Raw genomic sequence first — 113,134 nt, forward strand, 5'->3', positions numbered from 1 at the left:
CGGGCCTTGCCGGCCGCGGACTCGGCGTCCGCCACCGCCCTCCGCACCCCGCCGACGGCGCCGGCCGCGGCCGAGCAGGCCGCGGGGTCGCCGTACACGCGGGTGTCGAGGACGTCGCTCACGGCCCGACCGGCCCCGTGCCGCCGTCGAGGTGGGAGTCGAGCCGGGCGCCGATCAGGTCGTCGGTGCCGGTGAGCAGGCCGCTCGCCGCACCGGTCCTGGACGCCAGCGCGCCGAGCTCCGCCCCCAGCGCGGCGACCGCGGCGCCGAGCGCGGCCAGCGCCCGGCCGACCTCACCGGTCGACCGGCCGGCGTCCGGGCCGGTCGCCAGGTCGCCGGCGTGGCCGGACAGCGCGCCCCCCGCGCTCGTGAGCACGTCGACCACCTGGCTCAGGTCGTCGGGGTGGACCTCCACCTCGGGCACTCCCATGAGCCCACGACTGCCCGGTCCGGCAGCGCCCCAAACCCGCCCACCCCGGAACCCAGGACCCCGGAACGATAGTCCCTGACGTTTGTGTGGTGTGGGAGCGTGCCCACACCACAGTTCCGTCAGGGACTATCGAAAATTCTCGGACCGGGGATCAGCAGTCGAGGTCGCGGGCGACCCGCCGGTGGGCCTCCCAGATCTCCTCGGGGAGGCCGTCGAACTGGGCGAGGTGGGTCTCGCGGAAGCCCATCTCCTGGCACCAGCGGTCCTTGTCGATGGAGAGGATCCGCTCCTTGTCGGCCTCGGGCAGGTCGAGGTCGGCGAGGTGCAGCTCGTCCTCCTTGGGCAGGATGCCGACCGCGGTCTGCACCCCGGTGACCGAGCCCTCCTTGAGCCGGGCCAGCCATAGCAGCGCGCGCAGGTTCTCGCGGTAGCCGGGCCACAGGAAGTGGCCGTCCTCCGGGTCGCGCTGGAACCAGTTCACGTGCGCGAAGATCGGCTGGTCGCTGGCCCGGCCGACCACGTCGAGCCAGTGGGCGGCGTAGCGGGCCTCGGGGTAGGACATGAACGGCCGCATCGACATCGGGTCGTAGCGCAGCTGCCCGTCCACCCCGTCGGCGGCGAAGGTCGCCTCGGCGCCCAGCGTGAGGCCGTCGTACACGCCCTCGGCGAGGTCGGTGATCGCGCGCACCAGCGGCTCCCGGTCGCGGGTCCGGCCGCCGAAGATGATCGCATCGATCGGGACGCCGCGCGGCTCCTCGAAGTCGGCGGCGACGTTCGGCACGTTCGCCAGCGTCGTGGTGAACCGGCTGTTCGGGTGCGCCCACGGCGACTCGTCACCCGGCGCGCGCGCCGCGATCGGCTCGCCCTTCCAGTCCAGCCAGCCGTCCAGGTCCGAGGGCGGCTCCGGCGTGCGCCCCTCCCACCACACCTCCTGGGTGCGCGGGTTGTAGGCGACGTTGGTGAAGATCGCGCCGGTGCCGGGCCGCACCGAGTCCAGCGCGGTCGGGTTGGTCGACTCGTTGGTGTCCTTCGCGACGCCGAAGACGCCGAACTCCGGGTTCATGCCGTAGAGGCGCCCGTCCTGGGAGTCGATCCACAGCCAGGTGATGTCGTCGCCGTAGAACTCCACGCGGTAGCGCTCGCCGAGCGCCTCGGGCGCCAGCGTCATCGCGAGGTTCGTCTTGCCGGAGGCGCTGGGGAAGCCGCCGGCGACGTGGAAGCGCTGGCCGGTCTCGTTGTCGATGATCCCGAGCAGCATGAACTGCTCGGCGAGGAACTCCCGGGACGCCTGGCCGTCGTACGCCGCCTGGCGCAGGCCGTGGGCGATCTTGCCGAGCAGCGCGTTGCCGCCGTACGACGAGCCGTAGTGGAGGATGGTCCGCTCGTCGGCGACGGTCACGAAGTACCGCTGGTCGTCGGGCGTGCCCTGGCCGAGGTTCTCCAGGTCGCCGGTGACGTGCACGGCGCGGACGAAGCTGTTCGGGTCCGCGAGGTCGTTGATGTGGTGCACGCCGACGCGCGACATCCGGATCATGTGCAGCACCACCGGCCGGCAGTCGGTGACCTGGACGCCGGCGGCGAACCGCTCCATCGGGGAGCCGGGAGGCGCCATCAGGTAGGGGATCACGTACATCGTCTTGCCGGTCGAGGCGCCGCGCATCAGCCCCTCGAGCAGCTCCTTCATCTCCCCGGCGGGCCGCCAGTTGTTGTAGGTGCCCTTGTCGGCCGGGTCGTTGGTCGCGACGATCGTCCGCTCCTCGGAGCGGGCCGTGTCCTTGGAGTAGCTGCGCGAGTAGTAGCAGCCGTCGCCGACCGGCTGCAGCTCCCCGGCCTCGAGTGCCTCCTTGACCAGCCGCGCGTCGTCGGACGCGTCGACCACCTCGACGCGCTCCGCGCCGGTGATCGCGGCCCAGCGGGCGACGTACTCCCGCACGTGCGGGTTCGTCAGCCCCGCGGCGTCCAGCACGCTCTCCAGGTCCATCACCACATCAACCACCAGGTCCTCCGTTGTCCTCGACTGGGTCCATGCTCGCATCCCGGATGGCCCGGGACGCTACACGACTTGAAGAAGTGTGCAAGTTGTGTAGTCTTCAGGTGAGATGTATGGCTCCGGGGGAGGGAGACCACACCTATGGGTGTACCGCTGTACCAGGCCAAGGCCGAGCTGTTCAAGACGCTCGGCCACCCGGCCCGGATCCGCATCCTCGAGCTGCTCTCGGAGCGCGACCACGCGGTGCACGAGCTGCTCGAGCAGATCGAGATCGAGCCGAGCAACCTGTCCCAGCAGCTCGCGGTGCTGCGGCGTACGTCGATGGTCGAGTCCCACCGCACCGGCAGCGAGGTGGTGTACTCGGTGAGCGTCCCCGAGGTCCGCGACCTGCTGCTGGCCGCCCGCACCATCCTGTCGGGCCTGATCGCGGTCCAGGGCGAGCTCGGGACCGAGCTCGCCGCCAGCGCCTCCTGATGGGCGGCCGCACCGGCGCCGGGGTGGCGGAGCTGCTGCCCCAGGCCGCCGACTGGCGCCCGTTCCGCCCGGGCGCGGACCTGACCGCCGGCCTGATGGTCGGCCTGGTGGCGCTGCCGCTCGCGCTCGGCTTCGGCGCCAGCTCGGGCCTGGGCGCCGGCGCGGGCCTGGTCACCGCGATCGTGGCCGGCGCGGTGGCGGCGCTGTTCGGCGGCATCCCCGCCACCGCGGCGATCGCGCGCACCGCCGTCAACGTCCGCTCCGGCGCCACCACCCGGCTCGCCTCGCTGAGCCACTCGGTCGTGCTGCTGGCCGTGGTGCTGGTCGCCGCCCGCTGGGTCGCCGAGATCCCGTTGGCCGCGCTGGCCGGGGTCCTGGTGGCGACCGCCTTCCAGATGGTCCGGCTCTCCAGCGTCGCGGCACTGCTGCGCGCCACCCGCGGTGACGCCGCGGTCCTGGTCGTCACCGCGGTCGCGACCGTGGCCGTCGACCTGGTCACCGCCGTGATCGTCGGGCTGGTGGTCGCGGGGTTCTTCGCGTTGCGCCAGACGGCGCTCGCCGCGCGGCTGGACGAGGTCCCCCTCGAGGAGGGCACCGACGGCCCGGACGACACGACCCACGCCGACGAGGAGCGCCGGCTGCTCGACCAGCACATCGTGGCCTACGGGATGGAGGGGCCGCTGTTCTTCGCGGCCGCACACGACTTCCTCCTCGAGCTGTCCGAGGCCAGCGACGTGCGGGTGGTGGTGCTGCGGATGTCCCGGCTCTCGACCATCGACGCCACCGGCGCCTCGGTGCTCGCCGACACGATGGCCCGGCTGGAGGGCCGCGGCATCACCGTGCTGCTCTCCGGCCTGCAGCCGCGCCATGACAAGGTGCTGCGCGAGCTGGGCGTCTTCGACCGGCTGGGTCACGACCGGCACCTGTTCGCGACCACCCCCGAGGCGATCGCCCACGCCCGCCAGCACGTCGCCCGCGAGCAGCACACCCACGACACCTCCGAGCCTCACCACGCCTGAACCACCCAGCTGCGCTCGCCGAGCTCGTCGGCGGCCCGACTGAACGCGCGCATCGCCTCCAGCGCCCCGGACCGCTCCTCGGGTGTCATCCGGCCCAGGAGCCGGTGCACCTCCCCCCGGCGCCGCCGATCGACCGCGTCGACCAGCGCCCGCCCCTCGTCGGTGAGCCGCACCCGCACCACCCGGCCGTCCGAGCGGGACCGGCGGCGGGCGACCAGGCCGAGCCGCTGCAGCCGGTCGCAGTGCCGGCTGGCGTTGGACTGGGCGACGCCGAGGTGCTCGGCGACGTCACCGACGGTCCGCTCCCCCGACGCCGCGAGCAGCACCAGGAGCCGGAACTGCGCGACCGTCACCTCCGGCGCGCCCACCCCGATGGAGTGGACGGCCAGTCCCACGAGGGCGCGCGAGGCGGTGACGAACGCGTCCGCCACCGCGTCGACAGGGTCCCCGGCGGGATCCTCGGTGGCGTCCATCCCGGCAATATATGCGCAAGCGCATGAATCGGGATCGGCGGGGCACCGGACCCGGGTGAGTGCCAACACCGAACAGGCCAGCACCGACCGGACCCAGGACGTCTGGGGAGAGCGCACGCCGCACCCCCGCGCCACCCCGTGGCCGACCCGGGTGGACCTCCACCTCGAGGACGGCCTGGCCGAGGACCAGGTGGACTCCTGGGTCGCCTCGGCGTGCCTGCTGTGCAGCAACGGCTGCGGCGTCGACATCGCCGTCAAGGACGGGAAGATGGTCGGCGTCCGCGGCCGGGAGACCGACCGGGTCAACCACGGCCGGCTCGGCCCCAAGGGCCTCTACGGCAGTACGCCGTGGTCGCACTCCCCCGACCGGCTCACCACGCCGCTGGTCCGCGAGCACGGCGAGCTGGTCGAGACCGACTGGGACACCGCGATGGGCCGGATCGTGGCCCGCTCGAAGCAGCTGCTCGAGGAGCAGGGCCCGCTCAGCCACGGCTTCTACACCAGCGGCCAGCTGTTCCTCGAGGAGTACTACACGCTCGCGGTGATCGGGAAGGCCGGGCTCGGCACCCCGCACATGGACGGCAACACCCGGCTCTGCACCGCGACCGCCGCGGCCGCGCTCAAGGAGTCCTTCGGCGCCGACGGCCAGCCGGGATCCTACGAGGACATCGAGCACTGCGACGCGCTGTTCCTCTACGGCCACAACATGGCCGAGACCCAGACCGTGCTGTGGTCGCGGATCCTGGACCGCACCCGCGGCGAGGACCCGCCGAAGGTCGTCTGCGTCGACCCGCGCCGCACCGCGGTCGCCGCCGAGGCCGAGCGCACCGGCGGCGTCCACCTGGCCCCGAAAGTGGGCACCAACCTGGCGCTGATGAACGCCCTGATCCGCGAGCTGCTCGAGCACGACGCGTGGGTCGACCACGCCTGGGTGGACGCGCACACGATCGGGCTCGAGGGCCTGCGCGCCGCGGTCGCGCCGTACACCCCCGAGCAGGCGGCGGAGATCTGCGGCGTCGACCCCGACGAGGTACGCCGGGCGGCGCGGATCTTCGGGGAGTCCGAGGCGGTCCTCTCCACGGTGCTGCAGGGCTTCTACCAGTCCCACCAGGCGACGGCCGCGTCCGTGGCGGTCAACAACCTGCACCTGCTGCGCGGCATGATCGGCCGCCCGGGGGCCGGGCTGCTGCAGATGAACGGCCAGCCGACCGCGCAGAACAACCGCGAGACCGGCGCCGACGGCGACCTGACCGGGTTCCGCAACTGGGACAACCCGACGCACGTCCAGGAGCTCGCCGACCACTGGAACGTCGACCCGATGACGATCCCGCACTGGGCGCCGCCGACCCACGCGATGCAGATCTTCTCCTACGCCCAGGCCGGCACCGTCGGGCTGCTGTGGATCTCCGCGACCAACCCGGCCGTGTCGATGCCGGAGACCGAGCGGATCAGGAGCATCCTGTCCGGCGACCAGTGCTTCGTGGTCGTGCAGGACCTGTTCCTGACCGAGACCGCGCAGCTCGCCGACGTGGTGCTGCCCGCGGCCGGGTGGGGCGAGAAGACCGGCTGCTTCACCAACGTCGACCGCACCGTGCACCTCTCGCAACAGGCCGTCGACCCGCCCGGCGAGGCGCGCAGCGACCTGGACATCTTCCTGGCCTACGCCGACGCCATGGGGTTCGAGGACCAGGACGGCGGGCCGCTGATCACCTGGCGTACCCCCGAGGAGACCTTCGCGCACTGGTCGGCGGCGACCCGCGGCCGCCCCTGCGACTACACCGGCATCACCTACGAGCTGCTGAGCGGGCCCACCGGCGTGCAGTGGCCGCTCGGCGTCGAGCGGCTGTACGCCGACGCGCAGTTCCCCACCCACACCGAGCAGTGCGAGACCTTCGGCCACGACCTGACCACGGGCGCGACCGTCACCGAGCAGGAGCACCGGGCCCAGGCGCCGGCGGGGCGCGCGTTCCTCAAGGGCGCGCCGTACTCCCCGCCGCACGAGGAGCCCAGCGCGGAGTATCCGTTCCGGCTGACCACCGGCCGCACCGTCTACCAGTTCCACACCCGCACCAAGACCGCCCGGTCCCGGCCGCTCGACGCGTGCGCCCCGCACGCGTGGGTGGAGCTCGCCCCGGCCGACTCCCAGCGGCTCGGGATCGCCGACGGCGACCTGGTCCGGCTGGAGTCGCCGCGCGGCAGCGTCGACGTGCCGGCCCGGGTCACCGAGGTGACCGAGGGGGCGGTGTTCGTGCCGTTCCACTACGGCGACCACCCCGCCAACGAGCTGACGATGACCGTCTGGGACCCGGTGTCCAAGCAGCCCACGTTCAAGACCGCTGCGTGCCGGGTCACCCGCCTCGGCGCCGGCACGGGAGAGGAGGGCTGAGATGCCGCACCTGGCGACGTACGTCGGCCTGGCCGACCACAGCGAGCGGACGCTCGCCGACTCGTTCCGCGCGATCGCGGAGGGCCACGCCCACGTGGCCGACGTGTTCCACACCTGCCGGCTGCTGGCCGGTTGGTGCGACCGGCACCGCGAGGCGCTGGCGCCGGTCATCGACCGGTACGGCGAGCAGGCGGGTGACCGGGAGGGCGTCGACGAGCCGGAGCGGCTGCACGCGGCCGGCCTGGCCCAGGCCCGGGAGGGCGAGGTCGGGCTGCTGCGCGACCTGCAGGATCTGCATGTGCTGGCCTCCCTGGTGCAGTCGACCTGGATGGTGATCGCCCAGGGTGCGCAGGGGCTGCGCGACCGCGAGCTGCTCCAGATCGCCCAGGACAGCGGCGCCGAGGCCGCCCGCCAGATCGCCTGGCTGGACACCCGGATGAAGGTCGCGGCGCCGCAGGCCCTGATCGTGGCGCCGTGACCGGCCACGTGATCGGCCCGACCACGTGGACAGCCCACCGCCCACCAGCGCCGAGCCGCGCCCGCCAACCCCGGGCCGCCAACCCCGGGCCGGCGGTGCCCCATCCACCTCCACCCGGCCCGACCACGTGGACAGCCCACCGCCCACCAGGGCCGAGCGGGCAACCACGCAAACCAGCAGCGCGGAGGAATCGATGACGAGAGCAGCTGAGCCGACGAACGAGGTGATCAGATGACCGGCCGCGTGGTCGTGGTGACCGGCGCGAGCGGCGGCATCGGCCGGGCCTGCGCCCGGGCGTTCGCGGCCCGCGGCGACGACGTGGCGCTGCTGGCCCGCGGGGAGACCGGGCTGGAGGCGGCCGCCGCCGAGGCGACCGACGCCGGCGTCCGGGCGCTGCCGGTCGAGGTCGACATGGCCGACGCGGCCGCGGTCGAGGCGGCCGCACTCCGGATCGAGGCCGAGCTCGGCCCGATCGAGGTGTGGGTCAACGTCGCGTTCACCTCGGTGTTCGCGCGGTTCGTGGACATCGCGCCCGAGGAGTTCGCCCGGGTGACCGAGGTCAGCTACCTCGGCTACGTCAACGGCACCCGCAGCGCGCTGCGCCGGATGACGGCCCGCGACCGCGGCACGATCGTCCAGGTCGGCTCGGCGCTGGCCTACCGGGGCATCCCGCTGCAGTCGGCGTACTGCGGCGCCAAGCACGCGATCCAGGGGTTCCACGAGTCGCTGCGCACCGAGCTGCTGCACGACGGCAGCCGGGTGCACGTGACGATGGTGCAGATGCCGGCGGTGAACACCCCGCAGTTCGACTGGGTGCGCTCCCGGCTGCCGCGGCACGCGCGGCCGGTGCCGCCGATCTACCAGCCCGAGTTGGCCGCGGACGCGGTCGTGTACGCCGCCGACCACCCGAGCCGGCGCGAGTACTGGGTCGGGGAGACCACGGCGCTCACCCTGCTCGCGAACGCCGTCGCCCCGGGGTTGCTGGACCGCTACCTGGCCCGCACCGGCTTCAAGAGCCAGCAGGCCGACCGGCGCCGCGACCCCGACCAGCCCGAGAACCTGTGGGCGCCGGCCGACGGCGCGGCCGGCGCGGACTTCGGCGCGCACGGCGACTTCGACGCCCGCTCGCACCGCCGCTCGCCGCAGGTGTGGGCCTCCCAGCACCACGGACTGCTCGGCGCAGCCGCCGCCGGCGGGATCGCGCTGGCCGGCGCGCTCGCCCGCAGGCGGGCCTCGTGACGGCGACCGCCGTCCCCGACCTGGGCCGCGCGGCGCTCACCCTCGCCGACCGGGTCGACGGCGAGGTCCGGTTCGACCCGGGCAGCCGGGCGGCGTACTCCACCGACGCCTCGAACTTCCGCCAGGTGCCGCTCGGCGTGGTCGTGCCGCACACGATCGAGGCCGCGGTCGAGGCGATCGCGGTCTGCCACGAGCTCGGCCTGCCGGTGGTCTCCCGCGGTGGCGGCACCAGCCTGGCCGGGCAGTGCACGAACGCGGCGGTGGTCCTCGACTTCTCGAAGTACTGCCACCGGCTGCTCTCGGTCGACGCCGCGAACCGGCGCTGCGTGGTCGAGCCCGGCATCGTCCTGGACGACCTGAACGCCCAGCTGGCACCGACCGGGCTGCGGTTCGGCCCCGAGCCGGCGACCCACCCCAACTGCACGCTCGGCGGGATGATCGGCAACAACTCCTGCGGCGCCACCGCGCAGCGCACCGGCAAGGTCGTCGACAACGTCGCCTCCCTCGACGTGCTGCTCCACGACGGGACCCGGTTCACCGCCGCACCGCTCACCGACGAGCAGTACGCCGAGGCCGCGGCGCGGCCCGGCCGGGTCGGGGAGATCCACCGGCGGCTGCGCCGGCTCCGCGACGACCACGCGGACCTGATCCGCGAGCGCTACCCGGACATCCCGCGCCGCGTCTCCGGCTACAACCTGGACTCGCTGCTGTCCGAGCACGGCTTCGACGTGGCCGGCTTCCTGGTCGGCAGCGAGGCGACGCTGGTGACGGTGCTGCGCGCCGAGCTGGAGCTGGTGCCGGTAGTCCCGGCGCGGACCCTGGTGGTGCTCGGCTATCCCGGCATCGCCGCGGCCGCCGATGCCGTGCCGTCGGTCGTCGAGCACGAGCCGATCGCGCTCGAGGGGGTCGACGACTTCCTGCTGCGCGACCAGCAGCTCAAGGGGATGAACCCCGAGGCGCTGGACATGCTGCCGCGGGGCAGCGGCTTCCTGATGGTGCAGATGGGCGGCGCCGACACCGATGAGTCCGATCGCCGCGCCGAGGCGATGCTCGCCGCGCTCGGCCGGACCGACCACGCCCCGGACGTCGCGTTCTACGACGACCCCGACCGCGAGCACGAGCTGTGGCTGGTCCGCGAGTCCGGGCTCGGCGCGACCGCCCACGTCCCGCACCGGCCGGACACCTTCGAGGGCTGGGAGGACGCCGCCGTACCCGTCGACCGGCTCGGCGACTACCTGCGCGACGTGCGCCGGCTCTACGAGGAGTTCGGCTACGCCAGCGACGTCGGCCCCAGCCTCTACGGCCACTTCGGGCAGGGCTGCGTGCACACCCGGATCCCGTTCGACCTCTACACGACCGAGGGGGTCGCGACCTACCGGCGGTTCCTCGAGCGCGCCGCCGACCTGGTGGTCTCGTACGGCGGCTCGCTGTCCGGCGAGCACGGCGACGGGCAGACCCGCGGGGAGCTGCTGCCCAAGATGTTCGGCGCGGAGGTGGTCGGGCTGTTCGAGGAGGTCAAGGCGCTCTTCGACCCCGACGACCTGATGAACCCCGGCAAGGTCGTCCACCCGGCCCCGCTGGACGCGCACCTGCGGCTGGGCGGCCACTGGGAGCCGAAGCGGCTGCTGCCGCTGGCGTTCGGGTTCCCCGAGGACGGCCACTCGTTCGCCCAAGCGGCCAACCGCTGCGTCGGCGTCGGCAAGTGCCGCCAGCTCGACCACGACGGCGGCACGGTGATGTGCCCGTCGTACCAGGCGACCCGCGAGGAGCAGCACTCCACGCGGGGCCGGGCCCGGCTGCTGTTCGAGATGATGGACGGCCACGGCGACGGCACGATCACCGACGGCTGGCGCTCGACCGAGGTGCGCGAGGCGCTCGACCTGTGCCTGGCCTGCAAGGGCTGCAAGTCCGACTGCCCGGCGCACGTGGACATGGCGACCTACAAGGCCGAGTTCCTCTACCACCACTACCGGCACCGGCTGCGCCCGCGCGCCGACTACGCCACCGGCTGGCTGCCGACGGCGGCGATGCTGGTCGACCGGCTTCGGCTGGCGCCGGTGGTCAACGCCGTCGCCGGGGTCCGGCCGCTGCGCCGCGCCGGCACCCGGCTGGCCGGCCTGGAGGACCGGGAGGTGCCGCGGTTCGCCAGACAATCGCTGCAGCGCTGGCTCGCCGGGCACACCCCCGCGCCCGGCGCGGGCGCCCGCGGCACCGTGCTGCTGTGGCCGGACACGTTCACCAACCACTTCCACCCCGAGGTCGGCATCGCGGCCGTGCGGGTGCTGGAGAGCGCCGGCTGGGGCGTGACGATGCCGCAGCGGCCGGTGTGCTGCGGGCTGACCTGGATCTCCACCGGGCAGCTCGGGGTGGCCCGGATGCGGGTCCGGCACACGATCGCCGAGCTCGCGCCGCACGTGCGCGCCGGGGGCCTGGTGCTCGGCCTGGAGCCCAGCTGCACCTCGGTGCTGCGCTCGGACGCCGTCGAGCTGATGCCCGAGGACCGGGACGCGAAGCGGGTGCGCGACCACACCGTGACCCTGGCCGAGCTGCTCACCGAGCACACCGACGGCTGGGAGCCGCCGTACGCCGGCGGGGTGAGCGCGCTCGCGCAGGTGCACTGCCACCAGCACGCCGTGCTCGGCTGGGACGCCGACCGCACCCTGCTCGAGCACGCCGGCGCCGACGTCGAGCAGCTCGAGTCCGGCTGCTGCGGCCTGGCCGGCAACTTCGGCTTCACCGCCGGCCACGGCGAGGTCAGTGCGGCGTGCGCCGAGCAGGTGCTGCTGCCCCGGCTCCGCGAGGTCGACCCGCGCGACCCGGCCACCGTCGTGCTCGCCGACGGCTTCTCCTGCCGCACCCAGATCCACGAGCTCGACAGCGGGGGCAACGAGGGCGTGCACCTGGCCCAGCTGCTGGCCCGCCTGCTCGACGGGCAGACGGCCACCCCGACCGACCGCACGGCACGACCCGAAGAACGATCCGAAGGGAGCACGAGATGACGACGACCGTGGCCGACCAGCTGCTCGCCCGCCTGCGGGAGTGGGGGGTGGCGCAGGTCTTCGGCTATCCCGGCGACGGGATCAACGGGATCCTCGGCGCGTTCTCCCGCGCCGACGACCAGCCGCGCTTCATCCAGTCCCGCCACGAGGAGATGAGCGCGTTCCAGGCGGTGGGCTACGCGAAGTTCTCCGGCCGCCCCGGCGTCTGCATGGCGACCTCCGGGCCCGGCGCGATCCACCTGCTCAACGGCCTCTACGACGCGAAGCTAGACCACGTCCCCGTGGTGGCGATCGTCGGGCAGACCAACCGCACCGCGATGGGCGGCAGCTACCAGCAGGAGGTCGACCTGATCAGCCTGTTCAAGGACGTCGCCGGCGACTACGTGCAGATGGTGACCGTCCCCGAGCAGCTGCCGAACGTGCTGGACCGGGCGATCCGGGTCGCGACCGCCCGCCGCGCGCCGACCGCGATCATCGTGCCCAACGACGTCCAGGAGCTGGAGTACGCCGCCCCGCAGCACGCGTTCAAGATGGTGCCCTCCAGCCTCACCCCGACCCAGCGGCCCACGGTCACCCCGGACCCCGCGGCGCTGCGCCAGGCCGCCGACGTCTTGAACTCCGGCCGCAAGGTCGCGCTGCTGGTCGGCCAGGGCGCCCGCGGCGCGGACGCCGAGATCGCCGAGGTGGTGGACCTGCTGGGCGCCGGGGTCGCGAAGGCGCTGCTCGGCAAGGACGTGCTCAGCGACGAGCTGCCCTGGGTGACCGGCTCGATCGGCCTGCTCGGCACCCGCCCGAGCTACGAGCTGATGATGGGCTGCGACACGCTGCTGACCGTCGGCTCGAGCTTCCCCTACACGCAGTTCATGCCGGAGCTGGACCAGGCCCGTGCCGTGCAGATCGACCTCGACGGCACGATGATCGGGATGCGCTACCCCTACGAGGTCAACCTCGTCGGCGACGCGCAGGCCACGCTGCGCGCGCTGATCCCGCTGCTGGAGAAGCAGCAGGACCGCTCCTGGCACGACGAGATCTGCGCGAACGTCACCGACTGGTGGGAGGTGATGGACGCCGAGGCCCACGTCGCGGCCGACCCGGTCAACCCGATGCGGATCTTCAACGAGTTCTCGAAGGTCGCGCCGACCGACGCGATCATCTCCTCCGACAGCGGCTCGGCCGCGAACTGGTACGCCCGGCACGTCAAGATGCGCGGCCGGATGCGCGGCTCGCTGTCGGGCACGCTCGCGACGATGGGCCCGGCGGTGCCGTACGCGATCGGCGCCAAGTTCGCCCACCCCGACCGGCCCGCGATCGCCTTCGAGGGCGACGGCGCGATGCAGATGAACGGGCTGGCCGAGCTGCTCACGATCGCCCGCTACTGGCCGGAGTGGGCCGACCCGCGGCTGGTGGTCGCCGTACTCCACAACAACGACCTCAACCAGGTCACCTGGGAGCTGCGCGCGATGGGCGGGACGCCCACCTTCGTGGAGTCCCAGGCGCTGCCGGACGTCTCGTACGCCGACTTCGCGCGCTCGTGCGGCCTGGGCGCGACGACCGTGACCGACCCCGACCAGCTCGCCGACGCGTGGCAGGTCGCGCTGTCCTCGGACCGCCCGCACCTGCTCGACGTGCACTGCGACCCCGACGTGCCGCCGATCCCGCCGCACGCCACCCTCGAGCAGATGACCGCGATGGCCAAGGCGCTGATCAAGGGCGACACCAGCCGCTGGGGCGTGATGAAGGAGGGCATCAGGACCAAGGCCCAGGAGCTGCTGCATTGAGCGACCCCCTCCCTGACGCCCGCACCGAGGACGGGCCCTGCGTCACGGCCCTCGAGGCCGCGGCGTACACCGTCGCGACCGACGCCCCCGAGGGCGACGGCACGCTGGCCTGGGACCACACCACGATGGTCGTCGTGCACGCCCGCGCCGGCGGCGAGGTCGGCACCGGCTGGACCTGGGCGCCGGCCGCCGCGGCCGCCGTCGTCGACGAGCTGCTGTCCCCGGTGGTGCTCGGCCGCGACGCGCTGGCCCCGGCCGCGGCCCAGGAGGCGATGCTGCGCGCGGTCCGCAACGCCGGCCGCGGCGGCCTGGTCGCGATGGCGGTCTCGGCGGTCGACATCGCGCTGTGGGACCTCGGCGCCCGGCTGCTCGACCTGCCGCTGCACCGCTGGTGGGGGGACGCGGCGACGCCGGTGCCGGTCTACGGCAGCGGCGGCTTCACGACGTACGACGACGACCGCCTGCGCAGCCAGGTCCGCGGCTGGCTGGCGCTCGGGCTGCCCGCGGTGAAGATCAAGGTCGGCGAGTCCTGGGGTCGCCGCGAGCGGCGCGACCTCGACCGCACCGCCCTGGTCCGCGACCTCGTCGACACGACCGGCCCGGGCACGCAGGTCTTCGTGGACGCCAACGGCGGCTACTCCCCCGGCCAGGCGCGCCGGGTGGGCCGCGACCTGGACGCGCTGGGCGTCACCTGGTTCGAGGAGCCGGTGAGCTCCGAGGACCTGCCCGGGCTCGCCGCGGTGCGGGCCGCGGTCGACGCCGACGTCGCCGCCGGGGAGTACGCCGACGACCCGGCCGCGTTCGCCCGGCTGCTGCCGGTCGTGGACTGCCTGCAGGTCGACGTGACCCGCTGCGGCGGCTACACCGGGTGGCGGCAGGCGGTGGCGCTGGCCGCCGCGCACGGCGTGGACGTCTCGGGCCACTGCGCGCCGTACCTCACCGTCCCGGTCGCGGCCGTGACCCCGCGGCTGCGGCACCTGGAGTGGTTCCACGACCACGTCCGGATCGTCCGCGAGCTGGTCGAGGGGTACGCCGATCCGCTCGGCGGCACCCTCACCGTCGCCGACGGACCCGGCCACGGCCTGCGGCTGCGCGCCGCGGCCGCCGAGCGCTACCGGGTCGCCTGACCCGCGGAAGGAGAGCGATGCGCGCACTGACCGTGCGGCCCGGGGCGGCCGGGACGCTGGCCGTCGAGACCGTGCCCGACCCGGAGCCCGCCGCGGGCGAGCTGCTCGTCGCGGGGCTGGCGATCGGGGTCTGCGGGACCGACAAGGAGATCGTCCGCGGCGAGTACGGCTGGGCGCCCCACGACCACGACGGCCGGCTGGTCCTCGGCCACGAGTCGCTCGGCCGGGTGCTCGAGGCGCCCGCCGGCAGCGGCTTCGCCGCCGGCGACCTGGTCGCGGGCGTGGTCCGGCGGCCGGACCCCGAGCCGTGCGGGGCGTGCGCCCACGACGAGTGGGACATGTGCCGCAACGGCCGCTACACCGAGCGCGGGATCAAGGAGCTCGACGGCTTCGGCAGCGAGCGGTGGACGGTGCCGCCCGAGTACGCCGTGCGGGTCGCCGGCCACCTGGGACTGGCCGGGGTGCTGATGGAGCCGACCAGCGTGGTCGCGAAGGCGTGGGAGCAGGTGGACCGGGTCGGCGCGCGCGCCTGGTTCGAGCCGCGGACCGCCCTGGTGACCGGGGCCGGGCCGATCGGGCTGCTGGCCGCGCTGATCGGGGTGCAGCGCGGGCTGGACGTGCACGTGCTGGACCTGGTCACCGACGGCCCCAAGCCGGACCTGGTCCGCGACCTGGGGGCGACGTACCACCACAGCAGCGTGGCGGAGATCGCGCGCACCGCCCGGCCGGACGTGGTGCTGGAGGCGACCGGGGTCGGCCGGCTGGTCTTCGAGGCGATGGCCGCGACCTCGCCGTACGGCGTGGTCTGCCTGACCGGCGTGTCCTCGGCCGGGCGGCGGCTCTCGGTCGACGCGGGCGGGCTGAACCGCGAGCTGGTGCTCGAGAACGACGTGGTGGTCGGCTCGGTGAACGCGAACACCCGGCACTACCGGGCGGCCGCCGACGCGCTGGCCGCCGCCGACCTGGCCTGGCTGGAGCGGCTGCTCACCCGGCGGGTCCCGTTGGCCGACGCCGCGGACGCGTTCGAGGCCGGCCCCGAGGACGTCAAGGTCGTGATCGAGCTCGGCGCCGACGACGGCGAGGGGGCCGGGTGAGCAACCGGATCGAGGACTACGCGCTGATCGGGGACCTGCAGACCGCCGCGCTGGTGGGCCGGGACGGCTCGATCGACTGGCTGTGCCTGCCCCGCTTCGACTCCGCGGCCTGCTTCGCGGCGCTGCTGCACGACGAGGGCGCGGGGCACTGGCGGATCGCGCCCGCCGGCGCGGACTCGGCGACGTCGCGGCGCTACCGCGAGCACACGCTGGTGCTGGAGACCACCTGGGAGACCGCGGACGGCACCGTCCGGGTGGTCGACCTGATGCCGCCGCGCGGGGAGGCCCCGGACGTGGTCCGGATCGTCGAGGGCGTGTCGGGCAGCGTGCCGGTGGAGATGGCGCTGCGGCTGCGCTTCGACTACGGGCGGGTCCGGCCCTGGACGCGGGTGGACCGCGCGGAGGCGTCGGCGATCGCCGGCCCGGACGCGGTGTGGCTGAGCGCCTCGGTCCCGCTGAGCCACGACGGCGACGCGGTGCGCGCGGAGTTCACCCTCGCCGCGGGCGACCGGGCCTGGTTCGTGCTCACCTACCAGGCCGCGCACCTGCCCCGCCCGGACCCGGTCGACGCCGAGCGGGCGCTGGCCGACACGGCGTCGTACTGGACCGACTGGGTGGACCGCGGAAGCTACGAGGGGAGGTGGGCCGAGGAGGTGGAGCGCTCGCTGCTGCTGCTCAAGGCGCTCACCTACGCGCCGACCGGCGGGATCCTGGCGGCGGCGACCACCTCGCTGCCCGAGGACGTCGGCGGGGTGCGCAACTGGGACTACCGCTACTGCTGGCTGCGAGACGCGACGTTCACCCTGCAGGCGCTGCTCGGGACCGGCTACACCGAGGAGGCCCGCGCCTGGCGGGAGTGGCTGGTCCGCGCGGTCGCGGGCGACCCCGACAAGCTGCAGATCATGTACGCCCTGGACGGCACCCAGCGGCTCCCGGAGACCACGCTGGACTGGCTCGACGGCTTCGACGACTCGACGCCGGTGCGGGTCGGGAACGCGGCGGCCGGGCAGTTCCAGCTCGACGTGTGGGGGGAGGTGCTCGACGGCCTGCACCTGGCCCGCAACGCCGGCCTGGAGCTGACCGACCCGGCCTGGGACGTGCAGCGGGCGCTGCTGGACTGGCTGGAGGGGAACTGGCGGCAGCCCGACAACGGGCTGTGGGAGGTGCGCGGCCCGCAGCGCCAGTTCGTGCACTCCAAGGTGATGGCCTGGGTGGGCGTGGACCGCGCGGTGCGCACCGTGGAGCGGCTCGACCTGGACGTCCCGGTGGACCGCTGGCGCCGGCTCGGGCAGGAGATCCACGCCGAGGTCTGCGAGCACGGGTACGACGCGGACCGCCGTACGTTCACCCAGTTCTACGGCTCGGAGGGCCTGGACGCCGCGCTGCTCCTGCTGCCCCGGGTCGGCTTCCTGCCCTGGGACGACGAGCGGGTGGTCGGCACCGTCGAGGCGGTGCAGCGCGAGCTGTGCCGCGAGGGCTTCCTGCTGCGCTACGACCCCGCGGCGGACGGCGGCGCCGACGGCCTGCCCGGCACCGAGGGCGCGTTCCTGGCCTGCAGCTTCTGGCTCGCGGACGCCCTGCACGGCATCGGCCGCACCGGTGAGGCGGAGGAGATGTTCACCCGGCTGTTGGCACTTCGTAACGATGTGGGCATGCTGAGTGAGGAGTGCGACCCGCGGAGCGGCGCGCACCTCGGCAACACTCCGCAGGCGTTCAGCCTGGTCGGGCTGGTCAACACCGCCCGCCACCTCGGCGGCACGACCCACGCGACCACCGAGACCCCGACGAGAGGAGACCGCGCATGACGCTCCACCCCGGCGACCCGCTGGACGACCTGCTGCGCTGGGAGCAGGCCGGCGGCAGCTGGCGGCTCCTGGACCGCGGCGGCGAGGGAGTCACGGTCTCCCTGCGCCGCTGCGACGGCGGCGAGGAGGTCGACCGGATCGTCTCGACCGACCCCGAGCTGGCCGTCTACGTCACCGCCCGCCCCAGCAGCGAGGACTGAGCGCTGGTGCCGCGCGAACTCATATTCGGCCTGGGGATATAGGATTTACACGCTCTCATCTAAAGGATTTGCACGGTGCCACGCATATGATTCACTCGGTCATGCCGAGGAGGATCCATGCTCGAGTACCGCAACCGCGTGGCTGATGACGAGCTCGCGAGCAGGATGCGAGCCGCCGGTGCCGTGCTCATCGAGGGGCCGAAGGCGTGCGGCAAGACCGCGACCGCTCAGCGAGTTGCGACGACGACATTCCGTCTGGATGTCGACGACGGGGCCCGCGACCTGGTCGACGCCGCCCCCGAGTTGCTGCTGGGCGCCGACCCGCCGGTGCTCTTCGACGAGTGGCAGCTGGCGCCGAAGCTGTGGAATCTCGTGCGGCGCGAGGTCGACGACCGAGGCATACGCGGGCAGTTCATCCTGACCGGGTCCGCGACCCCGAACGACGACACCAGCCGACACCCTGGCGCAGGTCGATTCTCCAGGCTGCGGATGCGTCCGATGAGCCTGTTCGAGTCCGGGGTGTCCACCGGAGAGGTCTCCCTCGGGGCACTTTTCAACGGGGACTTCAAGCCCAGCCTCGACCCCGGCGTCACCGTCCCGAAGCTCGTCGATCACCTGATCGTCGGTGGCTGGCCCGGTCTGCTCGAGGCCTCCGTCCGTGACGCCCAGCGCTGGCTCGCCGACTATCTGGCCACCATCGTCGAGGTCGACCTCCCTCAGCTGGGGGTCCGTCGCGACCCGGCAACGCTACGCAGGCTCCTCGCATCCCTCGGTCGAGGCGTCGGTACCGAGCTCAGCACGAAGGCCATCGCCGACGACGTCGGCGGAGCCGACGGACCCGCGCGCCGAGACACCGTCGCCGGCTACCTCCGCGCACTCGAGCGCCTCATGCTCATCGAGGACGTGCCCGCATGGGGGCCACACATGCGGTCCACCACCCCGCTCCGCAAGTCCGCCACCCGCTTCATGACGGACCCGTCCCTTGGGCTCGCCGCCCTCGGCGTCGGGCCCGAACACCTCCTGCGGGACCTCAACGCCACGGGCTTCCATTTCGAGGGGCTGGTCGCGCGGGACCTCCGCGTGTACGCCCAACCTCTCGATGGACAGCTGTGGCACTGGCGCGACAACAACGGCCATGAGGTCGACATCGTCATCACCCTCGCCGACGGCCGCTGGGGAGCGATTGAGGTCAAGCTGAACCCCGACTCCGTCGACCGAGCCGCCAAGTCGCTGGCCCGCTTCGCGACGAAGGTCGACACCAGCAAGGCGGGCGATCCCGCCTTCCTCGCCGTCGTCACCACCCGCACTGCCGCGCTGCGCCGACCCTCCGACGGCATTTACGTCCTGCCGGTCGCCACCCTCGGCCCGTAGGGCACCACACCGGAGCCGCCCACTGGCACAATCCGGGCATGCCCACCGCGCTCATCACCGGCATCACCGGCCAGGACGGCCTCTACCTGGCCGAGTTCCTGCTCGCCAAGGGGTACGACGTCCATGGCGTGATCCGCGGGCAGAACAACCCCAAGCGCGACCTCGTCGAACAGCTGCTGCCGGACGTCCGGCTCCACAACGGCGATCTCACCGACATGTCCAGCCTGATCCGGGCGCTGCGCGACTCCTGCCCCGACGAGGTCTACAACCTGGGCGCGGTCTCGTTCGTGGCCTACTCCTGGGAGAACGCCCAGCTGACCACCGACGTCACCGCCAAGGGTGTGCTGAACATGCTGGAGGCGGTGCGCCTGCACACCGGGGACGAGCCGGAGGAGATCCGGTTCTACCAAGCGTCGAGCTCGGAGATGTTCGGCAAGGTCCAGGAGGTGCCCCAGCACGAGCGGACCCTGCTGTGGCCGCGCTCCCCGTACGGCGTCAGCAAGGTGTTCGGGCACTACATGACGATCAACTACCGCGAGTCCTACGGCATGCACGCCTCCTCCGGGATCCTGTTCAACCACGAGTCGCCGCGCCGCGGCCCGGAGTTCGTGACCCGCAAGATCAGTGAGGCGGTCGCCCGGATCAAGTTGGGCGTGCAGAAGGAGCTGGTGCTCGGCAACCTGGACGCCGAGCGGGACTGGGGGTTCGCCGGCGACTACGTCGAGGCGATGTGGTTGATGTTGCAGCAGCCGGCGGCCGACGACTACGTGATCGCGACCGGCGAGGCGCACTCGATCCGCGACTTCCTCGACGCCGCGTTCGCGCACATCGGCATCGACGACTGGGCGCCCTACGTGCGCCAGGACCCGCGCTTCATGCGGCCCGCGGAGGTCGACCACCTGATCGGCGACGCCAGCAAGGCCCGCGAGGTGCTCGGCTGGAAGCCGAAGGTCTCCTTCCACGAGCTGGTCGCCCTGATGGTCGACGCCGACCTCGCGGCCACCCAGCAGGGCTGGTAGCCGGCATGACCCGACCGCTGCGCGCCTTCGTCACCGGGATCAGCGGCCAGGACGGCCGCTACCTCGCCGAGCGGCTCCTCGGCGAGGGCGTCGAGGTGCACGCGCTCGCGCACGCCCTCGAGCCGCTCCCCGACCTTCCCGGCGTCGAGCTGCACCGCGGCGACCTCACCGCCGTCGAGGAGGTGCGCGCGCTCCTGGTCGACGTCGCCCCGGACGAGGTCTACAACCTGGCTGCGCTCAGCTCGGTCGCCCGCTCTTGGGAGGAGCCAGACCTGACCGCCCGGGTCAACGGCCTGGCCGCCGCGGGCCTGCTCGAGTCGGCCCTCCAGGTCCAGGACAAGCTCGGCCGCCCGGTGCGCTTCGTGCAGGCCTCGAGCGCCGAGATCTTCGGCCAGCCCGACCGCTCGCCCCAGGACGAGTCCACGCCACTGCGACCGGTCAACCCGTACGGCGCGGCCAAGGCGTACGCCCACCTGATGGTCGACGTGTACCGCCGCCGCGACCTGCACGCGGTCAGCGCGATCCTCTACAACCACGAGTCGCCGCACCGCCCGCCCGAGTTCGTCACCCGCAAGATCACCTCGACCGTCGCCGCCATCGCGCACGGCCGCGCCGGCACCCTGGCCCTCGGCAACCTGGACGCCCGCCGCGACTGGGGCTGGGCTCCCGACTACGTCGACGCCATGGTCCGCGCCGTCCGCGCCGACGTCGCTCGCGACTACGTGGTCGCCACCGGCGTCTCCCGCTCGGTGCGCGACTTCGTCGCCGCCGCCTTCGCCCGCGCCGGCATCGAGGACTGGCAGCACCTGGTCACGGTCGACCCCGAGTTCGTGCGCCCCGCCGACCCGACCGAGCTGGTCGGCGACGCCACCCTCGCCCGCGAGACCCTCGGCTGGGCGCCGACGGTGGAGTTCGACGAGATCGTCGGCCGGATGGTCGACGCCGACCTCGCCACCTGACCCCGGTGGTCGAGCAGCGAAGGCCCCTGGGGCCTGAGCGTCCGTCGAGGCCCCCGCACCGACGCAGGGCCTCGGAAGCAGACTCCGGGCCTCGGAAGCAGACCCCGGGCATGGAAATGGCCCCGTCGGCCGTGGCCGGCGGGGTCGGGTGGTCACAGATGTCGGGTGTAGATGCGTCCGTGGGGGCTGGTCCATACGAAGAGTCGTTCGCCGACGCGGTGGAGCCGCCAGCCGCCGTGGGTGCGGAGCCGGTGGTGGAACCGGCAGGCGGGGACCAGGTTGCACGAGCAGGTGGGGCCGCCCTCGGCCCAGGGGATCACGTGGTCGAGGTCGCAGGACCGTGATGGCCGGGTGCAGTGGGGGAACACGCAGGTGGGGTGGGTGAGGAGGACTTGTTCGCGCAACCGTGGGGAGGGCCGGTAGCCCGGCACCTGCAGGTGTTCGTGCAGGTCCAGGACCGGCCGGATGGTGACCGGGCCGGTCGCGGTGGCGCACCAGCCGGCGACCTGGCCGACCAGGACCTGGGAGCGGGTGTTCTCCACGGTGGCGAGCAGGCCGCGGACCGCGTCGTCGGTCAGGTGCGCGTACAGCATCAACCCGCGCCGCCGCTTGGGCGGCGGCTCCGCCTCGGGGCCGGCCTGGCTCTCGGGCTGGGTGTCGGTGTCGGCCTCGGCCTGGGTGGCGGGGTGGGTGTCGAGTCCGAGGGTGAGGTCGCCGCGGGCCAGGGCGCCGACGGCCAGGGCGCGGCGGACGTCGAGGGTCTCGGTGCAGCCGAGGTCGGCGAGCTGTTGGGCGCCGTGTCGCAGGGCCTGGTCGAGGTCGAGGGCGTCGGCCAGGTCGAGCTCGCCGCGCACGGTCATGGTGCCCTGCAGCCCGACCTGGGTGGTGTCGATGTCACAGAACCGGCCGTCGGCGGCCTCGCGGCGGCGTTGCTCGGCCTGGGCGGGGTCGTGCATGGCGCGGGCGGCTTCGACGGTGCGTTCGATCTGGGCGAAGGAGACCCGGTGCGCGATCGGGGCCAGGTGCCGGTCCACACAGGCGGCGCCCTCGAAGGACAGGCCGTGGGTGTGCCCGGCGATCCGGCGGGCCTTCCATACCGGCACCCGCGCGGACATGACCTGGGCCCACAGCAGGGGGAGCCGGTAGCAGACCTCGACCGCGTCCCCCAGGTAGGCCCGGCCGGCATCGGTGCTCACCCCGATCGCGGCGGCGAAGTCCGCGACACAGAACTCCGCCACCAACGGCGCACCCGTCCCGGCGATCGCGACCTCGCCTTCGGTGCCCTCGACGGTGGCGATGTCGGCGACCGAGGTGATCGGGTGCGCGATCGCCCACTCCACCGCCAGCCGGAACTGCCCGATCTCCGCATCAGCCAGGGCGGTGTGCGTGGTCTCCAGGGCAGCCAGGACCTCGGCCGGGGTGTCCGGGCCAGGTGCCTCGAGCGGAAGGGCTGCCATGTGATCCACTCAAGCACTCAGCACCGACAACGCACCTGTACTCACGTTTACCCAGGTCAGATGGGGTGCAGGGCGGTGAGCACTGTGATCGAGCTCGTCGAGATACCGGCACCCGCACGGGGCGACGAGTCCGGCGATCGAGCCTGTCGAGATCCCCACACCCGGGCAGGACGGCGACCACGTCATCTCGTTCCCGCTACCGCAACCCACCGCCGACCAGCGAGCGAGCCGACGAGACCCCGCCGGGCTTCAGTTCCGCAGCGAGGACGGGTCGTCGGCCTCGATCGACACCAGGCACGCGTCGTGCAGCGCCTGCCGCACGTCGTCAGGCTCGCCGACGAGGGTGAGGCCCAGGACCTCGCCGTCGGTGATCGGTGGCACCGGCACGTGCGAGACCAGCGGGTGCCGCGGCCGGACGTCGCACGGCTCGCCTTCGCCGAAGAGCTCCTCGTGCAACTTCTCGCCCTCGCGCAGCCCGGTGTATTCGATCGGCACCGGCGTGCCGGCCTGCTCGATCAGCTGCTCGGCGACGTCCACGATCTTCACCGGCTCGCCCATGTCGAGGACGAGCGCCTCCCCCGGCCCGCCGATCGCAGCCGCCTGGATGACCAGCTGGCAGGCCTCCTCGATCGTCATGAAGAAGCGGCTGACGTCCGGGTGGGTGACCGTGATCGGCCCACCGGCGGCGATCTGCCGGGCGAACGCCGCCAGCACCGAGCCACGGCTGCCGAGCACGTTCCCGAAGCGCACCGAGAGATACGTCCCGGAAGCCTCGCGCGCCTGGGCGGCTGTGATCCGCTCGGCGACCCGCTTGGAGTAGCCCAGGACGCTGGACGGGTTCGCCGCCTTGTCCGTGGAGATGTTCACGAACCTGTCGACACCGACGAGGTCTGCGGCATCGAGAACCGTGCGGGTGCCGATCACGTTGGTCTTCACGGCCTCGGCCGGGTACTGCTCGAGCATCGGCAGGTGCTTGAGCGCGGCGGCGTGGAAGACGACGTCGGGGCGACGGTTCGCGAAGATGGTTCGCACCGCCTTCTCGTCCCGGATGTCGCACAGGATGACGTCGTCCGAGTCCAGCAGGGCACGGCCGTGGATCGAGAGCTGGACCGAGTGGAGCGCGGACTCGTCACGGTCGAGCATCATCAGCTCGGCCGGCTGGTAGCGGTAGATCTGGCGGCACAGCTCGGAGCCGATGGAGCCGCCGGCACCGGTGACCAGCACCTTCCGCCCGGCCAGGTAGCCGGCGATCGAGGCGACGTCCGTGTCCAGCTGGTTGCGGCCGAGTACGTCGGTGATGTTGATGTCCCGCAGGTCGCGGATGCCGACGCTGTCGGTGAGGAGCTGCGTGGTGGACGGCAACACCTTGACCGACACATGGGCGTCCAGAGCCGTGAGCCGGAGCCGGTTGACCGTCTCGGCACTGGCGCTGGGGATCGCGATCACGACCATGGTCGCCCCGGTGCGCGCGACCTCCTTCTCCAGGTCGCAGCTGGTCCCGAGGACGGGTACGCCGCGCAGCCGGCGGTGCCGCTTGTAGGGATCGTCGTCGAGCAGTCCGACCGGCAGGTAGCGCCGCAGCGGGTCGCGCTGCATCGAGGTGATCAGCTCGCGGCCGGCCTCACCCGCGCCCATCACCAGCGTCCGCTCGGTGTCCTCACCGGCGCCGGTGCGCTCGTCGCGCTCCTGCAGGGTCCGCCAGCTCGCCCGCGCCCACGCGGCGAGCACGAGCGCACCGCAGGTCGCCCCGGCCGGGATGCTGCGGGGGATCCACTGGCCGAACAGGTTCACCAGGAAGACGCCGCCACCGACGCCGCCCATCAGCATCCCGAGGAGCACCATCTCCTCCAGGCTCGCGGTGCGGGCGCGGCCCTGGTGGAGCCGGAGGGGCGCCGCCAGTGCCACGTACAGCGTCGCAGTCACGGTCGCGAAGGCGAGCACCTCCGGCCACGGCACGCTCGAGGCGTCACTGTCGAGCCGAAGCCAGGCGAACGCCGCGTAGCCGAGCAACCAGGCACACACGTCGAACGCGATGGCGAGCGGCGCGCGGCGCCGCCTCATACGCGCGACCAAGTCGCTCACGTCATGTCCCCCGGTGATCTCGGATGTCCCCTCACCCGGCGTCGAGTGTGGTCGTTCCTGCGTGGCTTCGGACCTGTTTTCGGCAACTGGACTAGTCCACCCAACCATCCCGACCCCGCGAGGAGTCGCCAACACGTTAACCCCGATCTCGGGGCCGGGTACCCGATTCATTGCATCGGTCAACCCCAGGCCCGGGCGCGATCAGCGGCGTGACCAGAGCGAACGCCGTTACTGTTGCTGCACGGCGTCGGGCATGGGGCAGGCGCGCGAGGACGAGGGCGGACACGAGTGGAGCTGAAGGACTACTGGCTGGCGATGCGCCATCGGTGGCGCGTCGTCGTCGCCATCGTCACGCTCAGCGTGGGAGCCGCGGCCCTGCTCACGTGGCAAGCCACCCCGCAGTACTCCTCGACCGCGAGCATCTTCGTCTCGACCAGCCCGTCGGACACCGCCGACGCCTACCAGGGCAATCTGTTCGCCACCCAGCGGGTGAGCTCCTACGCCGAGCTGGTCGGCAAGCACAAGCTCGCGGAGCAGGTCGCCAACGACCTCGGCAACGGGATGGACCCCGAGACTCTCCAGGCGGCGGTGTCCACGTCGGTGAACCCCGACACGGTCATCCTCGAGATCAGCGCCACCGATCCCGACCCGGTCATCGCCCGTGACATCGCGCAGGCGTACGCCCAGGCGCTGAGCGACGAGGTCGCCTCGCTCGAGACGCCCGCCGGCAAGACGGACGCGCTGATCCATGCGTCGATCGTTGACAACGCCCGGGTCTCGGACACTCCGGTGAGCCCGCAGCCGGTGCGCAACATCGGCCTGGCGCTGGTTCTCGGCCTGCTGCTCGGTGTCGGCGCCGCCGTGCTGCGCGAGCTCCTCGACACGTCGCTGTCGTCCAGCGAAGACATCGCAGAGGTGACTCCGGCGCCCGTACTCGGCCGGATCACCGCGGACAACACCGCGGTGCGCCGTCCACCCGCCGAGGTCCTCACCGATGCGACGCCGTGGTCGGAGTCGTTCCGGGTGCTGCGCACGAACATGCAGTACGTCGAGGTCGACCATGACCAGAAGGTGTTCGTGGTCAGCAGCTCGCTGCCGAACGAGGGCAAGACGACCACGGCCGTCAACCTCGCGATCACCTTGGCGCTCGCCAAGCAGCGGGTCGTGCTCGTCGAGTGCGACCTGCGACGCCCGCTGATCGCCAGCCGGCTGGGCCTCGACGCCGGCGTCGGCACGACCAGCGTGCTGATCGGCAAGGTGCACCTGCGCGACGCCATGCAGCAGTACGCCGACACCGGCCTGTGGGTCCTCTCCAGCGGACCGATCCCGCCGAACCCGTCGGAGCTGCTCCAGTCCAACGCCATGGAGAAGCTCGTGGGCGAGCTCCGCGACGACTTCGACATCGTGATCCTGGACGCCCCGCCGCTGCTCCCGGTCACCGATGCAGCTCTGCTCGCCGCCCAGGCCGACGGTGCACTCGTGGTCGTGCGCCACGGCAAGACGACCCGCGACCAGCTCGGCCACGCGATCGAGCGGGTCGAGGCGGTCGGCGGCAAGGCCGTCGGCGTCGTCGTCAACCTCGCGCCGACGATCAAGAAGGGCCGCTCGTACGGCTACGGGTATGGCTACGGCTACTACGGCTACACCAGCCGCCCCGCGCCGACCCCGTCGGCGAAGCACGACCGCCGGCGTGCCCGCCGCACCCGCTGACCGACCCACCGGTGATCGAGCAGCAACGGCCGGTCGTCGGTGATCGAGCAGCGAGCGCAAGCGAGCGTCGTCGAGATCCCGTGACCGAAGGCAGGGCAAGGAGCCGGAGTCACCCGCGCCGGCGAGCAACCCGGCGCGAGTAGCGAGCGCCAGCGAGCCTACCGAGACCCGCCTCAGGCAGGCCGCTTCAGGCCAGCGCGTCGAGCAACCGCCCCGGCGTCGCGATGACGACCTCGCTGCGCCCGTAGTCGTCCTCGAGCCGGACGATGTCGTCCTCGCCGGTGTACAGCCCGCGCTGCACCTCGATGACGACGAGCGGCTCCTGCTCCTCGTTCATCAGCCGGTGCGCGGCCCCGACCGGGACATCGACATAGTCACCGGGCCGGGCCTTGCGGACGACGCCGTTGATCACACAGGTCGCTCGGCCGCTGACGATCACCCAGTGCTCCGCACGGTAGGAGTGGGTCTGGTAGGAGAGCCGCTGGCGCGGCCTCACGACCAGCCGCTTGACCTTGTAGCCGAGACCTTCGTCGAGGACCTCCCACGATCCCCACGGACGTACGTCCGACTCACCCATGACTACCCCCCAGTCGTCGATCGGTGAGCCCACGCTAGGACGGCCCGAGAGATCGAGACCGTAGGTCGGGCCGACCTTGAGGGAATCTGGAGGAAGTACTCCTCAGGTCGATCAGCGACGGGTCAGCGACGCGAGCGCGGGCCGAACGTCGGCGAGGTACACGAGCGCAGCGATCGTGAAGGCGAGGCTGATCAGCAGCAGCGAACCCCCCAGGACCAGCTGCACCGCCACCCCGAGCCCGAGGATGATCGTCCAGGTCGGCTTGGTGAGCTTGTTCGCCGCGTCGTAGGCCTGCGCGGAGTACATCAGCGAGTTCACGAACGCGAAGATCTTCACCACGAGGAGCACCAGCTCCACGATCATCATGAAGGTCATCTCGGCCTGGAGCACGTGCAGCACCCGCATAGCCTACGGGAACACCGCCGAACGCAACGCTGGTTGCGACCCGAGCGAAGCGAGCCTCGAAGCCACCAGTCGGCCGGACCTGACGAGGCCCCCGAGGGCTCGTGCCTCCCGGGGGTCTCGCGGCCTTCACTCTTCAGAACGGCGTCAGCCGTCCGTCAGTCACCCAGCTTCGACGTGGCGTCGGTGGTGGCCTCCTCCGCGTCGCAGACAGTCGTCTCGGCGGACGGCTACGCACGTAGCGGTACCGTTTGCCAAGCGCGTGCCCCGCGGAGCGTCAGAGCCGCACGACCTTCTTGTTCATGAACTCCTCGATGCCGAGGGCACCGAGTTCGCGGCCGATGCCGGAGCGCTTGATGCCGCCAAAGGGGAGGTCGGGCTGCGAGCCGCCAGCCTGGTTGAGGTAGACCATGCCGGCGTCGATCCGGGCTGCCACGCGCTCGGCGCGCTCGGAATCGCCTGAGAAGACGCTGGCGCCGAGGCCGAAGGGCGTGTCGTTCGCGAGTCGAACCGCGTCGTCCTCGTCATCGACTCGGAAGATGATGGCCACCGGGCCGAAGAGTTCGTCCCGATAGGCCGACATCTCCGGCGTGACGTCAGTGATCACCGTTGGCTCGACGTAGGCGCCGGGTCGCTCGACCCGGTGACCGCCCACGCGGATGGTGGCGCCCTGGTTGCGCGCCTCGTCGAGCTGTCCGATCAAGCGTACGGCGGCCTGCTCCGACGACAGCGGGGCAAGCGTCGTCTCCGGATCAAGCGGGTCCCCTGGCTGGAGTCTGCGGGCAGCCTGGACCATCTTCGTCACGAAGTCGTCGTAGAGCTCGTCCACCACGATCATCCGCTTGGGCGCGTTGCACGCCTGTCCGGTGTTGCCCATCCGTGACTCCATGGCCGTCTCGACCAGGGCATCGAGATCGTCGGTGTCGAGGATGACCATGGGGTCCGAGCCACCCAGTTCGAGAACCACCTTCTTCAGATTCCTGCCGGCCTCGGCCGCGACGGCCGCGCCGGCTCGCTCGCTGCCAGTGACGGATACGCCCTGGATGCGCGGATCAGCGAGGGCCCAGGCGACCTGCTCGTTGGTGGCGTAGACGTTGATGTAGGCGTCAACCGGTACCCCGGCGTCGTGCAAGAGCTGCTCGACCAGGGCCGAGGACTGCGGACAGGACGGCGCGTGCTTGAGGATGATCGTGTTGCCCAGCACCAGGTTGGGCGCCGCGAAGCGGGCGACCTGGTAGTACGGGTAGTTCCACGGCATGATCCCGAGCAGCACCCCGACAGGCCGCTTGAGGATCTTGGCCTCGCCGCCCTGGATGGCGATGGTTTCGTCCGCGAGCAGCTTCGGAGCGTTGTCGGAGTAGTAATGGAAGATGTCCGAGGCGATGCGTACCTCCCCCCGGCTCTCCTCGAGGCGCTTGCCCATCTCCTGGGTGATGGCGCGGGCCAACTCGTCGCTGCGCTCGAGGAACAGGTCTGCGGCCCGAGCCAGGGTCCGGGAGCGCTCCTCCAGCGGCGTGCTCTTCCAGGACTGGAAGGCGAGGTCGGCGCGGCTGACGGCCTCGCGAACCTGCGCGTCGGTTGCCGTGTCGAACTCGCTGATCAGCTCGCCCGTGGCCGGGTTGGTGACGGCGTACACTGCGTCTTCTCCTTCTCAGAGTTGCGCCGGGACGGGCGCGGACGGGGCGAGCAGGCCACGCTCGCTGAGGTTGGACATCAGCGCACGGATGCCGAACTCCCAGCGGGGGGCCTGCTCGGAGTGGGTGACCCGGTTGACCAGGGCGCCGAGTCGCGGGGTGGCGATGCGGACGACGTCGCCGAGCACGTGGGTAAACCCGGCGTCCTCGGCGAACCGGTCCTGGGTGGGAGCGAACAGGGTGCCGGTGAAGAGCATGAAGCCGTCCGGGTACTGGTGGTGGTCACCGTAGGCGTGATGGATTAGGTCCTCCGGGTCACGGCTGATGTTCCGCATCGAGCTGCGGCCGTCGAGCACGAAGTCGTCGACGCCGGTGACGGTCAGCTGGACCTCGATCTGACGGATGTCGTCCATCGTGAATGAGTCGTTGAAGAGACGGATGAACGGGCCCAGTGCGCACGAGGCGTTGTTGTCCTTGGCCTCGGTGAGCAACAGGGCGCTGCGCCCCTCGAAGTCACGGAGGTTGACGTCGTTGCCCAGCGTGGCACCGATCGCCCGACCGTCGGACCGGACCGCGAGCACGACCTCGGGCTCGGGGTTGTTCCACGTCGAGCGGCTGTGCACGCCGATCTCCACGCCGGATCCGACAGCCGACAGCACCGGCGCCTTGGTGAAGATCTCCGGGTCCGGGCCGATGCCGACCTCGAGGTACTGGGACCACAGGTCCTCCTCGATCAGCAGCTCCTTGACGCGCGCGGCGCTCTCGCTGCCGGGGCGCACCGACGAGATGGCCCCCCCGATGATCTCCGAGAGCTGTGCGCGGATCTCGGCCGCGCGGGCGGCATCGCCCTTAGCGCGCTCCTCGATCACCCGCTCCAGCATGCTCTCCACGAAGGTGACTCCGGCGGCCTTGACGACCTGGAGATCGACTGGGGCCAGCAGCCGTGGGCGCGCAGCGTCCTGGTCGGTGGTGGCCGCAGCGAGGTCGGTCATGGACCAGCCGCGCCGCTCGGCCGCGGCGGCGGTGGCCGCGGCCAGGGCGTCGAGGAGGTCGTCGCGCTCGAAGAGGTCCGACACAGTCGGGGCGACGTCAGAGATGTCGATGGCGCGGCCGCCGGTGACGACGACGACACACGGTCCGCCCACCTCCGGGTCGTGCACGCGGCCCACGAGAAGCGCCTGGTCGGCGTCCTCAGGCAGCAGATCCTGGGGTGTGATCATGGAATCGTCCTCTCGTCATGGGTGGTGGATGCGGCGCCCAACTGGCCGGGCTTGCCGCCTTCGAGCCAGGCGAAGTACTCCCAGAACTCCCCGCAGGGACCGGGGAAGTAGATGCAGCGGGCGTTCCAGGGGTAGTCGGCCGGCGGGCTGTAGAACTCAATGCCCCGGGCACGCAGTCGCTCGTAGGCAGTGTCGATTTCCACCGGTGAGGAGAGCTCGACGGCAACCATGACTGTGCGGCCCGAGGGCTCCTCGGCCAGTGCGGGGACGCCGGTGGTCTCGCGGATGAGCTGGGCGTCCCAGAGTGCGAGGATGACGCCCGGCCCTTCGAAGTCGGCGAACCCGGGCATCCGCGAGGACAGCGTGTAGCCCAGCTTGGTGGTGTAGAACTCGACCGATGCCTCGAGGTCATGGGTGACCAGGCAGAGGTCGGTGATCGTGGGTCGACTCACAGTCACTCTTCTCCTTCGCTGGGTTCCTCGACGGTCCACGCGGTCTCGTGCGGGAAGCGCCACGGGGTGGGGATCAGCGAGGCGGACGGCACCGAGCGCACCTCACCACCGTGGTCGACGATGACCTGGGCGTCGGGGGCGTACTGCTGCATGAGCTCACGGCACACGCCGCACGGGTTGGTGACCACGACCCGGCCTGCCTCGTCCTTGCAGACGGCGACCATGGACAGGACCGGTCCGGCGTTGGCGATCTCGACATTGGCGAAGGCCGAGGACTCCGCACACACGTTGATCCGGCGCGAGCCGATGTGCAGGCCGACGAAGACCTGTCCGTCCCCGGTCCGCGCAGCGGCCGCGACCTGGTGGATCTCGGGGTGGAAGGAGCCTTCGAGTACCTCCCTCGCCCGGTGGAAGAGTTCGACCTCTTCGCGGGTCAGCTGACGCATGACTCTCCTAGCTCTCCATGGTCGGTGTCGCGATGCGCAGCTGGCCCTCGGGTGAGCGCTTGGCGAGTACCACGAGGCCGAGCAGCGCCACGACGTAAGGGATCATCTGGGCGAACTGGGGCGGCATCACGTCCTCGCTGATCTGAACGCCAGCCGCCGAGGACAGGCCGAAGACGAAGCACATGACGGCCAGGAGCACGAGCCGGCCCCGGCAGAAGATGACGGCGGCCAGAGCCACGAAGCCCATGCCGCTGGTCATACCCTCGGTGAACAGGGAGAGCTGGCCCAGGCTGAGTTGGACACCAGCCAGGCCGCACAGGGCCAGGCACCAGGATTGGGCGGCGATGCGCATCCAGGTCACGCTGCCACCGGCGGTCGCCAGCGCGTCCGGGTGCTCGCCGGCGGCCTTCAGCCGCCGGACCGCCACCGAGTGCACCACGGCCAGGCCGACCAGCACGGTGAGGATCCAGCTGAGGTAGGTCAACGCCGTGTGTCCCGAGACCAGGCCCGACAGCACGGGAATGTCCTTGACCACCGGGATGTCGAAGCGAGCCATGGCGGGAATGCCCTCGTCGGCGAGGGTCCCCTTGACGCCGTACATGGATCGCAGCAGATAGACCGTGCCTCCCGCCCCGAGGACGTTGAGGACGATCCCAGCGACGAAGACGTTGACCCGAAGCACCGTGACCACGACGCCGAAGAGCAGGCCGGAGACCGCACCGAGCAGGATCGTCAGCACGACCGCGAGCACCCAGGAACTCGTGGACAGGCCGATGACGACGCCGAAGAAGGCGGCGAAGATCATCGCACCTTCGAGTCCGACGTTCAGGTCGCGGGTCCAGGCCGTTGCGAGGCAGCCGAGCCCGGCCAGGAGGATCGGGGTGGTGAATCGGATCCCGGAGGCCAGGAACGCATCAAGCCACTCCATGCGGGTGCCCCTTCCGTGCGAAAGCGAACCGGCGCCGCAGCGACTCGAACGACCTGACCAGGCCGAGACGCGCGGACGCGGCGATGATGATGCCGCCGATGAGGATCAGCGAGAGCTCTGCCGGCACCGTGGAGACCTGCTCGATGCCACGGGCCATGCCGCGCATGAGGCAGTAGATCGTGACCCAGCCCATGGTGGGGATGATGCGGGCGCGGCCGATCAGGGCGACCAGCACGGCGTCCCATCCGATGCCGGACCCGATCTCGGTCCAGAACCGTCCCTGGGAGGCGGTGACCAGCAACGCACCGGCCACGCCGCACAGGGCGCCGCTCACGAGCATCGACATCACCCTGGAGCGGAACACCGAGATGCCGACCGCTTGGGCGAAGTGGGGGCTCTCGCCCGTCATCCGCCAGCGGTAGCCGGCGACGGAGCGCTCGCTGACCCACCACACTGCGATGCCGAGCGCGATGACGACGAAGACCGCGCCGGTCAGGCCGGTACGAGCGGCGAGCTCTGGGAACATCGCCGTGTCATGGACCTCCTTGGTCGTGCCACTCTGCCGGCTCGGGTCCTTGAGCGGTCCGGTGGCCAGGTAGGCGCAGAAGAGGACCACGATATAGTTGGACAGCAGGGTGGAGAGCACCTCGTCGACGCCCCAGGCCGCCCGCAGCCAGCCGAGCGCGGCCGCGATGAGGCCACCGGCGACGGCCGCCGCCATGACGGCGAGCAGGAGGTGGAGGCCGGTGAAGATCGGCCCGATGTAGGCGCCGGTGAGGGCGGCGGCCATGGCCCCCGCGTAGATCTGGCCCTCGGCGCCGAGGTTGAACATGCCCGCCCGGAAGGCCAAGGCGACGCCTAGCCCGGCGACGTAGAGCGGGACGCCCCAGACCAGGGTGCGGGCGATGCTGACCGGGTCGCCGACGGCGTACTCAACGCCGGCCCAGATGGTCGGGACGGGCTGATATCCCTGCAACTGGATCAGCACCGAGGCCATCAGCAGGCCGGTGGCCACGATGAAGGCCGCGGACGGGAAGCGTGAGCGTAGCCACACCCGGGCCACCGATCGCCTGGCAGCCCTGTCCGTGGCTGTGGAGTCGGTGGTGGTCGTCATGCGGCCACGCCGTCCCCGTGAGTTCCCATCATGTACATGCCGAGCTCTTCGCGCGTGGTCTCTTCCACCCGTACGTCGGCAACGACCCGGCCGTCGAACATGACTAGCACGCGGTCGGCGAGGCGGAAGATCTCGTCGAGGTCGGCGGACACGAGCAGTACGGCGCAGCCGCGGGTCGTGGCCTTGGCGATCTGGAAGTAGATCGACTCGATCGCGCCCAGGTCGACGCCTCGTGTGGGTTGGCACAGCAGCAGGCAGTCGGGCTCCTCCTCCAACTCGCGGGCGATCACGACCTTCTGCTGATTGCCACCGGAGAGGGTGCCGCAGTGGGCATCGGCGTCGCGGGTGCGGATGCCGTACTTGGTGATCATGTCGCCCACCCAGCTGCGCAACGCATGGGGGAAGGCCAGCCCGAGGGCCTTCCCGCGAGGCATCTTCCGTATCCGGCCGGCTGCCAGGCCCTCGATGACCGTGCCGTTGATCGGCACGCCTTGGAGGTGGCGGTCCTCTGGGACGTAGGCCAGGCCGAGGTCGCGCCGATGGGCCACCGTCCGGTCGGTGATGTCGAGACCGTTGAGCTCGATCCGGCCTTGGGCGAGGGGCGTCGTGCCCATCAGGGCTTCGGCGAGCACCGACTGGCCGTTGCCCTCCACGCCGGCGATGCCGACGATCTCGCCGGATCGGACCTCCAGGGAGACCCGGTCGAGCGCGGCGTCGTGACCGCGCGCCGCCGTGGACAGGTCGGCGGCGCGCAGCACCACGCCTGCCGCCGTGGCCTCCCTCTCGACCCGCCCGAGGTTGACCCCTTCGCGACCGGTCATGTGAGCGACGATCTCTCCCGGCGTGGTGCTCGCGCACTCGTGGGTGCTGATCGTGCGACCCTGCCGCAGCACCGTGATCCGGTCCGCGATCGCGAACACCTCGCGCAGCTTGTGGGAGATGAAGATGATCGAGTCGCCGCCATCGGCGAGACGACGCAGGAGGCGGAACAGCTCCTCGGTCTCCTGCGGCGTCAAGACCGCCGTCGGCTCGTCCAGGATGATGATCCGGGCGCCACGGTAGAGCACCTTCATGATCTCGACCTGCTGCTGCCGCGCCACGCTGAGCGAGCCGGCCTTGAGGCTGGGATCGAACTGCACACCCAGCCTCTGCATCGGCGATCGCACCGCTTCCTCGGCAGCTTTGCGCCGGTAGCGGCCCCGGCCGCCGGGCTCCGCACCAAGGGTGAGGTTCTCCGCGACCGTGAAGCTGGGCACCAGCATGAAGTGCTGGTGGACCATCCCGATCCCATGACCGATGGAGTCGGCCGGCTTGCGGAAGTCCACCGCCTGTCCGTCGACGCGGATCGTCCCGCCGTCACGGGAGTACATTCCGTAGAGGATCCGCATCAGCGTGGTCTTCCCGGCGCCGTTCTCCCCGACGAGGGCGTGGATCTCTCCCGCCCTCAGGTCGAAGGTGACGTCCTCGTTGGCCGTGACACTGCCGAAACGCTTGGTGATCCCATCCAGCTCCAAGACCGGACGGGAGCGCTCAGCGCTGCTCACTTGATCGTCACTTCGCCATCGACGATGCCCTGCTGCAGGTTCTCCAGCGCGGCCTGCTGGTCAGCGTCGACGAGCGAGTCGTCGTAGATCATCGCCCAGCCACCCTCGGCGAAACCGAAGCTGGACGAGGTGCCCTTCTCCAGCTGACCGGCGGCGTACTTCTCGGCGGTCTGCAAGATGACCGAGTCCACGCCCATCTCCAACGTGCCGGGGCTCTTGCCGGGAGCCAGACTGCTCTTATCGGCGACCACCCCGATGGGTGCGACATCGGTGCCCGACTTGGCGGCATTGAACGAGCCGGCACCGGTCAGGCCGGCGTAGGCGAACACCGCATGCGCGCCCTTGTTGCCCAAGGCGATGGTGATCTCCTTGCCCTTGGCAGGGTCGACGAACGAGCCGGCGTACTGAGCAGCCACGCTCTGGTCGGGGTCCACGGCGGTGACGCCCTGCGTGTAGCCAGACTCGCAGTTCTTGATCACCGGCGCGTTGACGCCGCCGATGAAGCCGGCCGTGTCGCTGCTGGCCGACTGGTTGACGGTCGCGGCCAGTGCGCCGGCCATGAAGCAGCCCTCGGCTGTGCGGAACTCCGCCGAGACGACCTCCGGGCTGTCCACGACGCCGTCGATGAAGACGAACGTGGTGTCGGGGTTCTCGCCGGCGACCTTGACCATGGCGTCGATCGCCTCGAAGCCGAGCACGAAGACGAGGTCGTTCGCGTCGGCAGCGTCCTGCAGCAGCGGTTCGAAGTTCTGCGCCTGGAGCTGGCCCTCATAGGTTTCGACGGTGGCGCCCTGCTCGGTCTTGAGCGGTTCCTCGGCTTTGGCGGCTTGGTCGAAGAAGTCGCCATCGCCGAAGGCATTGTCGACGAAGATGCCGACCTTCAGGGCGTCGCCGTCATCCGCGGAGCCCGTCGTGGGTGCTTGGCCGCCGCACGCGGCCAGCGCCAACCCCAGGGCGACGGCGCTGAGCGCCGTCCACGTGGCCTTCAACTTCATGGGATTCTCCTTCGCGCCGGAGCCTGTGTTGCGCGGCTCACACTTTCGGGTTGGCAGGATGGTACATTCATCATATGATCTGATCAACACTTGATTTGGAGAGCTCTTCCCCGGCACTCCAGGAAGACATTCAGAGAGGCGCAGATGGCCAAGCGTGTCGTGGTCACCGACCACGCATTCCGCAGCGTCCGGCACGAGCAGGCGGTGGCCGCCGCGCACGGCGCCTCCTTCGCCTGCTTTGCCGCCACCACCGTCGAGGATGCCAAGGCGGCCACTGCCGGAGCGGACGTGGCCTTCGTCAACTTCGCGCCGATGACCCGCGAGGTCCTTGCCGGGATGCGGTCCGGCGGGACCGTCGTGCGCTACGGCATCGGTTATGACAACGTGGACGTGCCGGCCGCACGCGAACTCGGCATCCACGTCGCCAACGTTCCCGACTACGGCGTCGAGACCGTCGCCGACCACGCCAGCGCCTCGCTGCTTGCACTCGCCCGGCGACTGCCCATCTACAGCGGCCGCATCCGCACCGAACGCTGGGTGCGTCCCGGCGACATCGGGGCGATCCGCGGAATGCGCTCGAGCGTGGTGGGCCTGGTCGGCATGGGCCGGATCGCCCAGGCAGTCCACGACCGACTCCGGCCCTTCGGGTTCAGCTTCGTGGCCTACGACCCACTCTGCGACCCCGAGGTCTTCGTGGAGCGCGACGTCACCCCGGTCTCGTTGCTGGAGTTGGCTCAGCAGGCGCACGCCATCTCGCTCCACGCCCCCAGCAACGCAGAGACCCGCGGCATGATCGGCGAGGAGTTCTTCCGGGCCGTGCAGCCGGGGACCGTGCTGGTCAACACCGCGCGGGGATCGTTGGTCGACGAGGCGGCGCTCGTGCGAGCCCTCGACGAGGGGCGGATCGCGGCGGTGGCCCTGGACGTGACGGATCCCGAGCCCGTCCCGGTCGAGTCGCCGCTACGCAACCGTGACGAGGTGCTCCTCACCCCCCACGCGGCGTTCTACGACGAGGACTCACTCGACCGCCTGCAGCTACTCGCCGCCGAGGAAGCCGGGCGTGCGTTGCGCGGCGACCGGCTCCGCTGTCCGCTTACCTAGTCCCAGCGTCGGCCGCACCGCATGCCCGAATCCGATCCCAGGAGGGCTCCATGAGCCAGCAGACCCCCACTCACCGACTCCCTCAGCCCACGAAGTTCGCGCGCCGCCGGTTGTCGGAGGACGTGGCCGACGCGATCAAGGACTTCGTCGTCTCCTCCGACCTCAATCCGGGCGACAAGCTCCCCACGGAGCCCGAGCTGGTCGAGCGCTACGGCGTCAGTCGGTCGGTCGTTCGTGAGGCGGGCCGGCTCCTGGTCGAGCGCGGCTTGGTCGAGATCAGCCCGGGCCGAGGCATGCTGGTGGCCGAGTTCAACGGCACCAGCATTGCCCGCCAGTACGAGCTCATGCTGGAGCTCAAGGCCGGCAGTTTCCGAGATCTCATGGAGATGCGGCTGGTGCTGGAGGTCGGAATGGCCCGGCTGGCCGCCGAGCGGCACACCCAGGAGGACGCCGAAGAGCTGCTCGCAGCGCTCGACAACTTCGCACTCGCCGGACAAAGCCAGCAGAAGGCGCTCGAGGCCGACCTAGCCTTCCATGCGTTGATCGCTCGATGCGTCCACAACCCGTTCTTCGAGTTCGTCGCCAACCCCGTCAACGACTACCTGCGGAGTGCCTACAGCTCGAGCTTGGGCTACGAGGCGGCGCGCTCGTGCACGCTCGACGAGCACCGCGCCATCGCCGACGCGGTCCTCGCCCGCGATGGCGACCGCGCGAGCGAACTCAGCCGACTGCACCTGCAACGCATCCTCGATACCAGGCGTGACCTCGTGGCCGATTCCGAGCAGCCGGATCCCAGCCAGGACGGAGAGAGGCCATGAGTGACGATCTCGACCTCCTGGCGGCCTCGCCCGAGCACTTCAGCCTGACCGACAAGCACGTGGTCGTCACCGGCGGCGGTCGGGGGCTGGGCCAGGGAATCGCCGTCTCGGCAGCGCTCTCCGGCGCGGCGGTCACCGTCGTCGCCCGCTCCAAGGACCAGCTGCACGCTACCGCCGACCTGATCGCGCGCACGGGCGGCACCTGCCGCGTCGTCACCGCCGACCTCTCCGACACCGAATCGCTCGACCGTCTCGTCGATGACCTCTCCGAGTCGGCGCCGATCGACGGGATCGTCCACGTCGCCGGCGTTCAGCTTCGCAAGGCGGCCGTCGACGTGACGGTCGACGATTGGCGGTGGGTGCAGCGGATGAACGTGGAAGCCCCCTTCTTCCTCAGCACGGCCGTGGCCAGGCGGCAGCAGGGGGAAGGTCGCCCGGGCTCTCACGTCTTCATCGGCTCGCTCAACAGCACGATCGGGCTCCCGCGGATCTCCCCCTACGCGGCATCCAAGACCGCGTTGCTGGGCATGGCTCGGGTGCTGTCGACCGAGTGGGCAGCCCATGGCCAACGCGCCAACGTGGTCGGACCGGGGTACTTCCACACACAGCTCACCGACGATCTGTTCACGGACCCGGCCAACCGCGCACGGATCCTCGGGCGCATCCCGGCGGGTCGCCTTGGCACGCCCGCCGACCTCGGTGGCGCCGTGGTGTTCCTGCTCAGTGATGCCTCGCGATACCTCACCGGCCAGCTCATCAACGTAGACGGTGGCTGGCTCGCCTCTTGACGAAAGGAACAACCGTGACCCCCACAGGTGCCTCGCTCATCGCAGGCAGGTCGGTCGTCGGCACTGCTGGCAGCACGCGTGCCCACAACCCCGCCACGGGCGAGGCTCTCGGCCCCGAGTTCGGTTACGCGGGCCCCGAGGACCTCGCCGCCGCGACCCGCGCCGCGACTGAAGCCTTCGAGCCCTACCGGGCTACCTCCCCGAGCGAGCGGGCTGCGTTCCTCGACCTCATCGCGGACAACCTCGACGCGGCGAGGGACGCCATCGTCGCCCGCGCCGTCCTGGAGTCCGGTCTGACGGAAGCGCGGCTGTTCGGCGAGCACGCCCGTACTGTCAACCAGCTCCGCCTGTTCGCACGCGAGGTCCGCCTGGGCGAACACCACGGCGTACGCATCGACGAGGCGCAACCAGACCGCCAGCCGATCCCAGCGCCGGATATCCGTCAGCGCCAGATCTCCATCGGCCCGGTCCTGGTATTCGGCGCGAGCAACTTCCCGCTGGCGTTCTCCACCGCCGGAGGTGACACGGCATCGGCGTTGGCCGCCGGCTGCCCCGTGATCGTGAAGGCGCACAACTCCCACGCGGGCACCGCCGAACTCGCCGGCCGCGCGATCTCCGATGCGGTCGCCCAGTCGGGGTTGCCCGCCGGCGTCTTCTCGATCATCTTCGGCGCAGGCAGCGCCGTCGGGCAAGCCCTCGCCCAGGACCCGGCCATCAAGGCCATCGCGTTCACCGGCTCACAGGCCGCCGGCACCGCACTGATGGCCACGGCCGCGGCTCGTCCGGAGCCCATTCCGGTGTACGCCGAGATGTCGAGCATCAATCCCGTGATCCTTCTGCCGGGTGCGGTCGCCGAGTGTGCCGAGGCGCTCGCCACGGGCTTCGTCGGATCGCTGACGCTGGGTGCCGGCCAGTTCTGCACCAATCCCGGGCTCATCTTCGTCCCCGCCGGCCAGGCAAGGTTCGTCGAGGCTGTCGGCGAGCTCCTCCGGGAATCCGTCGGCCAGACGATGCTCTCGGCGAATATCGCCGCCGCCTATACGGAGGGTCTCGAACGACTAGCTGACGCCGGGGTCACCCAGGTTGCGACCGGTGCTGAGGGGGCGACGCTCAACGCACCCGCCCCGGCGCTCTTCACGACCACTGCTGCGCACTTCCGCGATTCACCGGACATGCAGGAGGAGGTCTTCGGCGCCGCAGCCCTCGTCGTCACCTACGACGACCAGGCCGAGCTACGCGAGACGCTGCGGGAGATGCAGGGACAGCTGACCGCGACCATTCATGCGGCGATCGGTGATCAGGCCCTCGCGGCCGACCTGCTGCCCGTGCTCGAGACCATGGCCGGGCGCATCCTCTTCAACGGGTGGCCGACCGGGGTCGAGGTCACCCACGCCATGGTGCACGGTGGCCCGTTCCCCGCTACCAGTAATGCGATGACGACCTCGGTCGGCACGCTCGCGATCCAACGCTTTCTCCGGCCGGTCAGCTACCAGAACCTGCCGGCGTCGCTACTTCCCGAGCCACTGCGGGTGGATAACCCCTGGCACCTGCCCCGTCGCCTGAATGGGATGCCGCAGACGTGAGGCATGCCTGACCAGATCGGGTCCCGACGTCGCGAGGCCCCCGGGGGCTCATGCCTCCCGGGGGCCTCGCGGTCTCGATGATCAGAACAGCATCAGCTGGTCGTCAGTCGCCCACCTTCGACGCGGCGTCGGTGGTGGCGTCCGCAGCGTTGGCGGCGGTCTTCTTGGCCGCGGTCGTGGTGGCCTTGGCGCTGCTCTTCGGCGCCGTGGACGACTTCCTCGCGGTCGTGGACGCCTTCTTCGCGGTCTTCTTGGCCGTCGTCTTGGTGGCCTTGGCCGTCTGCGTCTTGGTGGTCTTCGCCTTGGCCGAGGTGGTCTTGGCGGAGGTCACGGTCTTCTTGGTCGACTGCTGGCGGCGGATCCGCTCGACCAGCGTCTCGCCCCGCTTGGCGAGGTCGGCGTAGGTCTCGTTGACCGAATCGATGTTCTCGTCGAACAGGTGCTGCAGCCGGCCCGGGATCTCCTTGGCGTCGGCCTGGAGCTCCTCGACCCTGGCCTCGATCGCGGCGCGGCGGGCCTTGGCGTCCTTGGTGATCGCCTCGACGCGCTCGTTGACGAAGGTGACGGTCTGCTTGCGCAGGGCCTCGGGCTCGAAGTCGAAGTCCTTCACGCGGGCCTGGACGTCCTTCTGCGCCTCGGTGAAGCGCTTCTGCACGTCGGCCACGTACTCACGGACACGCTCGACGGCGAGGTCGGTGACGCCAACCCCGGCGTAGAGCGGGCGGGTCGCCTCGGTCTTGATGTCGAACTTGGCCTTGGCCATGTCCTTTGCTCCTTCGGTTGGGTGTGGACCCGGCACGGCACCGGGCCCTGGGTTCAGCTCGCCGGTCCGTCGGTGTCGTCGCTCGCCTTGTTCAGGGCGAGGAACGACGAGTAGACGTCGAGCAGGGACTGCTTCTGCCGTTCGGTGAGCTTGCTGTCACCGAGGATCGCCAGCTCGACCGAGCCGGGCGACCCCGCGTGCGGGTCGACGATGCCGGCGCGGATGTAGAGCTGTTCGGCGGAGATGCGCAGCGCCTTGGCGATCTGCTGGAGCACCTCGGCCGAGGGGCGTCGCAGACCTCGCTCGATCTGGCTCAGGTACGGGTTGGATACCCCGGCCTGAGCGGCGAGCTGACGCACGGACAGCTCGGCGGCGACGCGCTGCTCCTTGAGGTACTCACCGAGCCCCTCGACGGTGCGACCGACCTTGCTGCGTGCCATGTCTCCATGGTGCTTGCTGTTGCTAGCACTTTCAAGTCAGGACGCGGTGATCCAGTCCACATTTCTCTGTGGATGTTGATGAATCTCGTACGACGTTGCGCTTCCCTGAGCAAGCACCAAGGTCGGGACGATCTCTCGCATCGGGCCCTATGATGCGAACGACCGCCCGAATCCAGCGTCTCGACGACCAATGTCCCCACGATCGGACTGATGCCGATGTACCGCCTGGCGTGCAGCACGCGCGACTACGCCTGGGGCTCGCCGACCCTGATTCCCCGGTTCCTCGGGCAGGAGCCGGACGGACGGCCCCACGCCGAGCTCTGGATCGGGGCGCATCCCGGCGCTCCCTCGCGGCTGGTCGACGGACGGACGCTCGGCGAGCTGATCGTGGACCAGCCCGATGCCGCCGTGGGTGCCCAGACCCGCACCCGGTTCGGCGAGCGGCTGCCCTTCCTGATGAAGACCCTGGCCGCCTCCGAGCCGCTGTCCCTCCAGGTGCACCCCACGAGCGAACGGGCCCGGATCGGCTTCGCCGAGGAGGAGGCCGCCGGGATCCCGGTTGACGCCCCTGAGCGCAACTACCGGGACCCCTTCCACAAGCCCGAGCTGATCTTCGCCGTGACCCGGTTCGAGGGGATGGCGGGATTCCGCGACGTCGACAAGACGGCGACGATCCTGCGCCTGCTCGGCACCCCTTGGGCCGAGCAGACCGCCCGCCGACTCACCGAGGGGCCGGCCTTCCAGGCACTGCACGCCGTCGTCACCGACCTCCTCGCCATGGGGTCGGTCGCCCTCGGGATCGCGCTGGCCGACCTCGCAGACGCGGCTCGGCGTGCCGAGGAGCGCGGCCACCTCGGCCACAACCCGTCCACCCGGCGGAGCCTGGACCGCACCAGTGTCGAGCGCGAGGCGGTTCGCGTGTTCGCGCAGACCACCTCACTCGCCGCCCGCTATCCCCACGACCCGGGCGTCCTGGTCACGCTGCTGCTCAACCATGTCGTGCTGGCCCCCGGCGAGGCGATGTTCCTCGGCGCGGGCGTGGTCCACGCGTACACCTCGGGCTTCGGCATCGAGGTCATGGCGGCCTCCGACAACGTGATCCGGGCCGGCCTCACGCCCAAGCACGTCGACGTCCCGGAGCTCCTGCACATCGCCAGCTTCATGCCGACCCCGCCGCCGCTGTGGGCTCCGACCGAGGTGGGCGAGGGCGTGCTCTGCTTCGACCCGCCGGTCGACGAGTTCAGGCTCTACGTCGGCAGCGCCCCCCTCGCGGGCGTCGCCGACGAGGGGCCACGCATCGTGCTGGCCCTCGAGGGCGAGGTGTCGCTGCACGCGGGCGGCGCGGACGAGCGCCTCGTGCAGGGGGAGGCGCTGTTCGTGCCCCACGACGCCGGCCCGCTGCGGATTGGCGGCGACGGCCGCGTCGCGATCGGTGCGGTGCCGGCGTAGCTCAGCCCACGCTCGGCGGCGGGGTGTCGATCCAGGGCCGGCCCTCGCTGGCCACTGCCTGGACGTCGGCGTCGACCATCAGCCGCACGAGCTCGTCCGCGTTCACGTGCGCCTTCCAGCCGAGTCTCGCCTCGGCCTTGGACGCGTCGCCGACCAGCGACGGGTTCTCGTTCGGCCGCACGTAGCGCTCGTCGCGTCGCACGTGCTTCTCCCAGTCGAGGCCGGCGTGCTCGAAGGCCGCGACCACGAAGTCGCGGACGCTGTACGACGTGCCGGTCGCCAGCACGTAGTCGTCCGGCTCGTCGGCCTGCAGCATCCGCCACATCCCCTCGACGTACTCCGGGGCGTAGCCCCAGTCGCGGGTGGGCTCGAGGTTCCCGAGATAGAGGAAGTCATCGAGCCCCGCCTGGATCCGTGCCACTGCACGGGTCACCTTCCGGGTCAGGAAGGTCTCTCCGCGCCGGGGCGACTCGTGGTTGAAGAGGATGCCGCTGACCGCGAACATCCCGTAGCCCTCGCGATAGGTCACCGTCGACCAGTACGCGTGCAGCTTCGCGGCGCCGTAGGGCGAGAGCGGACGGAACGGCGAGCACTCGTCCTGCGCCCCGGTCGCGGCGCCGTACATCGCCGAGCTGGATGCCTGGTAGAAGCGGCAGTCGATCCCGACCGTGCGGATCGCCTCCAGCAGCGTCAGCGGGCCGACGCCCGTCGTGATCGCCGTGTGCTCGGGCTCGTCGAAGCTGGCGCCCACGTGCGACTGCCCGGCGAGGTTGTAGACCTCGTCCGGTTGGATCCGGTGCAGCAGCCGGATCAGGTTCGCGGCATCCGTGAGGTCCGCGTAGTGCAGGAACAACCGCGTGTCCGGGTCGTGCGGGTCCTGGTAGAGATGCTCGATCCGCGAGCTGTTGAACGTCGACGACCGCCGCCGCAGCCCGTGCACCACGTAGCCCTTGGCCAGCAACAGCTCGGCCAGGTAGGACCCGTCCTGCCCCGTGATCCCCGTGATCAACGCCGTCTTCGCCACGCCCAGAATCGTTCCACACCGGCGTTCACGGTGGGTGAGGTGCGAGCGAACCGCGGTGCTTGAGGTGCGAGGAGCGCCAGCGACGAGCATCCACCTCTGGTGATCGAGCAGCGGGCGCAACCAAGCCAGGCCCCCGGTGATCGAGCTGCGTCCCCGGTGATCGAGCAGCGAGCGCCAGCGAGCGTCGTCGAGATCCCCGCACCCACGCAGGGCGCTGACACCTCAGAAGCAGGCCCGGATCTCCCCCACCGGCTTCCCGCCGCCGAGCAGCACCGACTCCCCGGTCCGCCGCACCGCCTCGCCGTCAACACCCGATTCCCGGTCCACGCCGGACCGCACCAGCGCAGCCGCCATCAGCACCGGCCGCGCCCGCGCAGCCCCGTCATCGGTCTTCAGCGCGAACGCCCGACCATCGGGCAGCGCGACCGCGTAGCACGACTCCGCTCCGGCCTTCCCGATCGCGCCCGGGATCGCGGTGAGCAGGGCCCGCTCGTCACGGCGGGTGCCCGACACGAGCTCCGGGTGCCGCCGGATCGCGTCCGCGATCCGCGCCGCGCCGGCGTCCGGATGCCCAGCACCGTCGACCCCCAGCGCGATCCGCCGGAACGCCGTCGCCAGGCCGACGAGGGACGTGGACAGCAGCGGCGCGCCACAGCCGTCGGTGGCGTCGACGACCACCGGCTCGCCGGTGAGCTCGGCGAAGGTCGTCCGGATCCCCTGCTGGAGCGGATGGTCGGGTGAGAGGTACGTCGCGGTGTCCCACCCGTTCAGCACGCACGTGGCCAGCATCGCCGCGTGCTTGCCCGAGCAGTTCATCTGCAGCGACGTGCGCCCGCCCCCGGCCCGCAGGACCGCATCCCGCTCGTCGTCGTCGAGCGGATAGTCCGGCGGCATCTGCAGCGCGGACTCGTCCAGCCCGGCACCGGCCAGGATCCGTTGCACGCGCTCGAGGTGGATCTGCTCGCCCGAGTGCGACGCGCACGCCAGCGCCAGCAGCTCAGGCGGCAGGTCGAGGCCCAGCCGCACCATGCCGAGCGCCTGCACCGGCTTGTTGCACGAGCGTGGCAGCACCGGAGCCTCGACCTCGCCGACCCGCCAGTCGACGGACCCGTCAGCGGCCAGCGCGACCAGGGAGCCGTAGTGGTGGCCCTCCACGAACCCGGAACGAACGACCTCGGCGACAACGGGTGAAGACATAGCCCGCAGATTAACTTCAGTGGGATGGCACGATTACTCCCGTGCCGATGCCGCCCGTCCCGCAGTACTGCCCCACCCCCCGCGAGCTCGACGACCTCGAGCTCCTGGTGACCGGTGCCCTGGTGCCGACGGTCGTCTTCAACGAGCCGGGCAGCCCGGTCACCCTGACCCTGCCCGACGACGTCGCCGCCGCCGCGAGCGCCGCCGGTGCGGTCGAGCTGGTCGACCCCGAGGGCCTTCCGTTGGCGCAGGTCGAGATCCCGGCCGGCACCATCGACCCGCTCACCCACGCGCAGTACGGGCCGTTCCGTCGCTACTACCTGACGCCTGCACAGACGAGGGAGCGGTACGCCGGGCGCACCTTCGTCCCGGTCGTCGATGCGCTGACGCTGCCCCAGCTCGAGGTCCTGAAGACCGTCGGCCCCGTGGTACTGCTGCCCCTGGTCGGCCACGGCACACCCGAGCTGTCACCGGTGGCTTTGATCCGGGCCACGATCGCGGCCGCCACGTACCTCCCGCACGCGGACGTCGTCGCGATCCCCCTGGCCACCCGTGGCGACGCCGATGTCGACCATGACCTGGGCCTCCAGGTGGTCGCCAACTATGCCGGCGAGGATCCGCTGGTCGGGGTCAGCGACGACCCGTCGGGCGACTATCCGCCCGAGGTGGCCGAGATCGTGGCGTTCGACCGTCCGGCGGCCGACGAGCAGGGCCTGGTCCTGTTCTTCACCGGCCTCTCGGGCAGTGGCAAGTCGACGCTCGCGCGGGCGCTGATGGACCGGCTGCTCGAGCACGGCGGCCGCACGGTGACGAGCCTCGACGGCGACGTCGTGCGCCGCAATCTCTCCGCCGGCCTGACCTTCTCCAAGGAGGACCGGGAGACCAACATCCGTCGGATCGGCTGGGTCGCCGCCGAGATCTCGCGCCACGGCGGGGTCGCCGTGTGCAGCCCCATCGCCCCGTTCGACGAGACCCGCCAGCAGGTCCGCGCGATGGTCCGCGACGCCGGGGGCGCGTTCTTCCTCGTGCACGTCGCCACCCCGCTGGAGGAGTGCGAGCGCCGCGACCGCAAGGGCCTGTACGCCAAGGCCCGCCGCGGCGAGATCCCCGAGTTCACCGGCATCTCCTCCCCCTACGAGGAGCCCGAGGACGCCGACGTCCGCGTCGACACCACCGGCCGCACCATCGGGGACGCCCTCGACGACGTGATCCAGGCCCTCCGCGCCTCCGGCCACCTCGACCTCACCGACACCCCACCGGCCGACACCCCCCCGGTGGTCGAGCAGCGAGCGCCAGCCGACCCCCCGCCGGTCGAGCAGCAACCGCCAGCCGACCCCCCGCTGGCCGAGCAGCGAGCGCCAGCCGTCCCTCCGTTGGTCGAGCAGCGAGCGCCAGCGAGCGTCGTCGAGACCCCGGAAGAGAAGGCAGGGCCTCCTGACCTTGATCCGACGGCCGGACAACGACCGTCCCGGTCAGACAAGGCAACCTCGAACAAGTCCACCCCCAAGCGCAGCACCCCGCTTCGCGTCCTCTACATCTGCACAGCCAACATCTGCCGCTCCCCGTTCATGGAGCTCTACTCCCGTCACCTGGCCGGCCACGGCACCCACGTGACGTTCGCGAGCGCCGGCACCCACGGCTTCGTCGGACGCGAGATGGACCCGACCATGGCCGCGACGCTGAGAGCCCGTGGCGTGGCAGGAGTCAGCCGGTTCCGCAGCCGGCCGTTCTCCAGCGACCTGATGCCCCACGCCGACCTGGTACTGACCGCCGAGTCGACGCATCGGCAGTTCCTCCTCGACGACCACCCGGCGAGCTTCCGCAAGGTGCTGACGATCGGTCAGTTCGCCGAGGCCGTCCGCGCGTCCGGCGACGACCTCTCCGGCCATGACCTGCTGGCCGCGGTCGCCGAGCGACGCGGCCAGGCCGATCCGTCCCTGGACGTCGGCGACCCGTACGGACAAGGACCCGAGGTGGCGGCGGTGTGTGCCGACGCACTCGACGAGCTGCTGCGCGTCGTCGTCCCCGCCCTCACCGGAACCAGGAAGATCTCCCTATGACCCCGGCCCGACCCCGACCGCTCCCTACCCGAGTCGGCGGGGCCCGCTCATGAGCGACCTCATCACCACGACGTTCTTCTCGATCCTCGCGGCCGGCTTCATCGTCGGCGTCGTTGTCGGCCTGACCGGTATGGGCGGTGGCGCGCTGATGACGCCCGCGCTCATCTTCCTCGGCGTCGGCGACGCGGCCACGGTCGTCACCGCCGACCTGACCGCGGCCGCGGTCTACAAGTCCGGCGGCGCCATCGTGCACTCCCGCGAGGGGTCGCCGAACTTCTCGCTCGCCAAGTGGCTGATCATCGGCTCGGTACCGATGGCGTTGCTCGGGCCATGGCTGATCCACCAGATCGCGGGCGAGGAACCCGAGTCCGTCGACACTCTGCTCAAGGAGGCGATCGGGTTCGCGCTGCTGCTGGCGGCGGCGACCTACGCGCTGCGGCTCTACATCAACCTGCGCCGGGTCCGCGGCGGTGCCGCGAACGCCGACCCGAACCCGCCGATCCGGCCTCTGGTCACCCTGGGCGTCGGTGCCCTCGGCGGACTGCTGGTCGGCGTGACGAGCGTCGGCTCCGGCTCGGTGATCATGATCGCCCTGCTGATGCTCTACCCCGGCCTGTCGGCGGTGAAGCTGGTCGGCACCGACCTCGTCCAGGCGGTCCCGCTGGTGCTGGCGGCCGCGATCTCGAACATCGTCATCAACGGCTTGGACTGGGAGATCCTGATCCCGCTGGTGCTCGGCTCGGTGCCCGGCACCATCATCGGCAGCCGCATCGCCCCACGAGTCCCGCAGTCGGTGATCCGCCGCGGCATCGTGATCGTGCTGACCATGTCCGGAGTCGCCCTCCTCGACAAGTCCGGCTGGGCGCCGCTGGGCAAGGAGTCCACCCACCCGGTCCTGATCGCGGTGATCGGGCTGGTGCTGCTGGTCTCGCTGCCGATCATCTGGGGGATCCTGCGCAAGGGCCAGGGCCTCCCGATGTTCGGGGCGCCGACGGTCGCGGAGCTCGACGACGCGAACTTCCGCCGACCCCGGTCCTGACCCAGAGTGACCTGAACCACTCGGATTTGTCCGGTTTGAGGCCGTCCGGCGGTCGGCGGCTACGATGTGGGCTGCTGTCCCGACGAGAGGTCCTCAAGGCTGTCATGACCGAAACCCACGCCGACTACCAGCTGAGTCAGCTCGACCAGCTGGAGGCGGAGTCGATTCACATCTTCCGTGAGGTCGCTGCCGAGTTCGAGAAGCCCGTGCTGATGTTCTCGGGCGGCAAGGACTCGATCGTGATGCTCCGGCTCGCGGAGAAGGCGTTCTACCCCGCGAAGATCCCATTCCCGGTGCTGCAGGTCGACACCGGCTACGACTTCCCCGAGGTGATCGCCTGCCGTGACAAGTGGGTCAGCCGCCTCGGCGTCCGCCTGATCGTCGCCAGCGTCGAGCAGGCGATCGCGGACGGCATCGTCGTCGACGACGGCAAGACCAGCCGCAACCGGCTCCAGATCGGCACCCTGCTCAACGCCCTCGAGGAGGGCAGCTTCACCGCCGCCTTCGGCGGCGGCCGCCGGGACGAGGAGAAGGCCCGCGCCAAGGAGCGCGTCTACTCCCACCGCGACGAGTTCGGCCAGTGGGACCCGAAGAACCAGCGTCCCGAGCTGTGGAGCCTCTACAACGGCCGCCTGCACGAGGGCGAGCACATGCGGATCTTCCCGATCTCGAACTGGACCGAGCTGGACATCTGGCACTACATCGGCCGTGAGGGCATCGAGATCCCCTCGATCTACTTCTCCCACCAGCGCCGGGTCTTCCAGCGCGACGGGATGTTCCTGACCGAGTCCGACTTCAACCCACTGCGTTCCGGCGAGTCCGTCGAGGAGCGCACCGTGCGGTTCCGCACGGTCGGCGACCTGACGCTGACCGGGTGTGTGGAGTCCGAGGCGGACACCATCGACAAGATCATCGACGAGATCGCCATCGCCCGCGTCACCGAGCGTGGCGCCACCCGTGGCGACGACCGGTTCTCCGAGGCAGCGATGGAGGACCGGAAGAAGGAAGGCTACTTCTGATGAGCGACGACCTCACCAAGGCCGAGGTGGCCGAGCAGACCCGCGACATGGACCTGCTCCGGTTCGCCACCGCGGGCTCGGTCGACGACGGCAAGTCCACCCTCATCGGGCGGCTGCTGCTGGACTCCAAGTCGATCTTCGAGGACCAGCTCGAGGCGGTCGAGGCGACGAGTGCGTCGAAGGGCTACGACTACACCGACCTCGCGCTGCTCACCGACGGCCTGCGCTCCGAGCGCGAGCAGGGCATCACGATCGACGTGGCCTACCGGTACTTCGCGACCCCGACGCGCAAGTTCATCATCGCGGACACCCCGGGGCACGTGCAGTACACCCGCAACATGGTCACCGGCGCCTCGACCGCCGACCTAGGACTCGTGCTCGTCGACGCCCGCCAGGGCCTCACCGAGCAGTCCCGCCGGCACGCGGTGATCCTGTCTCTGCTGCGGGTCCCGCACCTGGTGCTGGCCGTGAACAAGATGGATCTCGTCGACTTCTCCCAGGAGGTCTACGAGAAGATCCATGCCGAGTTCACCCAGTTCGCGACGAAGCTGAACATCCCTGACCTCGAGGTCATCCCGATCTCCGCACTCCAGGGCGACAACGTCGTCACGCGCTCGGAGAACATGACCTGGTACTCCGGCCCGACGCTGATGCACCACCTCGAGCACGTCCACGTCGCCTCCGACCGCGACCTGGTCGACGTCCGGTTCCCGGTGCAGTACGTCGTGCGCCCCAAGTCCGACGACCACCACGACTACCGCGGCTACGGCGGCATGGTCGCGGGCGGCGTCCTGAAGCCCGGCGACGAGGTTGTCGTGCTCCCTTCCGGCATGACGTCCAAGATCGCCGGCATCGACCTGTTCGACCAGGAGGTCACCGAGGCCTTCCCGCCGATGTCGGTCACGGTCCGCCTCGAGGACGACGTCGATGTCTCCCGCGGCGACATGATCGCCCGTCCGGCGAACGCCCCGAAGCCGTCGCAGGACGTCGACGCGATGGTCTGCTGGATGACCAACGAGCCGCTCCGCCCCCGCCAGAAGCTCGCCATCAAGCACACCACCCGCTCGGCCCGGACTCTGGTGAAGGACATCCAGTACCGCCTGGACGTCAACACCCTGCACCGCGACCAGGACACCAAGGAGCTCGGCCTCAACGAGATCGGCCGCGTCCAGCTGCGCACCACGGTGCCGCTGCTGTGCGACCCGTACTCGAAGAACCGGGCGACTGGGTCGTTCATCCTCATCGACGAGGCGACCGGCGTGACGGTCGGCGCGGGGATGATCAACAGCGGCAGCTGAAACGCCACCCTGCGAGTGGACGCACCTCTCCGAGGTGCGCCCACTCGCCATTTCCGGAGTAGCAGCCCGCCGTTGGCCCACCTTGCGTAGGGTGTGCGCGAAGGACGAGATGCGATCAGGGGGTCGTCCCATGGCCACGAGGATCGTGGACAGCGCTGACGTGCACGTCAGCGCTAAGGTCGGCGACGGCGCGACGATCTGGCACCTCGCCCAAGTGCGCGAGGGCGCCGTGGTGGGTCCGGGCTGCGTCATCGGGCGCGGCGCCTACGTCGGCACCGGCGTCCGGATGGGCGCGAACTGCAAGGTCCAGAACTACGCGCTCGTCTACGAGCCCGCAAGGCTTGCGGACGGGGTGTTCATCGGCCCCGCCGCCGTGCTCACCAACGACACCTATCCGCGAGCGGTGACGCCCGACGGCGATCTCAAGTCCGCAGCCGACTGGGAGCCCGCCGGTGTGACGATCGAGCGCGGTGCGTCCATCGGGGCGCGTGTCGTGTGCGTGGCTCCGGTGACCATCGGCGAGTGGGCCACCGTCGCGGCCGGCGCCGTCGTGACGAAGGACGTCCCCGCGTTCGCCCTGGTCGCCGGCGTACCCGCGCGCCGGATCGGCTGGGTCGGGCGCAGTGGGCGTCCGCTGCAGCCGGACGGCGAGGGTGTCTGGGTCTGCCCGGACACCGACGAACACTTCATCGAAAATGACGACATCCTGAATCCCTACGAGAGCTGAGGAATGGACGCGTTCATCCCACCGGCCAGGCCGATCATCGGCGACGAGGAGCGCGCCGCAGTCGACCGCGTGCTCCAAAGCGGCATGCTGGCGCAGGGACCCGAGGTCGCCGCCTTCGAGACCGAGTTCGCCGACCACTTCCGGCTCGGCCGCGTCTGCGTCGCCGTCAACTCCGGCACCTCGGGGCTTCACCTCGGACTACTCGCCGCTGGCACCGGCCCCGGCGACGAGGTGATCGTCCCGTCGTTCACCTTCGCCGCCACTGCCAACGCCGTCGCGCTCACCGGCGCGATCCCAGTCTTCGCCGACATCGACCCAGCGACCTTCTGCATGGACCCCGCCAGCGTCGAGGCAGCGATCACCGACCGGACGGCAGCGATCATGCCGGTGCACCTGTACGGTCATCCGGCGGACATGACGGCACTGCAGGCGATCGCCGACAAGCATGGCCTCCAGATCTTCGAGGACGCCGCCCAGGCGCACGGCGCCAGTCTCCACGGGGTTCCCGTCGGAGCGTTCGGCACGTTCGCGATGTTCTCGCTCTACCCAACCAAGAATATGACCTCCGGCGAGGGTGGCATGGTCTCGGTTGCGAACGACGAGGTCGAGCGACTCGTACGCCTGTATCGCAACCAGGGGATGCAGCGTCAGTACGAGAACGAGGTCGTCGGCTTCAATAACCGGATGACCGACATCCACGCGGCCATCGGTCGAACCCAGCTGACCAAGGTCGACGGCTGGACCAGCCGGCGCCAGGAGAACGCCGCGTTCCTCACCTCCAACCTCGAAGGCGTGATCGCCCCACCGGTGGCCGAGGGTGCCGTGCACGTCTACCACCAGTACACGGTCCGGGTGCCGCAGGACCGCGACGGCCTCGCCGCCGCTCTCCGCGAGGAGTACGCCGTCGGGTCCGGGATGTTCTACCCGATCCCCAATCACCGCTTGGCGCCATTCCGCTCGCCTGTCGACCTGCCGGCGACCGATCAGGCCACACTCGAGTGCCTGTCGCTGCCGGTCCACCCTTCCCTGTCCGCGGACGACCTCGAGAGGATCGTGGTCGCGGTCAACAAGCTCACAGCGGCGGGAGCCTGAGATGACACAGCTACGAGCCGGACTCGTCGGCATCGGCATGATGGGACGCAACCACGCCCGCGTCCTAAACTCCCTCGATGGCGTCACTCTCGTCGCCGTCGCCGATCCCGGGGGCGACAAGCACGGGATGGCCGGTGACGCCAAGGTTGTCCCGACAGTCACCGAGATGATCGACGCCGGCATCGACCTTGCGGTCGTCGCGACACCGACGATCTATCACCTCGAGGCCGGGCTGGAGCTCGCGGCGGCCGGCGTACCCACGATGATCGAGAAGCCCCTGGCGACCGACGCCGACGAGTCACGGCAACTGGTCCACGCGTTCGAGAGCGCGGGTCTCGTCAACGCAGTGGGCCACATCGAGCGATTCAACCCAGCGCTGCGCGCCCTCCGCACCCGGCTCGAGGCGGGCGATCTGGGCGAGATATATCAAGTTGCGACCCGGCGCCAAGGGCCGTTCCCGAACCGCATCGCGGACGTCGGCGTGGTCAAGGATCTCGCGACCCATGACATCGACCTTACCGCGTGGGTCATCCAGTCCCCCTACGCGATGGTTTCCGCCCATACCGCGCACAAGAGCGGTCGCCCGCACGAGGACCTCATCTCCATCACTGCACAGATGACGGACGGAACTGTTGTCAGCCATCTGGTCAACTGGTTGTCGCCCCTCAAGGAACGTTGCACGGTGGTCACGGGCGAACGCGGCGCTTTCGTGGCCGACACCCTCCATGGAGATCTCACCTTCCACGAGAACGGCCTGGTTAGCACGGAGTGGGAGCAGGTGTCGTCGTTCCGCGGCGTCACGGAAGGCAACAGCACGCGGTTCGCCATTCCCAAGCCGGAGCCGCTTCGGATGCAACACGAGAATTTCCGAGACGCCGTCCTGGGACTCGAGGCCGAGATCGTGACGATGCGCGAGGGTATGAAGGCCGTTGAAGTTGCAGACGCCGTGATTCAGGCAGCCCGTGAGCGTCGAACGATCAACCTCGAAACAGATCGAGACGGGATTCCTGAGTGAAGATCGCAGTCATCGGCCTCGGCAAGATCGGCTTGCCTCTTGCCGTTCAGTTCGCGAGCAAGGGACATGAGGTTGTCGGTGTCGACATCAATCAAGAGACCGTCGACCTCATCAACGCCGCGCGCGAGCCCTTCCCGGGCGAAGCAAACCTTGCCGAGTATCTCGCCGAGCTGGTGCCAGCCCGAGGCCTGCGCGCGACGACTGACTACGCCGACGCCATTCCGACGGCCGATGTTGTCGTTGTTGTGGTTCCGCTCTTCGTTGACACGGAGGGCGCACCGGACTTTGACTCTATGGACTCCGCCACCAGGGACTTGGCAGCCAATCTCACCAAGAACACGCTCATCATCTACGAGACGACACTTCCAGTAGGGACAACCCGCACACGATGGAGGCCGATACTTGAGGTCGAGAGCGGTCTGACCGAGGGCCAAGACTTTCACTTGGCCTTCTCGCCTGAGAGGGTACTTACCGGGCGAGTCTTCGAAGACCTCCGTAAGTACCCGAAGCTCGTCGGGGGCCTCGGCGCCGACGGCACAAAGGCCGCGACCTCCTTCTACCAGCAGGTCCTGGACTTCGACGAACGCCCGGATCTCGAGCGAGGCAACGGCGTGTGGGACCTTGGTTCCGCCGAGGCGGCAGAGATGGCCAAGCTCGCCGAGACCACCTACCGTGACGTCAACATTGGGCTCGCCAACCAGTTCGCGCTTTTCGCCGAACGCGCCGGTATCGACGTGTACGCCGTCATACAGGCGGCGAACTCCCAGCCGTACTCTCACATCCACGCGCCCGGCGTCTCTGTGGGTGGGCATTGCATTCCGATCTATCCACAGCTCTATCTCAGCAACGATCCCGAAGCCACGATCGTCAGAGCCGCCCGCAATGCCAACAAGGCAATGCCGCGCCATGCTGTCGACATTCTCCAAGCCGGCCTCGGGAGCCTGGACGGCCTGAGGATCGTTGTCCTCGGCGTCGCGTATCGACCCGGAGTCAAAGAGACCGCGTTCTCTGGAGCATTCGACCTCCAACATGAGCTGGTCCAACGGGGCGCGCGCGTGATGGCCCACGATCCGCTCTTTCGAGACGAGGAGCTTAGAGCCCTCGGATTTCAGCCGTACCAATTTGGAAATCAACTCGATGGTGCCATCATTCACACCGGACACGACGCCTATCGCGAGATCAGTGCAGCACATCTTCCGGGCGTGCAACTCTTGGTGGATGGCCGGAATCTCTTGGCCGCGTCCTATATTGACTCGTTTGCCGTGCAACAATTGGGCCGCCCAACCGTACACCGATGATAACAAGGTTGCTTCGGTCACGCACCCGACCGTATGTACTGACCATCCTCGCAGGAGTGGCATCACTCACCGGCAGTTTCGGTGCCTACAAGGTAGTAGCACATCTCGGTTCCACAAGCGACTTCAACGATTACTCGATCGCGCGACGTCTAATTTCGTTCTTGGTCCCACTATTCGCATTTGGCTCTGGGATCTCATTGCCACTGAGAATCTCGATTCGACCCAGTCGCAGGGAAAGCCTGTACCTTTCATACGTATATGTTCTAGCAGCAACCCTAGTCGCACTTGTCCTCACTTTGACACTGACGCTGTCACCGGGCGTCTGGTTGCGCTCCGCGACGGGCGGCCTGGACGGCATCCAAACCCTTCTTCTATTGGTAACCGCGCTTTCCCTGACGCATATATCAATTGTCTACTCCTATCTAAGGGGATACAGCCGGTTCGGGGAAGGAGCGCTGCTATTGTCGCTTTCCCATGGAGTCTTTCCATTAGTCGCAACCTCCTTCACACAGGTGTGGCCGCTACTCGGGATATTCTTGTGGGGGATTCTCAACCTGTTCGTCCTGACTTTCGCTATCCGCAGAGCCGGACCTGTCGAGCGGGTCGCGATCCCGAACCTCCGGCCTCTGCTTTGGTCGTCCGCGACCCGGGTTCCTGGCGACCTCGCCTTTGCGGGCCTTAGCTATCTGCCCGTGCTCTTCGCGGCGAACCTCGGCTCCGTGGAGGAGTCCGCTACCGTTGCCATCTTCTTCGTCATGATCGGCGTCATCGTGGCCGTCATGTCACCGGTTTCAACCGTCCTGCTACCTCACATTGGCTCGTTGGTTTCTGCTCACGGCACGCATGCCGCTCGAAGATACCTCGTTGCGACCGTCTTGGCGGCTGTAATTATCGCCACTGCCATGGCGGTCCCACTTCTTATCGCCCCCAACGTTGTGCTCGACATCCTGCTGACGCCTGCTTTTGCGAGCCACGGCTGGATCTTGGTTGGCCTCACGCCCTCCATCTATGGCCTCGCCCTTTTCGTGTCCAGCAACAGCGTCCTCTCCGGCCTTCAGGAACGACCAATGGCCGCCTACCTTTCGATGTTTGCCCTGATTGTGATGGTGTCGATGCTCTACTTCGGCCCCAGCACCATCAGCTATCTACTCATATCAGCGGACATAAGCTTCCTCTGCTTGGGCATCGGAACCACAGTCGTCAGTTACGCCATGACGGCGAGGTCGTGACATGTTGCTGGCTGCCCTCGCCTTTTCTCTTCTGGTGCTCACAGTCGCGTTCGGCCGCAAAATCGCCGAATATGACACCATCATCTCTCCTGTATCAATGTTCGGGCTCTCAATTGCGTACTACTTGTTCTCGATTCCCTTGGAGATTTCGGTGACGGGTAGACGACTAATCCAGGTCTCAGACCGGCACATCTATATCAACACGAACACGGGGTACGAGATCGTCTCGTACGGACTTGTCGCGTTCCTGTCCTTCTCGCTCGCCTACGTATTCGTGCTGGACAAGAGCCGGCGGTTCAGTCCGGCTGTCGCATTTCAATCGATGCAGCCGGACCTACGGTGGGTCCTGCTGGTGGCGACAATCGGGTTTTCGGCGATGGTCATCATTCTCTTCCCCAGCGACCTCTTTGCGGCGAGTACCTATGCAGGCAACGTATCGGTGTCCTACGCAAATCCGGTCTTCGCGATTCTGAGGACGTTTGCGGTCCTGTCATACGGGCTATTCATCTTCTGCAGTTCCCTCCATGGCGGATGGGGCCCGGCCCGGACTGTTGCGGCCGCCGCGCCCATTGCTGCCTACGGCCTCTACTTCAGTGATAAGGATCCGTTCCTGATCGGCGCCCTATCGGCTGCTGGCGCCCTCCTTGCCAAGCCAGGCACCTCCACGAGCACCCCACGGCTCGCACTGGGACTGGTGGTCGCCGTTCCCTTTTTAGGGGTGGCCGTAGCCGCATTTTCCGGGTACAGGGGCCAAAGCCGGGACGTACTGGCGTATGCACGTCAGGTCGGCTTCTTTTCCAGCGCAGATCCTGCCGGACCTATGTACTCCCTGTCGGTTGCTTCCAATGAAGGCGTCCATGATCGCTTTGCGGGCCTAGCGCATATTCTGGAGTCGTTTACACTTTGGATTCCGCGTAGCCTGTGGCCGAGCCGCCCTCTGGACCTATCAGAGGAGTTCGCACGAACCCACATGAGTGGCTGGCGTCCGGGGATGGGCTATGGATATTCTTTGGTTGCGGAAGGCATCAGCCTCGCCGGGTGGGCGGGCGTAGTCGTCGTATTTGCGTTGCTCGGAGTCCTCATCGGTCTCGTCCGCAACTGGCTCCTGCGGCCTGGCCCCGGGGGCTCGCGGCGCCAGCTCGGCTATGCCACGAGCTTCGTCGGGATGGGGGCCGTCAGCTTCCTATCCCTTCGAGGGCCCCTTTCGGGATCAATCAGCCTCATCGTGCACACGCTCGCGTTCTATTCGATCATCAGCGCCGCCCTGTGGGTGACTAGGAGGAGGCGACCATGAGGCTGGTCTACCTGACGTCTCAGTATCCGACGGGCGGGGGTGAGACGTTCCTCAGTGCTGAGTTGGACAGCTTGCAGAGTGCAGGATTTGAAGTCGCTGTGGCACCGTGCCGACCGGGCGGTTCACATTCGCGACGGTCCGGTGAACGCAGTCTGCTAACGGCCCACATGCTTTCCCCGCGACTCCTCATCGCCTCCTTGTGCGCAGTACTGCGTGATCCCCGGATCATCGTATTTGCGGTGCTGCTCCTCGTCTCCGACATCCGCAACGCCCACAAGAACATCCTCGTACTTCCCAAAGGCATAGTAGTTGGAGCGGAGTGTATCCGTATGCGCGTGCATCACATTCATGCCCATTGGCTGTCCACGCCGGCTACGGTCGCGTTGCTGGCATCGTACGTTTCGGGTGTTCCATTCAGTGTGACTGCCCACAGAGGGGATATCGTCGCCAAGAATCTCTTGACACTCAAGGCGCATCGGGCTTCGTTCATTAGGTTTATCTCCAACAGCGGATTAGATCTCTTCCGCTCAGTTACGCCCGCGTCACTCCAGACCCGATTCGTGGTCGTACACATGGGGGTTGAGGTTGCCGAAGACTTCACTCATCCCCGCGCCTTGAGTGCAGCTGACGACTTCCGGATCGCTTGTCCGGCGAACCTGACGGCCGTTAAGGGACATGATTACTTGTTTGGAGCGGTTGCCGTCCTACGCCGGATCGGCCTCCCGGTGCGGCTCGACATCGTCGGCACAGGCGAACGTGAACGAGAACTTCGCAGGCTCTGCTCATCATTGGATATTTCTGACATTGTTCGATTCTGTGGATACCAAGCCCATAACGACCTCCTCGCGACCCTTGCGTCCGGCGGGTACGACGCGGTGGTGCTTCCAAGCGTCGACCTTGGAAACGGTCTGCATGAAGGCATTCCGGTAACATTGATGGAGGCCATGGCGCGGGGGGTTCCCGTGATATCCACCGCGACAGGTGGGATTCCCGAACTTCTGCAGGGCGGTTACGCGCGAATGCTGGTCGAGCCATGCAATGTGCAAGCGCTTGCCGATTCTATCCGAGTCTTATTCCAGTCGGACGACTTGCGTCAAGAGTTGTCAACACTTGGACGCGAGATCGTGAAGCGAGAATTCAACGCACAACTAAACGGCGTGGAGCTGGCGCGCTGGATTTATAACACGACAGCTTCTGATCTCGGCCCGGCTTCTATTTAACCATGGGCGCAATAGGGACTTGGCCCTCCGCGGCGACTGGCTTGATTAATTCGAAGGTGAAGATCCAAGCCATCCGTTGGAACAGCGGAATCTTGCTCAAGCGACGATCAGCCCGCTCCAGGAAACCAGCCAGCGCGGGAACGTGCGGTGACAATATTCCCAGGAGATGCCAATAGCGCACTTCGCCGACCTCGAAAAAGCGTCGGGCGAACCGCACATCCTTGAAACTCAGGATATGCGCCTTCTCCCATTCCGTTCGCATCTGAGGCGTGAGCTTCCTGTAAGCCTTGATGGCCGGATTGTAGTCTAGCGCTTCGACCGCAAGAATCTTGCCGCCTGGCTTAAGGATGCGCCTAAGCTCCGGAAATGCGAAAGACAAATCCAGATGGTGGAGCATCCCAGAGCAGATCACAACATCGATGGAGCTATCGGGAAGCAACGTCCTTTCGGCGTCTGCCTGAATGAACCTCGCGTTTTCTGAGACGCCTGCCTCGTGAGCATCTGCGGTAGCATTCTCAACCGAAACCGCGCTGATGTCGATCCCGATTGCCAATGCTGCTCCACTTTTCGCCGCAAGAATAGCCTGGGCGCCGTTGCCACATGCATAGTCCAGAAACACCCTGCCCTTCGCATTGGAGCTGATCCAATCATTGACGTACGACCGAGAGTCAGCCGTCGCAGAATAGTATTTCCGGTTTCCATAGAATTTTTCGTAGGTATCCTGATCAAGCTCCGACTCGGCAGTCCGGTCCCGGTCCCGGTCATGGAATTCCAGTTCCCGACGCTTCCGCTCGTCCAAGGACGACAACCAGATTTCATCTGGCATCGCTGCGATCTTTGACAGGTGTTCAAGTAGCGTCTGCAGGTCCTGAGGCACGGATCTTCTCCTTGGTTGGGCTCACACAAGTCCGTCGTTGGCTTTCAGCAGTGTCCAGAGATATCCGTCGAGCCGCTCACCCAGGACACTGAAACTATGGTGCGCCTGTAAAAACGCACGACCCCGATGCCCCATGTGCTGCAGCACATCTGCGGGCGAATCTATCAAGTCGGCGATCGCGGCCGCCAGTGCGGCGGCATCTCCAGCAGCAACCGACAGTCCGGCACCGGCCTCGGTGACTGGATCGTTGCCGCTGTCGACGGCGAAGACCACTGGCCGACCCACGGCAAAGTAGTCGAAGAGCTTGTTGAAACTAATTCCATACCGGTGTACGGCGAGACTTTGACCAGTACAGAGACAGACGTCCGCCTCTCGTAGGTGACCCCACAAACTCGCCTTGGGGACCAGGCCGTGGAACACGACGTTTGACAGCCGGTTCCGGAGGACCCGATCCTCCAAGTCCCGCCTCATCGGCCCATCGCCGTACAGGTCGAACGTGATGTGCGGGTGAGAAGAAAGAAGTGTTCCGGCTGCGTCGATGACGGTATCCAGCCCGTGTGCACGAGCGAAACCTCCAGCATAGGCGACACGCCCACGCATGGGGATAGGAGTTACGTCCTCCCCATCCTCGGTCAGACGTATACCGTTGGGTATATAGGCGAACGAGTCGAGCTCTACGCCATACCGGCTCCGCGCGTACTCCGGGACCTTCGGCATGAGCCCTACGACACCATCGCTGTCCGTCAGCGCCCGACGCTCCATCCACGACATTGCCCGATACGTCGCGGAACCATTGCGGACCGAGCCCAGATCTACCAAGCTCTCCGGCCACAAGTCCGTGATCTCGTAGACGAAGCGTGCGTTCCGTTCGCGGGCAACGCGCCTGGCAGTCTCGGCGGCGAATGGATGCACCGTTGTGCCCACCACTACATCCGGTGGGGATTGGCGGCGGCTCCAGTTCAATGCTTGGCTCGAGTACCCGAGCATGTTTCGCAACCGAGCGGTTCCGTTGCCCTCGTAGGGATGAGCTCTAATCCGCACCCATCGCACACCTTCACGCAGCAACTCCTGGACCCTGGAACCATCCGCTCCGAGATCGTCCACAAACGTGTAGTGATTGAAGCTGCAGGCGATGACAGTCACATTCCAGCCGCGCCGCTGCAGTTCACGGGACAGCTCATATGTCCGGGTCGCAGGAACGTCCTCAGGGAAACCTGCATAATGATTGAAGATCCAGGCAACGGGGCCGTTCGGATAGACGCTGCTTCGTTGACTCACGATGCCACCTCAGGTCGTACCGTCGTCGCGGACTCGAGTAGCGACGGCAACCCACACCGCGTATCGGCTCGAGTCACCGCTGCTCTCGACTGGAGTGAGCCCGACAAACGCCGAGTCAGGGTCAAGCTCGAGGTCCCCCAGCCTCCGCATTCTCCGATTGACGACACTCTTCAGCCGCGAACGACCACGAATGGTTGTTGGCATTAATCGTGACGTCACCAGCATTCGTCGGAGCCCTTCATGAAATGGTCGAACTGCGCCGAGAGGTAACGAGCCATAAATCGTTGGGGCGAGGCCCGCCGACGCTAGGAGGATGGTCAACTCGTCGAACGTCGGGTAGTTCGTACAGAATGGACTCCGCTGGAAGTACCTCCGGGTCGGGTTCGGCATCGTCAGCAACAGCTTCCCGCCAAGGCGCAAAACCCGAGCCGCTTCGCGAAAAAACAGCGGCTGATCCTCGATGTAGTAGATCATCTCGAGCGCAACCAAGACCTCGATGGATTGGTCTTGGAGGGGAAGTGCCGTGGCGTCGCCACACACGAATTGACACGCAGGGGCCCGGCGTCTGGCTTCCCGAAGGTTCGCCTCGTCGAGGTCGATACCAATGGCACGCTCCGCTCCGTCGACGACACGCGCCAAGCCGAAACCCGTGCCACAACCGATTTCTGCAACGACGCGACCGCGAGCCAACAGACTCGCCAAGCCATAGCGCTGGCGCGCCAGTTCCCATTGGTGATCGTCAGCTGCGGTATCCCACGATTCGGTAATTCGCGAAAGGGGCGCGGTGCGTGTCATGACGAGGTCCCAACTACCGCCCGAATAGTGGCAATCATGATCTTGATATCTGTGCGCATGGATGCCTCATCGACGTAGGCAAGCCCTAGGACGATCTTTTCAGGGCGGATCAGACGGTCATATGCCTCTTCTGGGTCCTCCTCGGCCGCGAGAATTCTGCCTTCATTCCGGAACCGAATTGAGGCCCAATCCGTCACTCCTGGCTTGACGGAGAGGAGGCGGCGTTCCTCCAATGTATAACGTTCGACATCCCACTCCACCTGTGGACGCGGGCCAACAAGACTCATCTCGCCGCGAAATACATTGATGAGTTGCGGGATTTCGTCGAATTTCCAGCGGCGCAGATGGTGACCGATTTTGGTGATGCGCGGGTCGTGATCCGACGTCGACGAACCACCTACCTTCTCAGCGTCAACCACCATCGTCCGGAACTTGTACATCGCGAACGTGCGCCCACCACGCCCAACGCGCCGAGCTGCATACAGGATGGGGCCCCCATCGCTCAGCTTGATCGCCATTGCGATCGCCACACCCAGAGGCGTCAAGACCACACCGACGCTAATGGCGATTGCCAGGTCTACCATTCTCTTCGAGACCCGGTACGACGCCCGTCGTAGGTGTGTCTGCGCTCTCATCGACCGAAAAACCGTCGAACCGATTCAGCGACGTATTCGACCTGCGATAAGTCGAGTTCAGCGTTCATCGGCAACGACAGGACCCGGCGGCTAAGTCGCTCGGTGTTGGGCAGATTCCAGTGGTCAAGCCCGACTCCCGATTGCTTGTGGAACGGGACCGGCCACGACACGAGCACCTCGACGCCGTCGCTGTTGAGATGCTTGACCAAGTCGTCGCGGCGATCGGTCATGACCGTGTAGTTCTGATAGACGTCCCTGCGCCGCGGATCCGCGTCGGGGCCGACCGGCAAGTCGAGCCCCTCGATGTCCGCAAGCATCTGGTCGTAAATGTCGGCGACGGTCCGGCGGTGCTCGATCCAGCGGGGAATCTGGGTCAGCCGCCAGTCGAGAATTGCTGCGTGCAAGTTGTCAAGCCGGCAGTTGTAGCCCCAGCCGTCGACCTCCGTCTTGGATACGCGCCCGTGGTCACGTAGTCGGCGTATGTCGGCCGTGAGCTCGTCGTCGTCGGTTAGCACGGCACCACCGTCGCCCGGTGTTCCGAGCATTTTGGCTGGGTAGAACGAGTAGGTGCTGGCCAAGCCCATGGACCCGGCGGTGCGGCCATCGATAGTGGCTCCGAGCGCCTGAGCCGCATCTTCAATCACCGTCGCACCGCAGGCCTCGGCAATCCTGAGCACCTCGGTCATATCGACGGTGCGACCATTGAGATGAACTGGGACGATGACCCTCGTCCGCTCGGTCACTGCAGCCTCGAGTTGACTCGTGTCCATCAACTGGTCGTCACCAATGTCGACAAACACTGGCGACGCTCCCCGCATTACGAAGGGCGAGATTGTCGCGATAAATGTGTGCGCGACCGTGACGACCTCATCCCCGGGACCAATGCCGAGGGAATGGGCTATGAGCCGTAGTCCGTCGGTGCAGTTGCTCACGCCGACGCCATGGCGAGTCCCCACGAATTCAGCGAGATGCTCCTCGAAGTCCACGAGCTGGTGGCGAAGCATGACGTCGCCCCGCGCCAGTGTGTCGTCGATGACCGGAAGGAGGTGCGCTCGCTGCTGCTCCCATTGCAGCGGAAAGTCGATAAACTTGACCCGCCATCCCATCAGAGGTCCTCCAGTCGCTTGATCGCTCGTTCGGTGATGGCTTGCCGTGTCAGCCCGTGCACACCACGCAGGTACTCTTGGTCGCCGACGACCGAGCTGAACCGGGGTAATACTCCGATCCGCATGAGCGGGCACACACCGCCTGTCTCGGCAAGGACTTCTGCAGTTGCACCACCGAGGCCGCCCGTGATCGAGTGCTCCTCGATCGTGACGAGCAACCGGTGGGTCGCCGCGAGCCTTCGGATCGTTGCCTCGTCAAACGGTGCGATCCAAGGTGATGAAACCACTGTCGATGAAACACCGAGGTCATCGAGCTCCTCTGCTGCATCCATTACGGTCGGAAGCATTGCACCCGTGGAGACGAGAGCAACGTCGGCACCCGATTTCAGGGTAATGGACTGCCCTCGGTTCAGCTGCGGTCGCGTAGCGTGGACGGTTCGTTCGCCAGCCTTGCCGAGGCGAAGATACGCCGGCCCGCCTCCTACGAGTAGGTTCTCCAAGACGGCGCTGGTCTCCTCCGGGTCTCCGGGAGCGGCGACCGCGAGACCGGGGATCGAACGCATGATGGCCAGGTCCTCGGTGGCGTGATGGGACATGCCCAGCGCCCCGTAAGCTAGGCCTCCGCCCACGCTAACCACGACGACGTCCGCCCCGTGGTAGGCAACGTCGTTCCGGATCTGCTCGAGACACCTCAGCGTGGGAAAGTTCGCGATCGAGTAGGTGAATGCCTTCGCTCCAGCCATGGCCATCCCCGCCGCCATGCCGGTCATGTTCTGCTCGGCAACACCTGCATTGACGAATTGGCTGGGACAAGCAGCGACAAAGGGCTCGACAACGCCGAACCCGAGGTCACCCGTAATCAAGACTATGTCGGGATTGAGTCGCGCGGCCTCGAGCAGGTCAGCGAAGAACCGCGTCCTCACGTCGCGATCTCCGTCAACGCCAACGCCAACTCATCCTCAGACGGCGGCCGGTAGTGCCAGAGCACGTTGTTCTCCATGAACGACACGCCTTTGCCCTTGATCGTGTGGGCAAGTACGCACCGAGGGCGAGTATGCCGACTCGGGTCGACCGACAGAGCAGCGAACAGTTCCACCGTGTCATGTCCATCGACCTCGACCACATCCCAGCCGAACGCAACCCATTTGTCGGCGAATGGCTCGAGGGTGAGCGTCTCGTCAGTCGTCGCGAGCGATTGGTACTTGTTGTAGTCGATCACGGCCACAAGGTTCGAAAGCCCATGGTGACCGGCGAAAAGCGCTGCCTCCCAAGTACTCCCTTCGTCGCACTCCCCATCGCTCAGTAGGGCGTAAGCCCGCCACGTCGCGCCCGTTGAACGGGCTCGCCAGGCCATTCCGGTTGCGATCGACAACCCGTGCCCAAGGGAACCGGTCGACACCTCGACCCCCGGTACGTCGACATGGCTCACGTGACCGGAAAATGTCGACCCGTTCTGGTAGTGACTCAACAAAGACTCGCGCTCAAGAAAGCCACGCTCGGCGAGCACTGCATATACGGCAGCGCCGGCATGTCCCTTACTCATCACGAATCGATCGCGATCGTTCGCCTCGGGGTCTGCCGGATCGACGCGGAGAACGTCGCCGTACAGAACCGCGAGGATGTCGGCGACCGATAGGCCGGAGGCGACGTGGGAGCTGCGCCCGCGACTGGTCATCCGGAGGACATGCTCTCTGATCCGCCGAGCCAGCTCGGGAGCAGTCACCTCGTCCATAACTGTCAGAGGACGGCGTAGCCGATATACGGGTCGAAGTCGAAACGGCGCAATTCGAGATCACGCAAACCGACCTCCTCGAGAACCGCGATAGTCTCGCCGGGCCAGATCGGGTTGTCGAGCTCATCGAACGCCAGGACCGAGCCCTTCGGCATTCGCGGCAGAAAGTTCCGGAGTGCTGTCACCGTTGGCTCGTAAAGGTCAAGATCGAGAAACAGTAGACTGACGACCACGTGCTGATTGTCGGCGATGAACCGCGGAATCGTCTCGTTCACATCACCCCGCACGAGTTGCACCTTCGGTATGTGACCCAGGAAGCGATCGCTGTCGTACACCTCAATCAAGCGCGAGAGTTCATCGTACGAATCCGCCGCGAGATCGCCCGCACGTGCACCCGTCGAAGCCGGCAGATCGGCGTCGGAGACGGTCGGAAAGCCACTGAAGCTGTCAAAGCCGTAGATTCGCCTCGTCAGATTGGTCGGCTCGAGCGCAGCACTGAGCTGAGCGAAAGTCATCAAGCTGAAGCCACGGAACACCCCGCACTCCACGACGGAGCCCTTCACAGGCTGGACGAGCTTGAAGAGCTCGTAGAGAGCAGCGAAGCGGGTCACGTGGGCCCGGCGCATGTACCTGGGAAGATTGGCCAGCCGCACCTCGAGCTCATCTGGGCTTGAGCCGAAAATCCCGGCGATCCTTCCTGGCACCTCCCGCTCTTGCTGTGTGGAAAATCCCCCCGGCGCGCTCGTCGGTCTCGCCGTCAACGCGACTCTCCATCCACATGAGTACGATACACGGACCGTGCGACACACAAGGAAGACATCAGGCATCTCGTCATGGGCCCTCGTTCATGAAGTGGGCTGGACCAGGCGTGACTGCCGGCTCCGAATCGACTGGAGCCCAACCCAGCGAAGCATGTCAACATGCAGTACCAAACGGTCGACGGTCGGTCCCCGACACGACGCTCGGAGTGACACTCAACTCCCCGCCCGACGTCTGCCCCGGTCCAGTTCGGCCTCGCCAGGAGATCAGCACGTCCTTTCGCGATGACAGCAGTACATCGACGTTCGCGACCGGCCGGTCGCCGAGCTCGTGGATCAAGCCGTCCTCGAGGGTGCGGCCATTGAGCCGAACTTGGTCGATCGTGCCGCTGTAAGGGCCATATATGCGAACCATGACGTACTGGGACCCTGGATCGATCCCGAACTTCCCACCGCCAGTCACGGAGCTAGGAAGCGAAGCCGCCTGATTTGGCGAGATGACCTGCTTGAGCGTTAGCGTGCCGGCGAGGTCCTGCACCCCGCCTCTGCAACTGATCGCATCGACCTCCGCGTAATAACGCAGGTAGTAGGACATCTTGGAGCCTGTGAGGTCGTTGAGGCCGATGTCCGTGTGCGGGGTCGTCCCGTCGTCACCCGCCAGCGCGCCCTCGACTGGAGTGCCGGCAAGCTCGCTCGTTACTCGGCCATCGAATGACGCGACGAGCAGTCGGCCTTCCCCCGCGGCCCGATTAAGTCCCTCGACAAATGCCATCGGCGACGCGAGTGACCCAGTAGCGGCCTCGAAGATTGAGCGTGACGCCTTCGCGAAGAACATATTCTGAGCGACTGGGCGTTCCTCGACGTACGGCTTGTTGAGAAGTTCCTCTACGGCGTTGTCGCGGGTTAACGTAACGTCGTCGACGGTCACTGGTCCGGTGCCGTCGAGCAGATACGACATCCCGACGGGGTCAAGGGCGACGACGCCGTCGATCGGCAGGCGCGGGAACCGCTGGTCCCAGTGTGCGTGCCACAACTCGGCCGCACGCGGGAAGTCCGGTGTCCAGCCCGGGTCTTGGAAGTAGAGCCCCAGCTCGTCGCCGTAGACCGTCTCCTCCTCACTGGTGAGAGGGAGTACTGACGTGACCGCGGTCGGAAAGTCGCCCGCCGTGCCCTGGCGAGCCATCGACAGCTCGCCGTCCTCGGCGTGCAGCAGCGCCCAGGAGCCGGGCATGCCACCAGTGGCGCGGATCTCGGCATTGTTCTGGAAGAGCAATAGATAGTTCTTCGGTCCCTCGGCGCCAGCCATCGTCGGAAGCACGGCGACGGCCTCGTCTGCCGACGCCAGACCCGAGCGGAGGCCGTCGACGAGGGCGGCGTACCGGTCGAAGCCTATACGCAATGCACCCACGTACCCGCTACTGTCCAAGCCGGCGAGTTCGTCGTCGGCCACGGTCAGGGCCCGGTAGGCCCGCTCGACCGCTGGCTCCAGGCCCGCAACTGCGTCGAGGTCGATCCGCCCGTTCCTGATCAGTCCTTCGAGCTTGTCCACCGTGTCGCATAGCGGGGTCAGAGCATTCTGGGCGATCACGTCCAACGATCTGCTCATCGCCGCGACGCCCCGGGCGTCGTCACCGACAACCGGAACGTGTCCGAGCGCGCGCCACCAGAGTCCGGAGGTGTGATGCTGCGCCGCGGCGGCACTCTCGACCAAGTCGGCTTCGGCCTCGTCACGTGATCCGCTGTCACCGGAGGTCCAGGACGTTCGTAGGTCGAACGCGCTGGATTCCGCGTCCCGGAGGTCTCTCTGAACCTGCCATGCCAACCAAGCGGTGTACGCGAGTGCCGCAATCACGACCACCGAGACGACCCGCAGCAGGCGACGTAGGGTCACGAAGCGATCCTGTCAGAAAACGGGCAGTGGCCCCGCCGCGGATGCGGCGGAGCCACTAGAGTCGATCCGGTCAGCCCGAGACGACACGGAAGACCGTGCGCTGATCGGAGTCCTTGAAGCCCGAACCGGCCTTGCGGTCGAAGTTCGCTTTCACGACGTACTTGCCACGCTTGTTTAGTTTCGTTGTCGTGAAGCACTCGCGGCCGCCGTCGTACCGCTTCGAGTCAGTGAAGTGGTAGTCGCCCACCGACTTGTGCACCAGGACGGTCACGCGGCCCTTGGGCCGACCGTTACCGCCAGTGGTCACCTTCACACAGATCCTCGCGCGGTCACCCCTGACAACCGTGTCCGGCGCATTCACGTGCGTGAAGGTCTCGACGCAGCCGGTGTACGGGCACGCTGCCTGAGCAGGAGCGGCGCCGACTCCGACGAGTCCAGCACCCATCAGCGCGGCCGAGAACAGGCTGACCATCATCTTCTTCATCTGGACTTCTCCCGTGTCTGGCGTCTAGGCGCCATCGTTGAGGAACATCCGTGCTGCGGATCTGTGTACCCACCGTAGGGGAGATGATGCCATTCGTCACCCTCCGGGGCGGGAATCAGCGAGCCGGGAGGCCGATGGCCGTTCTCGCTTCCGACGGCTGCATCGGGGTGCGCTGCGCCAGACGGGCCGCCGTGACCGCCCGCTCGACGAGCTGGGCGTTGCGCTCGACCGGGACGCCCTTCGCCAGGGTCAGCACGTCCTCCATGCCGACCCGGAGGTGCCCGCCCATCGAGAGGGCGGCGAGCATCACCGGCAGGGTGCTGCGGCCGATGCCGGTGGCCGACCAGCTGGTCACCTCGTCGGGGAGCAGCGCGACGCCGGCGACCAGGGCCGGGGCGGTGCCGGGCATGCCGCCGGGGACGCCCATGACGAAGTCACAGTGCACCTGGCCGCCGTACGGGAGGCCGAACTTGTCGATCAGGCGGCGCAGGGCGTGCACGTGGCCCAGGTCGAAGAGCTCGAACTCCGGCACCACCTGGCGCTCCTGGCTGAGCTGGTAGAGCTCGCACACGAACGGCCACGGGTTGGAGAACACGTCGTCGCCGAAGTTCGTCGTACCCATGGTCAGGCTGCAGGAGTCCGGCTCGGCGTCGAGAACCTTCAGGCGGTTCTCGAGCGGGTCGTGCACGGAGCCGCCGGTGGAGAGCTGGACGATCAGGCCGGTGCTCTCCCTCAGCGCCTGGACGGTGTCGCGGAGCCGGGTCTGGTCCAGCGTCGGGCGGTGGTCGGCGTCGCGGATGTGGACGTGGATCATCGCCGCGCCCGCGGCCTCGCACTCCTGGGCGGTCTGCACGAGCTCCTCGAGGGTGGTCGGGAGCTGGGGGCAGTCCTGCTTGGTGGTCTCCGCCCCGGTGGGGGCGACGGTGATCAGGATCTTCTCGGGTGACGTCGTCGGCACGATCGCATCGTGCCAGAGGGGCGTTGTGTCAGTGGCTGGGGCCCTGCGTCCGTGCGGGGGTCTCGACAACGCTCAGGCCCTCAGCGGGCCTTCACTGCTCGACCAACGCAGGGTCGGCTCGGCCGCGTGGGGACGCCGTACCCGATGCCCTGCGTCGGCGCAGGGGTCTCGACGGACGCTCAGGCCCTCAGCGGGCCTTCACTGCTCGACCGCCGGGTTGGGGCCTTCACTGCTCGACCAACGGGCCCTCGCTGCTCGACCAACGGGCACGCGAACTGGTCGGGCAGCGGAGGGGGGACTTCGCTGCCCGACCAGCCTGGTCGAGTGGGGGCCTCAGCCAGCCGCGGGGGTCAGGATGCAGGTGATCTCGTCGTGGTCGAGGCAGGTCCGTCGGCGCCTGGTGCGCCGCCCGCCCCAGAGTTCGAAGCGGAGGTCGCGGAGCGGGATCCCAGGCCGAGGAGGTCGTCCCAGGTGATCTGCTGCAACTGTTCGCCACGCCCCGACATCGATGCCCCCTCAGGTGTGTCCGCAGAGGCACAGGACGCCCCCCAGCGAACTCTTGGAGGTGCTATCGGCGCCCTCCGGACCGACCTGAGGGTGGTACGGACCAGTTCTTCGCCGGGCGCTTCGGCACACTGGGCGGGTGCGAGCGGTGGTGCAGCGCGCCGACGGGGCGCGGGTCGTGGTCGACGGTGCGGTCGTCGGCGGCTTCGAGGGCGAGGGGCTGGTCGTCTACCTCGGCATCACCCACGACGACGGCCCGGCCGAGATCACCTGGATGGCGCGGAAGATCTGGGACGTGCGGGTGCTCCGCTCGGAGCGGTCCGCCTCGGACGTCGGCGCGCCGGTGCTGGTCGTCAGCCAGTTCACGCTGTACGGCGACGCCCGGAAGGGACGCCGGCCGACCTGGCAGGCCGCGGCCCCCGGGCCGGTCAGCGAGCCGGCGTACGACGCCGTCTGCGCCGAGCTGGAGCGGCTGGGCGCGCGGGTCGAGCGCGGGGTGTTCGGCGCGGACATGCGGGTGGAGTCGGTCAACGACGGGCCGGTCACGCTGATCCTGGAGCGGTAGCCGGGGCCCCGGCGCCTGCGTCGGTCGCCGCCCTGCCTCGGGTGCGGGGGTCCCGACAAGCTCGACCACCGGGGGCCGCTCGATGAGCGGAGGCTCGCCCGACCACCGGAGCTCGACCACCGCGACACCCGGGGGTGATCGCGGGCGAAATCCGGACGCGGCGGGGTGCGCGGCGGCATGATGCCGCCAGCGGTCCGGGACGCTCGTTCATGCACTCTGTGGGGAGGTCAGTCCATGGCCGTGGGCCGCCGCGCGCTCGCCGTCATCGTCGCCATCGCCGTCGCGCTGGTCACCGGGTCCACCATCGCCCTGGCCAGCACCGGGCAGGCCGCGGGCGAGCCCGCGCCGGCCCGGCTGCATCCGGTGCTGGTCAGCGGGTCCGGGGTCGGCGCCCTGACCTGGCACGGGCCGGGGGCCATGCTCGGGGAGTACGCCGCGAGCATCACCGCCGGCGCGATCGGCATCGCGGACCAGCCGCGGCTCGCCACGAGCGGCCAGGCCGACACGGTGCGCATCGGGAAGTACGCCACCAGCGGGCCCGCGGCGATCAGCCTGGCGCTGATCCGCGGCAACGCCGTCCAGCTGATCGGTGGCGTCGACCTGCCGGCGGCGGCCGGGGTGTACCAGTACGGCTTCGTCGACGGCGCCGGCGCGCCGACGACGCTGCCGTTCCAGGCCGGCGACCGGCTGGGCATCGTCAACGAGTCGAGCGCTCCGCTCCCCGTGATCGCCAAGGCGAGCACGGCGTACAGCGAGGAGGAGTGCAACCTCGACGCCGCGAACGCGCTGACCGGCTGCACCATCGCGACCGTCGGGTGGCGGCTGCAGGTTGACCTGGGCGTCGGCGAGGCGGCGCCGAGCGGCCCGAGCACGTCCGCCTCCCCCACGGGCCCGGCGAGCCCGACCGGCTCCGCGACGCCGACCGGCTCCGCGTCACCCACCGGCTCGGCGTCGCCCACCGGCTCCGCGTCCCCGACGGGCTCGGCGTCCCCGACCACCCCGACCGGTTCCGCGACCCCGAGCGACCCGAGCGACCCGGGCGGCGTCGACCCCGGGACCCCGGGGGCGCCGGTGACCAACTGCCCGACCGGGATCGCGGCCGACGGCTGGCGGATCCCGAAGAGCACTCGGGCGCCGCGCTCGCTGGTCGGGTTCGACCTGGCCAAGGACGGCCGCGACAAGCTGCGGGGCACGCTGGTCACCTCGCTCACCGACAACCTGGTCGAGCGGCTGCCGAGCGGCCGCGGGGCGTACTACAGCAGCTCGACCCGCGCGTCGGCGTACTCCCTGGCCGGCGCGACCCAGGCCGTCGCCTGGTCCGAGCATCACGACGTCACGCTCGACAGCGGGCTGCTGCTGCCGTGCGAGGCCGTCTACGCGACGCTGCGGGCGGGCGGGCCCGCACAGCCGCTGCTGTGGGCGAAGTCCGGCGGCCTCGACCGCCTCGACGCCGCCGTCGACGAGGCCGGGCGGCTGGCGCTGGTCGTCACCAACGCGGCGCCGCTGGACAAGGACGTGCGTGCGCTGTACTGGCCGGCGGTGCGCAAGGACGGGGTGTACGACGTGCGGGCCGGCACCCGGCTGCCGCTGCGCGGCGTCGAGACGGTGCGGGTCGCGACCGCCGGTGGGCGGGTCGTGATCGCGGTGGCCGGGTTCGGCCGGATGGCGGTGTACACCGGGCCGATCACCGGCCAGCTCCGGGAGGTGTTCCGGGCCCGCAAGGTCGACCCGTCGCTCGACGTGGCGGTGGGGCGCGGCGGCACGCCCGTGGTGGCCTACGCCAGCGACGGCCGGCTGCACCTGCTGGTCGGCGGGCGCGACGTGGACACCCGCTACCCGGCGTACGGCGCGGCCATGGCGCTGTCGAAGTCCGGCACCGTCGCGCACCTCGCCTGGTCGGTCAAGCCGACCGCGGAGCCGTGCCCGACCAGGTCCGGGCTGCTGTACAACTGCGCCGGCCGCAACGCGCTGCTGGTCGCCGACGCCGCACTCTCGAACGGGCGGCTGCGGCACGTCGGCATCGGCGCCTGGCTCGGCGACGGCGTCGCCCCGCAGGTCGTGGTCGGGCCGGGCGACCGCGCGGCGGCGTACTACATCCCGCCGACCAGTCGTCGGCTCGTGGTGCGGCCGGTGCCGTGAGGGTCGGCGTCTGGCGCGGGCGGCGGTGACCGGGCAACCGAACCTGACCCACGCACGGTTGCTGGCACACCGCCGGCCCCGGCCCGCCGGCCACCGGAACGCAGACCGGCCCGCCACCTGGAGGTGGCGGGCCGGTGCGGTTGAGGCAGGTGGTGCCGGGGCGGGTCAGATCGCGACGACGACCTCGGCCACCCGGCCGACCTCGGCGTGCACCCGCCGGTCGACGGGGTCGGCCTTCGGGGCCAGGGTGCGCAGCGTCCACTCGCCGGTGCCGGCGAAGAACCGGAAGTGCCCGCTGGCCGAGGTCGGGACCTCCGCGGTGAACTCACCGGTCCGGTCCAGCAGCCGCACGTAGGCGTTCGGGACCGGCTCGCCGTCGCGGAGCACCTGCCCCTGCACGATGGCCTCCTTCTTGACGTCCACGCCGTCGAGGGACAGGCCGCCCTCGGTCGCGCCGCACATCAGGCCTCCCCGGGCTCGTCGCCGATGGCGACCGGGACGCCGACGAGGGAGCCGTACTCGGTCCAGGAGCCGTCGTAGTTCTTCACGCTCTGGTGGCCGAGCAGCTCCTTGAGCACGAACCAGGTGTGCGAGGAGCGCTCGCCAATCCGGCACAGGGCGATGGTCTCCTTGGCGTCGTCGAGGCCGGCGTCGGCGTACAGCGCCTTGAGCTCCTCGTCGGACTTGAAGGTGCCGTCGTCGTTGGCCGCCTTGCTCCACGGCACGTTGATCGAGGTGGGCACGTGGCCGGCGCGCTGCGCCTGCTCCTGGGGCAGGTGGGCCGGGGCGAGCAGCCGGCCGGCGTACTCGTCGGGGCTGCGCACGTCGACCAGGTTCTTCACGCCGATCGCGGCGACGGTGTCGTCGCGGAACGCGCGGATCGAGAGGTCCTGCTCCTGGGCGGTGTACGACGTCTTCGCGCGGGTCGGCCGCTCCTCGGTCAGCTCGCGGGAGTCCAGCTCCCACTTCTTGCGGCCGCCGTCGAGCAGCTTGAGGTCCTGGTGGCCGTAGAGCTTGAAGTACCAGTAGGCGTAGGCGGCGAACCAGTTGTTGTTGCCGCCGTAGAGGACCACGGTGTGGTCGTTGGCGACGCCGCGCTCGGAGAGCAGCGCCTCGAACTGCTGCTTGTTGACGAAGTCGCGCCGGACCTGGTCCTGCAGGTCGGTCGTCCAGTCGAGCTTGACGGCGCCCTTGATGTGGCCCTTGTCGTAGGCGGTGGTGTCCTCGTCGACCTCGATCAGCACGACCTTCGGGTCGTCCAGGTGCTCCTCCACCCACTGGGCGGTGACGAGGGAAGTCTCGCGGCTCATATGTCTACCTTTCCTGTGCAGCGGCGGCGGCTGCGGGTCTGTGTGCGGTGGTGGGTCAGTGCGCGGTGATGCGGCGGCCGAGCAGGTACAGCTCGCAGCCGAGGCAGAAGCGGAACAGGGCGTTCAGCAGGGCGGCGACCAGTGCGAAGCCGGTCGCGACCAGGCCGAGCAGGTCGACGCCGGCGAGGAAGCCGACCAGGGCGACGACGGCGAAGCCGAGGCCGACGGTCTGGGCGAACCGCGGCGGGGCCGGGTCCTCCAGGTGGTCCGGCACCGCGAGGCGGGGCCGGACCAGGGTGCGGAACAGCCAGGAGTACGGCGTGTGCTGCACGCCGCGGGTGGCCCCCACGGCGAACACCGCGGCCTGGAGGGCCAGCACCACGACCGCGGCCGGGCCGGGGGCGAGCAGGAGGACCACGATCAGGGCGATCGAGGTGAGGGCCGCGGCGAACTGGGGGCCGCGGGGGTCGATGCCGGCCGGTCGCCGCTCGGCCGGACGCTGGGCCTGGTCGGCCTGGTGGTGCTGCTGGGTGGTGGACATGTCTCTCCTGCTGACGGGTGCGGATGCCTGCTGGTGGCCCGAGGGGCGAGGCGGGTCGCGGCACGCCGAACGGCGGGACTCCCTGTCGGGCCGGGACCGCGATCTGACGAGGTCAGTCCGGGGGGCTCAGGACAGCGGGAGGAGAAGAAGCGCGCGACTCGCGGTCAGCGCATTCGACACAGCGACGAGCGCGTGCGGCAGTGGTCCACCGCGCGGCGCTTGGTCAGCATGGTCGAGAACATGGGCACCACAGTAGGGACCGACCCGCCGGGGCGGACAGCGCCCGTCTCGCGGATTGAGACACCAGTCCAGGATGCGGACATCAGGTGATGCCCAGGGCCGCGATCACCTGCTCCTTGCGCGGCGCGCCGACGGCCCGGGTGACCTCCTGGCCGGTGGCGTCGAGCACCAGCGTGGTGGGCGTGCGCATGATCCCGAGCGCGCGGACCAGGTCGAGGTGGTGCTCGGCGTCGACCTCGAGGTGCTCCACGCCGGGCACGACGTCGGCCACCTCGGACAGGGTGCGCCGGGTGACCCGGCAGGGCGCGCAGAACGCCGAGGAGAACTGCAGCAGGGTGGCCTGCTCCCCCAGGGTCGCGTCCGGGAGGGCCTTCGTGACCTGGGTCCAGGTGGTTCCGAGGCTCGTCGCCGACACTCCGCCCTCGACCACCGCGGCGGCGTCCTCCGAGGTCGGGGCGGCCGGGCTCGTCGGGGTCGCCGGGGACTGGCGGACGCGGTGGGTGCCGCGGAACCGGCCGTCGGTGAGCGCGCGGTAGGAGCCGAAGGCGACCGCGAGGGCCACCGCGGCGATCGCGATCCAGGCGCCGGGGCTCACGTCGTACCCAACCAGCGAAAGCACGGCGACATTCCACCGCACCTGAGAACGTTGGCCCCGTGGCCGCGCCCTTCTCGAGACAGACGATCGCGGTCGCGCTCGTGATCTACGCCGCCGCGCTCGGGTTCGCGCTCCTGGTGCCGTACGGCGCGGTGCCCTCCTCGGGCGCCTCCTGGACCGCGGAGCTCGCCGCGCGGCTCGGCGCGCCGGCGTGGGCGGTGGAGCCGTCGCGGTGGGAGTTCCTCGCGAACGCACTGATCCTGATGCCGCTCTCCGCGCTCGGCTCGCTGCGGTGGCCGCGCACCACGTGGCGGGACTGGACGGCGTACGCGTTCGTGATCGCCGCCGGCGTCGAGCTGGCCCAGGGGCTGTTCCTGCCGGAGCGGTCCGCGACGTTCACCGACGTGGTCGCCAACACCCTCGGCGGGCTCGGCGGGGCGGCGGTGGTGCTGGCCGGGCGGCGGCTACGGCGTACGCCGGCCGCGTAGCCGCTCGACCTCGCCCTCGAGCCGGCGGACCCGGTCCTCGAGGCGGAGCACCTCGGCGATGCCGGCCAGGTTGAGGCCCGCGGCCAGCAGGTCGCGGATCCGGTGCAGCCGGTCGATGTCGGCGGGGCTGTAGAGGCGGGTGCCGCCGGCGGTGCGGTCGGGGTCGACCAGGCCGCGGCGCTCGTAGACCCGCAGGTTCTGGATCTGCATCGCCACCATGTCGGCCGCCACCGAGATCGCGAACACGCCGCGGGTGCGCTCGGTCATGGTGGCTCCTTCCTGGGTGGGTGGCTGGCTCCGGCAAGTTTCATCGGCCGGCCGATGAAACTCGTGCCTGGACGATGCAGCTTCATCGTCCAGGGTCGAGATCTGTCGGCCGGCCGATGAAACTCGGCGCCGCCGCGGCCTGCTCCGGTCTTGATTCTGCCTCACGTTTGGAATATAAGAAACCTGTAACCGTTGATACAGATACGGGGACTCACGCAGGACCCCGTCCAGAGTGCGACCAAGGAGGACAAGTGATGTTGCTGCGTACCACCGACCCGTTCCGGGACTTCGACCGCCTGACCCAGCAGCTCTTCGGCACCACGAACCGTCCCGCGGTGATGCCGATGGACGCCTGGCGCGAGGGCGACCGCTTCGTGATCGAGTTCGACCTCCCCGGCGTGAGCAAGGAGAGCATCGACCTCGACGTCGAGCGCAACGTGCTGACCGTCCGCGCCGAGCGGGTCGCCCGCAACGGCGACTGGGAGGCGCTGGCCTCCGAGCGGCCGCGCGGCATGTTCAGCCGCCAGCTGGTCTTGGGCGACAACCTCGACCTGGACCACATCGAGGCCGGCTACACCGACGGCGTGCTGCGCCTGGTCGTGCCGGTCGCCGAGAAGGCCAAGCCGCGCAAGATCCAGATCGCGGCCGGCTCGAGCGACACCGAGCGGACCGCGATCGAGGCCTGAGCAGCCGGCTCACACCGAGGGCCGCCCCCGCGCGGGGGCGGCCCTCGGCGCGTCTTCAGCAGCCGGCGCCGGCCGAGACCCACTCCGAGCCGAAGACGGTCTTGACCGTCACGCCGACCAGCGCCCCGACGGTGGCCTGGAGGAGCCCCCCGGCCGGGACCGTGCCGATCAGCGTGCCGAGCGCGTTGAACACCCGGTACTCCTTGGCGCCGGGCACCTCGGTCCAGGTCATCGTGAGGTTCACGCCGAGCACCCCGCTGCAGGTGACGGTCGGCGGGGTCAGGGGTACGGCGGCCAGGTTCACGCCGCCGACGTCGGCGGTGTCCGACCAGGATCCCGTCGTCGCCTGCACCTGGATCGTCAGGTCGCTCGCGGAGCCGGCGAGGGCGCTGGCCGCCCCGGCCGGCAGGCCGACCTGGACGCAGACCTGCTCGGACGCGCCCGCCGCGAGGGTGCGCGCCGTACCGACGAGCGTCCCGCCGGCGGTCGCGGCGGACCCGGGCAGCGCCGTGCCACCGCAGCTCGTGCCGTCGGTGCTCGTCGCGTCCGTGACGAGCAGCCGCAGCGCGGCGAGCAGGCCGTTGCCCGCGTTGGTGCCCGACGTCGTGGCGGTCCATCCCAACGCGACGTTCCCCTGGTTGCCGACGGTCAGCACGGTCGCCGCCGTCTGGCCCGGCACCAGGCGCGGCAGGTCGAGCGGCGCGTAGCTCGCCACCGCGTCCTGCCCGTCCACGCGCAGGTCGAGCCGTCCCGAGCTCATCGAGGTGCCCGGGATCGACGTGGCGTCCGTCCAGCCGGCCGAGGTCACCCCGCTGCCCGCGAGGACCAGGACCGCGGTGAGCGCGGCGGCCGCCGCCAGCACCCGGTCACGCACCGGTCGTCCCCGGTGGTCGACGGAGCCGGTCCCGGGCGGCACCGGCGAACATCACCAGCGCGTAGACCAGCAGCGCCGCCACCGCGAGCCCGAGGACGACCTCGCGCTGCCGTCCGGTCAGGAGGTTGGTCAGGTAGCCCAGGTAGGGCACGAAGTACCAGCGCTCGCCGACGATCTGGTAGGTCCGCACCATCGCGCCGTCCGGGGCGTCGTTCGCGTCCCCCTTGGTGCGGAAGGCCGGCTGCCCGGTCGCGTCGAACCCCACCCCGACGACCCGGTGCGTGACGACGGCCGGGTCGTGCTCGCGCGGCATGAAGGTGATCACGGAGCCGACGTCGATGTCGGCGGGGTCCACCGGCCGCACCACGACCAGGGTTCCGGGCGGCATCACCGGGCGCATCGAGCCGGTGAGCACGGCGAAGGGCGTCGCACCGCCCAGCCGGGGCAGGACGACCGCGGCGAGCACGGCGGCCAGCACGACCGCGAGCAGCATCCACTCCCCCGCCCGGCGGAAGCCGTCGAGGAAGGAGTCCCGGGAGTCCGCGGCCATGGCGTGGAGCCGGCGCTCCGGTCGAGCCCGGGGCGCCGTACCCGGTGTCAGGCCTGGGTCGCCGTCACCGTGACGTTGTCGAGCGTCGCGGTGAGGCCCTGGATCGTGTTGTCGGCGGAGGCCGGCAGCGTCACGGTCATCGTCGCCTTGATGACGGTTCCGTCAGCGAGCTGGGTCGTCGCGTCGATCGGTGAGCTGTCTGCGTTGTTCACATAGGTTGCGGCCGTCGTCAGCACGCCGGTGAGGCCGTTGGCCGTCGCGAAGCTCGGTGCCGTGACGCTGAGCGTGGCCTTCAGGTTGGTGCCGACGGCGTCGACCTCGAAGGTGCAGACCTGGGTGAGCACCGACCCCGGGACGATCTTGATCGTGGCCGGATCGAACGCGGAGGCGCCGATCTTCCATCCGTTGCAGGTCGCGTTGATCAGGTTCAGGTGGCCGGTGCCGATGTCCGTGCCGGTGAACGTCCCGTCATCGCTCCAGCCCGCCCGCGTGCCCATGCCCCCGAAGAGCAGCAGCGCGGCGGCTCCAGCAGCCAGGGCGCCCTTCGTCGACTTCCTCATGCGTCCCCTCCCATCGGAACACCCGGTCCCCTCCGACCGGGGTGACCCGAGTGTGGCGCGAGTCATACCGAGGCTGAGGGACCGCCGCACCCGGTCTAGCCCGGGACGGACGGTCGGCGCACTGCGCGGACGGCCGGGATCTCGACAAGCTCGATCACCCGTAACGGCTCGATCACCGGTGGGGCGTCACGACGAACGAAGAGGTCAGCCGCCGGCGAAGGGCGGGAGGAACTCCACCGAGGACCCGGGGGGCACGAGGACGCCCTCCGGGTCCTCGCTGTTCACGGGGCGGTCGCCGACCAGGGTCGAGCAGATCTTGAGGACGTCGGGCAGCCGGGTGCCGGGGTGCAGCGCGACCGCCCGCTCGAGCACCTCGGCGAGGGTGATCGGGCCCTGGACCGCCAGCGCGTCCGAGGCGACGCCGGCCGCCGAGCGCGCGGAGGCCCAGTAGTGGACTTCGATCGGGGCGAGGCTCATGTCCGGTATTCTCCCCGACGAGGCACCAGCGAGACACCTCGACCGAAGCCCAGCGCTGCGTTTCGGTCCCCACCCGTCCGGGAGGAGACCACCATGAGCACCCTCCTGCTGCTCACCAGCGCACTCCAGCCCTCCGCCGAGGTGCTGCCGGGCCTGGCCCTGCTGGGCCACCACGTCAAGATCCTGCCCGCCGAGGGCAGCGCGCTGCTCGAGGCGCCCGACTCCGACCTGCTGCTGGTCGACGGCCGCCAGGACCTGGCCCACGCCCGCGACCTGTGCCGGTTGATCCGCACCACCGGCACCGACGTACCGGTCCTGCTCGTCTGCACCGAGGGCGGCCTCTCCGTCGTCACCCACGACTGGGGCATGGACGACGTCGTGCTGCACACCTGCGGGCCGGCCGAGCTCGAGGCGCGGATCAAGCTCGCCATCGGCCGCCTGGCCGCCCGCCGCGACGCCGACGACCCGGAGTCGCACGTGATCCGCACCGGCGAGGTGGTCGTCGACGACGCGACGTACACCGCCAAGATCGGTGGCCGGCCGCTGGACCTAACGTTCAAGGAGTTCGAGCTGCTCAAGTTCCTGGCCCAGCACCCGGGCCGGGTCTTCAGCCGCCAGCAGCTGCTCCAGGAGGTGTGGGGCTACGACTACTTCGGCGGCACCCGCACCGTCGACGTGCACGTACGCCGGCTCCGCGCCAAGCTCGGCCCCGAGAACGAGACCCTGATCGGCACGGTCCGCAACGTCGGCTACCGGTTCGTGCTGCCGGCCAAGGACCAGCAGGCCGTGGCCGCCGACGCCCGCGAGCCGGCCGACGCCGCCGAGGTCGCCCCGGGCGGGTCAGGCGGCCGGGGCGCCCAGCGCTGAGGACAGCAGCGCGTGGTGGTGGGTGTAGGCCGCCAGCATCGTGTAGAGCGCCCGGGTCGCGGCGACCGCCTCCCACGGCTGGACCGGCCCCGCCAGCTCGCGGGTGATCGCGGTGATCGCCCGGATCTGGGCGCGCATCGCCTCGGCCAGCAACCGGGTGTCCGCGCGCTGCGCGGCCTGGAGCAGGCAGCGCTCGTCCTCCTCCAGCCGGGGCACCAGCGCGGTCTCGCAGACCCGCGCCACCCGCCCGCGGGCCATCGTGACGTCGTCGCCGGCCTCGAACGCCGCGAGCAGCCCGCGGCCGGCGGTCATCAGCTGCAGCCGGAGCACCTCGTGGTCGTCGTCGGGGACGCAGGTCATGGCGGCGTACATCCTCAGCCGCCGTCGCCGTCGCCGTCGCGGGCCCGCGGCGCGGCCTGGGCCCGGCGGGAGCGCCGGGCGGCCCGCGACCCGTTCAGGGCGACGCCGTTCCCGGCGCCCGCCTCCTGGATCGTGCGCAGCGCCTCGACCACGGCCTCGTGCTGGGCCCGGACCCGCTCGAGCTCGGCGCGGGTCTCCAGGTAGTCCTGGAGGTAGGCGTCGCGCTCCGCGACGACGTCGCGCAGCGTCTCGAGCGCGGCCCGGGGGTCCTCGGCGCCCCGCTCGAGGTGCGCCCCGGGCCCGGCCGGGACCGGGGGCTCCTCGGCGAGGACGACGTCCCGCACGTCGGGGTCGAGCCGGTCGAGCTCCTCCTCGTACGGGTCGACCGGGTGCGGCTCGAGCTCGATCCGGGGCAGCACCCGGTCCAGCCAGGGCGGCAGGTACCACGCCAGCCGTCCCGCGACCGCCATCAGCGCGGGCACCAGGACCAGCCGGACCAGGGTCGCGTCGATCGCGATCGCGACCGCCAGGCCGAAGCCGAACAGGTTCACGACCCGGTCGTCGTTGAGCAGGAAGCTGGCGAAGACCACCACCATCACCGAGGCGGCGGCGGTGATCACCCGGGCGGTCGCGGCGATCCCGTCGGCGACCGCGGCCCCGGCCTGGCCGGTGCGCAGGTACTCCTCGCGGACCCGGCTGAGCAGGAACACCTCGTAGTCCATCGACAGCCCGAACAGCACCGCGAACAGCATCATCGGCGCGAACGACTCGATCGGCCCGGGCTGGGCGCCGAACACGTCGGAGAGCCAGCCCCACTGGAAGATCGCGACCACCGCGCCGTACGCCGCACCCACCGAGAGCAGGTTCATCAGCGCGGCCTTGACCGGCACGAAGATCGAGCGGAACTCGACGAGCAGCAGCAGGAAGCTCAGGCCCACGACGAAGGCCATGAACCACGGCATCCGGTCGGTCAGCTTGTCCGCGAGGTCGATGTTGGTGGCGGTGGCGCCGCCGACGTGCACCTCGGGCTCAGGCCGGGCCTGGGGCTGAGCCCGGGTGTCGTCGGCGGCGCCGTCCCGGCCCACCTGGTCGCGGAGCCGGTGGACCAGGTCCTCGGTGGCCTGGTCGTCCGGAGAGGTACTCGGCACCACGGTGAGCACGGCGGTGTCGCCGGCCTCGTTGACGGCCGGCGGGGACACCTGCTCGACGCCCTCGACGCCGGCGATCTCGCCCGCGAGCGCCTTCGCGGAGCGCTGGGTCTCCGCGGCGGTGCCGTCGGGGTAGCTCGCGGTCACCACGAGCGGGCCGGTCCAGCCGGGCCCGAAGTCGGTGGCGATCAGGTCGTACGCCGCCCGCTCGGTGCTGCCCACGGGGGCGGAGCCGTCGTCGGCGGTGCCCAGGCGCAGGTCGAGCAGCGGGATCGCGAGCGTGGCCAGCACCGCGACCGCGGCGAGCAGGTACGGCCAGGGCCGGCGCTGCACGTGCCGGGTCCACCGGTGCCAGCCGCTGACCCGGCCGCCGCCGTGGTCGAGCCGCGGGCGGCGTACCCGGAGCCGGTCCAGCTGGTCGCCGAACACCGCGAGCAGCGCGGGCAGCAGGGTCACCGCGGCGAGCATCGTGGTCGCGACGGTGATCGCGCTGGCCAGGCCCAGGGTGGCGACGAACGGGATGCCGATGGCGTAGAGCGACAGGATCGCGATGATCACGGTGGTGCCGGCGACCAGCACCGAGCGGCCGGCCGTGGACAGCGCGATCGGGATCGACTCGCGCGCGGAGTGGCCGGTGGCCAGCCCCTCCCGATGGCGGGTGACCACGAGCAGCGCGTAGTCGATGCCGACGCCCAGGCCGATCATCGCCGCGACGACGGGCCCGGCGGTGCCGATGGTGACCTGGTCGGAGAGCAGGAAGATGATCCCCATCCCGAGCCCGAGGGCCAGCACGGCGGTGAGCAGCGGGACCAGCATCGCGAACACCGAGCCGAAGGCCAGCAACAGCACCAGGACCGCGGCGGCGAGCCCGATCGCCTCGCTGCCGGACGGGTGGTTCTCCGCGTCGAGCGCGGCGCCGCCGTACTCCACCTGCACGCCGAGGTCGGCGACCGGCGCGAAGGCCTCCTGCGCCGCGGTGAGGTCCGCCTCGGCGATGTCGGTCGCGCGCTCGTCGAAGCGGACCGTCGCGACCGCGGTGGTGCCGTCGGCGGAGACCATCTGCGGGCCCGGGCCGTACGGCGAGGCCGCGGACGCGACGCCCGGCCGGCCGGCGACGTCGGCGACGGCCGCCTCCACCGCGGCGCGGACCTGCCCCTGGTCGACGCCCTTGTCGTCGTGGATCACGACCTGCATGCCGTCGCCGGACATCTCGGGGAACTTCGCCCGCAGCTCGTCGTAGGCCTGCTGGGAGTCGGTGTCCTTCAAGGACAGGTCGTTGCTGAACGAGCCGCCGTAGGACTGCCCGGCGAACAGCACGCCGGCCACGAGGATCAGCCAGGCGATCACGACCAGGAAGCGGTGGCGCACCGAGAAGGTGGCCAGGGTTCGCAGCATCAGGGCTCCCGTCGGTGCGGCGGTCGGCCCGGACCGACCGGACCCTCACGGACTAACTGAGACACTGTCGTCTCACTTGCGGGAACTGTAGCAGGGCCCGGCAACGAGCCCCGCATCCTCGCCCGGGCGGCGGCCCGGGCGGCGGCTCGTGCGGCGGCTCGGGCGGCGCGCAGCCGGGTGAGCGCCGCCGCCAGCGCGAGCAGGGCGATGGCGACGACGCCGTCGAGCCACCAGTGGTTCGCGGTGAGGATCACGACCAGGTAGGTGACGCTCGCGTGCAGCGCCGCGAGCACGGCCAGTGGTCGCGGGCCGGTGCGGAACACGATGTAGGCGATGGCGACCGCCCAGCCGACGTGCAGACTGGGCATCGCGGCGAACTGGTTGGCGACGTCGCCGCTCACCCCGTCGTACGCCGAGGGCCCGTAGACGGCCATCGTGTCGACGAAGCCCCACTCCGGGAACATCCGGGGCGGGGCCAACGGGAACGCCATGTGGATGACCAGCGCCGCGCCGGTCTGGACGGCGATCAGGTTGCGGGCCCAGACGTACTCGTGGCGCGGGCGCCGCACGAACCCCCACGCGAGGAACGCCACCATCAGCGGGAAGTGCACGAACGTGTAGTAGGTGTTGGCCAGCCGCAGCAGGAGCTCGACGTCGAGCAGCCGCTGGAGGCTCGCCTCCGAGGGGAGGCCGAGCGCCCGCTGCGCGTCGGTGACCAGCTCGGCGTTGTGCCGGGCGGTGGCCTGCTGGCCGTCGATGGCCGCGCGGCCGAACCGGTACAGGTTGAACAGGGCGGCGACCAGCACCAGCTCGACGAGGGCAGCGCGGAGCCGGAGGTGGCGGGCGGGCCGGTCGAGCATCGGGGCCTCCGGAGCTGGGTCACGCGGCGGGGTGGCACGAGTGTAGACACATGTATGCACATCTGATCAAGTGCGGTCCCGGCGCGGGCCGCGCGGTGGAGGCACGTGTCGAGACAGGTGTGTTAGCGTCGCCGGCATGAGCGGTACGACGGGCGCGGCCCGCGGCGGTGCGCCGCGATGACGGTCCGGCCCGCCGGCCTCGCCGGCGCCCGCGGCCAGGCCCGGGAGAAGACCCGCGACGCGGTGCTCCAGGCCGCGCTGCGGCTGTTCTCCGAGCACGGCTACCTCGCGGTCCGGGTCGAGGACATCGCCCGCGAGGCGGGGGTGTCCCGGGCGACGTTCTACAAGCACTTCGCCGAGCGCGAGGAGATCCTCGCGATGCTGCTCACCCGGCTGCTCGGCGCCGACGAGGGCGCCGGCACCGAGGTCGAGCAGCCGGCGGGCGACCTGGCCGCCCGGGTCCAGGCGCTGGGGCGCGCGATCGTCGACCGGATGCTGGAGCAGGAGCAGCTGGCCCGGTTCGTCTACAGCCTGCCCGTGCGGCACGAGGCGCTGCTCGGTGCCCAGCAGCTCCCCCGGCCCTCCGCCTTCGGCCGCGTCGACCGGCTCCTCGACGCCGCCGACGCGGCGGGCGAGCTCCGCGACGGCGTACCCCTGGCCGTGGTCCGCACCCAGGTGCATGCCGCGATCGAGACCGCGCTGCGCGAGTGGGCCACCGGCCAGGCGACGGACCCGCACGAGCGGCTGGCCCAGCACCTGGATGTGGTGCTGCACGGCGCCGCGGCACCGACCCGCAAGGCGATCCGCCGGCGCTAGCGAGGCCAGGTCCGTGAGCCCGGGCTAGCCGGCGTGGGGCAGCCCGAGCACGCCGTACAGCGCGAGGTCGAGCTGCCGGTCGACCTCGGCCAGCGCGTCCGGGGCCTGCCCGGTCGCCCAGGCGCGCAGCGCCGTCTCGATCGCGGCGTGCACGTGTGCGCGCGCCGCGCCGAGCGGTACGTCGGCGCGCAGCTCGCCCGTCGCGCCCGCCTCGGCCAGGAGCCCGTCGAGCTGCCGGCAGGCCCGCGGCCGGCGCAGCGGCTCGACGTTCAGCAGCGCCTCGTGGCGCACCGGGAGGGCGTAGACGAAGCGGGCCAGCTCCTCGCGCTCGAGCGTCCGCTCGGCGACCTCCCGGGCCAGGGCCCGCACCCGGGTGGAGACGTCGGGCGTCGTACCGTCCGGCCCGGCGGCGCCGTCGGCGTGGACCCGGTCGACCTGGGCCGCCGCCTGGTCGTCGAGCAGCCGGGTCAGCAGCGCGGCCAGGATCTCCTCGCGCTCGGAGAAGTACTTGTAGAACGTCGCCCGCGAGATGCCGGCCTCGCGCGCGATGTCCTCGACCCGCACCGCGAGATAGCCGTGCTCGGAGAACAGCCGCAGCGCGGTCTCCACGACGGCATCCCGGGTGTGTCGGGCCCGGGCGCGGCCGCGCGCGACCGGCGAGCGGTCGGGCAGCGGGCTCGGGTGCGTCACGCGTCCAGCGTACACGCGTGTGCACATCTGTCTACTCCGGCGGCCGCGGCGCCGTCTAGCCCGGGTGGCCGGCGACGGTGCGGCGCGCGAACGCGCGCAGCGCGTCGGCCAGCACCGTGGTGTCGACCGGCTCCGCGTGCCCGGCATCGGGCAGCTCCAGCACGGTGGCGTCGCGCGCGACGGCGGCCAACCGGTGGACGTCCGCGACCGGGACCACGGCGTCCCGGACCCCGTGCGCCAGCAGGACCGGGACGTCGAGGGCCGCCACCGTGGCGAGCGGCGCGAAGTCGGCGAACCGGGCCCCGATGACGTGCTCCACCACCCGCAGCGAGACCGGGACGAGCGGGCGCGGGACGCCGCCGCCGGTCAGCAGCCGGGCCATCACCTCCCGCGGGTCCGCCATCGAGGAGAGGCTGATCACCGCGGCGATGCGCGGGTCCTCGCGGGCCGCCAGCAGGCACGCCCCGGCGCCCACGGAGTGGCCCACGAGCAGGACCCGGTCGGGGTCGATGCCGGGCTGCTCGCGCAGCCACCGGACGCCGGCCGCCAGGTCCGCGGCGAAGCTCGGCATCGAGGTGAACTCCGCGTCGTCGCTGCGGCCGTGACACCGGGCGTCCAGGAGCAGGGCGTGGACGCCAGCCTCGATCAACGGCTGGGCGACCGGGGCCATGTCCGCCGCCGCGCCGCCCCAGCCGTGCAGCACCACCGCGCCGGGGGCACCGGGGCGGCCGTCCGGGCCGTCGTCAGGGGCGTCGGGGGCGTCGTCGGGTCCGTCGTCGGGTCCGTCGTCGAGACCGTCGTCGGGTCCGTCGCCGGGGGAGTCGGGTCCGCCGTCGGGGGCGTCGGGGCCGCCGTCGAGGCCGCCGTCGGGGCGGCAGAACCAGCCCCGCAGCGTCCCGCCGTCGAGGCCGAGCAGGCTCACGTCCGTGGCGACCAGCCCGACCGGTGCCGCGAGCCCCCGGCGTACCGCCGGCCGACCGTAGCGGGCCTTGATCCGCCCCAGCACCATGCCCCGACGCTACTGGACAGCGATGTCTCGGATCTCCGCTCTCCGCTCTCCGCACGATAGTCCCTGACCTTTGCGCGCCTGGGAGCGCTCCCAGACCACACAAACGTCAGGGACTATCGGCCCGGGCGAGGGGAGGGGCGGTGTCGGTCAGTGCGGGTCGTGGTTGGCGTAGGGGTCGCCGTCGCACATGTCGTAGGCGCCGCCGACCGCCGGGTCGACCCACCCGACGCCGGACACGTAGACCAGGGTCCGGCGGCAGTGCCGGCACCGGGCCCGGCTCCCGGCGGCGTGCTCCACCGCCGGGGCCGGGCCGCGGCCGGGGACTGCGCCCCGGCCGCGGCTCGCGCCGGTCATGACGGCCGGTCTGCGGGCACCGAGACCGCGCCGGCCCGGCTGTCGTCGTACGCCGGCCCGCCCTCGTCCTCCCCGTCGCCGGTGTCGCCGGTGTCGCGGTGGCCGGGCCACCAGGCCCACCGGCCGAGCAGCGCGGTGAGGCTCGGCACCAGGATCGTCGCCATGACGAGGGCGGCGACCAGGATGCCGATCGAGACGGCGAAGCCGATCTGCATCAGCGAGGCGATGCCGGTGAGGAGCAGCGAGGTGAAGGTGCCGGCGAGGATCAGGCCGGCGGCAGCGATGGCGGGGCCGGCGTGCTCGACCCCGCGCGCGGTCGCGACCCGTGGCGGGCTGCCGGCTCGCCGCTCCTCCCGCAGCCGGGCGGCCATCAGGATGCTGTAGTCGGTGCCGACCGCGACCACGAACAGGTAGACGATCACCGGCAGGGTCGACTTCAGGCCGGTCTCCCCGAACAGCCCCTGGAACGCCCCGACGGTCACGCCGAGGGTGGCCGAGAAGCCGAGCATGACGGCGGCGAGCAGGTACAGCGGCGCCACCAGGCTGCGCAGCAGCCAGGCGAGGAGCAGCCCGATCGCGAGGGCGGCGGCCGGGAAGACCACCAGGTAGTCCCGGTTGGTCGCGTCGCGGATGTCGACGCTGGACGCGGTCTGGCCGCCGACCAGCACCTGGTCACCCGCCCCGGACTCGTGGGCGGCCTCGCGGATCGGGCCGTCGACGGCGTCCAGCGCCGCGTTGGAGTACGGGTTGTCGGCCAGGATGACGTCGATCCGGGCGGTCCGGCCGTCCGGGCTGTAGATCGGCTCCTTGACCGCGGACACACCCTCGGGACGGGCGCTGTCCCGAGCGAGGGCGGCGAGCGCGTCCTGGTCGATCGGCTGGTCGCCGGTCACGTAGACCTGGGTCGGGGTGATCGAGCCGGCGGGGAACGACTCGCGCAGCTGCTCGTAGGCCTGGCGGGACTCGGCGTCGGAGGGCAGCTGGTTGATGCTGTCGTAGTCCGCGGTGTAGAACAGCGCACCGCCGGCCAGGGCGAGCAGCGCACCGCCGGAGGCGAGGGCCATCACCGCGGGCCGGCGCGAGACCAGGCCGCCGATGCGGCGGTACGTCGACTTCGTCGGCGTGGTCTGCCAGGACTTCGAGGGCCAGAACACCCGGGGACCGAGCACCGCGACGACCGCGGGCACCAGCGTGACGCCGGCCAGCCACATCACCGCGACCCCGATCACCAGGCCGGGAGCCATGGTCTGCAGCGAGCCGAGCTCGGAGAGGCCGAGGGCGGAGAACGCCATGATCACGACGAACGCGGCGAAGGTGATCACCTCACCGACCTTCCCGACGGCGTGCACCACCGCATCGGGGTCGCGCTCCCCCGCCCGCAGCCGCTCGCGGTAGCGGAACAGGGTGAACAGGATGTAGTCGGTGCCGATGCCGAAGAGCACCACGGTCAGCAGCGGCGGCAGGTCGAGGCTCACGTCGAAGCCCAGTCCTTGCGCGGTGAGGGCGATCAGCGAGCTCGCGATGCCGAAGACCAGCGCGATCGAGGCGAGCGGCAGCAGGGCGGCCACCGGGCTGCGGAACATCACCAGCAGCAGGAGCAGGATCAGGCCGATGGTGGCGATGCCGACCGTCATCTCGGCGGTGCTGTGCGCGTCGGCGTCGTCGGCCTTGATCGCCGCGTCGCCGGTCATCCCGACCTCGAGGTCGCTGCCCTCGAGGGCCTGGGCCGCCTCGTCGCGCACGGTCTCGGCGGCGTCCATCACCCGCTCCTCCCCCGAGCTGCCCTCGAAGCCGACCTGCCCGAGCTGGAGCTTGCCGTCCGGCGAGAGCGACTCCGGCGCGCCGGTCTGCGCGCCGCGTACACCGTCGATGCCGGCGGCGTTCAGGTCCTGGACGACCGCGCCGACCTGGCGCTGGTCGGTGGCGGTGAGCCGGGTGCCGTCCTCGCGGCTGAAGACGAGCAGCGCGGTGGCGCCCGACCGGTCGGGGAAGGCGGTGCGCGCCAGGTCGTCGGCCTGCGCGGACTCGTAGGAGTCGGGCAGGAAGCTCGCCTCGTCGGAGTTGGTGACGTCCCCGAGGCGGGGGGCGAAGGGCACGATCGCGAGCGCGGCGATCAGCCACGCAGCGATCGTGACCCAGCGGTGTTGAACGATGAAGCGGGCCAGCGTGTCGAACATGAGGACCTCCAAGTCTCGATTGACGCGAGTGTAGACACGTGTCTCGTCAGATGACAAGACGGGTGTGTAGCCGCGCGCCTGACGAGGCGGCGGCGGGGTGGGGCGGACGCGGCCGGTGGCCTAGGGTCGGGTCGTGGACGATCACGCCGCCGACCTCCTCGCTGCCGTCGCCGAGGTCGCCCGGGCCGCCGAGGCCGCGGACGGCGCGGCCCCGCTGGACGAGGCGACCTGGCTGGCGCTGCGCCACCACCCGGAGCGGGTGCGGTCCTGGGTGCGCGCGGGCGGGTTCGCGCTGGTGATCGGGGCCGACCTGAGCCTCGTCGTACACCCGCAGGCGCGGGGCCGCGGGCTGGGCGCGGGCCTGCTCTCGTCGGCGCTGGCGGGGCTGTCCGCCGGGATGCCGCTGGAGGCGTGGTCGCACGGTGACCACCCGGCCGCCGCGGCCCTGGCTCGGTCGCACGGGTTCGAGCGGGCGCGGGAGCTGTGGGTGATGCGCCGGCAGATGGCGTCAGCGTTGCCGCAGCTGCGGGCGCCGGACGGGGTGACGGTGCGGGCCTTCCGGGCGGACTCCGGGGATGCCGAGGAGGTGCTGCGGGTCAACGCCGCCGCGTTCGCCCACCACCCCGAGCAGGGCTCGATGGACGCCACGAACCTGGCCGAGCGGATGGCCGAGCCGTGGTTCGACCCCGACGGGCTGCTGTTGGCGACCTCGGCGGCTGCGGATGGTGGCGAGCAGGTGCTGGGCTTCCACTGGACCAAGGTGCATCCGGGCGATGCCGGGGCCGGGGCCGGGCCCGGGGTCGAGGTCGGGGAGGTGTACGTCGTCGGCATCGACCCGGCGGCGCAGGGGCGCGGGCTCGGCAAGGTGCTGACGCTGGCCGGGCTGCACCACCTGGCCGGACGCGGCGTACCCGAGGTGCTGCTCTACGTCGAGTCCGACAACCGGCCCGCGATCGCGGTGTACGCCGGCCTCGGGTTCACGCACGCCGACGACGACACGCACGTGCAGTACCGCCGCTAGCTCGCGCGACGTACGGGTCAGGCGGGCTGCTCGGCAGAGAGCTCCACCGCCGCCGGGCCACGGCGCGGGCGCCGGGCGGAGAGCAGCCGGTCGAGCTCGTGCTGGAGGCCCCAGATCTCCTCCTGGTGGCGCCAGCGGCCGATCGCGTCGGTCGGCTCGGGGCCGACCGCGGCGAGCGCGAGCCGCAGCTCGGCGATCCGCGCCGTCGCACGACGCCGTCGCACCCACATCCTCGTCACGAGCGGGGTATACCCCGCCGGCGACGGATCCACACCCGCGGACACACGCGCAGGCTAACGCCCGGTGGCCGTCGGGTCGCGGAGGCTCGCGGTGCGCCGGCCGCTCGAGAGCACAGCGGGATCAACCGGAGGCTCATCGACGCCACCGCGCCGTGCCCACGAGCCGCAGCCGGGCGCCGAGGGCAGGCTCACGCCCCGAGCCACCGCTCCGATCCCGTTGTCGTTTGGTCACCAACCGCAGCTCCGAGCCGTGACCGGCCACCTTTGGTGACCAAACCACAACGGTTTCAGCGCAGCGGGCGGACGTGCAGGCCGACCTCGGGGTCGACCACGACCTCCTGGGCCGCCGGCATGCCGTCGACGGTGAGGGGGGCGTCGAGCGGGACGTTGCGCTTGACCATGGCCAGCGCGATCGGGCCGAGCTCGTAGTGGCGCGCGGAGGTGCCGACGAAGCCGACGACCTTGCCGTCGGCGGGGTCCCCGAGCAGCAGGTCGGCGCCGACCGGGGGCAGCCGGTTCTCCGAGCCGTCCAGGTGCAGCAGGGTGAGCCGCCGCGGCGGCCGGCCCAGGGTGTGCACCCGGGCGACGGTCTCCTGGCCGCGGTAGCAGCCCTTGTCCAGGTGCACGGCCGGGCCGATCCAGCCGGCCTCGTTGGGGATCGTGCGGTGGTCGGTGTCCAGGCCCAGGCGCGGCTCGCCACGCGCGATCCGGAGCGCCTCGAACGCCCAGAGGCCGCAGGCCGGGCCCGCGGCCTCGGCGTACGCCGTCAGCTGGTCGCGGCGGATCAGCTCGTAGCCGGCGTACGGGCCCTCGGCGCTGGCGGACGGGCGCCAGGTGACCGCGAGCTCGTCGGTGACGTCGGCGACCTCGACCCGCATCATGAACCGCATCCGGTCGAGGAACTCCACCAGCGCGGCGGCCGCGCCGGGCTCGGTGTGGGCGGTGAAGGCGCCGTCGTCGCCCCCGCCGTCGTCGTAGCCGAAGAAGGCGTGCTCGACGTGGCCCTGCGGGCTGAGCACCAGCGCGCCGGTCCACAGCCTCGGGGCGAGCGCCTCGAAGTGCTGGGTGGTCAGCGAGTGCAGCCAGGTCAGCCGGTCCGGGCCGGAGATGCGGACCACGTCGCGGTGGGAGAGGTCGACGAACCCCTGGCCGGACTCGAGGGTGCGCTGCTCGCCGTTGAACGAGCCGTAGTGCGCGGCCACGTCACGGTCGACGCCGTCCCCGGCCACGGCTCCGGGCAGGTCCAGCAGCGGGCTCCTCATCGGTCCTCCTCGCAGTCGGTGCAGCGGCCGAAGACCGCCAGGTGGCCCACGTCGATGACGAAGCCATGGTCGCGCACGAGCCGCTCGGCGAGCGGCCCGATCACTTCTGGGTCAACGGAGACGACCTTGTGGCAATTCCGGCAGACCAGGTGGAAGTGCTCGCGGTCGGTCACCGAGTGGTACGTCGGCGCCCGGTCGGACAGGTGCGCGTGCCGCACCAGGCCGAGCTCCTCGAGCACCTCCAGGGTGCGGTAGATCGTGGAGACGTTGACCGCGCTGGACTGGGCGTGCACCTCGGCGAGCACCTCGTCCGGCGTCGCGTGGCCGAGCTTCTCGACCGCCTGCAGCACCAGCTGGCGCTGCGGGGTGAGTCGGTAGCCCTGCTCCCGCAGCCGCGCCGCGAGCTCCTCGGTCACTGCTCCTGCCTCATGGTCGTGGTGGTCCTGGGCTCACGCGCCGGGGGTCACTGCCGGACCAGCCGCGCCCACAGGTGCGGCTGGAGCGGCTGGCCCATGGCCGCCATGTCGTAGGCGTACAGCAGGTCGCCCTCGACGTTGCCGTAGAGACGCTTGCCGCCGGTGTACTCCTTCGCGGACTCGGTGCGCACGACCGCGTCGGTCGTCAGCTCGAGCTTGCCGTCGGCGGCCTCGCCGTACCAGACCTCGGCGAAGCCGGTGTTGTGGGTGAGCAGCAGCTCGACCCGGCCCTCGGGCTTGCAGCGCAGGAAGCCCGCCTCCTGCGCGGCCTCGCGGACCTTCTCGCCGGCGTCGTCGACGATCCAGGCGCGGGCGAAGTAGTGGAAGAACGGCCGGCCGTCGTGGGTGAAGACCAGCTCCTGGCCGTACTGGAAGCCCTCGATCGTCGGATAGTCGCCGTGCCCGCGGCCGCCCCAACGGCCGAGCAGCCAGGCCACCGGTCCGCAGTCGGGGTGCAGGTTGTCGGGGAGCTCGAACGGCATACCGACACTCTAGGGTGGGCGACATGGCACGCCCACTCGTCGTCAAGGTCACCTGCGGAGCCGACGACCCGGAGCGCGCCAACCAGGCCCTCACGGTCGCCGCGATAGCGCTGAGCGCGGGGGCCGAGGTGAGCCTGTGGCTGACCGGCGAGGCGGCCTGGCTGGGCGCGGGGCGGGGCGGGTTCGCGCTGCCGGAGGCGACGCCGGCGGCCGACCTGGTGGCGGCGGTGCTGGCGGCCGGTCGGGTGACCGTGTGCACCCAGTGCGCGGCGCGACGCGGGCTCGGCCCGGACGACCTGCTCGAAGGCGTGCGGATCGCCGGGGCCGCGGCGTACGTCGAGGAGGTGCTGGCCCCCGATGTGCAGGCGTTGGTGTACTGAGATTCGGCACCACACCGGCCCCGGCAACCCCTAGGCTCGCGGGTGATGGACTCGAACGATCCCGGCCCCACGCGGTGGTGGCAGCGCAAGCAGGACCAGCCGTCCGACGAGGCACCCGAGCGTCCCTCGGGCCCGGCCGAGCAACGGACCCCCGCCGACCTCCAGGCGGCGATCGACCGCACCGCCGAGCTGCGGCGACGCGCCGAGCAGGCGGCCGCCGAGCAGGCCGCCGAACGGCTGGTCGCCGAGGAGTCGGCGCGCGAGGCCGCGCTGGCCCGGATCGAGGCCGACCAGCGGGCGGCCGAGCACGCGGCCGCGGCACAGGAGGCGTACGACGCCCGCCGGGCCGCCGAGGAGGAGGGCGCCGCCCACGCAGCCGAGCGCACCCGCCTCGAGGAGGCCGCAACGGCCGCGGTCGCCGCCCGCGCCGAGGCCGAGGAGGCGTCCCGAAAGCTGGTGGAGACCGCGAAGGTCGCCACCGCGCTCCGGTTGGCCGCCGAGCAGGCCGCCGCCCAGCAGTCGGTGGACCGCACCGCCGCCGAAGAGGCCGCCCGCGACGCCGAGGCGCGCGCCGAGGCCGCAGCCGCCGCCCGCGCGGAGGCCGAGGAGGCCGCGCGCGCCCAGGTCGAGGCCGCGGCGAGCGCCGCCGCCGCGCGCGAGGCTGCCGAGCAGGCCGCCCGCGAGGCGGTCGAGGCCGCCCGCGTCGCCCACGAGGAGCGCGCCGCCGCGGAGGCGCGCGCGCAGGAGCTCGCCGACCGGCTCGCCGCCGCCGTGGCGGACCGCGAGGCCGCCGAGCAGGCCGCCGGGGAGCGAGCCGACGCGCAGGCCGCGTCGTACGACGAGCGGCTGGCCGCCGCGCTGGCGGAGCGCGAAGCCGCCGAGCAGGCCGCTGTCGAGCGGGCCGACGCCCAGGTGGCGTCGTACGACGAGCGCCTGGCAGCCGCCGCCCAGCAGCACGAGGAGCAGCTCGCCGCCGGCGCCCGGGCGCGGCAGGCCGCCGACGAGCGCGCCAGCGCGCAGGCCGAGGCGCGCGCCGCGGCCGAGGCGGCCGCCGAGGAGCACGCGACCGCCCGCGCCACCGCGGAGGAGGCCGCCGCCGAACAGACCCGGCTGGCCGCGGCGGCGCACGGCGCGCGGCTGAGCGCCGAGGAGGCCGCCCGGGCCCAGGCCGAGGCCGCGACGACCGCCGCCGCCGCGCGCGAAGCCGCCGAGCAGGCCGCGCAGCAGGCCGCGGAGGCAGCACGGCAGGCGCACGCCGACCGCGCGGCCGCCGAGGCGCACGCCGAGGAGCTGCTCGAGCGGCTGGCCACCGTGACCCGGTCGTACGACGAGTTCGTGCGGGGCGCCACCGAGGCTCGGACCGCGGCCGAGGACGCCGCCGCCCAGGCCGCCTCGGCCCGGTCGGACGCGGAGCGGTCCGCGGCGGAGCAGGCCCGGCTGCGGGCCGAGGCCGACGAGGCCGCCGCCGAGCACGCCCGCCGCGCCGACGAGGCGCACACCGCCCGGCTCGCCGCCGAGGAGGCCGCGCGGGGCCGCGCCGGCGAGGCCGAGGCCGCGCAGGCCGCCCGGGCCGCCGCCGAGGACACCGCCCGCGAGCGGGCCGCGGCCGCCGCCCAGGCCGCCGCGGCGGAGGAGGCGGCGCACCGCACCGCCTCCGACCTCGCCGAGGCGCTGCGCACCGCCCACGAGGCCCGGATGGCCGCCGACGCGGCCGCCCAGGGTCAGGCCGAGCGGGCCCGCGAGGCGCACGAGGCACGGGCCGCAGCGGAGACCGCCGCGGCCGAGGCCGCGGCGGCGCGCGAGGCTGCCGAGGAGTCCGCCCGCGCCCGGGCCGCAGCCGCCGAGGAGGCCGCGGTCGGCCGCGAGGCCGCCGAGCAGGCCGCCCGCGACGCGGCCGCCCAGGCCGAGGAGGCGCAGTCGGCGCGCGCCGCTGCCGAGATGCGTGCCCACGAGCAGGCCGAGGCCGCAGCGCGCGCCGCGACCGACCAGACCGGCGCCCACCAGCGCGCCGAGCAGCAGGCCGAGCAGGCCGCGTCGGCCCACCAGGCGCGGGCCGCCGCCGACGCCACCGCCCAGGAGCACGCGACCGCCCGGGCCGCCGCCGAGCAGGCCGCGGCCTCGGCCGTCGCGGCGCGACAGGCCGCCGAGGAGGACGCCCGCGCGCACGCCGACCTGGCCCGCCAGGCGGCCGCCGACCGGCAGGAGGTCGAGGAGCAGCTGCAGCAGGCGCTGGCCGACCTGCAGGCCGCGATCGCCGCCCGGTCCGCCGCGGAGACGACCGCCGCCGAGCAGGCCCGGCTGCGGGCCGAGGCCGAGGAGGCCGCCGCCCAGCGCGCCGCGGACCGGAGCGCCGTCGAGGCCGCCGTACGCCGGCAGGCCGAGATCGCCGAGGAAGCGATGCGCGAGCGGGTCGAGGCCGAGGAGAAGGCCCGCTCGCTCGCCGCCGAGCTCGAGCAGGCCCGGGCCGAGGTCGCGGAGCTGCAGTCCCAGAAGCGCGGGTTCTTCCGCGGGCGCTGAGTCCGGTGGCGCGATGGCGACAGGTGGGCGGACCGCCGGCCCTGCCGGGCCGGCGCAAGGCCCGGTGGATCGGCCCCACCAGGGCCGTCCCGGCCACCGCACTTCGCCGGAGCGGGTCACCCCGCGCCGCTGACCGGACGCCCGGACTGGACCGGTCGGGGGCATTTCTAAGAACCGGACCCGGCCGATCCGGATGGTGCTGAAGATGGCCGCATGGCTGCCTCGGACGCTTCGGTCTGTCCCCGGTGCGGGCATGCCCAGAAGGTCTCCGTCAGCACGACGCGACGGATGATCCGCAAGGTGCGCGGCAAGCCGGTGCGGGCCACCTGCGGCCAGCCCACCGACCTCGGCTGGGCCTGCCCGTGCCGCAGCCGGTTCCACGCTTCTCGCGGCGCGCTCACTGACGCCCGGCCCTGAGGCGCCGACCCTCCGCTGATCCACAGCGGGCCTCAGAACGCGCCCGTCCACAGAGCGCCGGTCGGCCGGTCGCGTCCGTCCGCGGCCGCGCCGACGATGTCCGGATGGACGAGTTGGCACGGCTGCTGCAGGAGCAGGACGGGGTGATCGGGCGCGCCCAGGCCCTCACGGTCGGCGCCACGCCCACCTCGATCGCCCGCGCGCTGCGGCGCCACGACTGGGTCGCGGTGCATCCGGGCGTGTACGTCGAGTACACCGGCCCGCTGACCTGGCAGCAGCGCGCCTGGGCGGCGGTGCTCGCCTGCTCGCCCGCGGCGCTGTACGGCGCGTCGGCCCGGCGCGCCCACGAGGGCCCCGGCCGGCGCGACCACGACGACTCGGTGATCCACGTGGCCGTCGACCGCGACCGTCACCTCGTCACCCCGGCCGGGACCCGGCTGCACCGCGTGGCGGGCTTCGCGGACCGGGTTGCGTGGAACCTCGGGCCGCCGCGGATCCGCTACGACGACACGGTCCTCGACCTGGCCGCCGGCGCCCCCGCCCGTCTCGGCATGGTGGCCGCGCTCGCCGACGCCTGCGGAACGCGCCGGACCACCGCCGCCCGGCTGCTGGACCGGCTCGGCGAGCGCTCCTGGATCCCGCACCGCGACCTCCTCCGCGCCGTCCTGGCCGACGTCGCGGAGGGGACCTGTTCGGTGCTGGAACACGGCTACCTCACCGAGGTCGAGCGCGCTCACGGCCTGCCGGCGGGCGAGCGCCAGGCGGCGCGGGTCACCGGCGGGAGCACGTCGTACCTCGACGTCCGGTACGCCGCCCTCAACCTGGTCGTCGAGCTCGACGGACGGCTGGTCCACGGCACCGCGGCCGCGCGTGACCGCGACCTGCAGCGTGACCTCACGACGGCGGTCGAGGAGGCCGGCACCACGCTGCGGCTCGGCTACGGCCAGGTCTTCGACCGGCCCTGCGCGACCGCGGCGGCGGTGGCGGGCGTCATGCAGCGGCTCGGCTGGGGCGGCACGCCCACGCCCTGCGAGAAGTGCGGTGGGTCGGATGAACCAGCGGGCTGATCCGATCCACCGCGCTTTCCGGGCGTACGGGCGCGGGCCCCCTACCGGCGCCCCAGCCCGCTCAGTGCAGCGCGGACTTGAGCTTCGCGGCGATCTCGGCGGTGGCGGCGCGGCTGGTGCGGCCGGCGCCGACGATGTTGAAGAAGCCGTGGATCTGGTCGGTGAAGCGCCGCAGCTCGACCGTGGCCCCGGCCTCGGAGAGCCGGCGGGCGTAGGCCTCGCCCTCGTCGCGGAGCGGGTCGAAACCGGCGGTCGCGACGTACGCCGGCGCCAGGCCGGCCGGCAGCTCGGCGTACAGCGGCGAGACCCGCGGGTCGCGGGGGTCGGTGCGGCCGATGTAGGAGGTGTTGGCGAGGTCCATGAACGCCTTGGTGAGGTAGAACCCGTCGGCGAACAGCTCGGCGCTGGCGGTCTCGCGGACCGCGTCGGTCGCCGGGTAGACGAGCAGCTGGAACGCCAGCGGCAGCCCGGCGCGGGCCGCCTCGATGGCCACCACCGCGGCCAGGTTGCCGCCCGCGGAGTCGCCGCCGACGGCGAGCCGGGCGGGGTCGGCGCCCACCTCGCTCGCGTGGTCGACGAGCCAGCCGTGGGCGGCGAGCGCGTCGTCGTACGCCGCCGGGAACGGCCGCTCGGGCCCGAGCCGGTAGCCGACCGCGAGCACCCGCACCCCGGACCGCTCGGCCAGGAACCGGCAGGACGCGTCGTGGGAGCCCAGGTCGCCGTACATGAAGCCGCCGCCGTGGAAGAACAGCAACAGCGGGCCCGAGGCCGCGGCGCCGGTCGGCGTGTAGAGCCGGGCCGGGCGGTCGGCCACGGTGAGGTCGCGGACGGCGCCGATCCGCTGCCGGCCGCCGGTCATGCCGGCGTGCCGCCGGATGGCGGCCCGGCCCTCGGGGATCGGCAGCGTCTCGGCGCCGGGCTCGCGCACCAGCCGCTGCATCCGCAGCATCAGCTGGGTATCGGCCGCGAGGGTCTGGCCGTCGCGGACGATCGCCCGGCCGCCCAGCAGCCGCTGCACCCGCTCGGGCAGCCCCATCGCAGCCCGCAGAGCCAGCGTCTCGACACGGATCTGCAGGCGCTCGGTCCAGCGCGGGGCGTTGGTCACGAACGCAACCTACCGTTCACGCCGTAGTGCCAGACTGGCCGGCATGAGCCTGGAGAGCCTGCCCTCGGACGCCGTCTCCAGCCGCGGCGAGGAGGTCCCGGAGGAGCCCTTCGACGTGGAGCCGCCGTACCAGCCCGACCACGACGAGATCGCCGCGGTCGAGAAGTACGACGACCGCTTCCTCGACCGGGAGCTCTCCTGGCTCCGGTTCAACCAGCGGGTGCTCGAGCTCGCCGAGGACAGCCGGCTGCCGCTGCTCGAGCGGGCCCGGTTCCTGGCGATCTTCACCAGCAACCTTGACGAGTTCTTCATGGTCCGGGTCGCCGGCCTCAAGCGCCGGATCGCGGCCGGGGTGGCCGTGCCGGCCGCGTCCGGGCTGATGCCGACCGAGGTGCTGGACGTGATCCTCTCGACGACCCGTGGACTGCTCGAGCGGCAGGGCCGGGTGTTCCGCGACGAGGTGGTGCCCGCGCTCGCCGCCGCCGGGATCGAGCTGGTCCGCTGGGGCGACCTGGACCGCGAGGAGCAGAAGACCTGCAAGCGGCTGTTCCGCGACCGGGTGTTCCCGGTGCTGACCCCGCTCGCCGTCGACCCGGCCCACCCGTTCCCCTACATCTCCGGGCTCTCGCTCAACCTGGCCGTGCTGATCCGCAACCCGCGCACCGGCAAGGAGCACTTCGCGCGGGTGAAGGTGCCGCCGATCTTCGCCCGGTTCGTGCCGGTCGGGAACCAGCGGTTCGTGCCGCTGGAGGACGTGATCCGCGAGCACCTCAAGCGGCTGTTCCCCGGCATGGAGGTGCTCGAGGTGCACACCTTCCGGGTCACCCGCAACGAGGACCTGGAGGTCGAGGAGGACGACGCCGAGAACATCCTGGCCGCGCTGGAGAAGGAGCTGCTGCGCCGCCGGTTCGGCCCGCCGGTGCGCCTGGAGGTCGAGGAGTCGATCGCGCCGCAGGTGCTCGACCTGCTGATGTCCGAGCTCGGCATCTCCGAGGAGGAGGTGTTCCGGCTGCGCGGCCCGCTGGACCTGCGCGGCCTGCACGACATCGCCGACCTGCCCCGCCAGGAGCTGAAGTACCCCGCGTTCTTGCCCTCCACCCATCCCCGGCTCGCCGAGGTGGAGTCGGCCGCGCCGGTCGACGTCTTCAAGGCGACCCGGCGCCACGACGTGCTGCTGCACCACCCCTACGACTCGTTCGCGACCTCGGTGCAGCGCTTCCTCGAGCAGGCCGCCGCCGACCCGCACGTGCTGGCGATCAAGCAGACGCTGTACCGCACGTCCGGCGACTCCCCCATCATCGACGCGCTCGTCGACGCCGCCGAGGCCGGCAAGCAGGTGCTGGTGATCGTCGAGATCAAGGCCCGCTTCGACGAGGAGGCCAACATCCGCTGGGCCCGCAAGCTCGAGCAGGCCGGCTGCCACGTGGTCTACGGCCTGGTCGGGCTGAAGACCCACTGCAAGCTCTCGATGGTGGTCCGCGACGAGCCCGACGGGATCCGCCGCTACACCCACATCGGCACCGGCAACTACAACCCGAAGACCTCCCGGCTCTACGAGGACCTCGGCCTGCTGACCACCGACGAGCGGATCGGCGAGGACGTCGCCCACCTGTTCAACAACCTCTCCGGGTGGTCGCGCAACGCGACGTACGACGAGCTGCTGGTCGCACCGGACTCGATCCGCACCGGCCTGGTCGACCAGATCCACCAGGAGGTCGCCCACCACCAGGCCGGGCGGCCGGCCCGGATCCGGCTGAAGGCCAACTCCGTGGTCGACGAGGCGGTCATCGACGCGCTCTACCTGGCCTCCCAGGCCGGGGTGCCGGTCGAGCTGCTGGTCCGCGGCATCTGCGCGCTGCGCCCCGGCGTGCCCGGGCTCTCGGAGACGATCGCGGTGCGCTCGATCCTCGGGCGGTTCCTCGAGCACAGCCGGATCTTCTGGTTCGAGAACGGCGGGGACCCGACCGCGTGGATCGGGTCGGCCGACATGATGCACCGCAACCTGGACCGTCGGGTCGAGGTGCTGGTGCGGCTGCCCGACGAGGACAGCGTCGGCCAGGTCGGCCGGCTGCTCGACCTCGCCTTCGACCCCGACACCATCGCCTGGGACCTGGACAGCACCGGTGAGTGGCGCCGCAACGACGGCGACACGCACCTCCAGGAGGCGCTGATCGAGTCGCAGCGGCGGCGCCGTACGTCGCCGTGAACCGGGGCCCGAACCGCACCCCGAATTCCTCCCGAGCCGCGCGTAATCCGGCTCACCACCGTCGCGCGACCCTCGCTTGCGCGATCCGGCCACCGACCCCCTAGTCTGTTGCGCGTTCTCTTCCTCCTCAGCAGGAGTTATCCGTGGGTTTGAGATTCCGACCCGTCGACACGTCGTTCTACGACCTGTTCACCGAGTCCGCACACCACCTCGTCACCGGGGCCGAGCTGCTTGCCGAGATGCTCAGCGAGGCCGCCGACCACGAGGACGTGGCCCGACGCATGCGCGAGGCCGAGCACAACGCCGACGAGACCACCCACGCGCTGATCCGCAAGGTCAACTCGACCTTCGTGACGCCGTTCGACCGGGAGGACATCTACGCGCTCGGGTCGGGCCTCGACGACGTGATGGACATGATGGACGAGGTCGTCGACCTGATCCTGCTCTACGAGGTCAAGGTGATGCCGCCCGAGCTCTCGACCCAGGTCGAGGTGCTCCAGCGCTGCGCCGAGCTGACCGCGGCGGCGATGCCGAACCTGCGGTCGATGCACTCGCTGGAGGAGTACTGGATCGAGGTCAACCGCCTCGAGAACACCGGCGACCGCAACCACCGGCGCACCCTCGCGAAGCTGTTCAGCGGCGAGTTCAAGACCATCGAGGTGCTCAAGCTCAAGGACATCGTCGAGTCTCTCGAGGAGGCGATCGACGCGTTCGAGAAGGTCGCCAACATCGTGGAGCAGATCGCCGTCAAGGAGTCCTGACTTGGACCTCGCGATCATCATCGCGGTCGTCGTCGTCGCCCTCGCGTTCGACTACACCAACGGCTTCCACGATGCCGCCAACGCCATCGCCACGTCGGTCTCCACCCGGGCGCTGACCCCGCGGATCGCGCTGGGCATGGCGGCGATCATGAACTTCGTCGGCGCGTTCTTGGGCCAGAAGGTCGCCCACACCGTCTCGGACACGATCAGCCCGCCGTCGGGCTCGCACGGCCTGGTCATCGTGATGGGCGGGCTGGTCGGGGCGATCACCTGGAACCTGATCACCTGGTACTTCGGCCTCCCGTCGTCCTCCTCGCACGCCCTGATCGGGGGCCTGGTCGGCTCCGCGCTCGCCGCCGGCGTCGGGGTGTCCTGGGCGACGGTGATCGAGAAGGTCGTCATCCCGATGTTCGTCTCGCCGCTGGTCGCCTTCAGCCTGGCGTTCCTGGTGATGCTGGCGATCCTGTGGCTGTTCCGCCGGGTCAACCCCTCCAAGGCCACCCGCGGCTTCCGGCTCGCGCAGACCGTCTCCGCGGCCGCGATGGCGCTGGGCCACGGCCTGCAGGACGCCCAGAAGACGATGGGCGTGATCTTCCTGGCGCTGCTGACCGGCGGCTACGTCGCCGACGGCGACGACCTGCCGCTGTGGGTGATCGCGGCCGCCGCGGGCGCGATCTCGCTGGGCACCTGGTCCGGCGGCTGGCGGATCATGCGGACCCTGGGCCGGCGGATCATCCACCTCGACCCGCCCCGTGGCTTCGCCGCCGAGTCGGTCGCGGCCTCGGTCCTCTACGTCACGGCGTACGCCTATCAGGCCCCGATCTCGACCACCCACACGATCACCTCGGCCGTGATGGGCGTCGGCGCCACCAAGCGCCTCTCCGCCGTGCGCTGGGGGGTGGCCCGCTCGATCGTCGCGGCCTGGGTGCTCACCTTCCCGATGGCCGGCCTGGCCGCCGCCGCCTCCTACTGGGTGCTGCACCTCATCATCGGCCAGTAGGCCGCGCGCGGCCCTCCGTGCGGTAGCCCCGAGGCCCGCCTTCGGTAGTCCCTGACGTTTGCGCTGTTGGGAGCGCTCCCAGCCCGCGCAACCGTCAGGGACTATCGTGGTCGGTCCGGCGAGGCCGGCGAGGCAGGCGCGGCAAGGGCTCGGGCCGGGACCGGCGGCGGCGGCTCAGCCGAAGCGGCCGGAGATGTAGGCCTCGGTCGACTCGTCGTCGGGGTTGGTGAACATCTTCGTGGTCGGGTTGAACTCCACGAGGTGGCCGGGCTCGCCGGCGGCCTTGAGGTTGAAGAAACCGGTGTCGTCGGAGACCCGGGCGGCCTGCTGCATGTTGTGGGTGACGATCACGATCGTGTAGTCGGTCTTGAGCTCGTGGATCAGGTCCTCGATGGCCGCCGTGGAGATCGGGTCGAGCGCCGAGCAGGGCTCGTCCATCAGCAGCACCTGCGGCTCGACCGCGATCGCGCGGGCGATGCAGAGCCGCTGCTGCTGGCCGCCGGACAGCGACATGCCGGGCTTGTTGAGCCGGTCCTTGACCTCGGTCCACAGGTTCGCGCCGCGCAGCGAGCGCTCGACCAGGTCGTCGGCGTCGGACCTCGACATCCGCTTGGCGTTCAGCCGCTTGCCGGCCAGCACGTTCTCGTAGATCGACATGGTGGGGAACGGGTTGGGCCGCTGGAAGACCATGCCGATCTGCCGGCGTACGGCGACCGGGTCGATCGAGGGCTCGTAGAGGGACTGGCCGTCGACCATCACCTTGCCCTCGACGCGGGCGCCGGGGATCGCCTCGTGCATCCGGTTCAGCGAGCGCAGGAACGTCGACTTGCCGCAGCCGGACGGGCCGATGAAGGCAGTCACCGAGCGCGCCTTGATCGTCATCGTGACGCCCTCGACCGCGAGGAAGTCGCCGTAGTAGATGTCCAGGTCGGAGACATCGATGCTCTTGGCCATGGGGGTGGGTCCTCGTTCTCTCGTGCTGCGCAGGCCGTCAGCGGCCGGTCTTGGGGGCGAAGAAGCCGCCGACGACGCGGGCGACGACGTTCAGGAACATGACGATCGCGACCAGCACGAGGGCGGCGCCCCAGGCGTAGTCGGTCATCTCGTCGACGTACAGGCCGGGCTCGGTGATCGAGTAGAAGATGAACACCGGCAGCGTTGCCATCCGGTCGCTGAACGGGTCGAGGTTCGTGCTAGTCGTCAGGCCCGCGATGACCAGCAGCGGCGCGGTCTCGCCGGCCACCCGCGCCACCGCGAGCGTCACACCGGTGACGATGCCGGAGACCGCTGTGGGGAGCACCACCTTGGTGATCGTGCGCCACTTCGGCACACCCAGGGCGTACGACGCCTCCCGCAGCTCGTCGGGCACCAGCTTGAGCATCTCCTCGGCGGCCCGCACCACGATCGGCACCATCAGCACCGAGAGCGCGACGGCCCCGCCGAAGCCCATCCGGACGCCGGGTCCGAAGAACAGCGCGAACAGCGCGTACGCGAACAGGCCGGCGACGATCGAGGGGATGCCGGTCATCACGTCGACGAGGAACGTGATCACCCGCGCCAGCTTCGAGGTCTTGCCGTACTCGACCAGGTACACCGCGGTGAGCACGCCGATCGGCACCGAGATCAGGGTCGCGAACGCGGTGATCACCAGGGTGCCCATGATCGCGTGGTAGATGCCGCCGCCCTCGCCGAGGACGCCGCGCATCGAGTAGGTCAGGAACTGGCCGGACAGGATGCCGATGCCCTTGCTGACCACCGTCCACACCAGGGAGACCAGCGGGATCATCGCCAGCCCGAACGCCGACCAGACGAGCAGCGTCGCGACCCGGTCGCGGGCCTTGCGGCCGCCCTCGACGGCACGCGACCACAGCGGCAGGCCGACGACCAGGACCAGCCAGGCCACGAAGATCGCCGCCACCCAGCCGAACCCGCCGATCAGGGCGGCCAGGGCGCCGACGCCACCGGCGATCACGGTCGCGAGCGCGGGCGCGAGACGAGGCAGGGTGGCGCCGGTCAACGGCATCGACTGGCGCGGGCCCACGGGCGGCGCGGTCTGCAGGTCGACCATGTCTCTCAGCCCTTCCGGCCCCGGGCCGCGATCGCGCGGCCGAGGAAGTTGACGGCGAACGTGATGACGAAGAGCACCAGGCCGGAGAAGATCAGCGTCTCGATCTTCGAGCCGGACGCGTTCCCGAAGTTCAGCGCGATGTTGGCGGCGATCGTCGAGGAGCTCTTCTCGGCGGTGACCAGGTTGAAGGACACGAGCAGCGTCGGCGCGAGCACCATGGCCACCGCCATCGTCTCGCCCAGCGCGCGGCCCAGGCCGAGCAGCACCGCGGACACCATGCCCGAGCGGGCGTAGGGGAACACCGCGAGCCGGATCATCTCCCACCGGGTCGCGCCGAGCGCGAGCGCGGCCTCCTGGTGCATCTTCGGGGTCTGCGCGAACACCTCGCGGCAGATCGCGGTGATGATCGGCAGCGCCATCACCGCCAGCACCAGGCCGGCGGTGAACATCGTGCGCCCGGAGTTCGGCACCGGCCCCTCGAAGAACGGGATCCAGCCGGCCTGGTCCTCGAGCCACTTGTAGACCGGCACCATGTTCAGGGCGAGGAACTGGATGCCCCACAGGCCGTACACGACGCTGGGGATCGCGGCCAGCAGGTCGATCAGCCAGCCCAGGACCCTCGCGACCGGGCGCGGCGCGTAGTGGCTGATGATCAGCGCCACCCCGATGGCCAGCGGCGCGGCCACCAGCATCGCGATCGCCGAGGCGAGCAGGGTGCCGAACAGCAACGGCCAGACGAAGCCCCAGATGCTGTCCTTGCCGTACGCCGCCTCACCGTGGTTGCCCAGGGCCGGCAGCCCCTGCTGGAGCAGGAACACCGCCACGCCCGCGAGCGCGAGCATGATCACGATGGCCGAGCCGCGGCTGACGCCGGCGAACACGACGTCGCCGACGCGTCCGGTCGACTCCTCGCGGTCCAGCGCTGCTGGCTGCGTCACGCTCACCTCTGGATCTCCTGCTCGTCTGGAACACGTGGAGCGAGGGGCCCGGCCACCTTCAATGGCCCGACCCCTCGCCCGACGTTACTGCGATTGATCGTCAACTGCCGATCTGGGCCACGATGTCCTGCGCCTTCGCGGCCAGGTCGCTCGACAGCGGGGCGGAGCCCGCCTCGGAGGCGGCCTGCTGCTGGCCCTCGTCGCTGAGGATGTACCCGGCGAACGCCTTGACCAGCTCGGCGGTCGCGGCGTCGTCGTACGAGCCGCAGGCGAGCAGGTAGGACGTCAGCACGATCGGGTAGACGCCGGCCTCCTCGGTGGTGTGGTCGAGGTCGAAGACCAGCTGGGTGTCGGTCGCGACGTCGGCTTCCGGCGACACGTCGAGGATCTTCGCGGCGGCCTCCGCGGACGGGGCGACGTACTCCTCACCGACCTTGATGTTGGCCTGGCCGAGGTCACCGGTCTGGCTGGCGTCGGCGTAGCCGATGGAGTACTCCGAGTTGCCGATGGTCTGGACGACACCGGAGGTGCCCTTGGCGCCCTCGCCGCCGTAGTTGCTCGGCCAGGTCTCCACCACACCGGCGTCCCACACGTCGCCGGCGACGGCGTCGAGGTAGTCGGTGAAGTTCTCGGTGGTGCCCGACTCGTCGGAGCGGTGCACCGCGTTGATCCGCTCGGCGGGGAGCTCGGCGTCCGGGTTGTCCGCGGCGATCGCCGGGTCGTCCCACTGGGTGATCGCGCCGGTCATGATGCCGGCCAGGGTCGCGGGCGCGAGGTTCAGGTCGTCGACGCCGGGCAGGTTGTAGGCGATCGCGATCGGGCTGACGTAGTCGGGAACCTCGATCACGGTCCCGCCGCACTGCTCCTGCGCCTTGGAGAGCTCGCCCTCGTCGTCGGTGAGGTAGGCGTCGCTGCCCGCGAACGGGAAGGCACCGGAGATGAAGTTCTCGCGGCCACCACCCGACCCGATCGGGTCGTAGTTGATCGTCACGCCGGAGTTGGCGTCCTGGAACCCGACCGCCCAGGCGCCCATGGCGGCCTGCTGTGCCGACGAGCCACCGCCGCTGAGGTCGCCGGAGAGGCTGCTGTCGCCGTTGCCCGAGCCGCTGTCGCTGCCGGAGTCGCTCTCGTTGCCGGCGCCACAGCCCGTGAGGGCGAGCGCGAGGACGGCGATCCCGGGCACCACGGCCCGGCGGATGGAAGTGCGAATCACTTCGAAGCTCCTGATGTCTTGTCGTCTAGGACAGCACCGAAGTTAGGCAGCAGAGGTGGACGGTTCCGGGGTCGTCGGTGAACGAGCGGTGAACTCGAACCGCCCAGTCGGAAACCGCGAGCCGGTCACGAGACGGACATCACGTGAACTCGGCCAGAACCACTTGACCACTAGTGTATTTGGTGCGTTTCGGTGGCGACCACCTTGCCCTGGCGCAGGTGCGCGACCAGCATCGCGCCGGGCGCCAGCTGCGGGTCGGAGACGCCGAGGGCGTCGAAGACCGCCGGCAGCACCGGCCGGTGGGTGCAGACCACCGCGCCCTCCTCCGCGGCGACCAGCTCGTCGACGACAGCCACCACCGACGGAGCGGTCGCGTCCTCCTCGCTCAGGCCGTCCTCGAGCTCGAGCTTCCAGCCCGTGGTGTCGGCGTACGGGCCCACGGTCTCCACGCAGCGCGCGCTGCTGGAGGAGACGATGCGGGTGACGTCGTACGCCGCCAGCAGCGGCACCAGCCGCTGGGCCTGGTGCCGGCCGGCCTGGACCAGCGGGCGCAGCCGGTCGTCCTGGCGCCAGGCCTTGCGCGAGCGGGCCTCGCCGTGGCGGAGCACCACGAGGGTGTGGGTCTTGCGGCGCAGCGGGCGGGCCTGCGCGAGGGTGTCGCGGTCGTAGTCGTAGCTCAGCCGGTCGACGGCCGCGTCGTACTCGAACCAGCGCACCTGGTCGATCTCGGCGTTCGGGCGGTAGCCGCTGACGTCGTCGGCGCCGACGACCCGACCGGTCCAGTAGGAGACGGCCTTCGTCCGGCCGCCGGCGATCGGGTAGCGCTGGCCGGTCAGCGGCGGGCCGAGCCGCACGTGCAGCCCGGTCTCCTCCTCGACCTCGCGCACCGCCGCGGCCGCGGCGTGCTCGCCGGGGTCGAGCTTGCCCTTGGGGAAGGACCAGTCGTCGTAGCGGGGCCGGTGCACGAGCAGCACCCGCTTCCCCGGACGGAAGACGACGACACCGGCGGAGAGCACGTCCTTCCCGGGCATGCCGCTAGTGTCACACCACCCCGGCCGGAACAGGAGACCCAGGTGGGCAGACGTCGCGCGATCGTGACGGTCGCCGTGGTCGCGGCGCTCGCGGTCCTGGCCGGCGCCGCGGTGGTCGGCGTCCGGTGGTGGCGCGATGGGCAGCGCAGCGAGCTGGAGCGGGCGGCGTCGTACGCCCCCGGAGACGCGCAGCGGCTCTCCTGGACCGACTGGGCCGCGGTCCGCGCGGACGTGGGCGCCCGGCTCGACGAGTCGTCGTCCGGCGAGCAGGTCCGGGACTTCCTGGACCGCGGCTACGAGCGGGACCTGACCTCGACCTCGGCGCTGGTGCAGTCGGCGCCGGTGCTGCAGGCGCGCTTCGGGTTCTCCCCCGGCACCGCCGACTGGGAGCTGTTCGCGCAGTCCGAGGCGGGCGCGGTGGTGATCCTCCGGATGCCCGACGACACCGACTTCGCCGACCTGGCGGACCGGCTCGAGGGAGCCGGCTTCACCCGCCCGGCCGCGGGCGCCGAGGACGGCCAGGTCTGGCTCGGCGGCGACCAGCTGCTGCCGACGCTCGGGGCGGACCTCACCCCGGAGCTGCAGTTCGTGGCGCTCGACGCCGGGCGGCACCTCGTGCTCACCAGCGACACCGCCGACTACCTCGAGCAGGCGGTCGCGGGTCTGGGCGAGGGCGACCTGCCCGAGGGCGTCGACGACGTCCTGGCCGCGTCGGGGGACCCGCTGTCCGCAGCGGTATACGACGGCCCGTACGCCTGCGGGGCGCTCGCGATGGGCCAGGCCGATGCCTCCGACCAGGCGCAGGCCGACCAGCTGCTCCGGGAGGCCGGCGACGTCGACCCGCTCACCGGCTTCGCGATGTCGGTGCAGCCCGACGGTCGGGTCCGGGTCGCGATGGGCTTCGAGACCGACGACCAGGCGCGGCGCAACGCCGACAGCCGCTCCGCCCTGGCCGACGGACCGGCGCCGGGCCAGGGCGGGGACTTCGCCGACCGCTTCTCGCTCGACTCCGCCACCGCCCGGGGCCGGGTGGTCCGTCTCGACCTCACCCCCCGCCGGGGCGCCTACGTGCTCTCCGACCTCTCCACCGGCCCGGTGCTGTTCGCCACCTGCTGACGGCGCTTGTCGAGTTCTTTGGGGTGGTCCCTGACGTTTGTGCGGTGGATTGGCTGGCGGGACCGCGCAATCGTCAGGGACTACCGGGCTGTGGAGGAACGGAAGGGGGTTGCCCACGGAGGGGAATGGTCCGGGGCATGGATCTCTCTGGCGTCAGTCGCGATGTGGTCCTGCCGATGCGGATCGACCGAGCCGGGCAGGGCGGGCCGACCCCGGGCGCGGTCAGGGGGCCACACTGGCGGTGCTCGAGCCGCGGGTTGTACGTGCCGGCGCACGTCGACGCGACGCGGGTCGATCAGCGGACCGTCGAGGCGGCCGCCGTACTCCCCGATGAGTGGGGTGCCGTCACCGGGTGGGCAGGACTCTCCTGGCTCGAGTCGGTGTGGTTCGACGGCACGCCGTGGGGTGGCGGACCGGTGCGGCCGGTGACCCTCGCGGTCGGCGGCAACCGCGCGATCCGACCGCAACCAGGCATCGCGACCAGCGAGGAGCGCCTCCTGGACACCGACATGATCCTGGTCGACGGAGTGCGGGTCACGACCGCGGTGCGATCCGTCTGCTTCGAGATGCGCTACGCCCGCAGCCTCCGCGACGCCGTCATCACGCTGGACCTGGCGTGCTTCAACGACGCCGTCTCGCTCGACGAGGTGGCGGCGTACGCGGCGACCCTCCCCGGATGGACCGGCATCCCGCGCTGCCGCGGGGCGATCCCGCTCGCCCGGGAGAACTGCTGGTCGCCGCAAGAGGCGGGGATGCGGATGTGCTGGGAGCTCGATGCGGGGATGCCGGCGCCGTTGTGCAACGTGCCGGTCTTCGGACCGGACGGGAAGCTGCTCGGCACCCCCGACCTGCTCGACCCGGTCGCGGGGGTGGTCGGGGAGTACGACAGTGCGCTGCACCTGACCGGGCAGCACCGGTCCCGCGACGAGCGGCGCGAGCACCTGTTCCGCTCCCATGGCCTGGAGTACGTCACCATGCTCACCGGAGACGTCGCAGACCCGACGCACTTCATGCGGCGCCTGCTCGCCGCCTACGACCGGGCCGCGGACATCCCCGTCTCACGCCGCCGGTGGACGATCGAGCGCCCGCACTGGTGGCGCGACACCACGACGGTCGAGGCTCGCCGGGCTCTGGACGCCGACGCCCGCCGCCGGCTCCTGGCGCACCGAGCAGCCTGAGCTCGTCTGCGCGGACGATAGTCCCTGACGATTGTGCGGTGATTTCGCGCTGGAGACCGCGTAATCGTCAGGGACTATCGTCGATCTAGGAGCGGACCAGGCGAGAGACGGCGTCGAGCACCTCGGTGATCTTCTCCTGGGCGGCGGCATCGTCCTCGGAGCGGGCGGCGTCGAGGACGCAGTGGGACATGTGCTCCTCGAGCAGGCCGAGGGAGACGGCCTGGAGGGCCTTGGTCATCGCGGAGACCTGGGTGAGGATGTCGATGCAGTACTTCTCGTCCTCGACCATCCGCTGCAGCCCGCGCGCCTGCCCCTCGATGCGGCGCAGCCGCTTGAGGTAGTCGTCCTTGCGGTGGATGTAGCCGTGCTGGTGCTCCACGCCGCAGTGTGTCCCGACCTCTGCCCCGTGCTCTGTCATGCCCAGAGCATACCCGGGAGGGGTATCTGGTGCGGAAGTCGGCGCGCGGCCGGGCGTCAGGCCTCGTGCCGCGGCTCCGGCACCACGCCCAAGATCTGGTCGATCTCGTCCGCCGACAGGTGATCATCGGACTCGCTGGCCGCGATGATCAGGTTGGTGGTGAGCTCGACCTCGCCCAAGAGGTCGGAGTCCTCGAGGGTCACGTCGAACTGGTCGTGCACCTCATCACTCCTCATACGCATTGCCGGGGTCCCTCCTCCCGGCAAGCGTGCCCGACTGCCGCGGTCGCCAAACGCTCACCGGCAAATCTGACCCGACCGGGCTATCCGGGACCCCCCAGACGGTGGCCGAGATGGTGAGGAGGCCCCACCCGTGCGGGTGGGGCCTCCTCGAAGACTGCTCGGACCCGGGGTCCGAGATCTCCTGCGTGAATCAGATCGGGCGAACGTTCTCCGCCTGCGGGCCCTTCGGGCCCTGGGTGACGTCGAACTCGACCTTCTGGTTCTCGTCCAGGGACTTGTAACCCTGGGTCTGGATCGCCGAGTAGTGCACGAAGACGTCGTCGCCGCCGTCCTCCTGCGCGATGAAGCCGAAGCCCTTCTCCGCGTTGAACCACTTAACAGTGCCCTGAGCCATGTGCTCGATACTCCTTAGTCGGGGCGAGAACCGTCACTTCGACGGTCCGCACCAGATGCGGTGACACCGTCGCTCCGACTTACGTGAGTGGCAGGCCCACGGAAGAAGAAACGCCGTTGGATCACAAACTCCGCGGGCGTCAGACCTGCTGGAACTTGCACCTGTTGCACTGCACAGGCTACCAATCCCAGGCCCCACGCCAACTCCCTGAGGCCGGAAATCTCACGGGCCGTGGTGAAGGTTCCGCGACCGAGGCGTGACGGGCCGGGAACATCAGCCCTCGACGGTACGTCGGACAGGCTCCGCGGCGTGCTCCCCGGGGCCCCGGGCCGGCCTCGTTCCGGGGCTGGGCGGGCGCTCCACCGCGGGCAGGGCGACCACGAACCGGGCTCCCCCCGCGGGGGGTCTTGAAGCGGACCTCCCGGCCGTGCGCCTCGCCCAGGACGTCCTCCGGCTCGGTGAGCTCGGCGAGCTGCAGCACCCGTTCGGCCTGCCGCGTCGCGGAAACCAGCAGCGGCCGGTACGCCGGCGGCAGCGACCCGTCGTCCTGGAGGATCTCGATCGACCCGACGACCGGCGGCGCGCCGGCGAAGCGGTCAGGCCTCCAGGTCCACGATCGCGATCACCGGCCCACCCCCGGACGGCCCCTGGTGCACCGCGGCGACCGACACGAAGTTCATCGGGTCCCCGGAGACCGCGGCGACCACGCCGCCCACGCAGGCCTTGATCTGCCGGTGCCAGGCGACGTCGGAGTCGTCGAGCATGATGTTACGCCGGCCGCGGACCCGCCCGGTCGGATCGGCCTCGCACTTGAGGAACAGGTTCACCAGCCGGCCCTTGATGTGCCGCGGGTGGATGCAGTCCACGGGCATGTCGTCCAGGCCCGCGTCCCGGATCGCCGCCCAGACCCCGTCCATGTCCAGGGCGTCCTTCATGATGCTGTGGCCGACGCGGAACCGGCCGCCCACGCCGCGGGCGTTGCCGACGACGACGATCTGCGCCTGGTCGAGCTCGACGCCCGAGGAGCAGGAGGCGACCGAGGAGTAGAGGGAGAGGTCGTGGAAGATCTGCTCCGCGGTGGGCATCTCGATCTCGCCGAGCGCCACCGCGATGCCCAGGGCCGTGGTCGCGTTGGAGACGTCCATCGACTCCAGCGTGTTGTGGGTGTAGACGGTCTCGCCGCGCCGTTCGGCGTCGTTGATCGTGTCCTGCACCAGCAGCGGCGTCTTGGTCTGGACGTAGTGCACGTCGGCCGGGTCGGTGATCCCGGCGCGCTCCATCGCGACCCGGACGCCCGCCGCGACCTTCTCGACCATGGCCGGGCGGCCGATGTCCTCCGGGAGCAGCACCTCGCTCATCGCGTAGCCGACGGTCACCCGCGGCTCGTCGGTCGGCAGGTACCGGCCCTCCGGCGCGTAGGCGAAGATCGTCGCGTGCGGGCTGATCACGCCGTCGGTGCCGCCGGACCACACGAGCGGGACCTGGGCGACCTCCTCCTTGCTGCGGGTGCCCTTCTCCTCCAGCACCGCCCGGTAGGCGTGGGTCGAGATGATCCGGGTGTAGTCGTTCACCCCGCCGTTGCCCTCGGTCTTGCCGACGACGGCGATCACGTCGTCGGCCGAGAACACGCCGGCGTCGATCAGGTCGGCCAGGCCGGCCGCGTCGCTGACGTGCTCGATCGGGACCTTGCGTACCTCGATCGGACGGGTCATGGCAGTGCTACCTCCGGGGTGTGGGTGGGGCCGGTGTCCGCGACGGGTACGGCGGGGTGCGCCGTCCCGTTCGTGCCGGGCAGGTCCGAGCGGCAGGAGCCGACCGGCGTCTCGGTGATCCAGTTGTCGATGGGCTCGTGGCGCTGCAGCGCCCGCCACACGTCCTCGAAGCGCATCGGCATGTGCAGCAGCTCGGCGCCGGTGGCGTGCTGGATGGCGTTGCCGATGGCGGGGGCGACCGAGATCATCGGGTGCTCCCCCACCCCGCGGGCGCCGAACGGGCCGTCGAGCTGGGCGGTCTCGACGACCGCGCTGTCGATGCGGGCCGGGATGTCCCGGGCGGTCGGGATCTTGTTGTCGGTGAACGACGGGTTCAGCAGGCGGCCCTGCTGGTCGTAGATGTAGCCCTCACACAGCGCCGTGCCCAGGCCCTGCACCATCCCGCCGATCGCCTGCCCGCGGACCAGCCCCGGGTTGACGACCCGGCCCACGTCGTACGCCGAGGAGATGGCCAGCACGTCGAACTCGCCGGTCTCGGGGTCGACGTCGACGACCACGCCGTGCGCGCCGTACGTCCAGTCGAGCGCCGGCAGGCCCTGCCCGGTCTCCTTGTCGAGGTTGGTCAGGCCCTGGGCGATGTAGCGCCCGACCCCGACCAGCGGCCCGCCGATGCCGTTGCCGTTCGGGAAGGCGTAGCCGACCGAGAGCTCGGCGAAGGTGACCGACTCCTCGGGCCGGTGCTTGACGAAGACCCGGTCGGCGTCGTGGTCGAGGTCGGCGACGTTGGCGCGCAGCACCTGGCCGGCGACCTCGTAGGCCTGCCGGAGCAGGTCGTCGCAGGCCAGCAGGCAGGCGTTGCCGGAGAGGATCAGGCCCTTGGAGGCCACCGTCTGCCAGTCGTAGGGGTCCTTGTCGGTGTCCCGCTCGACCGCGACCTTGACCCGCTCGACCGGGAACCGGAGCCGCTCCGCGACGATCTGCGCGAGGGCGGTGTTGCAGCCCTGCCCGATCTCCATCAACGCGATGTTGACCACCACGCTGGCGTCGGAGTTCATCTTCACCACTGCGGCCGTCGCGGTGAACGACGGCATCGCCGGTGCCTTGTGCAGCGTGGCGACGCCCTTGCCGATCCGGCGACCGGTGCTGCGCTCGTGCGCGGCCTCCTCCGGCGTGAGCCGGCCGTAGTCGATCGCCTCGGCGACCGCGTCGAGGCAGGCCCGCGGGTCACCGGTGTGCTCGGTGATCCGCTCGCCGGTCATCGTCAGCGAGCCCGGCCGGAGCAGGTTCCGGCGCCGGAACTCCAGGGGGTCCATGCCGATCGCCTGGGCGACCAGCTCCATGTGCCGCTCGAGGCCCCAGAAGAACTCCACGTGCCCGAAGCCCCGGTACGCCGTGCCGTACGGCTTGTTCGTGTAGATCGCGTAGGAGTCGACCGCCGCGTTCGGGATCTCGTAGGGGCCGCCCGCGGAGTAGCCCGACGCGCGGGTCACGTTGACGGCGTAGTCGGCGTACGCGCCCGCATCCCAGTACATCGTCATCTGCTGGGCGGTGATGGTGCCGTCGGAGCGGACGCCGGTCCGGATCCGGTAGGTGAGCGCGCTGCGGCACGGGAGCAGGCTGAACTCCTCCTCGCGGGTCGCCTGCAGCCGCACCGGGCGGCCGCCGGCCTTGCGGGACAGGCAGGCCACCAGCGGCTCGAGGTGGATGCCGGCCTTGCCGCCGAAGCCGCCGCCGACGTGCGGGACGACCACCCGGACCTGGTTGAGCGGCAGCCGCATCGCGGTGCAGAACAGGTTGCGCACGGTGAACGGCGACTGGGCGCTGGTCCAGATCGTGACCTGGTCGCCGGCCTTCCACTGCACGACCGCGACGTGGGTCTCCAGCGGCACGTGCTGGACGGAGGGGTTGGTGTACTCGCGCTCGACGACCCACTCCGCCTCGGCGAAGCCCCGGTCGAGGTCGCCCTTGCGGACCTTCTGGACGTGGGCGACGTTCGTGCCGGGCTGCGGGCTGAACGCGGCCTCGACGTACGCATAGCTGCCGAGGTCG

General features: G+C 70.6%; 109 protein-coding genes (2 of these 109 cut by a window edge). 47 read left to right on the plus strand and 62 right to left on the minus strand.

The features are described from left to right. From NOCA_RS22545 to NOCA_RS22555, 3 genes are all read right to left on the minus strand, one after another. Positions 1 to 122: the beginning of a hypothetical protein gene (locus NOCA_RS22545; RefSeq protein WP_011757592.1), read on the minus strand. 1,093 nt of this gene lie to the left of the window's left edge; only the first 122 of its 1,215 coding nucleotides appear in the window; the start codon lies at positions 120 to 122; its stop codon lies beyond the left edge, outside the window. Continuing rightward, positions 119 to 430 carry a hypothetical protein gene (locus tag NOCA_RS22550; protein ID WP_011757593.1) on the minus strand — a complete coding sequence of 104 codons (312 nt, stop codon included), beginning with the start codon at positions 428 to 430 and terminating at the stop codon, positions 119 to 121. The genes NOCA_RS22545 and NOCA_RS22550 overlap by 4 nt, the downstream gene beginning before the upstream one ends. 151 nt (positions 431 to 581) lie before the next feature. Continuing rightward, a complete protein-coding gene (locus tag NOCA_RS22555) occupies positions 582 to 2,426 on the minus strand; it encodes a phosphoenolpyruvate carboxykinase (GTP) (RefSeq protein ID WP_011757594.1) in 1,845 nt (614 codons plus the stop codon). Positions 2,427 to 2,561: 135 nt separating this feature from the next. Here NOCA_RS22555 and NOCA_RS22560 point away from each other — a divergent pair, with 135 nt between their 5' ends. Together NOCA_RS22560 and NOCA_RS22565 are read left to right on the plus strand one after the other, a co-directional pair. Further along, positions 2,562 to 2,894: an ArsR/SmtB family transcription factor gene (locus NOCA_RS22560; protein WP_041546830.1), complete on the plus strand. Its 333-nt coding sequence runs from the start codon at positions 2,562 to 2,564 to the stop codon at positions 2,892 to 2,894. After that, on the plus strand, positions 2,894 to 3,913 hold the full coding sequence (locus NOCA_RS22565; RefSeq protein WP_049774449.1) for a SulP family inorganic anion transporter: 1,020 nt from the start codon (positions 2,894 to 2,896) through the stop codon (positions 3,911 to 3,913). The genes NOCA_RS22560 and NOCA_RS22565 overlap by 1 nt, the downstream gene beginning before the upstream one ends. Here NOCA_RS22565 and NOCA_RS22570 read toward each other — a convergent pair. Continuing rightward, entirely contained in the window at positions 3,901 to 4,386 is a 486-nt protein-coding gene (locus tag NOCA_RS22570) for a MarR family winged helix-turn-helix transcriptional regulator (protein WP_041546831.1), read from the minus strand. The two genes, NOCA_RS22565 and NOCA_RS22570, sit on opposite strands and share 13 nt — an antisense overlap. 55 nt (positions 4,387 to 4,441) lie before the next feature. On the opposite strand from NOCA_RS22570, the gene NOCA_RS22575 reads away from it, so the two are divergent. From NOCA_RS22575 to NOCA_RS22630, 12 genes are all read left to right on the plus strand, one after another. Next, complete coding sequence (locus tag NOCA_RS22575; protein ID WP_011757597.1) at positions 4,442 to 6,772, plus strand: molybdopterin oxidoreductase family protein; 2,331 nt, start codon at positions 4,442 to 4,444, stop codon at positions 6,770 to 6,772. A 1-nt stretch (position 6,773) separates the two neighbouring features. Further along, a complete protein-coding gene (locus NOCA_RS22580) occupies positions 6,774 to 7,250 on the plus strand; it encodes a hypothetical protein (RefSeq protein ID WP_011757598.1) in 477 nt (158 codons plus the stop codon). A 231-nt stretch (positions 7,251 to 7,481) separates the two neighbouring features. Continuing rightward, the gene (locus NOCA_RS22585; RefSeq protein WP_011757599.1) at positions 7,482 to 8,489 is read left to right on the plus strand and encodes an SDR family oxidoreductase; all 1,008 of its coding nucleotides are present in this window, start codon (positions 7,482 to 7,484) and stop codon (positions 8,487 to 8,489) included. Continuing rightward, positions 8,486 to 11,488 carry an FAD-binding and (Fe-S)-binding domain-containing protein gene (locus tag NOCA_RS22590; protein ID WP_011757600.1) on the plus strand — a complete coding sequence of 1,001 codons (3,003 nt, stop codon included), beginning with the start codon at positions 8,486 to 8,488 and terminating at the stop codon, positions 11,486 to 11,488. The genes NOCA_RS22585 and NOCA_RS22590 overlap by 4 nt, the downstream gene beginning before the upstream one ends. Then, complete coding sequence (locus tag NOCA_RS22595; RefSeq protein ID WP_011757601.1) at positions 11,485 to 13,266, plus strand: thiamine pyrophosphate-requiring protein; 1,782 nt, start codon at positions 11,485 to 11,487, stop codon at positions 13,264 to 13,266. The genes NOCA_RS22590 and NOCA_RS22595 overlap by 4 nt, the downstream gene beginning before the upstream one ends. Beyond that, positions 13,263 to 14,393 (plus strand): enolase C-terminal domain-like protein, encoded by a 1,131-nt coding sequence (locus NOCA_RS22600; RefSeq protein ID WP_011757602.1) that lies wholly within the window; start codon positions 13,263 to 13,265, stop codon positions 14,391 to 14,393. The genes NOCA_RS22595 and NOCA_RS22600 overlap by 4 nt, the downstream gene beginning before the upstream one ends. 17 nt (positions 14,394 to 14,410) lie before the next feature. Next, positions 14,411 to 15,487, plus strand: a complete 1,077-nt coding sequence (locus tag NOCA_RS22605) for a glucose 1-dehydrogenase (RefSeq protein ID WP_011757603.1) — start codon at positions 14,411 to 14,413, stop codon at positions 15,485 to 15,487. Then, positions 15,484 to 17,292: a glycoside hydrolase family 15 protein gene (locus tag NOCA_RS22610; protein ID WP_011757604.1), complete on the plus strand. Its 1,809-nt coding sequence runs from the start codon at positions 15,484 to 15,486 to the stop codon at positions 17,290 to 17,292. The genes NOCA_RS22605 and NOCA_RS22610 overlap by 4 nt, the downstream gene beginning before the upstream one ends. Next, on the plus strand, positions 17,289 to 17,492 hold the full coding sequence (locus NOCA_RS22615) for a hypothetical protein (protein ID WP_011757605.1): 204 nt from the start codon (positions 17,289 to 17,291) through the stop codon (positions 17,490 to 17,492). Before NOCA_RS22610 ends, NOCA_RS22615 begins: the two co-directional genes overlap by 4 nt. A gap of 117 nt (positions 17,493 to 17,609) precedes the next feature. Then, complete coding sequence (locus NOCA_RS22620) at positions 17,610 to 18,863, plus strand: ATP-binding protein (RefSeq protein ID WP_011757606.1); 1,254 nt, start codon at positions 17,610 to 17,612, stop codon at positions 18,861 to 18,863. Between the two features lie 38 nt (positions 18,864 to 18,901). Next, on the plus strand, positions 18,902 to 19,882 hold the full coding sequence (gene gmd / locus NOCA_RS22625) for a GDP-mannose 4,6-dehydratase (protein ID WP_011757607.1): 981 nt from the start codon (positions 18,902 to 18,904) through the stop codon (positions 19,880 to 19,882). 5 nt (positions 19,883 to 19,887) lie between these two features. Further along, positions 19,888 to 20,841, plus strand: coding sequence for a GDP-mannose 4,6-dehydratase (locus NOCA_RS22630; RefSeq protein WP_011757608.1), 954 nt, complete (start codon positions 19,888 to 19,890; stop codon positions 20,839 to 20,841). A 152-nt stretch (positions 20,842 to 20,993) separates the two neighbouring features. Here the strand turns inward: NOCA_RS22630 and NOCA_RS22635 are convergent, their stop codons facing one another. After that, positions 20,994 to 22,298, minus strand: a complete 1,305-nt coding sequence (locus NOCA_RS22635; protein WP_011757609.1) for an HNH endonuclease signature motif containing protein — start codon at positions 22,296 to 22,298, stop codon at positions 20,994 to 20,996. A gap of 249 nt (positions 22,299 to 22,547) precedes the next feature. Beyond that, entirely contained in the window at positions 22,548 to 24,359 is a 1,812-nt protein-coding gene (locus tag NOCA_RS22640) for a polysaccharide biosynthesis protein (protein WP_041546833.1), read from the minus strand. 309 nt (positions 24,360 to 24,668) lie between these two features. Between NOCA_RS22640 and NOCA_RS22645 the strand changes: the two genes are divergently transcribed. Beyond that, positions 24,669 to 26,090 (plus strand): polysaccharide biosynthesis tyrosine autokinase, encoded by a 1,422-nt coding sequence (locus NOCA_RS22645; protein WP_011757611.1) that lies wholly within the window; start codon positions 24,669 to 24,671, stop codon positions 26,088 to 26,090. A gap of 187 nt (positions 26,091 to 26,277) precedes the next feature. On the opposite strand, the gene NOCA_RS22650 is transcribed toward NOCA_RS22645, so the two are convergent. The 10 genes from NOCA_RS22650 to NOCA_RS22695 all read right to left on the minus strand — a co-directional run bounded on the left by NOCA_RS22650 (position 26,278) and on the right by NOCA_RS22695 (position 35,489). Next, complete coding sequence (locus NOCA_RS22650) at positions 26,278 to 26,667, minus strand: phosphomannose isomerase type II C-terminal cupin domain (RefSeq protein WP_011757612.1); 390 nt, start codon at positions 26,665 to 26,667, stop codon at positions 26,278 to 26,280. A gap of 111 nt (positions 26,668 to 26,778) precedes the next feature. Next, on the minus strand, positions 26,779 to 27,066 hold the full coding sequence (locus NOCA_RS22655) for a DUF2516 family protein (RefSeq protein WP_158305696.1): 288 nt from the start codon (positions 27,064 to 27,066) through the stop codon (positions 26,779 to 26,781). A gap of 280 nt (positions 27,067 to 27,346) precedes the next feature. Continuing rightward, complete coding sequence (locus tag NOCA_RS22660; protein WP_011757614.1) at positions 27,347 to 28,705, minus strand: NAD-dependent succinate-semialdehyde dehydrogenase; 1,359 nt, start codon at positions 28,703 to 28,705, stop codon at positions 27,347 to 27,349. 15 nt (positions 28,706 to 28,720) lie between these two features. Beyond that, on the minus strand, positions 28,721 to 29,923 hold the full coding sequence (locus tag NOCA_RS22665; protein ID WP_011757615.1) for a fumarylacetoacetate hydrolase family protein: 1,203 nt from the start codon (positions 29,921 to 29,923) through the stop codon (positions 28,721 to 28,723). Beyond that, positions 29,920 to 30,375: a VOC family protein gene (locus NOCA_RS22670; RefSeq protein WP_197687735.1), complete on the minus strand. Its 456-nt coding sequence runs from the start codon at positions 30,373 to 30,375 to the stop codon at positions 29,920 to 29,922. Before NOCA_RS22670 ends, NOCA_RS22665 begins: the two co-directional genes overlap by 4 nt. Before the next feature lie 2 nt (positions 30,376 to 30,377). Next, on the minus strand, positions 30,378 to 30,821 hold the full coding sequence (locus NOCA_RS22675) for a cytidine deaminase (protein ID WP_011757617.1): 444 nt from the start codon (positions 30,819 to 30,821) through the stop codon (positions 30,378 to 30,380). A gap of 7 nt (positions 30,822 to 30,828) precedes the next feature. Further along, the gene (locus tag NOCA_RS22680) at positions 30,829 to 31,749 is read right to left on the minus strand and encodes an ABC transporter permease (RefSeq protein ID WP_011757618.1); all 921 of its coding nucleotides are present in this window, start codon (positions 31,747 to 31,749) and stop codon (positions 30,829 to 30,831) included. Then, positions 31,736 to 32,863, minus strand: coding sequence for an ABC transporter permease (locus NOCA_RS22685; protein ID WP_011757619.1), 1,128 nt, complete (start codon positions 32,861 to 32,863; stop codon positions 31,736 to 31,738). Before NOCA_RS22685 ends, NOCA_RS22680 begins: the two co-directional genes overlap by 14 nt. Beyond that, entirely contained in the window at positions 32,860 to 34,407 is a 1,548-nt protein-coding gene (locus tag NOCA_RS22690) for an ABC transporter ATP-binding protein (RefSeq protein WP_011757620.1), read from the minus strand. Before NOCA_RS22690 ends, NOCA_RS22685 begins: the two co-directional genes overlap by 4 nt. Then, a complete protein-coding gene (locus NOCA_RS22695; protein WP_148217940.1) occupies positions 34,404 to 35,489 on the minus strand; it encodes a BMP family lipoprotein in 1,086 nt (361 codons plus the stop codon). The genes NOCA_RS22690 and NOCA_RS22695 overlap by 4 nt, the downstream gene beginning before the upstream one ends. Positions 35,490 to 35,546: 57 nt before the next feature. Between NOCA_RS22695 and NOCA_RS22700 the strand changes: the two genes are divergently transcribed. The 4 genes from NOCA_RS22700 (at position 35,547) to NOCA_RS22715 (ending at position 39,692) form a co-directional block, all read left to right on the plus strand. Beyond that, complete coding sequence (locus tag NOCA_RS22700) at positions 35,547 to 36,503, plus strand: C-terminal binding protein (RefSeq protein WP_011757622.1); 957 nt, start codon at positions 35,547 to 35,549, stop codon at positions 36,501 to 36,503. Positions 36,504 to 36,625: 122 nt separating this feature from the next. Beyond that, positions 36,626 to 37,321 carry a FadR/GntR family transcriptional regulator gene (locus NOCA_RS22705; protein WP_197687736.1) on the plus strand — a complete coding sequence of 232 codons (696 nt, stop codon included), beginning with the start codon at positions 36,626 to 36,628 and terminating at the stop codon, positions 37,319 to 37,321. 59 nt (positions 37,322 to 37,380) lie between these two features. Continuing rightward, the gene (locus NOCA_RS22710; RefSeq protein ID WP_197687737.1) at positions 37,381 to 38,109 is read left to right on the plus strand and encodes an SDR family NAD(P)-dependent oxidoreductase; all 729 of its coding nucleotides are present in this window, start codon (positions 37,381 to 37,383) and stop codon (positions 38,107 to 38,109) included. A gap of 14 nt (positions 38,110 to 38,123) precedes the next feature. After that, positions 38,124 to 39,692, plus strand: a complete 1,569-nt coding sequence (locus tag NOCA_RS22715) for an aldehyde dehydrogenase (NADP(+)) (protein WP_011757625.1) — start codon at positions 38,124 to 38,126, stop codon at positions 39,690 to 39,692. A gap of 103 nt (positions 39,693 to 39,795) precedes the next feature. Here the strand turns inward: NOCA_RS22715 and NOCA_RS22720 are convergent, their stop codons facing one another. Then, on the minus strand, positions 39,796 to 40,455 hold the full coding sequence (locus NOCA_RS22720; protein WP_041546839.1) for a hypothetical protein: 660 nt from the start codon (positions 40,453 to 40,455) through the stop codon (positions 39,796 to 39,798). Between the two features lie 53 nt (positions 40,456 to 40,508). Then, a complete protein-coding gene (locus tag NOCA_RS22725; protein ID WP_011757627.1) occupies positions 40,509 to 40,895 on the minus strand; it encodes a helix-turn-helix domain-containing protein in 387 nt (128 codons plus the stop codon). Positions 40,896 to 41,105: 210 nt separating this feature from the next. Here NOCA_RS22725 and manA point away from each other — a divergent pair, with 210 nt between their 5' ends. Beyond that, entirely contained in the window at positions 41,106 to 42,344 is a 1,239-nt protein-coding gene (manA, locus tag NOCA_RS22730) for a mannose-6-phosphate isomerase, class I (RefSeq protein ID WP_011757628.1), read from the plus strand. Position 42,345: 1 nt separating this feature from the next. Here the strand turns inward: manA and gmd (NOCA_RS22735) are convergent, their stop codons facing one another. Further along, the gene (gmd, locus tag NOCA_RS22735) at positions 42,346 to 43,368 is read right to left on the minus strand and encodes a GDP-mannose 4,6-dehydratase (protein WP_011757629.1); all 1,023 of its coding nucleotides are present in this window, start codon (positions 43,366 to 43,368) and stop codon (positions 42,346 to 42,348) included. A 222-nt stretch (positions 43,369 to 43,590) separates the two neighbouring features. Then, on the minus strand, positions 43,591 to 44,565 hold the full coding sequence (locus NOCA_RS22740; RefSeq protein WP_011757630.1) for an asparaginase: 975 nt from the start codon (positions 44,563 to 44,565) through the stop codon (positions 43,591 to 43,593). Between the two features lie 47 nt (positions 44,566 to 44,612). On the opposite strand from NOCA_RS22740, the gene cysC reads away from it, so the two are divergent. The 11 genes from cysC (at position 44,613) to NOCA_RS26725 (ending at position 57,856) form a co-directional block, all read left to right on the plus strand. Continuing rightward, positions 44,613 to 46,625: an adenylyl-sulfate kinase gene (cysC, locus tag NOCA_RS26125; protein ID WP_011757631.1), complete on the plus strand. Its 2,013-nt coding sequence runs from the start codon at positions 44,613 to 44,615 to the stop codon at positions 46,623 to 46,625. A 49-nt stretch (positions 46,626 to 46,674) separates the two neighbouring features. Continuing rightward, entirely contained in the window at positions 46,675 to 47,664 is a 990-nt protein-coding gene (locus NOCA_RS22750; RefSeq protein ID WP_011757632.1) for a sulfite exporter TauE/SafE family protein, read from the plus strand. Between the two features lie 104 nt (positions 47,665 to 47,768). Continuing rightward, a complete protein-coding gene (gene cysD, locus NOCA_RS22755; protein ID WP_011757633.1) occupies positions 47,769 to 48,683 on the plus strand; it encodes a sulfate adenylyltransferase subunit CysD in 915 nt (304 codons plus the stop codon). After that, positions 48,683 to 49,981 (plus strand): sulfate adenylyltransferase subunit CysN, encoded by a 1,299-nt coding sequence (gene cysN, locus NOCA_RS22760; RefSeq protein WP_011757634.1) that lies wholly within the window; start codon positions 48,683 to 48,685, stop codon positions 49,979 to 49,981. The genes cysD and cysN overlap by 1 nt, the downstream gene beginning before the upstream one ends. A 130-nt stretch (positions 49,982 to 50,111) precedes the next feature. Further along, positions 50,112 to 50,708 (plus strand): acyltransferase, encoded by a 597-nt coding sequence (locus NOCA_RS22765; protein ID WP_011757635.1) that lies wholly within the window; start codon positions 50,112 to 50,114, stop codon positions 50,706 to 50,708. Between the two features lie 3 nt (positions 50,709 to 50,711). Continuing rightward, the gene (locus NOCA_RS22770) at positions 50,712 to 51,800 is read left to right on the plus strand and encodes a DegT/DnrJ/EryC1/StrS family aminotransferase (RefSeq protein ID WP_011757636.1); all 1,089 of its coding nucleotides are present in this window, start codon (positions 50,712 to 50,714) and stop codon (positions 51,798 to 51,800) included. A 1-nt stretch (position 51,801) separates the two neighbouring features. Next, positions 51,802 to 52,815: a Gfo/Idh/MocA family protein gene (locus tag NOCA_RS22775; protein WP_011757637.1), complete on the plus strand. Its 1,014-nt coding sequence runs from the start codon at positions 51,802 to 51,804 to the stop codon at positions 52,813 to 52,815. Beyond that, positions 52,812 to 54,113: a nucleotide sugar dehydrogenase gene (locus tag NOCA_RS22780; RefSeq protein ID WP_011757638.1), complete on the plus strand. Its 1,302-nt coding sequence runs from the start codon at positions 52,812 to 52,814 to the stop codon at positions 54,111 to 54,113. The genes NOCA_RS22775 and NOCA_RS22780 overlap by 4 nt, the downstream gene beginning before the upstream one ends. Positions 54,114 to 54,169: 56 nt before the next feature. Next, the gene (locus NOCA_RS27260) at positions 54,170 to 55,342 is read left to right on the plus strand and encodes a hypothetical protein (RefSeq protein ID WP_140404066.1); all 1,173 of its coding nucleotides are present in this window, start codon (positions 54,170 to 54,172) and stop codon (positions 55,340 to 55,342) included. A gap of 1 nt (position 55,343) precedes the next feature. Beyond that, positions 55,344 to 56,636 (plus strand): hypothetical protein, encoded by a 1,293-nt coding sequence (locus NOCA_RS22790; RefSeq protein WP_011757640.1) that lies wholly within the window; start codon positions 55,344 to 55,346, stop codon positions 56,634 to 56,636. Continuing rightward, complete coding sequence (locus tag NOCA_RS26725; protein WP_011757641.1) at positions 56,633 to 57,856, plus strand: glycosyltransferase family 4 protein; 1,224 nt, start codon at positions 56,633 to 56,635, stop codon at positions 57,854 to 57,856. The genes NOCA_RS22790 and NOCA_RS26725 overlap by 4 nt, the downstream gene beginning before the upstream one ends. Here NOCA_RS26725 and NOCA_RS26130 read toward each other — a convergent pair. The 11 genes from NOCA_RS26130 to NOCA_RS22845 all read right to left on the minus strand — a co-directional run bounded on the left by NOCA_RS26130 (position 57,849) and on the right by NOCA_RS22845 (position 68,370). Then, positions 57,849 to 58,733 carry a class I SAM-dependent methyltransferase gene (locus NOCA_RS26130; RefSeq protein ID WP_049774453.1) on the minus strand — a complete coding sequence of 295 codons (885 nt, stop codon included), beginning with the start codon at positions 58,731 to 58,733 and terminating at the stop codon, positions 57,849 to 57,851. The two genes, NOCA_RS26725 and NOCA_RS26130, sit on opposite strands and share 8 nt — an antisense overlap. 21 nt (positions 58,734 to 58,754) lie before the next feature. Then, complete coding sequence (locus tag NOCA_RS22805; RefSeq protein WP_011757643.1) at positions 58,755 to 60,011, minus strand: glycosyltransferase family 4 protein; 1,257 nt, start codon at positions 60,009 to 60,011, stop codon at positions 58,755 to 58,757. 9 nt (positions 60,012 to 60,020) lie between these two features. Continuing rightward, positions 60,021 to 60,806 (minus strand): class I SAM-dependent methyltransferase, encoded by a 786-nt coding sequence (locus NOCA_RS26730; RefSeq protein ID WP_011757644.1) that lies wholly within the window; start codon positions 60,804 to 60,806, stop codon positions 60,021 to 60,023. Continuing rightward, positions 60,803 to 61,441: a sugar transferase gene (locus NOCA_RS22810; RefSeq protein ID WP_140404067.1), complete on the minus strand. Its 639-nt coding sequence runs from the start codon at positions 61,439 to 61,441 to the stop codon at positions 60,803 to 60,805. The genes NOCA_RS26730 and NOCA_RS22810 overlap by 4 nt, the downstream gene beginning before the upstream one ends. Further along, positions 61,438 to 62,547 carry a DegT/DnrJ/EryC1/StrS family aminotransferase gene (locus NOCA_RS22815; RefSeq protein ID WP_011757646.1) on the minus strand — a complete coding sequence of 370 codons (1,110 nt, stop codon included), beginning with the start codon at positions 62,545 to 62,547 and terminating at the stop codon, positions 61,438 to 61,440. Before NOCA_RS22815 ends, NOCA_RS22810 begins: the two co-directional genes overlap by 4 nt. Further along, on the minus strand, positions 62,547 to 63,470 hold the full coding sequence (locus tag NOCA_RS22820) for a transketolase family protein (protein ID WP_011757647.1): 924 nt from the start codon (positions 63,468 to 63,470) through the stop codon (positions 62,547 to 62,549). Before NOCA_RS22820 ends, NOCA_RS22815 begins: the two co-directional genes overlap by 1 nt. After that, entirely contained in the window at positions 63,467 to 64,279 is an 813-nt protein-coding gene (locus NOCA_RS22825; RefSeq protein ID WP_011757648.1) for a transketolase, read from the minus strand. The genes NOCA_RS22820 and NOCA_RS22825 overlap by 4 nt, the downstream gene beginning before the upstream one ends. 5 nt (positions 64,280 to 64,284) lie before the next feature. Next, a complete protein-coding gene (locus NOCA_RS22830; RefSeq protein WP_197687738.1) occupies positions 64,285 to 64,932 on the minus strand; it encodes a TylF/MycF/NovP-related O-methyltransferase in 648 nt (215 codons plus the stop codon). 262 nt (positions 64,933 to 65,194) lie between these two features. Continuing rightward, a complete protein-coding gene (locus NOCA_RS22835; protein ID WP_041546847.1) occupies positions 65,195 to 66,928 on the minus strand; it encodes a DUF4012 domain-containing protein in 1,734 nt (577 codons plus the stop codon). Between the two features lie 70 nt (positions 66,929 to 66,998). Next, positions 66,999 to 67,412, minus strand: coding sequence for a hypothetical protein (locus tag NOCA_RS22840; protein WP_011757651.1), 414 nt, complete (start codon positions 67,410 to 67,412; stop codon positions 66,999 to 67,001). 115 nt (positions 67,413 to 67,527) lie between these two features. Beyond that, a complete protein-coding gene (locus NOCA_RS22845) occupies positions 67,528 to 68,370 on the minus strand; it encodes a 3-keto-5-aminohexanoate cleavage protein (protein WP_049774455.1) in 843 nt (280 codons plus the stop codon). 643 nt (positions 68,371 to 69,013) lie between these two features. On the opposite strand from NOCA_RS22845, the gene dtd reads away from it, so the two are divergent. Further along, positions 69,014 to 69,439, plus strand: a complete 426-nt coding sequence (gene dtd / locus NOCA_RS22850; RefSeq protein WP_041546849.1) for a D-aminoacyl-tRNA deacylase — start codon at positions 69,014 to 69,016, stop codon at positions 69,437 to 69,439. 234 nt (positions 69,440 to 69,673) lie between these two features. Beyond that, the gene (locus NOCA_RS22855; RefSeq protein WP_041546850.1) at positions 69,674 to 71,578 is read left to right on the plus strand and encodes a hypothetical protein; all 1,905 of its coding nucleotides are present in this window, start codon (positions 69,674 to 69,676) and stop codon (positions 71,576 to 71,578) included. A gap of 165 nt (positions 71,579 to 71,743) precedes the next feature. Here the strand turns inward: NOCA_RS22855 and NOCA_RS22860 are convergent, their stop codons facing one another. The 4 genes from NOCA_RS22860 to NOCA_RS22875 all read right to left on the minus strand — a co-directional run bounded on the left by NOCA_RS22860 (position 71,744) and on the right by NOCA_RS22875 (position 74,288). Further along, a complete protein-coding gene (locus tag NOCA_RS22860; protein ID WP_011757655.1) occupies positions 71,744 to 72,040 on the minus strand; it encodes a DUF1416 domain-containing protein in 297 nt (98 codons plus the stop codon). Continuing rightward, positions 72,040 to 72,888, minus strand: a complete 849-nt coding sequence (locus NOCA_RS22865; protein WP_011757656.1) for a sulfurtransferase — start codon at positions 72,886 to 72,888, stop codon at positions 72,040 to 72,042. Before NOCA_RS22865 ends, NOCA_RS22860 begins: the two co-directional genes overlap by 1 nt. Positions 72,889 to 72,943: 55 nt before the next feature. After that, positions 72,944 to 73,429 carry a DUF4395 domain-containing protein gene (locus NOCA_RS22870; protein WP_011757657.1) on the minus strand — a complete coding sequence of 162 codons (486 nt, stop codon included), beginning with the start codon at positions 73,427 to 73,429 and terminating at the stop codon, positions 72,944 to 72,946. Between the two features lie 322 nt (positions 73,430 to 73,751). Beyond that, the gene (locus tag NOCA_RS22875; RefSeq protein WP_238383389.1) at positions 73,752 to 74,288 is read right to left on the minus strand and encodes a thioredoxin family protein; all 537 of its coding nucleotides are present in this window, start codon (positions 74,286 to 74,288) and stop codon (positions 73,752 to 73,754) included. 35 nt (positions 74,289 to 74,323) lie between these two features. Here NOCA_RS22875 and NOCA_RS22880 point away from each other — a divergent pair, with 35 nt between their 5' ends. Then, positions 74,324 to 74,752 carry a VanZ family protein gene (locus NOCA_RS22880; RefSeq protein ID WP_011757659.1) on the plus strand — a complete coding sequence of 143 codons (429 nt, stop codon included), beginning with the start codon at positions 74,324 to 74,326 and terminating at the stop codon, positions 74,750 to 74,752. Here the strand turns inward: NOCA_RS22880 and NOCA_RS22885 are convergent. After that, positions 74,729 to 75,019: a MerR family transcriptional regulator gene (locus NOCA_RS22885; protein WP_011757660.1), complete on the minus strand. Its 291-nt coding sequence runs from the start codon at positions 75,017 to 75,019 to the stop codon at positions 74,729 to 74,731. The genes NOCA_RS22880 and NOCA_RS22885 overlap by 24 nt on opposite strands. A gap of 257 nt (positions 75,020 to 75,276) precedes the next feature. Between NOCA_RS22885 and NOCA_RS22890 the strand changes: the two genes are divergently transcribed. Next, positions 75,277 to 75,705: an Hsp20/alpha crystallin family protein gene (locus NOCA_RS22890; RefSeq protein ID WP_443189702.1), complete on the plus strand. Its 429-nt coding sequence runs from the start codon at positions 75,277 to 75,279 to the stop codon at positions 75,703 to 75,705. Between the two features lie 55 nt (positions 75,706 to 75,760). Here the strand turns inward: NOCA_RS22890 and NOCA_RS22895 are convergent, their stop codons facing one another. The 4 genes from NOCA_RS22895 to NOCA_RS22910 all read right to left on the minus strand — a co-directional run bounded on the left by NOCA_RS22895 (position 75,761) and on the right by NOCA_RS22910 (position 78,166). Continuing rightward, entirely contained in the window at positions 75,761 to 76,579 is an 819-nt protein-coding gene (locus NOCA_RS22895) for a hypothetical protein (protein ID WP_011757662.1), read from the minus strand. Continuing rightward, positions 76,572 to 77,129 carry a signal peptidase I gene (locus tag NOCA_RS22900; RefSeq protein WP_011757663.1) on the minus strand — a complete coding sequence of 186 codons (558 nt, stop codon included), beginning with the start codon at positions 77,127 to 77,129 and terminating at the stop codon, positions 76,572 to 76,574. The genes NOCA_RS22895 and NOCA_RS22900 overlap by 8 nt, the downstream gene beginning before the upstream one ends. A gap of 47 nt (positions 77,130 to 77,176) precedes the next feature. Continuing rightward, the gene (locus NOCA_RS26135; RefSeq protein WP_011757664.1) at positions 77,177 to 77,689 is read right to left on the minus strand and encodes an alternate-type signal peptide domain-containing protein; all 513 of its coding nucleotides are present in this window, start codon (positions 77,687 to 77,689) and stop codon (positions 77,177 to 77,179) included. Between the two features lie 204 nt (positions 77,690 to 77,893). Beyond that, positions 77,894 to 78,166, minus strand: a complete 273-nt coding sequence (locus NOCA_RS22910) for a MoaD/ThiS family protein (RefSeq protein ID WP_011757665.1) — start codon at positions 78,164 to 78,166, stop codon at positions 77,894 to 77,896. 93 nt (positions 78,167 to 78,259) lie between these two features. Here NOCA_RS22910 and NOCA_RS22915 point away from each other — a divergent pair, with 93 nt between their 5' ends. Continuing rightward, positions 78,260 to 79,033, plus strand: coding sequence for a winged helix-turn-helix transcriptional regulator (locus NOCA_RS22915; RefSeq protein WP_011757666.1), 774 nt, complete (start codon positions 78,260 to 78,262; stop codon positions 79,031 to 79,033). On the opposite strand, the gene NOCA_RS22920 is transcribed toward NOCA_RS22915, so the two are convergent. The 3 genes from NOCA_RS22920 to NOCA_RS22930 are packed head-to-tail and all read right to left on the minus strand — an operon-like array spanning position 79,007 to position 82,796. Next, entirely contained in the window at positions 79,007 to 79,393 is a 387-nt protein-coding gene (locus NOCA_RS22920) for a hypothetical protein (protein WP_140404068.1), read from the minus strand. The two genes, NOCA_RS22915 and NOCA_RS22920, sit on opposite strands and share 27 nt — an antisense overlap. Before the next feature lie 14 nt (positions 79,394 to 79,407). Next, entirely contained in the window at positions 79,408 to 81,936 is a 2,529-nt protein-coding gene (locus NOCA_RS22925; protein WP_011757668.1) for an MMPL family transporter, read from the minus strand. Next, a complete protein-coding gene (locus NOCA_RS22930; protein ID WP_011757669.1) occupies positions 81,936 to 82,796 on the minus strand; it encodes a phosphatase PAP2 family protein in 861 nt (286 codons plus the stop codon). Before NOCA_RS22930 ends, NOCA_RS22925 begins: the two co-directional genes overlap by 1 nt. Before the next feature lie 177 nt (positions 82,797 to 82,973). Between NOCA_RS22930 and NOCA_RS22935 the strand changes: the two genes are divergently transcribed. Further along, a complete protein-coding gene (locus NOCA_RS22935; RefSeq protein WP_011757670.1) occupies positions 82,974 to 83,612 on the plus strand; it encodes a TetR/AcrR family transcriptional regulator in 639 nt (212 codons plus the stop codon). A gap of 24 nt (positions 83,613 to 83,636) precedes the next feature. Here the strand turns inward: NOCA_RS22935 and NOCA_RS26140 are convergent, their stop codons facing one another. The 4 genes from NOCA_RS26140 to NOCA_RS22955 all read right to left on the minus strand — a co-directional run bounded on the left by NOCA_RS26140 (position 83,637) and on the right by NOCA_RS22955 (position 87,842). Further along, positions 83,637 to 84,302 carry a TetR/AcrR family transcriptional regulator gene (locus NOCA_RS26140; RefSeq protein WP_011757671.1) on the minus strand — a complete coding sequence of 222 codons (666 nt, stop codon included), beginning with the start codon at positions 84,300 to 84,302 and terminating at the stop codon, positions 83,637 to 83,639. Positions 84,303 to 84,357: 55 nt separating this feature from the next. After that, complete coding sequence (locus NOCA_RS26145) at positions 84,358 to 85,311, minus strand: alpha/beta hydrolase (protein ID WP_049774458.1); 954 nt, start codon at positions 85,309 to 85,311, stop codon at positions 84,358 to 84,360. A gap of 147 nt (positions 85,312 to 85,458) precedes the next feature. Further along, positions 85,459 to 85,665 carry a hypothetical protein gene (locus NOCA_RS22950; RefSeq protein ID WP_041546854.1) on the minus strand — a complete coding sequence of 69 codons (207 nt, stop codon included), beginning with the start codon at positions 85,663 to 85,665 and terminating at the stop codon, positions 85,459 to 85,461. Next, positions 85,662 to 87,842, minus strand: coding sequence for an MMPL family transporter (locus NOCA_RS22955; RefSeq protein WP_011757673.1), 2,181 nt, complete (start codon positions 87,840 to 87,842; stop codon positions 85,662 to 85,664). Before NOCA_RS22955 ends, NOCA_RS22950 begins: the two co-directional genes overlap by 4 nt. 133 nt (positions 87,843 to 87,975) lie before the next feature. Here NOCA_RS22955 and mshD point away from each other — a divergent pair, with 133 nt between their 5' ends. Next, positions 87,976 to 88,863 (plus strand): mycothiol synthase, encoded by an 888-nt coding sequence (gene mshD / locus NOCA_RS22960; protein ID WP_011757674.1) that lies wholly within the window; start codon positions 87,976 to 87,978, stop codon positions 88,861 to 88,863. A gap of 17 nt (positions 88,864 to 88,880) precedes the next feature. Here mshD and NOCA_RS22965 read toward each other — a convergent pair whose 3' ends face one another. From NOCA_RS22965 to NOCA_RS22980, 4 genes are all read right to left on the minus strand, one after another. Then, positions 88,881 to 89,087 (minus strand): hypothetical protein, encoded by a 207-nt coding sequence (locus NOCA_RS22965; protein WP_148217941.1) that lies wholly within the window; start codon positions 89,085 to 89,087, stop codon positions 88,881 to 88,883. Between the two features lie 302 nt (positions 89,088 to 89,389). Continuing rightward, complete coding sequence (gene ygfZ / locus NOCA_RS22970; RefSeq protein WP_011757676.1) at positions 89,390 to 90,364, minus strand: CAF17-like 4Fe-4S cluster assembly/insertion protein YgfZ; 975 nt, start codon at positions 90,362 to 90,364, stop codon at positions 89,390 to 89,392. After that, positions 90,361 to 90,780, minus strand: a complete 420-nt coding sequence (locus NOCA_RS22975) for a Fur family transcriptional regulator (RefSeq protein ID WP_011757677.1) — start codon at positions 90,778 to 90,780, stop codon at positions 90,361 to 90,363. Before NOCA_RS22975 ends, ygfZ begins: the two co-directional genes overlap by 4 nt. Before the next feature lie 47 nt (positions 90,781 to 90,827). Then, complete coding sequence (locus tag NOCA_RS22980; RefSeq protein ID WP_011757678.1) at positions 90,828 to 91,322, minus strand: FABP family protein; 495 nt, start codon at positions 91,320 to 91,322, stop codon at positions 90,828 to 90,830. Positions 91,323 to 91,345: 23 nt separating this feature from the next. Here NOCA_RS22980 and NOCA_RS22985 point away from each other — a divergent pair, with 23 nt between their 5' ends. The 4 genes from NOCA_RS22985 to NOCA_RS22995 all read left to right on the plus strand — a co-directional run bounded on the left by NOCA_RS22985 (position 91,346) and on the right by NOCA_RS22995 (position 95,703). Continuing rightward, positions 91,346 to 91,702 carry a DsrE family protein gene (locus NOCA_RS22985; protein WP_011757679.1) on the plus strand — a complete coding sequence of 119 codons (357 nt, stop codon included), beginning with the start codon at positions 91,346 to 91,348 and terminating at the stop codon, positions 91,700 to 91,702. Between the two features lie 45 nt (positions 91,703 to 91,747). Then, positions 91,748 to 94,219: a hypothetical protein gene (locus tag NOCA_RS26150; protein ID WP_011757680.1), complete on the plus strand. Its 2,472-nt coding sequence runs from the start codon at positions 91,748 to 91,750 to the stop codon at positions 94,217 to 94,219. A 288-nt stretch (positions 94,220 to 94,507) separates the two neighbouring features. Beyond that, the gene (locus tag NOCA_RS28520) at positions 94,508 to 94,636 is read left to right on the plus strand and encodes a hypothetical protein (protein WP_274378264.1); all 129 of its coding nucleotides are present in this window, start codon (positions 94,508 to 94,510) and stop codon (positions 94,634 to 94,636) included. Between the two features lie 104 nt (positions 94,637 to 94,740). Then, positions 94,741 to 95,703 carry a type IV toxin-antitoxin system AbiEi family antitoxin domain-containing protein gene (locus NOCA_RS22995; RefSeq protein ID WP_011757681.1) on the plus strand — a complete coding sequence of 321 codons (963 nt, stop codon included), beginning with the start codon at positions 94,741 to 94,743 and terminating at the stop codon, positions 95,701 to 95,703. 61 nt (positions 95,704 to 95,764) lie between these two features. Here NOCA_RS22995 and NOCA_RS23000 read toward each other — a convergent pair whose 3' ends face one another. After that, positions 95,765 to 96,808, minus strand: a complete 1,044-nt coding sequence (locus tag NOCA_RS23000; protein WP_011757682.1) for an alpha/beta hydrolase — start codon at positions 96,806 to 96,808, stop codon at positions 95,765 to 95,767. Between the two features lie 43 nt (positions 96,809 to 96,851). On the opposite strand from NOCA_RS23000, the gene NOCA_RS23005 reads away from it, so the two are divergent. From NOCA_RS23005 to NOCA_RS23015, 3 genes are all read left to right on the plus strand, one after another. Beyond that, positions 96,852 to 99,014 carry an RNA degradosome polyphosphate kinase gene (locus NOCA_RS23005; RefSeq protein ID WP_041546857.1) on the plus strand — a complete coding sequence of 721 codons (2,163 nt, stop codon included), beginning with the start codon at positions 96,852 to 96,854 and terminating at the stop codon, positions 99,012 to 99,014. Positions 99,015 to 99,157: 143 nt separating this feature from the next. Next, complete coding sequence (locus NOCA_RS23010) at positions 99,158 to 99,775, plus strand: DUF47 domain-containing protein (protein ID WP_011757684.1); 618 nt, start codon at positions 99,158 to 99,160, stop codon at positions 99,773 to 99,775. A 1-nt stretch (position 99,776) separates the two neighbouring features. After that, complete coding sequence (locus NOCA_RS23015) at positions 99,777 to 100,775, plus strand: inorganic phosphate transporter (RefSeq protein WP_011757685.1); 999 nt, start codon at positions 99,777 to 99,779, stop codon at positions 100,773 to 100,775. A gap of 174 nt (positions 100,776 to 100,949) precedes the next feature. Here the strand turns inward: NOCA_RS23015 and pstB are convergent, their stop codons facing one another. From pstB to NOCA_RS23040, 5 genes are all read right to left on the minus strand, one after another. Beyond that, complete coding sequence (gene pstB / locus NOCA_RS23020; RefSeq protein WP_011757686.1) at positions 100,950 to 101,729, minus strand: phosphate ABC transporter ATP-binding protein PstB; 780 nt, start codon at positions 101,727 to 101,729, stop codon at positions 100,950 to 100,952. A gap of 37 nt (positions 101,730 to 101,766) precedes the next feature. Further along, positions 101,767 to 102,843 carry a phosphate ABC transporter permease PstA gene (gene pstA / locus NOCA_RS23025; RefSeq protein WP_011757687.1) on the minus strand — a complete coding sequence of 359 codons (1,077 nt, stop codon included), beginning with the start codon at positions 102,841 to 102,843 and terminating at the stop codon, positions 101,767 to 101,769. 5 nt (positions 102,844 to 102,848) lie between these two features. Then, positions 102,849 to 103,787 (minus strand): phosphate ABC transporter permease subunit PstC, encoded by a 939-nt coding sequence (pstC, locus tag NOCA_RS23030; RefSeq protein ID WP_011757688.1) that lies wholly within the window; start codon positions 103,785 to 103,787, stop codon positions 102,849 to 102,851. A gap of 94 nt (positions 103,788 to 103,881) precedes the next feature. Next, complete coding sequence (gene pstS, locus NOCA_RS23035) at positions 103,882 to 104,994, minus strand: phosphate ABC transporter substrate-binding protein PstS (protein ID WP_011757689.1); 1,113 nt, start codon at positions 104,992 to 104,994, stop codon at positions 103,882 to 103,884. Positions 104,995 to 105,164: 170 nt separating this feature from the next. Further along, a complete protein-coding gene (locus NOCA_RS23040) occupies positions 105,165 to 106,025 on the minus strand; it encodes an NUDIX hydrolase (RefSeq protein ID WP_011757690.1) in 861 nt (286 codons plus the stop codon). A 42-nt stretch (positions 106,026 to 106,067) separates the two neighbouring features. Between NOCA_RS23040 and NOCA_RS23045 the strand changes: the two genes are divergently transcribed. Next, positions 106,068 to 107,141, plus strand: a complete 1,074-nt coding sequence (locus NOCA_RS23045; protein WP_011757691.1) for a hypothetical protein — start codon at positions 106,068 to 106,070, stop codon at positions 107,139 to 107,141. A 137-nt stretch (positions 107,142 to 107,278) separates the two neighbouring features. After that, positions 107,279 to 108,319: a hypothetical protein gene (locus tag NOCA_RS23050; RefSeq protein ID WP_049774618.1), complete on the plus strand. Its 1,041-nt coding sequence runs from the start codon at positions 107,279 to 107,281 to the stop codon at positions 108,317 to 108,319. An 85-nt stretch (positions 108,320 to 108,404) separates the two neighbouring features. Here NOCA_RS23050 and NOCA_RS23055 read toward each other — a convergent pair whose 3' ends face one another. The 5 genes from NOCA_RS23055 to NOCA_RS23075 form a co-directional block, all read right to left on the minus strand. Further along, positions 108,405 to 108,737 (minus strand): metal-sensitive transcriptional regulator, encoded by a 333-nt coding sequence (locus NOCA_RS23055; protein ID WP_011757693.1) that lies wholly within the window; start codon positions 108,735 to 108,737, stop codon positions 108,405 to 108,407. Between the two features lie 56 nt (positions 108,738 to 108,793). Next, the gene (locus NOCA_RS27855) at positions 108,794 to 108,958 is read right to left on the minus strand and encodes a hypothetical protein (RefSeq protein ID WP_172419871.1); all 165 of its coding nucleotides are present in this window, start codon (positions 108,956 to 108,958) and stop codon (positions 108,794 to 108,796) included. 211 nt (positions 108,959 to 109,169) lie between these two features. Next, entirely contained in the window at positions 109,170 to 109,373 is a 204-nt protein-coding gene (locus NOCA_RS23065) for a cold-shock protein (protein WP_011757695.1), read from the minus strand. 596 nt (positions 109,374 to 109,969) lie between these two features. Beyond that, positions 109,970 to 111,085, minus strand: a complete 1,116-nt coding sequence (locus NOCA_RS23070; RefSeq protein ID WP_011757696.1) for a ring-opening amidohydrolase — start codon at positions 111,083 to 111,085, stop codon at positions 109,970 to 109,972. Further along, positions 111,082 to 113,134: the 3' portion of a xanthine dehydrogenase family protein molybdopterin-binding subunit gene (locus NOCA_RS23075; protein WP_011757697.1), read on the minus strand. It continues 431 nt past the right edge of the window; the window shows 2,053 of its 2,484 coding nt (coding positions 432-2,484); the start codon falls outside the window, past its right edge — the gene reads right to left on this strand; its stop codon occupies positions 111,082 to 111,084. The genes NOCA_RS23070 and NOCA_RS23075 overlap by 4 nt, the downstream gene beginning before the upstream one ends.

Source organism: Nocardioides sp. JS614 (genome assembly GCF_000015265.1).
Classification (GTDB): Bacteria; Actinomycetota; Actinomycetes; order Propionibacteriales; family Nocardioidaceae; genus Nocardioides.

Bases quoted from the DNA above. Each gene is read 5' to 3' on its own strand.
- NOCA_RS22935 (WP_011757670.1), top strand. From the start codon at position 82,974: ATGACGGTCCGGCCCGCCGGCCTCGCCGGCGCCCGCGGCCAGGCCCGG.
- pstB (WP_011757686.1), bottom strand. From the start codon at position 101,729: ATGGCCAAGAGCATCGATGTCTCCGACCTGGACATCTACTACGGCGAC.
- NOCA_RS28520 (WP_274378264.1), top strand. From the start codon at position 94,508: ATGATCCGCAAGGTGCGCGGCAAGCCGGTGCGGGCCACCTGCGGCCAG.
- NOCA_RS23005 (WP_041546857.1), top strand. From the start codon at position 96,852: ATGAGCCTGGAGAGCCTGCCCTCGGACGCCGTCTCCAGCCGCGGCGAG.
- NOCA_RS22675 (WP_011757617.1), bottom strand. From the start codon at position 30,821: ATGCGTCAGCTGACCCGCGAAGAGGTCGAACTCTTCCACCGGGCGAGG.
- NOCA_RS22810 (WP_140404067.1), bottom strand. From the start codon at position 61,441: ATGAGAGCGCAGACACACCTACGACGGGCGTCGTACCGGGTCTCGAAG.
- NOCA_RS22725 (WP_011757627.1), bottom strand. From the start codon at position 40,895: ATGGCACGCAGCAAGGTCGGTCGCACCGTCGAGGGGCTCGGTGAGTAC.
- NOCA_RS22585 (WP_011757599.1), top strand. From the start codon at position 7,482: ATGACCGGCCGCGTGGTCGTGGTGACCGGCGCGAGCGGCGGCATCGGC.
- NOCA_RS22680 (WP_011757618.1), bottom strand. From the start codon at position 31,749: ATGGAGTGGCTTGATGCGTTCCTGGCCTCCGGGATCCGATTCACCACC.
- NOCA_RS22650 (WP_011757612.1), bottom strand. From the start codon at position 26,667: ATGGGTGAGTCGGACGTACGTCCGTGGGGATCGTGGGAGGTCCTCGAC.
- NOCA_RS23070 (WP_011757696.1), bottom strand. From the start codon at position 111,085: ATGACCCGTCCGATCGAGGTACGCAAGGTCCCGATCGAGCACGTCAGC.
- NOCA_RS22665 (WP_011757615.1), bottom strand. From the start codon at position 29,923: ATGATCACACCCCAGGATCTGCTGCCTGAGGACGCCGACCAGGCGCTT.
- NOCA_RS22995 (WP_011757681.1), top strand. From the start codon at position 94,741: ATGGACGAGTTGGCACGGCTGCTGCAGGAGCAGGACGGGGTGATCGGG.
- NOCA_RS22980 (WP_011757678.1), bottom strand. From the start codon at position 91,322: ATGCCGTTCGAGCTCCCCGACAACCTGCACCCCGACTGCGGACCGGTG.
- pstA (WP_011757687.1), bottom strand. From the start codon at position 102,843: ATGGTCGACCTGCAGACCGCGCCGCCCGTGGGCCCGCGCCAGTCGATG.
- NOCA_RS22595 (WP_011757601.1), top strand. From the start codon at position 11,485: ATGACGACGACCGTGGCCGACCAGCTGCTCGCCCGCCTGCGGGAGTGG.
- NOCA_RS22885 (WP_011757660.1), bottom strand. From the start codon at position 75,019: ATGACCGAGCGCACCCGCGGCGTGTTCGCGATCTCGGTGGCGGCCGAC.
- NOCA_RS22570 (WP_041546831.1), bottom strand. From the start codon at position 4,386: ATGGACGCCACCGAGGATCCCGCCGGGGACCCTGTCGACGCGGTGGCG.
- NOCA_RS22825 (WP_011757648.1), bottom strand. From the start codon at position 64,279: ATGGACGAGGTGACTGCTCCCGAGCTGGCTCGGCGGATCAGAGAGCAT.
- NOCA_RS22560 (WP_041546830.1), top strand. From the start codon at position 2,562: ATGGGTGTACCGCTGTACCAGGCCAAGGCCGAGCTGTTCAAGACGCTC.
- NOCA_RS26150 (WP_011757680.1), top strand. From the start codon at position 91,748: ATGGACTCGAACGATCCCGGCCCCACGCGGTGGTGGCAGCGCAAGCAG.
- NOCA_RS22870 (WP_011757657.1), bottom strand. From the start codon at position 73,429: ATGTCCACCACCCAGCAGCACCACCAGGCCGACCAGGCCCAGCGTCCG.
- NOCA_RS22700 (WP_011757622.1), top strand. From the start codon at position 35,547: ATGGCCAAGCGTGTCGTGGTCACCGACCACGCATTCCGCAGCGTCCGG.
- NOCA_RS22765 (WP_011757635.1), top strand. From the start codon at position 50,112: ATGGCCACGAGGATCGTGGACAGCGCTGACGTGCACGTCAGCGCTAAG.
- NOCA_RS22640 (WP_041546833.1), bottom strand. From the start codon at position 24,359: ATGAGGCGGCGCCGCGCGCCGCTCGCCATCGCGTTCGACGTGTGTGCC.
- cysD (WP_011757633.1), top strand. From the start codon at position 47,769: ATGACCGAAACCCACGCCGACTACCAGCTGAGTCAGCTCGACCAGCTG.
- NOCA_RS22635 (WP_011757609.1), bottom strand. From the start codon at position 22,298: ATGGCAGCCCTTCCGCTCGAGGCACCTGGCCCGGACACCCCGGCCGAG.
- gmd (WP_011757607.1), top strand. From the start codon at position 18,902: ATGCCCACCGCGCTCATCACCGGCATCACCGGCCAGGACGGCCTCTAC.
- NOCA_RS22605 (WP_011757603.1), top strand. From the start codon at position 14,411: ATGCGCGCACTGACCGTGCGGCCCGGGGCGGCCGGGACGCTGGCCGTC.
- NOCA_RS22840 (WP_011757651.1), bottom strand. From the start codon at position 67,412: ATGAAGAAGATGATGGTCAGCCTGTTCTCGGCCGCGCTGATGGGTGCT.
- NOCA_RS22580 (WP_011757598.1), top strand. From the start codon at position 6,774: ATGCCGCACCTGGCGACGTACGTCGGCCTGGCCGACCACAGCGAGCGG.
- NOCA_RS22630 (WP_011757608.1), top strand. From the start codon at position 19,888: ATGACCCGACCGCTGCGCGCCTTCGTCACCGGGATCAGCGGCCAGGAC.
- cysC (WP_011757631.1), top strand. From the start codon at position 44,613: ATGCCGCCCGTCCCGCAGTACTGCCCCACCCCCCGCGAGCTCGACGAC.
- NOCA_RS22915 (WP_011757666.1), top strand. From the start codon at position 78,260: ATGAGCACCCTCCTGCTGCTCACCAGCGCACTCCAGCCCTCCGCCGAG.
- NOCA_RS26145 (WP_049774458.1), bottom strand. From the start codon at position 85,311: ATGGTGCTGGGGCGGATCAAGGCCCGCTACGGTCGGCCGGCGGTACGC.
- NOCA_RS22750 (WP_011757632.1), top strand. From the start codon at position 46,675: ATGAGCGACCTCATCACCACGACGTTCTTCTCGATCCTCGCGGCCGGC.
- NOCA_RS22950 (WP_041546854.1), bottom strand. From the start codon at position 85,665: ATGACCGGCGCGAGCCGCGGCCGGGGCGCAGTCCCCGGCCGCGGCCCG.
- NOCA_RS26730 (WP_011757644.1), bottom strand. From the start codon at position 60,806: ATGACACGCACCGCGCCCCTTTCGCGAATTACCGAATCGTGGGATACC.
- NOCA_RS26135 (WP_011757664.1), bottom strand. From the start codon at position 77,689: ATGAGGAAGTCGACGAAGGGCGCCCTGGCTGCTGGAGCCGCCGCGCTG.
- NOCA_RS22740 (WP_011757630.1), bottom strand. From the start codon at position 44,565: ATGTCTTCACCCGTTGTCGCCGAGGTCGTTCGTTCCGGGTTCGTGGAG.
- NOCA_RS23040 (WP_011757690.1), bottom strand. From the start codon at position 106,025: ATGCCCGGGAAGGACGTGCTCTCCGCCGGTGTCGTCGTCTTCCGTCCG.
- manA (WP_011757628.1), top strand. From the start codon at position 41,106: ATGCCGATGTACCGCCTGGCGTGCAGCACGCGCGACTACGCCTGGGGC.
- NOCA_RS22685 (WP_011757619.1), bottom strand. From the start codon at position 32,863: ATGACGACCACCACCGACTCCACAGCCACGGACAGGGCTGCCAGGCGA.
- NOCA_RS22860 (WP_011757655.1), bottom strand. From the start codon at position 72,040: ATGTGCGGCGCGACCGAGGGCGGCCTGTCCCTCGACGGCGTGGACGTC.
- NOCA_RS22865 (WP_011757656.1), bottom strand. From the start codon at position 72,888: ATGAGCCGCGAGACTTCCCTCGTCACCGCCCAGTGGGTGGAGGAGCAC.
- NOCA_RS22855 (WP_041546850.1), top strand. From the start codon at position 69,674: ATGGCCGTGGGCCGCCGCGCGCTCGCCGTCATCGTCGCCATCGCCGTC.
- NOCA_RS22775 (WP_011757637.1), top strand. From the start codon at position 51,802: ATGACACAGCTACGAGCCGGACTCGTCGGCATCGGCATGATGGGACGC.
- NOCA_RS22930 (WP_011757669.1), bottom strand. From the start codon at position 82,796: ATGCTCGACCGGCCCGCCCGCCACCTCCGGCTCCGCGCTGCCCTCGTC.
- NOCA_RS22815 (WP_011757646.1), bottom strand. From the start codon at position 62,547: ATGGGATGGCGGGTCAAGTTTATCGACTTTCCGCTGCAATGGGAGCAG.
- NOCA_RS22620 (WP_011757606.1), top strand. From the start codon at position 17,610: ATGCTCGAGTACCGCAACCGCGTGGCTGATGACGAGCTCGCGAGCAGG.
- NOCA_RS22910 (WP_011757665.1), bottom strand. From the start codon at position 78,166: ATGAGCCTCGCCCCGATCGAAGTCCACTACTGGGCCTCCGCGCGCTCG.
- NOCA_RS22985 (WP_011757679.1), top strand. From the start codon at position 91,346: ATGGCACGCCCACTCGTCGTCAAGGTCACCTGCGGAGCCGACGACCCG.
- NOCA_RS26725 (WP_011757641.1), top strand. From the start codon at position 56,633: ATGAGGCTGGTCTACCTGACGTCTCAGTATCCGACGGGCGGGGGTGAG.
- ygfZ (WP_011757676.1), bottom strand. From the start codon at position 90,364: ATGAGGAGCCCGCTGCTGGACCTGCCCGGAGCCGTGGCCGGGGACGGC.
- NOCA_RS22790 (WP_011757640.1), top strand. From the start codon at position 55,344: ATGTTGCTGGCTGCCCTCGCCTTTTCTCTTCTGGTGCTCACAGTCGCG.
- NOCA_RS22565 (WP_049774449.1), top strand. From the start codon at position 2,894: ATGGGCGGCCGCACCGGCGCCGGGGTGGCGGAGCTGCTGCCCCAGGCC.
- cysN (WP_011757634.1), top strand. From the start codon at position 48,683: ATGAGCGACGACCTCACCAAGGCCGAGGTGGCCGAGCAGACCCGCGAC.
- NOCA_RS22955 (WP_011757673.1), bottom strand. From the start codon at position 87,842: ATGTTCGACACGCTGGCCCGCTTCATCGTTCAACACCGCTGGGTCACG.
- NOCA_RS22900 (WP_011757663.1), bottom strand. From the start codon at position 77,129: ATGGCCGCGGACTCCCGGGACTCCTTCCTCGACGGCTTCCGCCGGGCG.
- NOCA_RS22920 (WP_140404068.1), bottom strand. From the start codon at position 79,393: ATGACCTGCGTCCCCGACGACGACCACGAGGTGCTCCGGCTGCAGCTG.
- NOCA_RS22550 (WP_011757593.1), bottom strand. From the start codon at position 430: ATGGGAGTGCCCGAGGTGGAGGTCCACCCCGACGACCTGAGCCAGGTG.
- NOCA_RS22720 (WP_041546839.1), bottom strand. From the start codon at position 40,455: ATGGCCAAGGCCAAGTTCGACATCAAGACCGAGGCGACCCGCCCGCTC.
- NOCA_RS22770 (WP_011757636.1), top strand. From the start codon at position 50,712: ATGGACGCGTTCATCCCACCGGCCAGGCCGATCATCGGCGACGAGGAG.
- NOCA_RS23065 (WP_011757695.1), bottom strand. From the start codon at position 109,373: ATGGCTCAGGGCACTGTTAAGTGGTTCAACGCGGAGAAGGGCTTCGGC.
- NOCA_RS22925 (WP_011757668.1), bottom strand. From the start codon at position 81,936: ATGCTGCGAACCCTGGCCACCTTCTCGGTGCGCCACCGCTTCCTGGTC.
- NOCA_RS23050 (WP_049774618.1), top strand. From the start codon at position 107,279: ATGGATCTCTCTGGCGTCAGTCGCGATGTGGTCCTGCCGATGCGGATC.
- NOCA_RS23055 (WP_011757693.1), bottom strand. From the start codon at position 108,737: ATGACAGAGCACGGGGCAGAGGTCGGGACACACTGCGGCGTGGAGCAC.
- NOCA_RS22615 (WP_011757605.1), top strand. From the start codon at position 17,289: ATGACGCTCCACCCCGGCGACCCGCTGGACGACCTGCTGCGCTGGGAG.